This window comes from Pseudarthrobacter sp. GQ63 (assembly GCF_059758765.1).
This window is the reverse complement of record NZ_JCAXEF010000012.1, coordinates 1-101,142: the sequence shown is the minus strand read 5'-3', so window position 1 is coordinate 101,142 and position 101,142 is coordinate 1. Positions and strand designations below refer to the sequence as shown.

Annotated in this window: 80 protein-coding genes, 5 tRNA genes and 1 riboswitch; of the genes, 48 read left to right on the top strand and 37 right to left on the bottom strand. The window is 66.0% G+C overall.

Annotated features, from left to right (window positions below):
* The first annotated feature begins 186 nt into the window (after positions 1-186).
* The 9 genes from AC6CHP_RS17090 (at position 187) to AC6CHP_RS17050 (ending at position 13,437) form a co-directional block, all read left to right on the top strand.
* The gene (locus AC6CHP_RS17090; protein WP_498231203.1) at positions 187-1,056 is read left to right on the top strand and encodes a sugar phosphate isomerase/epimerase family protein; all 870 of its coding nucleotides are present in this window, start codon (positions 187-189) and stop codon (positions 1,054-1,056) included.
* Positions 1,057-1,084: 28 nt separating this feature from the next.
* Positions 1,085-2,251 (top strand): Gfo/Idh/MocA family protein, encoded by a 1,167-nt coding sequence (locus AC6CHP_RS17085; RefSeq protein WP_498231201.1) that lies wholly within the window; start codon positions 1,085-1,087, stop codon positions 2,249-2,251.
* Between the two features lie 105 nt (positions 2,252-2,356).
* Positions 2,357-3,418, top strand: a complete 1,062-nt coding sequence (locus AC6CHP_RS17080; protein WP_498231199.1) for a LacI family DNA-binding transcriptional regulator — start codon at positions 2,357-2,359, stop codon at positions 3,416-3,418.
* Between the two features lie 81 nt (positions 3,419-3,499).
* On the top strand, positions 3,500-4,906 hold the full coding sequence (gene uxaC, locus AC6CHP_RS17075) for a glucuronate isomerase (protein WP_498231197.1): 1,407 nt from the start codon (positions 3,500-3,502) through the stop codon (positions 4,904-4,906).
* The gene (locus tag AC6CHP_RS17070; RefSeq protein WP_498231194.1) at positions 4,903-6,345 is read left to right on the top strand and encodes a mannitol dehydrogenase family protein; all 1,443 of its coding nucleotides are present in this window, start codon (positions 4,903-4,905) and stop codon (positions 6,343-6,345) included. The genes uxaC and AC6CHP_RS17070 overlap by 4 nt, the downstream gene beginning before the upstream one ends.
* A 216-nt stretch (positions 6,346-6,561) precedes the next feature.
* Entirely contained in the window at positions 6,562-8,385 is a 1,824-nt protein-coding gene (gene uidA, locus AC6CHP_RS17065; protein ID WP_498231192.1) for a beta-glucuronidase, read from the top strand.
* A 56-nt stretch (positions 8,386-8,441) separates the two neighbouring features.
* Positions 8,442-9,866, top strand: coding sequence for a glucuronide transporter (gene uidB / locus AC6CHP_RS17060; RefSeq protein WP_498231190.1), 1,425 nt, complete (start codon positions 8,442-8,444; stop codon positions 9,864-9,866).
* An 11-nt stretch (positions 9,867-9,877) separates the two neighbouring features.
* Positions 9,878-11,107: a D-mannonate dehydratase ManD gene (gene manD / locus AC6CHP_RS17055; protein WP_498231188.1), complete on the top strand. Its 1,230-nt coding sequence runs from the start codon at positions 9,878-9,880 to the stop codon at positions 11,105-11,107.
* Positions 11,108-11,169: 62 nt separating this feature from the next.
* Positions 11,170-13,437, top strand: a complete 2,268-nt coding sequence (locus AC6CHP_RS17050) for a gluconokinase, GntK/IdnK-type (RefSeq protein ID WP_498231211.1) — start codon at positions 11,170-11,172, stop codon at positions 13,435-13,437.
* Between the two features lie 65 nt (positions 13,438-13,502).
* On the opposite strand, the gene AC6CHP_RS17045 is transcribed toward AC6CHP_RS17050, so the two are convergent.
* The 4 genes from AC6CHP_RS17045 to AC6CHP_RS17030 all read right to left on the bottom strand — a co-directional run bounded on the left by AC6CHP_RS17045 (position 13,503) and on the right by AC6CHP_RS17030 (position 17,160).
* On the bottom strand, positions 13,503-14,252 hold the full coding sequence (locus tag AC6CHP_RS17045) for a maleylpyruvate isomerase family mycothiol-dependent enzyme (protein WP_491730038.1): 750 nt from the start codon (positions 14,250-14,252) through the stop codon (positions 13,503-13,505).
* Positions 14,252-15,103: a fumarylacetoacetate hydrolase family protein gene (locus tag AC6CHP_RS17040; RefSeq protein WP_498231186.1), complete on the bottom strand. Its 852-nt coding sequence runs from the start codon at positions 15,101-15,103 to the stop codon at positions 14,252-14,254. Before AC6CHP_RS17040 ends, AC6CHP_RS17045 begins: the two co-directional genes overlap by 1 nt.
* Positions 15,103-16,245 (bottom strand): cupin domain-containing protein, encoded by a 1,143-nt coding sequence (locus AC6CHP_RS17035; RefSeq protein WP_310111548.1) that lies wholly within the window; start codon positions 16,243-16,245, stop codon positions 15,103-15,105. Before AC6CHP_RS17035 ends, AC6CHP_RS17040 begins: the two co-directional genes overlap by 1 nt.
* 132 nt (positions 16,246-16,377) lie before the next feature.
* The gene (locus AC6CHP_RS17030) at positions 16,378-17,160 is read right to left on the bottom strand and encodes an IclR family transcriptional regulator (protein ID WP_498231209.1); all 783 of its coding nucleotides are present in this window, start codon (positions 17,158-17,160) and stop codon (positions 16,378-16,380) included.
* Between the two features lie 132 nt (positions 17,161-17,292).
* Between AC6CHP_RS17030 and AC6CHP_RS17025 the strand changes: the two genes are divergently transcribed.
* Together AC6CHP_RS17025 and AC6CHP_RS17020 are read left to right on the top strand one after the other, a co-directional pair.
* Complete coding sequence (locus AC6CHP_RS17025) at positions 17,293-18,633, top strand: MFS transporter (protein ID WP_498231183.1); 1,341 nt, start codon at positions 17,293-17,295, stop codon at positions 18,631-18,633.
* A complete protein-coding gene (locus tag AC6CHP_RS17020) occupies positions 18,626-19,876 on the top strand; it encodes an FAD-dependent oxidoreductase (protein ID WP_498231181.1) in 1,251 nt (416 codons plus the stop codon). Before AC6CHP_RS17025 ends, AC6CHP_RS17020 begins: the two co-directional genes overlap by 8 nt.
* Positions 19,877-20,140: 264 nt before the next feature.
* Here AC6CHP_RS17020 and AC6CHP_RS17015 read toward each other — a convergent pair whose 3' ends face one another.
* Positions 20,141-20,515: a hypothetical protein gene (locus AC6CHP_RS17015; protein ID WP_498231179.1), complete on the bottom strand. Its 375-nt coding sequence runs from the start codon at positions 20,513-20,515 to the stop codon at positions 20,141-20,143.
* A 165-nt stretch (positions 20,516-20,680) separates the two neighbouring features.
* A tRNA-Ser gene (locus AC6CHP_RS17010) sits at positions 20,681-20,770 on the bottom strand.
* Between the two features lie 163 nt (positions 20,771-20,933).
* Here AC6CHP_RS17010 and AC6CHP_RS17005 point away from each other — a divergent pair.
* From AC6CHP_RS17005 to AC6CHP_RS16990, 4 genes are all read left to right on the top strand, one after another.
* On the top strand, positions 20,934-22,730 hold the full coding sequence (locus AC6CHP_RS17005; RefSeq protein WP_498231177.1) for an HNH endonuclease signature motif containing protein: 1,797 nt from the start codon (positions 20,934-20,936) through the stop codon (positions 22,728-22,730).
* 198 nt (positions 22,731-22,928) lie between these two features.
* Complete coding sequence (locus tag AC6CHP_RS17000; protein WP_377195597.1) at positions 22,929-23,960, top strand: zinc-dependent alcohol dehydrogenase; 1,032 nt, start codon at positions 22,929-22,931, stop codon at positions 23,958-23,960.
* Positions 23,961-23,963: 3 nt separating this feature from the next.
* The gene (locus tag AC6CHP_RS16995; RefSeq protein ID WP_498231175.1) at positions 23,964-24,362 is read left to right on the top strand and encodes a 6-pyruvoyl trahydropterin synthase family protein; all 399 of its coding nucleotides are present in this window, start codon (positions 23,964-23,966) and stop codon (positions 24,360-24,362) included.
* 4 nt (positions 24,363-24,366) lie between these two features.
* Positions 24,367-25,446 carry a glycosyltransferase family 4 protein gene (locus AC6CHP_RS16990; RefSeq protein WP_498231173.1) on the top strand — a complete coding sequence of 360 codons (1,080 nt, stop codon included), beginning with the start codon at positions 24,367-24,369 and terminating at the stop codon, positions 25,444-25,446.
* 15 nt (positions 25,447-25,461) lie between these two features.
* On the opposite strand, the gene tadA is transcribed toward AC6CHP_RS16990, so the two are convergent.
* Positions 25,462-25,968: a tRNA adenosine(34) deaminase TadA gene (gene tadA / locus AC6CHP_RS16985; RefSeq protein WP_188732397.1), complete on the bottom strand. Its 507-nt coding sequence runs from the start codon at positions 25,966-25,968 to the stop codon at positions 25,462-25,464.
* 61 nt (positions 25,969-26,029) lie between these two features.
* Between tadA and AC6CHP_RS16980 the strand changes: the two genes are divergently transcribed.
* The 3 genes from AC6CHP_RS16980 to AC6CHP_RS16970 are packed head-to-tail and all read left to right on the top strand — an operon-like array spanning position 26,030 to position 28,010.
* Positions 26,030-26,911: a phosphatase PAP2 family protein gene (locus AC6CHP_RS16980; protein WP_498231170.1), complete on the top strand. Its 882-nt coding sequence runs from the start codon at positions 26,030-26,032 to the stop codon at positions 26,909-26,911.
* 12 nt (positions 26,912-26,923) lie between these two features.
* The gene (upp, locus tag AC6CHP_RS16975; protein ID WP_013599856.1) at positions 26,924-27,559 is read left to right on the top strand and encodes a uracil phosphoribosyltransferase; all 636 of its coding nucleotides are present in this window, start codon (positions 26,924-26,926) and stop codon (positions 27,557-27,559) included.
* Between the two features lie 46 nt (positions 27,560-27,605).
* Complete coding sequence (locus tag AC6CHP_RS16970; protein WP_188732396.1) at positions 27,606-28,010, top strand: glyoxalase superfamily protein; 405 nt, start codon at positions 27,606-27,608, stop codon at positions 28,008-28,010.
* On the opposite strand, the gene AC6CHP_RS16965 is transcribed toward AC6CHP_RS16970, so the two are convergent.
* From AC6CHP_RS16965 to AC6CHP_RS16955, 3 genes are all read right to left on the bottom strand, one after another.
* A complete protein-coding gene (locus AC6CHP_RS16965; protein WP_377195601.1) occupies positions 28,007-28,720 on the bottom strand; it encodes an aggregation-promoting factor C-terminal-like domain-containing protein in 714 nt (237 codons plus the stop codon). The two genes, AC6CHP_RS16970 and AC6CHP_RS16965, sit on opposite strands and share 4 nt — an antisense overlap.
* A 5-nt stretch (positions 28,721-28,725) precedes the next feature.
* A riboswitch (cyclic di-AMP (ydaO/yuaA leader) is annotated at positions 28,726-28,888 on the bottom strand.
* Positions 28,889-28,981: 93 nt separating this feature from the next.
* Complete coding sequence (locus AC6CHP_RS16960; protein ID WP_498231167.1) at positions 28,982-30,511, bottom strand: sensor histidine kinase; 1,530 nt, start codon at positions 30,509-30,511, stop codon at positions 28,982-28,984.
* Positions 30,512-30,518: 7 nt separating this feature from the next.
* Entirely contained in the window at positions 30,519-31,259 is a 741-nt protein-coding gene (locus tag AC6CHP_RS16955) for a response regulator transcription factor (protein WP_498231165.1), read from the bottom strand.
* Positions 31,260-31,959: 700 nt separating this feature from the next.
* On the opposite strand from AC6CHP_RS16955, the gene AC6CHP_RS16950 reads away from it, so the two are divergent.
* Both AC6CHP_RS16950 and AC6CHP_RS16945 read left to right on the top strand, forming a co-directional pair.
* Complete coding sequence (locus tag AC6CHP_RS16950; RefSeq protein WP_104189022.1) at positions 31,960-32,826, top strand: winged helix-turn-helix domain-containing protein; 867 nt, start codon at positions 31,960-31,962, stop codon at positions 32,824-32,826.
* Positions 32,827-32,917: 91 nt separating this feature from the next.
* Complete coding sequence (locus AC6CHP_RS16945) at positions 32,918-33,445, top strand: SixA phosphatase family protein (protein ID WP_066273784.1); 528 nt, start codon at positions 32,918-32,920, stop codon at positions 33,443-33,445.
* A 45-nt stretch (positions 33,446-33,490) separates the two neighbouring features.
* Here AC6CHP_RS16945 and AC6CHP_RS16940 read toward each other — a convergent pair whose 3' ends face one another.
* The 6 genes from AC6CHP_RS16940 to AC6CHP_RS16915 all read right to left on the bottom strand — a co-directional run bounded on the left by AC6CHP_RS16940 (position 33,491) and on the right by AC6CHP_RS16915 (position 39,391).
* Positions 33,491-34,159, bottom strand: coding sequence for a hypothetical protein (locus AC6CHP_RS16940; protein ID WP_498231163.1), 669 nt, complete (start codon positions 34,157-34,159; stop codon positions 33,491-33,493).
* Between the two features lie 8 nt (positions 34,160-34,167).
* Complete coding sequence (locus AC6CHP_RS16935) at positions 34,168-34,839, bottom strand: TetR/AcrR family transcriptional regulator (RefSeq protein WP_188732391.1); 672 nt, start codon at positions 34,837-34,839, stop codon at positions 34,168-34,170.
* The gene (locus AC6CHP_RS16930; RefSeq protein WP_188732390.1) at positions 34,836-36,872 is read right to left on the bottom strand and encodes a YhgE/Pip family protein; all 2,037 of its coding nucleotides are present in this window, start codon (positions 36,870-36,872) and stop codon (positions 34,836-34,838) included. The genes AC6CHP_RS16935 and AC6CHP_RS16930 overlap by 4 nt, the downstream gene beginning before the upstream one ends.
* Entirely contained in the window at positions 36,869-37,588 is a 720-nt protein-coding gene (locus AC6CHP_RS16925) for an ABC transporter ATP-binding protein (protein WP_498231160.1), read from the bottom strand. The genes AC6CHP_RS16930 and AC6CHP_RS16925 overlap by 4 nt, the downstream gene beginning before the upstream one ends.
* 83 nt (positions 37,589-37,671) lie before the next feature.
* Positions 37,672-39,126 carry a dihydrolipoyl dehydrogenase family protein gene (locus tag AC6CHP_RS16920; protein WP_498231159.1) on the bottom strand — a complete coding sequence of 485 codons (1,455 nt, stop codon included), beginning with the start codon at positions 39,124-39,126 and terminating at the stop codon, positions 37,672-37,674.
* A gap of 188 nt (positions 39,127-39,314) precedes the next feature.
* A tRNA-Arg gene (locus AC6CHP_RS16915) sits at positions 39,315-39,391 on the bottom strand.
* 278 nt (positions 39,392-39,669) lie between these two features.
* Between AC6CHP_RS16915 and AC6CHP_RS16910 the strand changes: the two genes are divergently transcribed.
* The gene (locus AC6CHP_RS16910; RefSeq protein ID WP_377195608.1) at positions 39,670-41,505 is read left to right on the top strand and encodes a phosphoenolpyruvate carboxykinase (GTP); all 1,836 of its coding nucleotides are present in this window, start codon (positions 39,670-39,672) and stop codon (positions 41,503-41,505) included.
* A 245-nt stretch (positions 41,506-41,750) separates the two neighbouring features.
* Here AC6CHP_RS16910 and AC6CHP_RS16905 read toward each other — a convergent pair whose 3' ends face one another.
* The 4 genes from AC6CHP_RS16905 to AC6CHP_RS16890 form a co-directional block, all read right to left on the bottom strand.
* Entirely contained in the window at positions 41,751-42,911 is a 1,161-nt protein-coding gene (locus AC6CHP_RS16905) for a globin domain-containing protein (RefSeq protein ID WP_498231156.1), read from the bottom strand.
* A gap of 175 nt (positions 42,912-43,086) precedes the next feature.
* The gene (locus tag AC6CHP_RS16900) at positions 43,087-43,536 is read right to left on the bottom strand and encodes an RrF2 family transcriptional regulator (protein WP_498231154.1); all 450 of its coding nucleotides are present in this window, start codon (positions 43,534-43,536) and stop codon (positions 43,087-43,089) included.
* A gap of 15 nt (positions 43,537-43,551) precedes the next feature.
* Positions 43,552-44,055 (bottom strand): hypothetical protein, encoded by a 504-nt coding sequence (locus AC6CHP_RS16895; protein WP_498231153.1) that lies wholly within the window; start codon positions 44,053-44,055, stop codon positions 43,552-43,554.
* A gap of 6 nt (positions 44,056-44,061) precedes the next feature.
* Positions 44,062-45,480: a phosphomannomutase/phosphoglucomutase gene (locus AC6CHP_RS16890; RefSeq protein ID WP_377195611.1), complete on the bottom strand. Its 1,419-nt coding sequence runs from the start codon at positions 45,478-45,480 to the stop codon at positions 44,062-44,064.
* Positions 45,481-45,641: 161 nt separating this feature from the next.
* Between AC6CHP_RS16890 and AC6CHP_RS16885 the strand changes: the two genes are divergently transcribed.
* The gene (locus tag AC6CHP_RS16885; RefSeq protein ID WP_427117956.1) at positions 45,642-47,891 is read left to right on the top strand and encodes a RecQ family ATP-dependent DNA helicase; all 2,250 of its coding nucleotides are present in this window, start codon (positions 45,642-45,644) and stop codon (positions 47,889-47,891) included.
* 128 nt (positions 47,892-48,019) lie between these two features.
* Here the strand turns inward: AC6CHP_RS16885 and AC6CHP_RS16880 are convergent, their stop codons facing one another.
* The 4 genes from AC6CHP_RS16880 to AC6CHP_RS16865 all read right to left on the bottom strand — a co-directional run bounded on the left by AC6CHP_RS16880 (position 48,020) and on the right by AC6CHP_RS16865 (position 52,535).
* Positions 48,020-49,453: an MFS transporter gene (locus AC6CHP_RS16880; protein WP_498231150.1), complete on the bottom strand. Its 1,434-nt coding sequence runs from the start codon at positions 49,451-49,453 to the stop codon at positions 48,020-48,022.
* Positions 49,454-49,607: 154 nt separating this feature from the next.
* Positions 49,608-49,695, bottom strand: a tRNA-Ser gene (locus AC6CHP_RS16875).
* 114 nt (positions 49,696-49,809) lie between these two features.
* The gene (locus AC6CHP_RS16870; RefSeq protein WP_498231148.1) at positions 49,810-50,367 is read right to left on the bottom strand and encodes a GNAT family N-acetyltransferase; all 558 of its coding nucleotides are present in this window, start codon (positions 50,365-50,367) and stop codon (positions 49,810-49,812) included.
* Positions 50,337-52,535, bottom strand: coding sequence for a prolyl oligopeptidase family serine peptidase (locus AC6CHP_RS16865; RefSeq protein ID WP_498231146.1), 2,199 nt, complete (start codon positions 52,533-52,535; stop codon positions 50,337-50,339). Before AC6CHP_RS16865 ends, AC6CHP_RS16870 begins: the two co-directional genes overlap by 31 nt.
* Positions 52,536-52,600: 65 nt before the next feature.
* Here AC6CHP_RS16865 and AC6CHP_RS16860 point away from each other — a divergent pair, with 65 nt between their 5' ends.
* Positions 52,601-54,541, top strand: coding sequence for an FAD/NAD(P)-binding protein (locus AC6CHP_RS16860; protein WP_498231144.1), 1,941 nt, complete (start codon positions 52,601-52,603; stop codon positions 54,539-54,541).
* A 138-nt stretch (positions 54,542-54,679) separates the two neighbouring features.
* Here the strand turns inward: AC6CHP_RS16860 and AC6CHP_RS16855 are convergent, their stop codons facing one another.
* Both AC6CHP_RS16855 and AC6CHP_RS16850 read right to left on the bottom strand, forming a co-directional pair.
* Positions 54,680-59,233, bottom strand: a complete 4,554-nt coding sequence (locus tag AC6CHP_RS16855; RefSeq protein WP_498231143.1) for an ExeM/NucH family extracellular endonuclease — start codon at positions 59,231-59,233, stop codon at positions 54,680-54,682.
* A gap of 453 nt (positions 59,234-59,686) precedes the next feature.
* Positions 59,687-59,774 (bottom strand) — tRNA-Ser (locus AC6CHP_RS16850).
* Between the two features lie 107 nt (positions 59,775-59,881).
* Here AC6CHP_RS16850 and AC6CHP_RS16845 point away from each other — a divergent pair.
* The 8 genes from AC6CHP_RS16845 (at position 59,882) to AC6CHP_RS16810 (ending at position 66,658) form a co-directional block, all read left to right on the top strand.
* Positions 59,882-60,865, top strand: a complete 984-nt coding sequence (locus tag AC6CHP_RS16845; RefSeq protein WP_377195618.1) for an NAD(P)H-quinone oxidoreductase — start codon at positions 59,882-59,884, stop codon at positions 60,863-60,865.
* A gap of 45 nt (positions 60,866-60,910) precedes the next feature.
* Positions 60,911-61,444 carry a PadR family transcriptional regulator gene (locus AC6CHP_RS16840; RefSeq protein ID WP_377195619.1) on the top strand — a complete coding sequence of 178 codons (534 nt, stop codon included), beginning with the start codon at positions 60,911-60,913 and terminating at the stop codon, positions 61,442-61,444.
* Between the two features lie 92 nt (positions 61,445-61,536).
* A complete protein-coding gene (locus tag AC6CHP_RS16835) occupies positions 61,537-61,821 on the top strand; it encodes a DUF1540 domain-containing protein (protein WP_104189059.1) in 285 nt (94 codons plus the stop codon).
* 228 nt (positions 61,822-62,049) lie between these two features.
* Complete coding sequence (locus tag AC6CHP_RS16830; RefSeq protein WP_377195620.1) at positions 62,050-64,350, top strand: carbon starvation CstA family protein; 2,301 nt, start codon at positions 62,050-62,052, stop codon at positions 64,348-64,350.
* On the top strand, positions 64,350-64,553 hold the full coding sequence (locus AC6CHP_RS16825) for a YbdD/YjiX family protein (RefSeq protein ID WP_377195621.1): 204 nt from the start codon (positions 64,350-64,352) through the stop codon (positions 64,551-64,553). Before AC6CHP_RS16830 ends, AC6CHP_RS16825 begins: the two co-directional genes overlap by 1 nt.
* A gap of 78 nt (positions 64,554-64,631) precedes the next feature.
* Positions 64,632-65,264 (top strand): bacterial proteasome activator family protein, encoded by a 633-nt coding sequence (locus tag AC6CHP_RS16820; protein ID WP_104189065.1) that lies wholly within the window; start codon positions 64,632-64,634, stop codon positions 65,262-65,264.
* Between the two features lie 8 nt (positions 65,265-65,272).
* Entirely contained in the window at positions 65,273-65,749 is a 477-nt protein-coding gene (locus AC6CHP_RS16815; protein ID WP_377195622.1) for a hypothetical protein, read from the top strand.
* Between the two features lie 63 nt (positions 65,750-65,812).
* Complete coding sequence (locus tag AC6CHP_RS16810) at positions 65,813-66,658, top strand: aldo/keto reductase (protein ID WP_498231138.1); 846 nt, start codon at positions 65,813-65,815, stop codon at positions 66,656-66,658.
* Between the two features lie 94 nt (positions 66,659-66,752).
* Here the strand turns inward: AC6CHP_RS16810 and AC6CHP_RS16805 are convergent, their stop codons facing one another.
* Complete coding sequence (locus AC6CHP_RS16805; protein ID WP_427117966.1) at positions 66,753-66,938, bottom strand: hypothetical protein; 186 nt, start codon at positions 66,936-66,938, stop codon at positions 66,753-66,755.
* A gap of 38 nt (positions 66,939-66,976) precedes the next feature.
* Complete coding sequence (locus tag AC6CHP_RS16800) at positions 66,977-67,945, bottom strand: hypothetical protein (RefSeq protein WP_498231136.1); 969 nt, start codon at positions 67,943-67,945, stop codon at positions 66,977-66,979.
* 647 nt (positions 67,946-68,592) lie between these two features.
* On the opposite strand from AC6CHP_RS16800, the gene AC6CHP_RS16795 reads away from it, so the two are divergent.
* Positions 68,593-70,026 carry a hypothetical protein gene (locus AC6CHP_RS16795; protein ID WP_498231134.1) on the top strand — a complete coding sequence of 478 codons (1,434 nt, stop codon included), beginning with the start codon at positions 68,593-68,595 and terminating at the stop codon, positions 70,024-70,026.
* A 194-nt stretch (positions 70,027-70,220) separates the two neighbouring features.
* On the opposite strand, the gene AC6CHP_RS16790 is transcribed toward AC6CHP_RS16795, so the two are convergent.
* The 4 genes from AC6CHP_RS16790 to tmk form a co-directional block, all read right to left on the bottom strand.
* A tRNA-Thr gene (locus AC6CHP_RS16790) sits at positions 70,221-70,293 on the bottom strand.
* Positions 70,294-70,396: 103 nt separating this feature from the next.
* Positions 70,397-71,962, bottom strand: a complete 1,566-nt coding sequence (locus tag AC6CHP_RS16785; RefSeq protein WP_498231132.1) for an alpha/beta hydrolase — start codon at positions 71,960-71,962, stop codon at positions 70,397-70,399.
* A 17-nt stretch (positions 71,963-71,979) separates the two neighbouring features.
* Positions 71,980-73,122: a DNA polymerase III subunit delta' gene (locus AC6CHP_RS16780; RefSeq protein WP_188732370.1), complete on the bottom strand. Its 1,143-nt coding sequence runs from the start codon at positions 73,120-73,122 to the stop codon at positions 71,980-71,982.
* Entirely contained in the window at positions 73,119-73,817 is a 699-nt protein-coding gene (tmk, locus tag AC6CHP_RS16775) for a dTMP kinase (protein ID WP_498231130.1), read from the bottom strand. Before tmk ends, AC6CHP_RS16780 begins: the two co-directional genes overlap by 4 nt.
* 115 nt (positions 73,818-73,932) lie before the next feature.
* Here tmk and AC6CHP_RS16770 point away from each other — a divergent pair, with 115 nt between their 5' ends.
* Positions 73,933-75,123, top strand: a complete 1,191-nt coding sequence (locus tag AC6CHP_RS16770; protein WP_498231128.1) for a trans-sulfuration enzyme family protein — start codon at positions 73,933-73,935, stop codon at positions 75,121-75,123.
* A gap of 9 nt (positions 75,124-75,132) precedes the next feature.
* Positions 75,133-75,486, top strand: coding sequence for a DUF2516 family protein (locus AC6CHP_RS16765; protein WP_104189078.1), 354 nt, complete (start codon positions 75,133-75,135; stop codon positions 75,484-75,486).
* A gap of 95 nt (positions 75,487-75,581) precedes the next feature.
* On the opposite strand, the gene AC6CHP_RS16760 is transcribed toward AC6CHP_RS16765, so the two are convergent.
* A complete protein-coding gene (locus tag AC6CHP_RS16760; RefSeq protein ID WP_498231127.1) occupies positions 75,582-76,427 on the bottom strand; it encodes an O-methyltransferase in 846 nt (281 codons plus the stop codon).
* A gap of 95 nt (positions 76,428-76,522) precedes the next feature.
* Here AC6CHP_RS16760 and AC6CHP_RS16755 point away from each other — a divergent pair, with 95 nt between their 5' ends.
* Positions 76,523-77,269 (top strand): phosphoglyceromutase, encoded by a 747-nt coding sequence (locus AC6CHP_RS16755; protein ID WP_498231125.1) that lies wholly within the window; start codon positions 76,523-76,525, stop codon positions 77,267-77,269.
* Between the two features lie 88 nt (positions 77,270-77,357).
* Here the strand turns inward: AC6CHP_RS16755 and phoU are convergent, their stop codons facing one another.
* Complete coding sequence (phoU, locus tag AC6CHP_RS16750; protein ID WP_104189080.1) at positions 77,358-78,020, bottom strand: phosphate signaling complex protein PhoU; 663 nt, start codon at positions 78,018-78,020, stop codon at positions 77,358-77,360.
* Positions 78,021-78,225: 205 nt separating this feature from the next.
* Here phoU and AC6CHP_RS16745 point away from each other — a divergent pair, with 205 nt between their 5' ends.
* Together AC6CHP_RS16745 and AC6CHP_RS16740 are read left to right on the top strand one after the other, a co-directional pair.
* Complete coding sequence (locus tag AC6CHP_RS16745; protein ID WP_498231207.1) at positions 78,226-79,482, top strand: sensor histidine kinase; 1,257 nt, start codon at positions 78,226-78,228, stop codon at positions 79,480-79,482.
* A complete protein-coding gene (locus AC6CHP_RS16740; RefSeq protein ID WP_066273817.1) occupies positions 79,479-80,159 on the top strand; it encodes a response regulator in 681 nt (226 codons plus the stop codon). The genes AC6CHP_RS16745 and AC6CHP_RS16740 overlap by 4 nt, the downstream gene beginning before the upstream one ends.
* A 113-nt stretch (positions 80,160-80,272) precedes the next feature.
* On the opposite strand, the gene AC6CHP_RS16735 is transcribed toward AC6CHP_RS16740, so the two are convergent.
* Positions 80,273-80,836: a hypothetical protein gene (locus AC6CHP_RS16735; protein WP_427117979.1), complete on the bottom strand. Its 564-nt coding sequence runs from the start codon at positions 80,834-80,836 to the stop codon at positions 80,273-80,275.
* A 257-nt stretch (positions 80,837-81,093) separates the two neighbouring features.
* Here AC6CHP_RS16735 and AC6CHP_RS16730 point away from each other — a divergent pair, with 257 nt between their 5' ends.
* From AC6CHP_RS16730 to AC6CHP_RS16695, 8 genes are all read left to right on the top strand, one after another.
* Positions 81,094-81,576 carry a CarD family transcriptional regulator gene (locus AC6CHP_RS16730; RefSeq protein WP_011690592.1) on the top strand — a complete coding sequence of 161 codons (483 nt, stop codon included), beginning with the start codon at positions 81,094-81,096 and terminating at the stop codon, positions 81,574-81,576.
* A gap of 122 nt (positions 81,577-81,698) precedes the next feature.
* Positions 81,699-82,481 (top strand): 2-C-methyl-D-erythritol 4-phosphate cytidylyltransferase, encoded by a 783-nt coding sequence (gene ispD, locus AC6CHP_RS16725; protein WP_498231122.1) that lies wholly within the window; start codon positions 81,699-81,701, stop codon positions 82,479-82,481.
* Between the two features lie 2 nt (positions 82,482-82,483).
* A complete protein-coding gene (gene ispF, locus AC6CHP_RS16720) occupies positions 82,484-82,999 on the top strand; it encodes a 2-C-methyl-D-erythritol 2,4-cyclodiphosphate synthase (protein WP_238340877.1) in 516 nt (171 codons plus the stop codon).
* A gap of 9 nt (positions 83,000-83,008) precedes the next feature.
* The gene (cysS, locus tag AC6CHP_RS16715; protein ID WP_188732363.1) at positions 83,009-84,484 is read left to right on the top strand and encodes a cysteine--tRNA ligase; all 1,476 of its coding nucleotides are present in this window, start codon (positions 83,009-83,011) and stop codon (positions 84,482-84,484) included.
* Positions 84,485-84,586: 102 nt separating this feature from the next.
* Complete coding sequence (gene rlmB, locus AC6CHP_RS16710; RefSeq protein WP_066273821.1) at positions 84,587-85,576, top strand: 23S rRNA (guanosine(2251)-2'-O)-methyltransferase RlmB; 990 nt, start codon at positions 84,587-84,589, stop codon at positions 85,574-85,576.
* Between the two features lie 106 nt (positions 85,577-85,682).
* Positions 85,683-87,794 carry a glycogen debranching protein GlgX gene (gene glgX, locus AC6CHP_RS16705; protein WP_188732362.1) on the top strand — a complete coding sequence of 704 codons (2,112 nt, stop codon included), beginning with the start codon at positions 85,683-85,685 and terminating at the stop codon, positions 87,792-87,794.
* An 18-nt stretch (positions 87,795-87,812) separates the two neighbouring features.
* Positions 87,813-88,307 carry a guanyl-specific ribonuclease gene (locus tag AC6CHP_RS16700; protein WP_498231119.1) on the top strand — a complete coding sequence of 165 codons (495 nt, stop codon included), beginning with the start codon at positions 87,813-87,815 and terminating at the stop codon, positions 88,305-88,307.
* An 8-nt stretch (positions 88,308-88,315) separates the two neighbouring features.
* Positions 88,316-88,672, top strand: a complete 357-nt coding sequence (locus AC6CHP_RS16695; protein ID WP_104189097.1) for a barstar family protein — start codon at positions 88,316-88,318, stop codon at positions 88,670-88,672.
* Positions 88,673-88,687: 15 nt separating this feature from the next.
* On the opposite strand, the gene AC6CHP_RS16690 is transcribed toward AC6CHP_RS16695, so the two are convergent.
* Both AC6CHP_RS16690 and glgP read right to left on the bottom strand, forming a co-directional pair.
* Complete coding sequence (locus AC6CHP_RS16690) at positions 88,688-90,472, bottom strand: thiamine pyrophosphate-requiring protein (RefSeq protein WP_498231117.1); 1,785 nt, start codon at positions 90,470-90,472, stop codon at positions 88,688-88,690.
* 48 nt (positions 90,473-90,520) lie between these two features.
* Positions 90,521-93,139, bottom strand: coding sequence for an alpha-glucan family phosphorylase (gene glgP / locus AC6CHP_RS16685; RefSeq protein WP_181038194.1), 2,619 nt, complete (start codon positions 93,137-93,139; stop codon positions 90,521-90,523).
* A gap of 192 nt (positions 93,140-93,331) precedes the next feature.
* Here glgP and AC6CHP_RS16680 point away from each other — a divergent pair, with 192 nt between their 5' ends.
* From AC6CHP_RS16680 to AC6CHP_RS16670, 3 genes are read left to right on the top strand one after another with little or no spacing between them, the layout of a single operon-like run.
* Positions 93,332-95,374 (top strand): alpha-1,4-glucan--maltose-1-phosphate maltosyltransferase, encoded by a 2,043-nt coding sequence (locus AC6CHP_RS16680; RefSeq protein ID WP_498231205.1) that lies wholly within the window; start codon positions 93,332-93,334, stop codon positions 95,372-95,374.
* A complete protein-coding gene (treS, locus tag AC6CHP_RS16675) occupies positions 95,371-97,167 on the top strand; it encodes a maltose alpha-D-glucosyltransferase (RefSeq protein ID WP_104189103.1) in 1,797 nt (598 codons plus the stop codon). The genes AC6CHP_RS16680 and treS overlap by 4 nt, the downstream gene beginning before the upstream one ends.
* A gap of 1 nt (position 97,168) precedes the next feature.
* Positions 97,169-100,864 (top strand): 1,4-alpha-glucan branching enzyme, encoded by a 3,696-nt coding sequence (locus AC6CHP_RS16670; RefSeq protein WP_498231114.1) that lies wholly within the window; start codon positions 97,169-97,171, stop codon positions 100,862-100,864.
* The last annotated feature ends 278 nt before the right edge of the window (positions 100,865-101,142 follow it).

Genomic DNA, 101,142 nt, shown 5'->3' with positions numbered 1-101,142 from the left:
CACCCCGAACACCCCTACACCCAGCGCCTGCTCCTCGCCTCCCCGGTCCCGGACCCCGACCGCCAGGAACAACGCCGCGCCGACCGCCACCGCCTCCTCGAAACCCAACAGCAACAAAACGAACAGGCCGGCGCTGCCGCGTAGGGCCAGCCAAACCAGCACCATCCAACAATCGGAGGACTACACATGGGCAGCACTGCCACCATCGGCGTACAGGCGATGATGCTTAAGGACAGCTTCGCGGAGATCGGGCCGTTCGAGACGCTCCGCAAGGTCAGCGCCATCGGCTATAACGCCGTCGAAATCTCCCAGATCCCCATGACGGCGGAGAACGTGGCCGAGCTGGAGCGCTCCCGCAGCGAACTCGGCATGGAGATCGCCGCCCTGTCGGTGGCACTCGAAAAGCCGGAAGGCCGCCCGGGCGATTCACTTCGCGACGACTTCGGCAAGATCGTGGACGATGCCGCCAGGCTGGGTTCGACGCTGCTGCGGATCGGCATGCTTCCCTTCCCCGCGATGAAATCCCTCGACGCCGTGATCGATTTTGCCAAAGAGGCCAACGGCTACGCGGAGCGCCTCGGGGAGCACGGGATCGGCCTGTACTACCACAACCACCACATTGAATTCGCGAAGTTCGACGGCAAGTACATGCTGGACATCATCGCGGAAAACTCACCGGCCATGGGCATGGAAATCGATGTGCACTGGGTCCAGCGCGGCGGGCTCGATCCCGTCCGGACCCTCGGGAAGTACGCGGGCCGGACCGCCATGGTCCACCTCAAGGACTACCGCATCGGCGCCATGCCGGAAGCGGCGTTCGGGATGCTGGCAGGCGGTGATTTTGCCGGATTCATGCAGGCATTCAAGGACGTGGTGCAGTTCGCCGAAGTGGGGGAAGGGAACCTGGATTTCCCCTCCATCATTCCCGCTGCCCAGGCAGCCGGGGCAAAGTACCTGCTGGTGGAGCAGGACGAACTCTACGGACGCACCGTGTGGGATGCGCTGCAGACCTCCCACGACAACCTGGTGGCCATGGGCCACGGCAACCTTTTCTAGATTCCACACAGATACGGAGCACCCACTCATGGGCAAGAAAGTACGCCTGGGCATCATTGGCCTGGGACAGCAGGGCGGCGCCTACGCCAAATTCATCACGGACGGCCTGGTCCCGAACATGGAAATTGGAGCCATCTGCGACACCGACCCCGCCAAAAAGGACCTCGCGGCGGCCGGCTACCCGGACGTCCCCTTCCACAACGACTACATCGCCATGCTGGAGAGCGGACACGTGGACGCCGTCGTCACCTGCGTGCCGCACTTCCTGCACCCGGAAATGGGCATTGAAGCGCTCAAGCGCAACATCCACGCACTCGTGGAAAAGCCCGCCGGCGTGTACACCAAGCAGGTCAAGGAGCTCAACGACTTCGCGGCAGGCAAGCCTGAACTGTCCTTCGCCATCATGTTCAACCAGCGCAACAACCCGTTGTACCGCCGTTTGAAGGAGATCGTGGAGAACGGCGAAATCGGTGCCATCCGCCGGACCAACTGGATCATCACCAACTGGTGGCGCCCGCAGGGGTACTACAACTCCAGCGCATGGCGCGCCACGTGGGGCGGCGAAGGCGGCGGTGTGCTGGTCAACCAGGCACCGCACCAACTGGACCTCTGGCAGTGGATCTGCGGCGTCCCTAAGTCCGTCTATTCGAAGGTGGCGTACGGGTTCCGCCGGGACATCGCCGTCGAGGACGAAGTCACCGCCGTGGTGGACTACGGCGACGGCGCGACGGGCGTATTCGTCACCGCCACGCACGACATCGTGGGCACCGACCGCTTCGAGATCCTGGGCGACCAGGGCAAGATCGTCGTCGAGAATTCCGCAACGGCAACGGTCACCCGGCTGAAGAAGCCCGAACGCGAACTCAGCGAGGGCATGGGGATGGACGATGTCCGCAAGCTGTTCATGGGACAGCTGAACCCGGAGGAGTACTACAGCACCGAGGTGATCGAATTCGAGACCGCCTGGGGAGCGCAGCACTCCGGCGTCCTGGAGAACTTCGCAGCGAACATCCTGGACGGCACGCCGCTGCTGGCCCCGGGCTCGGACGGTATTAATGGCGTCCGGCTGGCCAACGCAATCCATCTCTCAAGCTGGACCGGCACCGAGGTAGGGCTGGACTTTGACGAGGATGTGTTCCTCGCCGAACTCAACAAGCGCATTGCCGCCGAAGGCACGTTCCCCGAGCGCAGCTAGACCCTTGCCACCAAGCCCAACCGGGTAGCAGTAGGTGTCGTTCTGACCCGTCAAAACGACACTTACTGCGACCTGGTTGCGCTGTTTCCTCGCTAGGATGGGGCGGTGACCGAACCCAAGACGCACGGCCCTGCCGCAACGCCGCACACCGCCCGGAAACCGGCCCGGGACGGCAAGGGGAACGCCACCATCTACGACATCGCCAAAGTGGCCGGAGTCAACCCCTCCACCGTCTCAAGGGCACTCAGCAAGCCCGGCAGGGTCAGCGCCAAGACCCAGAAACTCATTGAGGATGCGGCAGCCGAGCTGAACTACCAGGTCAACCCCTTCGCCCGGGCACTGCCCACCGGCCGGACCAACACGTTCGGCCTGATTGTCGCCGACATCACCAACCCCACCTTCTTCGACATCATCCGGGGCGCCCAGACCACTGGCACCCTGCGGGACTACACCCTGGTGCTGGCCGAATCCGCTGAATCCGCCGCCACCGAGCTGACCGCGGCGAGGCGCATGATGACCACGGCGGACGGCCTGATCCTGGCCAGCCCGCGGATGGACGACGACGACATCCGGGCCCTGGCCCGGGACAAGCCCGTGGTGGTCATCAACCGCGAGGTGGAGGGCATACCGTGCGTCATCCCCGATGTCCGCAAGGGCATCGGGGAAGCCGTCCGCAGCCTCGCCGCCAACGGGCACAAGAGGATGGCCTTTGTGGCCGGGCCCGCGAGGTCCTGGATGTCCGCCCGCCGCTGGGAGGGGGTGCAGGCTGCCTGCGAATGGTCCCATCTTGAGGCCGTGCGCGTGGAATCCACCAAACCAACGGTCGACGGCGGCCGGCAGGTGGCGCGCGACGTGCTGGCCACGAAGGCCACGGCAGTACTGACGTACAACGACCTCCTGGCCATCGGCCTGATGCAGGAACTCCAGGCCGGCGGCATGGCCGTCCCGGACCAGATCAGCATCGTGGGCTTCGACGATATCTTCGGAGCCGACTTCACCACCCCTCCGCTGACCACCGTGCGCTCGCCGCTGGGGGAGTGCGGTGCAGGGGCAGCCACCCGGCTGCTCGACCTGCTGCAGGGGAAGGGCGAACCGGAAGGGACCCTGCGTGTTGAAACCGAACTGGTGCTGCGCGGCTCCAGCGGGCGCCTCCTGGCCTCCGCCTGACCCTGCACAGCCCGTCGGCAACGTTTGGCAATTTATGGCAACCGGTTGACAAGGAGTGGCTGCAAGCCGGACCATTGACCTATGTCACAGTCGATTGCCGCCAACCCAGACAGGCTCCTGCCCGCAGATCCAGGAACGCGCAGCATCGCGCGGGACCTCCTGCAGCGCGTCCAGGACCTCCCCATTATTTCCCCGCACGGGCACGTTGATGCCTCCGTCATCGAGCAGAACACGCCGTTCCCGGATCCGGCAGCGCTGCTGGTCAGCCCGGACCATTACGTCACCCGGCTGATCCATGCCAGCGGCGTCCCGCTGGACCGGCTCCGGGGATCCACCGCATCGCAGCCGGACAGCCGTTCCGTCTGGCGCGAGTTCTGCAAGGCATGGCCGCTGTTCGAGGGCACTGCGTCCGGATACTGGCTCCGTACCCAGTTCTCAAGCGTCTTTGGCCTGGAAGGGGAGGTGGGCGCGGACACTGCCGATGCCAGCTATGACGCCATTTCCGCGAAGCTCCAGGAACCCGGCTTCCGGCCCCGCGAGCTGTTCAAGGACTTCAATATCGAGGTCCTGGCCACCACCGATGATCCGCTGGACACGCTGGACAGCCACAGGGCCATAGCCCAGGACCTCACTTTCCACGGGCGCGTCCTGCCCACCTTCCGTCCCGACGCCTACCTCAACATCGCCCACCCCGCATGGGGGGAGAACGTGGACAGGCTCATCGCGGCAGCGGGCGACGGCGGTACGGGCTATGGCGCCTATCTCACCGCCCTGGAGAACCGGCGTCGTTATTTCGTGGACCACGGAGCGGTCTCGGCGGACCATGGCGTCCGGACCCCTGCCACCCTGAAGCTTGACGCGGCGGACGCCGCGAAGCTGTTCGAGCGCGCCCGCTCGGGCACGGCGACGGCCCGGGACCGGGACGACTTCGAAGCCCACATGATGTACCAGATGGCCCGCATGTCCGTGGAGGACGGCCTGGTGATGACCATCCACCCGGGCTCGTACCGCAACCACCACGAACCAACCTTCACCACCTTCGGCGCCGACACCGGGCATGACATCCCGTTCGCCATCAACTACACCGAGGCCATCCGGCCGGTCCTGCAGGACTTCGGCACCGCCAAGGACTTCCACCTGGTGCTGTTCACCCTGGACGAGACGGTGTTCTCCCGCGAACTGGCCCCGCTGGCCGGCTTCTACCCTTCCGTGTACCTGGGCGCGCCGTGGTGGTTCCTGGACGCACCGGATGCGATGCTGCGGTTCCGCTCCGCCGTTACGGAGACTGCCGGCTTCTCCCGTTCCTCCGGCTTCATTGACGACACCCGGGCCTTCTGCTCCATCCCGGCCCGGCACGATGCCTCCCGCAGGATCGAAGCCTCGTTCCTGGCCCGGCTGGTGGCCGAACACCGCGTCAGCGAAGACCGCGCCCACGAACTCATCGTGGACATCGTGGACGGTTCGCCCCGGCGGGTGTTCAAGCTGTGAGCACCGAACTGCACGCCGCTGCCACGCCGGCTCCCGTCATTCCCGTTGGCGATCTTCCGCAGCTGGACCGTACGCTCCGCCCTGTCCCGAAAGCCCCGGTGCGGATTGTCCACCTGGGCCTTGGCGCCTTCCACCGTTCCCACCAGGCCTGGTACACCCAGCAGGCCCCTGACGCCGCGAACTGGGGCATCGCGGCCTTCACCGGGCGCCGCCCCGACGCCGCCGTGGCCCTCGCGGAGCAGGATGGGCTGTTCACGCTGGTGGAGCGCGCAGACACCGGGGACACCTTCACCGTGGTGGGCAGCATCGTGGAGGCCCTGGACGGCGCAGACGTGGCCCGGCTGGCCCGGCTGGTGGCAGCGCCGGCCACCGCAGTGGTCACCCTGACCATCACCGAGGCGGCCTATGGCCTGGGCGCTGACGGCACGCTCGACACCACAGCGCCCGGCGTCGCCGCTGACCTTGCCCGGCTGGCCTCCGGAGACGCCCCGGCCACCCCCCTTGGCCGGCTGGTGCTGGCACTGGGAGCACGCCGCGATGCAGGGTCCGGTCCGCTGGCCGTGGTCTGCTGCGACAACCTCTCCAACAACGGCACCGTGGCGCGGGAGGCCGTAGCGGGCTTCGCCGGCGCGTTGGACGCCGGCCTGGCCGCCTGGATCGCCACGGACGTCAGCTTTGTCAGCACCTCGGTTGACCGCATCACCCCGCGTACCACCGGGGAGGACATTGCCGGTGTCCAGGCCGCCTGCGGCTACCGGGACTCTTCGCCGGTCATTGCGGAACCCTTTTCGAGCTGGGTGCTGAGCGGGGACTTCCCCGCCGGCCGCCCGCGCTGGGAAGATGCGGGAGCGTTGTTCGTGGAGGACATCGAACCCTACGAAAACCGCAAGCTGTGGCTGCTCAACGGCGCCCATTCGCTGCTGGCCTACGCCGGGCAGCTGCGGGGGCACGGCACTGTGGCGGAGGCCCTGGCGGACCCCGTATGCCTGCAGGCCGTGGAAGCATTCTGGGACGAGGCCGAGGCCAACCTTTCAGGGACGGGGGCGACGGCGGACCTGCAGATCCCTGCGTACCGCGCCGCCCTGCTGGCCCGCTTCGGCAACGCCCGGATTGCGCACAACCTCGCCCAGATTGCCCTGGACGGCAGCACCAAGTTGCGGATGCGCGCTGTTCCGGTCCTGCAGGCGGAACGCGCAGCGGGCCGGCCCGGTGCCGCAGCGGCCCTGATGATCGCTGCGTGGATGGACTGCAGCATCTCGCTTCCCGGGTTCCAGGACCCGCTGGGCAAGGACGTGTCCGCAGCCAACAGCCTCGCAGGAGCGGAGCGGGTCCGGGCGCTGCTTGCCGTGGTGGACCCGGCCCTGGCCTCTGACACCGCCGTGGTGGACCTGGTCCACGGCCTGTGCGGCAGCTTTGCCGGGGGCCTGTCCTCAACATAGGCAGGAAGGCAGGAAAGGGCGCAAAAGGACTGCCCGGCATCCCCAGGGTGCCGGGCAGTCCTTTTTCCTTGTTATTTCAACAAACATTTGGCAACCGCTTGCCAAATGTTTGCCAGGTGACTAGCATTACATCAAGAGCACAACCCCGGCCCGCCGGCCACCCCAGACATTTTCTTCTTTCCGCGCAGCCCGCAAAGACGCGATAGGACTCCCCAAATGCTCAAGCCCCAAACGAGCGAAACCCGCGAACTCGTCAACCTGGATGGCCTCTACCGGTTCAAGGTCGACTTTGACCGGACCGGGCACCGTGACGGCTGGTTCACCGCCCCGCTGGACACCACCCTGGACATGGGGGTTCCGGCGAGCTACAACGACGTCTTCCCGGACAAGGCCATCCGCGACCACGTGGGGTACGTCTGGTACCAGCGTGAGGTGCGCGTCCCGCGCGGCTGGGCGGGGGAGCGGATCCACCTGCGCCTGGACTCCGCCACCCACGAGGGGATGGTCTGGGTGGACGACGTCCTGGTGGCACAGCACACGGGCGGCTACATGCCTTTCAGTGCGGACATCACCAGCCATGTGACGCCCGGCCGGCCCTTCCGGCTGACGATCTCCGTGAACAACGAACTCACCCAGGCAACCATCCCTCCCGGCTCCATCACGGTGACCGGGGACGGGCGGCGGCAGCAGAGCTACCTCCACGATTTTTACAACTACGCCGGCCTGCACCGCAGCGTCTGGCTGTACAGCACCCCGGCCGTCACCGTGGAAGACATCACGGTGGCCACAGGCTTCGAAGGCTCCACCGGCACTGTTGACTACGCCATTACGACGGCGGGCGGCAGCGGCAGCGAGACGGTCACCGTCTCGCTGCGGGACGCCGGCGGCGTCGAGGTGGCCCGTGCGGACGGCGGGAAGGGCGCCCTGGTGGTCAACGACGTCGTGCTCTGGCAGCCGGGCGCCGCCTACCTCTACAGCCTTACGGCGGAGATCTTCGACGGCGACACCCTGCTGGACACCTACACGCTGCCCGTCGGCGTCCGGACCGTCGAGGTCCGCGGCAAGGAATTCCTGATCAACGGGGAGCCGTTCTACTTCACCGGCTTCGGCATGCACGAGGACCACGTCACCGTCGGCAAGGGCCACAGCAACGCCCAGATGGTCAACGACTTCCAGCTCCTTGACTGGGTGGGCGCCAACTCGTTCCGCACCTCGCACTACCCGTACGCGGAGGAGGTCATGGAGTTCGCCGACCGCCACGGAATTGTGGTTATTGACGAAACGGCAGCCGTCGGGCTGCACCTGGGCTTCGGCGCCGTGTTTGGCGGCATCGCCAGGAAGACCTACGAGGAGGGCGGCGTGGACGCCAACACCGCCGCCAACCACCGGCAGGCCATCACGGAACTCGTTGCCCGGGACAAGAACCACCCCTCCGTGGTGATCTGGTCCATCGCCAATGAGCCGAACGGATCAGAGGAGGGCGCCCGCGACTACTTCCAGCCGCTGGCGGAGCTCACCCGCGAACTCGATCCCACCCGTCCCGTGGGCTACGTCAACGTCATGTTCGACACTCCGGACAAGGAACTGCTCGGGGACCTTTTCGACGTCATCATGCTCAACCGCTATTACGGCTGGTACCTGAACAACGGGGACCTCGAGACCGCCGAACAGGTCCTGGAGAAGGAACTCCGGGAATGGGAAGCCAAGTATGGCAAGCCGATCATCATGACCGAATACGGGCCGGACACCATGCCCGGCTTCCACTCCATCTATGAACAGCCCTGGAGCGAGGAATACCAGGCCGCCTTCCTGGCCATGTACCACCGCGTCTTTGACCGTGTGGACGCCATGGTGGGCGAGCAGGTGTGGAACTTCGCAGACTTCCAGACGTCCAACGGCATCATGCGCGTGGACGGCAACAAGAAGGGCGTCTTCACCCGCGACCGGCGGCCCAAGCCTGCCGCGTTCGCCCTGCGCCAGCGGTGGCGTGCGCTGGCCGGCACCAAGAACGGCAGCACGTCGAACACCGCCACCCCCTAGCGTTCCATCTTTCTCGCCGGCCCACGGGGCGGCACCCGGGTAAAGGAGCCCACACCATGAAAAAGCTGAGCAAACTGAGCATCGTCGGCTATGGCGCCGGCGACGCCGCCAATAACCTGGCCTTCACCACCGCCACCATGTTCCTGCTGGTGTACTACACGGACGTCGCCGGCATCTCGGCGGCGGCGGCCGGAACGCTGCTGCTTTCCGTCCGCATCTTCGACGCCTTTGCCGACGTCTTCGCCGGCCGCGTGGTGGACCGCACCTTCAGCAAGCGGTTCGGCAAGTTCCGGCCGTTCATCATGTTCGGCTCCCTTCCGCTGCTCCTGCTGAGCGTTGCCACCTTCTCGGTGCCGCAACTCGGTGAGTCCGGCACCCTCCTCTACGCCTACGTCACCTACGCCGCACTGGGCCTGGCCTACAGCCTGGTCAACATCCCCTACGGCTCCCTCGCGGGAGCCATGACCCAGGACCCGGGCGAGCGTGCCAAGCTGGGCTCTGCCCGCATGGTCGGTGCGCTCCTGGTCGGCTCAGCCCTGGGCATTTTTGTGGCCCCGCTGATCAAGCCCGGCGCCGACCTCCAGGGAACCTTCACCACCATCACCCTGGTCTTCGTCGCGATCGGCGCAGCGCTCTACTTCTTCACCGTCCTCACGGCCAAGGAGCGCGTCCACCGGGCCGTCCCCAACGTGACGCTGAAACAGAGCATGGACACGCTCAAGACCAACAAGCCACTCCTGATGCTCTGCCTCAGCTCCTTCTTCTTCCTCACCGGCTACCTCGCCCTGACGTCCGTGCAGCTCTACTACCTGCGCGACGTCCTGGGCCGGCTGGACCTCTACCCCGTGCTGTCCATTGCGCAGCTGGTCCTGACCTTTGTCCTGGCCGCCTTCATGCCCCGGCTGGTCCGTGCCATCGGCAAGAAGCGCGTCTACATCTACTCGTCCCTGGTGACGGTGGTTGGCGGGACCATCATCTTCTTCACGCCGGCCAGCCAGGTGTGGATCGGCTTCAGTGGACTCCTCATCAGCGTGGTGGGCGTCCTCGCCGTCAACATCGTGGTGTGGGCCCTGGAAGCCGACACCGTGGAATACGGCGAATGGAAGACCGGCGTCCGCACCGAGGGAATCACCTACGCACTCTTCTCCTTCACCCGCAAGACGGGCCAGGCAGTGGGCGGCGCGCTCGCGGCCTACGCCCTGGCGCTGGGAGGGTACAAGTCCGGCGCCGTGCAGTCCGCTGAGGCAGTCTTCGGCATCCAGGTCGCCGCAGGGGCCCTTCCCGCCATCCTCACCCTCCTCGCCGTGCTGGTGATGTCCAAGTACAAACTCACGGACGCCATGCACGCTGACATCCTTGCCGAGATCCGTGCCCGCCGTGAAAGCGGTAGCGCCGACGGTGCTGCCTCCAACGGTGCTGCCCCCGGCGCCGCGGCCGGTCCCACCACAACCCTTCCCGCCACCACCCCAGCCCAGCCCTGAAAGGACCCGCAGTGAAAATCATTGCCGCTGACGTCTTCGTGACCAGTCCCTCCCGCAACTTCGTGACCCTCCGGATCACCACCGAGGATGGTGTGACGGGTATCGGAGATGCCACCCTGAACGGCCGCGAACTGGCCGTCGCCGCCTACCTCAAAGAACACGTTGCCCAGCTGCTGATCGGCAAGGACCCGCACCGGATCGAGGACACCTGGCAGTTCCTGTACCGCTCCTCCTACTGGCGCCGCGGGCCCGTGACCATGGCCGCGATCGCCGCCGTGGACATGGCGCTGTGGGACATCAAGGGCAAAATGGCCGGAATGCCGGTCTACCAGCTCCTCGGCGGGGCATCCCGCAACGGGCTGCGCGCCTACGGCCACGCCTCGGGAGCTGACCTCCCGTCCCTGTTCGATTCCGTCCGGGAACACCTGGAGCTGGGGTACAAGTCCATCCGCATCCAGACCGCCGTTCCCGGCATTAACGCCGTGTACGGTGTGGCCGCGCAGGCGCAGGCCTCGGGTGAACGCTATGACTACGAGCCCGCCGGCCGCGGGGCGTTCCCGGTCGAGGAGGACTGGGACACCCGCGCCTACCTCCGCCACCTGCCCACCGTATTCGAGGCGGTCCGGAACGAATTCGGCCCCGAGATCCCGCTGCTGCATGACGGCCACCACCGGATGACGCCGATCCAGGCCGCGAAGCTGGGCAAGGCGCTGGAGCCGTATGACCTGTTCTGGCTGGAGGACTGCACCCCGGCCGAGAACCAGGAAGGCCTGCGCCTGGTCCGCCAGCACACCACCACACCGCTGGCCATCGGTGAAATCTTCAACACCGTCTACGACTACCAGACCCTCATCAAGGAACAGCTGATCGACTACGTCCGCGCCGCGTCCACCCACTTCGGCGGGATCTCGCCGCTGAAGAAGGTCATGGACTTCGCCGCGCAGTACCAGATCAAGTCCGGCTTCCACGGCCCCACCGATATCTCCCCGGTGGGCTTCGCAGCCCAGCTGCACGTGGGCCTGGCCATCCACAACTACGGCATCCAGGAATACATGCAGCACTCTGACAAGACCAACGAGGTCTTCCAGCAGTCCATGACCTTCAAGGACGGCTACCTGCACCCGGGCGACAAACCCGGCATCGGCGTCGAATTCAACGAGGAAGCTGCGGCTGCCTTCCCGTACCAGCAGGCCTACCTGCCCTACAACCGCCTTATCGACGGAACGGTCCACGACTGGTGAACACTCCCAAGCCCCAGGAAACCGCCCAGGACAGCGGCCAGGCCAAGCTCCGCGTGATCGTCATGGGCGTCTCCGGCTGCGGCAAGACCACCATCGGCGACCTCGTCGCAAGGGAACTCGGTGTCCCCTTCCTCGACGGCGATTCCCTCCACCCCGTGGAGAACGTCGCCAAGATGGCTGCCGGCACGCCCCTGACCGACGAGGACCGCTGGCCGTGGCTCGCCACCGTGGGCACCGAACTGGCCAACGCCGGCGACGGCGGACTGGTCCTGGCCTGCTCCGCACTGCGCCGCAGCTACCGCGACGCCATCCGGGAACAGGCGCCGGACACCGTCTTCCTGCACCTGCACGGCAGCAAGGACGTCCTGAGGGCCCGGACAGAAGGGCGCTCCGGCCACTTCATGCCGCCGGCCCTCCTCGACTCACAGCTGGCCACACTTGAACCGCTCGACGCCGGCGAAACCGGCATCGTGGTGGACATCGCGGCGCCCGTGCAGCAGGTGGTCCGGGAGGCACTCGACGGACTTGCCGCCGTCGGCCCTTCCCCGGAACGCAGTGCAGGAGGTGCCGCGGGCACCCAGCCCCGCCAGTTCGACGTCGACCTCCAGGCCGCGCCGTTCAATCTCGACGGCGACGCCGTTAAGTGGGTGGATTCCACCATCGCCGGCATGAGCCTCGAGGAAAAGATCGGGCAGCTGTTCATCAACCACAACAACGACTACTCCCCGGAGTACCTCGACGGCGTGCTGGGGAACTACCACGTGGGCGGCATGCGCTACCGGCCAGGCCCCTCCGCCGCGGTGCAGGAGCACATCCGGTACGCCCAGTCCAGGACCCGGATTCCGCTGCTGGTGGCCTCCAACCCTGAAATGGGAGGAGCCGGCAGCTGCGACGACGGCACGTTCGTGTCCACGCACCTGCAGGCCGGCTCCCACCCGGACAAGGCCATCGCGCGGCAGATGGGCCAGGTTGCCGGCGTCGAAACCGCGGCGCTGGGCTGCAACTGGGCGTTCGCGCCGATCGTGGACATCCACTACAACTGGCGGAACACGGTCATCTCCACCCGGTCCTTCGGCAACACCCCGGAGATCGTGGTGGAGCGGGCCAAGGAGTACTTCGACGGCATCAGCGAGTCACCCACCGTCTGTGCCATGAAGCACTTCCCCGGCGACGGCATCGACGAACGCGACCAGCACGTGGTCACGTCCTACAACACCCTTGGCTACGAGGACTGGAACCGGACCTACGGGCACGTGTACCGGGAAATGATCGGCCACGGCGTGCAGTCCATCATGATCGGGCACATCGGGGCACCGGAACTGTCCCGGCACTTCCGCCCCGGCCTGGCCGACGCGGACATCCTTCCGGCCACGCTGTCCCCGGAGCTGCTCCAGGACCTGCTGCGCGGGGAGCTCGGCTTCAACGGGCTGGTCCTCACGGACGCCTCGCAGATGATCGGCCTCACCCAGGCCATGAAACGCAAGGACCTGGTGCCGGCCACCATTGCTGCAGGCTGCGACATGTTCCTCTTCTTCCGCAACCCCGCGGAAGACTTCGGCTACATGATGGACGGCTACAAGTCCGGCGTCATCACCGAGCAGCGGCTGCATGATGCGCTGCGCCGGATCCTGGGGCTGAAAGCGTCCCTTGGTTTGCACGTGCGGCCGCGCGCGGAACTCGTGCCGCCCGTGGAAGCGCTGGACAGGATTGGCAGCGAGGCCCACCGCGCCATTGCCGCGGAGATCGCTGACAAGACGGTCACGCTGGTCAAGGACACGGCCCACAACCTGCCCATCACGCCGCAGACGCATCCGCGGATCCGGCTGTACGGCATCTCCGGCGGGGCGGACTTCACGCGCGCCGATCCGCTCGCCTACCTGGACACCGTCAAGGAGGAACTGGAGGCCGCCGGCTTCGAGGTGCACCTGTTCAAGACGGCGGACCAGCGGGAGGCCGCGGGGGAGACTGGCGTGAACTTCATGTCAATCATCTCGGAGGAAGCCACCGGGGACTATGCGGACAAGTACGACGCCGCTTTTGTGTTCGCCAATGTGAAGGGGTTCGCCCAGGAGGCGGCCATCCGGATCAAGTGGTCCACTCCCATGGCCGCGGAAATCCCGTGGTATGTCACCGAGGTTCCCACCGTGTTCGTTTCGCTGAACCAGCCGAACCACCTGATTGACGTGCCCATGGTGAAGACGGCGATCCACGCCCACGCCGGGTCCCGCGAGGCAATCCGGGCCACCATCGAAAAGATCCAGGGCAAGTCCGCGTTCCAGGGCACGTTCAACGACAACGTGTTCTGCGGTTCCTTCGACACAAGGCTCTGACCGGCGCACTAAAAAGGAAAGCCCCTCCATGAGGGGCTTTCCTTTTTCCTGCTGCGTGGAGGTGCCTAGATCCACTTCGGTGCGGCGGGGAAGCCTTCGGTAGTGCCCGGTCCGGTGGCGGTGACGCCGTGGGAGCCGCGGCCGGCGGCCCATTGGACGACGGCGGGCAGCGGCCCGGTGACGGTCGTCGGGTCAGCGGCGCCCACGTCACCGAACGCCAGGTCCGTACCGTCCACCTTGACCAGGAGCCCGGTGTCGGTGCCCCGGGTGTGCCAGGCGCTGGTGATGTCCCTGAGCAGGCGTTCCAGGACGGGGACCGGAATGTCGCTGAAAGTGGCACCGTTGTCCAGGTCCACGGCGTGCATCCAGACTTCCCGGGTCCGCATCCACACGGTTTCCTCCGCCGGGACAATGCGTCCCTGGGCGGTCTTGACCTTGTGGTGCCAGGCGTCGGCGGGCAGGTCGCGCCATTCCACGTTCAGGTGCACGGCGGAGTGGTCGAAGAGGTGCCGCAGGGCGATCGGGGACAGGGTGGACCCGAAATCGATCTCGTGGTTGCGGGCCTCCGGTGAGGGATACATCGGGGTTTCGACGCCGGTGGCTGCCCATTCGATCAGCCGTGCGATGGCGCGGGCGTTGTAGCCCACGTGTGCCACGACATGGCGGCGTGTCCAGCCGGGGAGGAGGGTGCCGCCGTCGAGCTCTGCGTCGGAAAGCTCGTTGAGCTTGCGGGCGAAGAACGCGGTGCCCCGGCGTGCCTGGAGCAGTGCGTCCAGGAGCGCCGGGTCGGTGGTCTGGTCGTGGCGGGCAACCATCAGGCTTCCTTGACCACGCGGTTCTTCAGCTGGCCCAGGCCCTCGATGGTGGTCACCAGGACCTGGCCTTCCTGCAGGTAGCGCTTGGGGTCCTGGGCGTGGCCCACGCCGCCGGGGGTGCCGGTGGCGATCACATCGCCCGGGTTCAGCGTGATGATCGTGGAGATGTAGGAGACCAGGAATTCAGGGGTGAACACCAGGTCCGAGGTGGGGGTGGACTGCTGGACGTCGCCGTCCACGGCGGAGGTCATGAGCGGTCCGGGAATGAATTCGTCCTTGGTGACCAGGGCCGGGCCGAACGGGGTGGACTTCTCCCAGGTCTTGCCCTGCAGCCACTGGATGGTGCGGAACTGGTAGTCGCGCATGGAGATGTCGTTCAGGACGGCGTAGCCGGCGATGTGGTCCGCGGCGTCGGCCTCGCTGATCCGGCGGCCCTGCTTGCCGATGACGACGGCGAGTTCGGCTTCCCAGTCCACGGTGTCCGATTCCTGGGGCAGGGCGAGGTCGTCGTTGGGCCCGATCAGGGATTCGGCGTACTTGGCGAACAGGGTGGGGTATTCGGGGACTTCCCGGCCCATCTCCTTGATGTGGTTGCGGTAGTTGTGGCCCACGCAGATGATCTTCCCCGGGGAAGGCACGACGGCGGCGAGGTCCGCGCCGTCGAGGGGGTGCGTTGCGCCGTTGGCCGCCTTCGCGGTGGTTTCCCAGGCGGGGTCCTGCAGCAGGGCTCCGACGTCGGCGAAGCCGGGGATCTCGGTGAGGGTGTCGCCGTCCTGGCGGACCGCCGTCGTGCGCGCTTCAGTGCCGGTGGCAGCGTACCCGGAGGTCAGGCGGAGGGTGAGGAGTTTCATTACTTGGTGCGTCCTTCGATGTAGGTGCGGTTGAAGTTCAGGCGCTCAAAGATGGGGGCGTCGCTGAAGCGGAAAAGGTCGAACTCCGTTCGTGAGCCTGCGTCAGCCTGAAGCGACCAGGCAGCCCAGGACGGGACCACGAACAGGTCGCCCTTGGCCAGGGTCCGGGTTTCGCCGTTCAGGACCACGGAGCCGGAGCCCTCGAAGACCTGCCAGACGCTGGAGCCTACCTCGCGGACCGTTTCGGTGGCGGCGCCGGCGCGGAGGCGGTGGAACTCGGCCCGGATGGTGGGCATCACGTCCCCGCCGGTGGTGGGGTTGGTGTAGCGGATGGCGGCGTGGCCCTGGGACACGGTGGCCGGGTGGCCCTCGTCCTCCAGGAGCAGCTGCTCGCGCAGGGCCGCGTCCGTGTACTTCCACCGGTACGCGGCGATGGGGGAGCTGGTGGTGTCATCCAGGCCGGAAAGCGGGCGCAGGCCGGGGTGGGCCCAGAGGCGCTCGGAGCGGGAAATGTCCGGGGTGGCCTCGTCGGTGACGCGTTCTGTGCCGAACTCGAAGAACCCTGCGTCCGCGTAGTGCACGAACGGGATGTCCAGGCCGTCGATCCAGGCCATCGGCTCATCGGTGTCGTTGTGGTGGCCGTGGAAGTTCCAGCCCGGGGTAAGCAGGAAGTCCCCGCGGGACATCCGCACCGGATCCCCGTTCACCACGGTCCACACACCCTCGCCCTCAACCACAAAGCGGAACGCATTCTGGGAGTGGCGGTGCTCCGGCGCGGTTTCGCGGCCGCCGAGGTACTGGATCGCTGCCCACAACGTGGGGGTTGCGTAAGCGGTGCCGCCAAGGCCGGGGTTGGCAAGGGCGATAGCGCGGCGTTCCCCACCGCGGCCCACCGGCACCAGGTCACCGGCACGGGCGGCCAGCGGGTAGAGGTCGCTCCACCGCCACACATGCGGCACAGCCTTCGGTGACGGGACCATCGGCATCAGGTCGCCAATCTCGGTCCACAGCGGAATCAGGTTCTCTTTATCGAAATCCCGGTACAGCTGCTCCAGCTGGGCAGCCTCCTCGGGCGTGGGCTCCGGAGCGGTGATCCCCGCGGCCACAGATTCATGGGTCGTGTTCTCGGCGCTGATGGACACGTGGGCCTCCTTTGTAGGTCAGAACAGTTCTTTGGCGTGGCCTGACTCTACGGAAGGACGGGGTGTGAGCTCCAACATATTCTGCTGTTCAGAATTCCGCGCCGCTGCGGTGCAGACGGGATGCTGCGGCCTTTAGTCCGGCTCTGCCGGATTCGCGGCGATATCGATCTCAAGCTGCCGGCAGCATTCCTTCAGGGCGGGGACCAGTCCGGCGTCGAACACTGCGCGGAAGCGGGTGGCGGGGGTGGCGACGCTGAGGGCGCCCACCACCTGCCCGTGCCGGTTGTGCAGCGCCATCCCCAGGGCGCTGACGCCGTCCTCTGTTCCTTCGAAGTTGGCTGCGAAGCCGTTGCCGCGGATGGACTCCAGCTCGCGCAGGAACTTCGGATACTCGTCGTCGGGAATGGTGTCCCCGCCAATCTCGGCGTTGTTGCTGCGGAACAGCTGTTCCAGCATGTGCGGTTCGAGTTCCGCCAGCATGGCCTTGCCCCCGGAGGTCCTGTTCGCGGGCATCACCGTTCCCTGGCGGTCGCCAACCCGCAGCACATTGTTGCCCTCCACTGTTGCCAGGAAGCGGACTTTGGTGCCCACCCGCACCATGAGGTTCACCGTCTCGTTGAGCTGGGCTGAGAGGAGCTCCATATGGGGCTGGGCCAGCGAACGGAGCAGCCTGGTCCAGCTCAGCCCGGCCGGGCCGACCCCCATGGCAGGACCGGGAACATAGCGGCGGGTTTCGTCCTGCACGGCGAAGCCCCGGTACACCAGCATGGCCAGGAGCCGGTGGGCGGTGGACGGAGCCACCCCCAGCTCCTCGGCGGCGTCGCTCAGCCGCAGCGTCCCGCCGTCGCGCAGGAGCTGGAGGAGCTGCAGCGCATTGTCCACCGCCTCGATGGAGTATGTGGGCCGCTTCTGCACTGGTTTTTTCTGTGCAGGCTTCTTCTGTGCAGGCTTCCGTGCTGCCGTCGTGGTGGCTGGTTGCGGAAGCGGGTTTTTCTGCACATCAGAATTGTATTGTGGTTCATCTTCGGTGGCCATGACAGTAGTGGGATGAATCACACACTTCCCGCTGCAGAGACGCAACGGTCCTCGCCGGGGGCCTCCGCCCCCACGTCCAATGACGGGCACGGCCGGTTCTCGAAGGCCTCGGCAGCCGCAGTCCTCGTGTGCTGGCTGCTGGTGGTCTTCGATGGTTACGACCTCATCGTGTACGGCACGGTCCAGTCCTCCCTGATCACCGAAACCGGCTGGGGGCTGACCAAGGCAACCGCCGGGACGGTCGGCTCAATGGCCTTCCTGGGCATGATGATCGGGGCGATCTTCGCCGGCCGCATGGCCGACTCGTGGGGCCGCCGCAGGACCATCCTCGGCTGCGCCATCGTCTTCTCCGTCTTCACCGTCCTCTGTGCCTTCGCTCCCAACGCCGCTGTCTTTGGAGCCCTGCGGCTCCTCGCCGGAATCGGACTCGGCGGCCTGGTGCCGTCCGCGAATGCCCTGGTTGCGGAGCTGGTCCCCGCCAAGTGGCGGTCCATCGTGGCCACCCTGATGATGTCCGGTGTTCCGATCGGCGGCTCCATCGCGGCCCTTGTTGGCATCCAGCTCATTCCGGCCTTTGGCTGGCAGTCGATGTTCCTGGTGGCCGTGCTGGCCCTGGTGATCGTGGTGCCGCTGGGGCTCAAGTACCTGCCGGAGACCCTGGCGCCCGCCGGCAAGGCAGCCTCCAAAACCGCCACGGAGACTGTCGCGGCCAAGGAACCCTCCGGCTTCTCCCTGCTCCTCCGCGCACCCTACCTGGGCATCAGCATGCTGTTCGCCGTTGCCACCATCGCCACCCTCTTCGCCTGGTACGGGCTGGGGACCTGGCTGCCGAACCTCATGCAGCTTGCGGGCTACAACCTGGGCTCCGCCCTGACCTTCGCCCTGGCCCTGAACCTCGGTGCCGTGGCCGGATCCGTTATTACCGCCTGGGCGGGGACTCGCTTCGGACCAATTCCGACGGCGATCGCGGCAGCCGCCGTCGCCGCCGTCGCGCTGGTGGTGCTGGTGAGCGGGCCCTCCGTCTCCATCGTCTACCTGATGCTGGTCCTGGCCGGCGTCGGAACCCACGGCACGCAGTGCCTCATCATCGCCGCGGTAGCCAGCCACTATCCCGCCCACCTGCGGGGAACGGCACTTGGCTGGGCGCTCGGCACGGGCCGGATTGGCGCCGTCGTAGCTCCCCAGGTGGGTGGCCTCCTGCTGGCTGCCGGGCTGGGCGTCAATTCCAACTTCCTGGCCTTCGCAGGTGCCGCCGGCATCGCAGCAGTCCTGCTGGCCGCCGTCGGCATCAACCTCAAATCAAAACTCTCAACTTCCCACTCAACCCCAACAACAGGAGTTAGCAATGTCTGAGCACGCCACGTCCACCGATGTCCTGGTGATCGGAGGGGGAATGGCCGGGCTGGCCGGCGCCCTCGCACTGCGCGAGAACGGTGCCAACGTGACCCTGGTGGAGCGCGCCCCCGAATTCGGCGAGGTGGGCGCCGGGCTGCAGATGGCGCCCAACGCCTCCCGCGTCCTCAAGCGCTGGGGCCTGCTGGAAAAGGCGCTGGAAATCGGCGTCCAGCCCAAACACCTGGTGTTCCGCGACGCCGTCACCGGCGAGGAACTCACCCGCCAGACCCTCAACGGGGAATTCGAGGAGCGCTACGGCGCGCCCTACGTGGTGATCCACCGCAGCGACCTGCACCGGGTGCTGCTGGAGGGCTGCGAGGCGGCGGGCGTCAAGCTGGTGAACGATGTCACGGTGGAGAGTGTGGAAACGGTGGGCGGCCGCGGCGTGGCACACACCCTGGCCGGCGTGGACTTCGAAGCCGACGTCGTGATCGGCGCCGACGGCCTCCGGTCCACCCTGCGCCCGCTCGTTGCCGATGATGAGCCCGTGTCCTCGGCCTACGTTGCATACCGTGGCACCGTTCCCATCACTGAGAACACCCCGAAGGCGGACCTTGAGGACGTCATCGTCTACCTCGGGCCGGACTGCCACCTGGTGCAGTACCCGCTGCGCAAGGGCGAACTGCTCAACACTGTGGCAGTCTTCAAGTCGCCGTCCTTCGAACGCGGCGAAGAGCAGTACGGGGGAGTGGACGAGCTCGAGGCCGCCTACAAGGACTGCGTCCCGGCTGTGCAGGAAGCGCTGAAGAACCTGGCCACCGGCATCCGCTGGCCCATGTACGACCGCGACCCGATCGAGAACTGGGTTGCCGGCCGGATGGTGCTGATGGGCGACGCCGCGCACCCCATGCTCCAGTACCTGGCCCAGGGCGCCTGCCAGGCCCTTGAGGACGCGGCAGCGCTGCAGGATGCCACGGTCGGCACTGTTTTCACAGGCGAGGGAATCAGGCCCGAAGCGTGGGATGTGGCCCTCCGCGAGTTCAATGATGTTCGCGCCGGGCGCACCGCCCGCGTCCAGCGCACCGCCCGCGTGTGGGGCGAGTCCTGGCACGTGTCCGGCCTGGCCCGCACCCTCCGCAACCTGCTGTTCAAGAGCCGAAAGGACAACAACTTCCAGTACAACGACTGGCTGTACGGGCAGGATGGCGACGGCGTTCCCTCCGTTACCGCCAAGCGTGTTGCCGAGAAGGCAGCGGCGTAGGGGCGTCAGTACACCCCCTTTAGTTGGTGCCTGCTGTGGGACTTGGTCCCGTTACCGCCAAGCGTGTTGCCGAGAAGGCAGCGGCGTAGGGGCGTCGAGCCAGAATTCAGGCCCTGGACAAAGTCCAGGGCCTGAATTCCTTAACGCTGCCGTCCCGCCGTCGTCGTAACGCTCGCTCGTCGTAACCCTTCGTCGTCGTAACCCTTCGTCGTCGACCTTGCCGGTGGGCTGAACTGGACACGTAGCTGATTCGCTCGCTTGGCGTTAGGTGCGGGCAAACCGCTGGAGGTAGAGGAACAGTCCAAGGAATGCGATTACACCCAGCAGCGGCCCAGCCCAGGTGGCTGCCGGCGTGCCGCGGATGAGTAGTGCCCCGGCTCCGAAAAGGCTTCCGATAACACCGGCACCGGCACCGGCACCGGCACCGGGACCGGCACCAGCACCGGGACCGGCAAGCCCGGCTTGGGTCTTCCGGACAGCCTGGCGGTACCGGACGCTGCGCAGGACGACGATGAGGATGAAGGCTCCACCCACGAACAGAGGCCAAGGCCAATCTGCCATGGCCACAACGCTCACGGTGAACCCGTACGTGGCTGCCAATGCCAACCAGTGGTTCCTTCCGACGGCGTTGGTGCTCATCAGCATCCCCCTTTGAAGTCCATGCGGTAAACATACCTACCCCGCTGAGGAGTTCACGGGCGCTGATGGGCAAGTGATCTGCAGCGCCCGTTGATTCTGCGCCTTCAGCGCAAAGCAAAAGGCCCTGCCTTCCTCAGTTATCAGGAAAAGCAGGGCCTCGCTACATGGCGGTGACGGTGGGATTTGAACCCACGTTGGCTTTGACACCAAACAACATTTCGAGTGTTGCACCTTCGGCCGCTCGGACACGTCACCAACCTCAATAGGGTACCGGAGCAAGGCGTGCATCCCCAAAACGGGATTGTCGGGAGGAGCTCCCGCTGCCCTGGCAAAGAGGCCGGAAAAGATTTTTACAATTCTTTTCAGCCGGGGTGCACCGGACCCCTTAAATGTCAGACCCTCGCATGAAGATGGATTTATGGAAGGCAATCCGGTGGTGGTGGAGGCGGAGGCAGCGGTTGACGCTTCTGTGGCTGCTTTTACGGCCGTGCTCGCGGGCGGCGGTGCGGCTGTTTCCGGTCCGTCCGGTTCTGGCGCTGCTGTTGCCGGTTCGCCTGTTTCTGGCGCTGCTGTTTCCGGGTCGCCTGCTTCCGGTCTTGGGGGTGGGGTTGATGATGATCCGTTGCAGCGGGTTGCTGATGGGGCGTTGGATGTCCTTGCCGGGGTGGCGCGGTCGGAGGCGAAGCTGGCGGCGGTGAAGGCGCAGGCGGTTCAGGTGTTGGCTGCCGCCACGAGTGTGCTGAACGGTCCGCCGTCCTCCCCGCAGGAGGCAACGGCCCAGGACCGGAGCCTGGTGGCCGAGGTCGGCTGTGCACTGGCCATCGGTGACCGCGCCGCCGGCGCCCTGTTGGCCGAGTCCCACGCCCTGACCACGATCCTGCCCCGAACCCTCGCCGCTTTGCAGGGCGGTTCTATCTCCTGGCAGCACGCCCGGGAAATGGTGAACCAGACCGTGGGCCTTGACCGGGCCGGAGCAGCCGCTTTGGAGAAGTTTTTCCTGGACCCGGACACGCCACGGCCGGCCGGTGCGGCGACGATCGGGGAGATGCCGGCCTACCGGTTCAAGGCCAAGGCCCGGACGTGGCGGGAACGCCACCATCCCGAGTCGCTGGAGAAGCGCCATATCAAGGCCGCGGCGGACCGGCGGGTCGAATACCGGCCTGACCAGGACGGCATGGCATGGCTCTCCGCTTGTTTGCCCGCGCACCAGGCTCTGGCAGGCTGGAACCGCCTAAACGCTCTCGCGCGGGCCGCACAAGGACCCAACGAACCCCGCACCCTCACCCAACTCCGGACCGACAAATTCGCCCAAGCCATCCTCACCAGCGGAACCAGTGCAACCTTCCATGCAGACAACAGTGCAGGTAACGGCGAGGAAGCAAGCGACAGCGACGGAGCCGGCGCAGGAACCGGTGCTGGCCTGCTTTCCCCGGGGATCCGGGCCCAGGTCCTGGTCACCGTGCCGGTGTTCTCGCTGATGGGCCTGACGGAGGAGCCGGCGGTGCTGGACGGGTTCGGCCCCGTTCCGCCGTCCATGGCGAGGGACCTGGTCGCGAACGGGGCCGATGCGTTCCACCGCGTCCTGGTCGATCCGAGGGACGGGGCCCCGCTGGAGATCGGCCGGACCAGCTACCGGGTCACCAAAGCCATGCGGAACTGGCTGCGGATGCGGGACGGCAAATGCCCCTTCCCCGGCTGCAACAACCCGTCGTTGGATAACGAGGCAGACCACCTCCTCGCCTGGCACCACGGCGGAACCACCGGCATCAGCAACCTCGGACAAACCTGCCCGAAACACCACAAACTCCGGCACACCACCGGCTGGAAACCAACACCAGCCACCAAAAACCAACCACCCGGCTGGACCTCACCCACCGGCCGCCACTACAAAAGCGAACACCAAGACTGGCAACCACCCCACTGGCCGGAATCTGTCCTGTCGGCCTCCGGGGAAGAGTTCAGGATCCCTGAGGATCTTTCCGAAGCCGTGCCTCCGCCTGATGAACTCTCGCAGCGGCGCCAGTTCCCGGGCTACCTCTCCGAGGTCAAGGCTTCTGCCGACGATCTTGCCTTCGAGAGTCTGTTTCCCCACGACGAGTTTCCCGAAGACACTTTTGCTGACTGGTTCCTGCCCGGATACCGGCAGCCGAAGGACCCCCTGTCCGAAGAGGCCTGGTGGGTGGTGGCTGGCGAAGGAGTTCCTGCCGCCCCCTGATGGAGGGCGCGGCGGGGTGATGACCATCCGCTGGCGGCCGAGGAAGGGCACTACGGTTCTGTTGCGAACGGGCAGTACGCTTCCCTTTCGAAAGAGCAATACGGTTCCCGATCCGGCGGCAATTGCACAGGCCTACACCCACAAGGGCGCAAGCCAACTTTCGCGGTACACGCCAGGAGGGCTAGATTCATCAGCAAGATGACTCATCAAACCAGTCCCACGCACGCAACCGCCTACTGGACCGCGGCCAAGGAACACGGCGAGCTCCGGACTGAGGACCTTCCCGCGCCCGGCCCAAGCGAAGCCCTGGTGCGTACCCTCTACTCCGGGATCAGCAAAGGCACCGAGATGGTGGTCCACGCCGGCGCAGTCCCGCCCCGGGTGGCCGAGGAGATGCGGGCTCCCCGCCAGGAGGGTGAGTTCCCGGGGCCGGTGAAATTCGGATACCTGTCCGTGGGTGTTATCGAGGAAGGGCCGGAAGGTTGGCCGGGGCAGCGCGTCTTCTGCCTCAACCCCCACCAGGACCGCTATGTGGTGCCCGTCAGTTCACTCACCAGGATCCCCGACGACGTCCCCTCCTCCCGCGCAGTGCTTACGGGAACGGTGGAAACCGCGGTCAATGCACTGTGGGAGGCCGGCCCGCGCCTGGGAGACCGGGTCGCGGTGGTGGGCGCAGGCCTTGTGGGCGGCATGGTGGCCACCCTGCTGAGGACCTTTCCCCTGGAACGCCTGCAACTGGTGGACCTTGATCCGGGACGGAAAAAACTCGCGGATACCCTGGGCGTCGACTTTGCCCATCCGGATGACGCCCTTTCCGACTGCGACATCGTGTTTCACTGCTCGGCCTCGCAGGAGGGATTGGAGCGGAGCCTGCAGCTCGCGGGTGACGAAGCGGACGTCATCGAAATGTCCTGGTACGCCAACCGCGGGGTCACCCTGCCGCTGGGGGAGGACTTCCATGCCCGGCGCCTGTCCATCAGGGCAAGCCAGGTGGGAGTGGTGGCACGGGCGCGCAGGCACCGCAGGACCAACGCCGACCGCCTGAACCTCGCCGTCTCGCTGCTGAAGGATCCGGTCTTCGACGCCTTCCTCACCGGCACGTCGCCGTTCGCCGAACTGCCGGGCGTGGTGCAGGACCTCGCTGACGGCAAGCTCGACGCCTTGTGCCACGTCATTGAGTACCCCGGCAACGAAAACGCCAAGAACCCCGCCCGAGAAGACCAGAGGTAAACCATGTTCAGCCTGACTGTCCGACGCCACTTCATGATCGCCCACAGCCTTCCGCGCAATGTTTTTGGGCCGGCCCAGGCCCTGCACGGGGCAACGTTTGTTGCGGAGGTGAGCTTCCGCCGTCAGACGCTCAACGACGACGCGATCGTGCTGGACATCGGCGCGGCCGGGACCATGATCGAGGAGGCGCTGGCAGGCCTGAACTACCGGAACCTGGACGAGCACCCCGAATTCGCGGGCAAGCTCAGCACCACGGAAGCGCTGGCGGAGTACGTTGCCACATCCGTGGCGGAAAAGCTGAAGGATGACGACGACGGCGGCCAGATCGCCGGGATCGACGTCACCCTGCGCGAGAACCCGGACGCCTGGGCCGCCTACTCGCTGGACCTTCCAGCCGCCTGATCCCATGGACCGCATCCGCTTGCTGGTTCCCGGCAACATCCACCATCATTCCGGTGGAAACATCTACAACGCGCGGCTGGTGCAGGGGCTGAAGGTCCTGGGAGTGGACGTGGAGGTGCTCCCCGTCGAAGGCTCCTGGCCCTACGCCAGTGCCCACGCCCGACGCCGGCTGGGCAGCGTCCTCGGGGCGTGGGAAACCGGACGCGACGCGGAACAACCGGGTACCGTGACCCTTGTCGACGGGCTCATTGCCATGGGCGCGCCGGATGAGCTCGAATTCGCGGCCAAGGCCGGACGAAAGACATGGGTATTGGTGCATATGCCTGCCCCGGAACATCACGAGCGTGAAGCACGGTCCCTCCGGGCTGCCACCGGCGTGGTGTGCACCAGCACCTGGGCCAGGAAAGTCCTGGAAGAACGCCACGGACTCCATGGGCTCAAGGTCGCACTCCCAGGCACCGACCCTGCGCCGTTGGCCGAGGGGTCCGCGCCGCCCCACATGGTCATAGTGGCTGCGCTCCTGCCCAATAAGGACCAGCTGCTCACGGTCTCCGCGCTGGCACTGCTTCAGGACCTTGAGTGGACAGCGTCGTTTGTCGGGTCAGACCAGGCAGACGGGGATTACGCACAAAAGGTTAAAGCCGCAGTAGAAATGCACGGCATGGACGGGCGGATCCAGTTCACCGGTGAGCTGGCCGGTGAAGCACTGGAAATCGAATGGCGTGGGGCGGACCTCAGCCTCCTGGTGTCCCGTGCCGAGGCGTTCGGCATGGTGGTCACCGAATCACTCGCCCGCGGCATCCCCGTAGTGGTGCGCGACGGTACAGGCGCCGTCGAGGCCTTGCAGCTGGGAACGGCGGGGAAGGACGACGACGGCGGCGCGCTTCCGGGAGCGAAGGTAGCCTTCCCGGCGGATGATGATCCTGCAAATCCTGCCCTGCTGGCCCAGGCACTTCGGCACTGGCTGGAAGATGCCGGGACCCGGGATGCCTGGCGGGCACGGGCGCTGGAAGCAAGAGGAGCCCTGCCGGGCTGGGAACAGCCGGCGGCCCACGTGCTGGCCGCAATCAGGGGACGACGCTGACAGCCTGGGCGTGAATCAGAGCCGCGAGCGGTGCCCGGCGAAGAACTCACGCAGCAAGGCGGCGCACTCGGCCTCGCGCACGCCCGGATACACCTCAACCCAGTGGTTCAGGCGCCTCTCGCGGAGCACATCGAACACCGACCCCGCAGCTCCTGCCTTCTCGTCCCAGGCGCCGAAGACCACCCGGGGGATTCGTGCCAGGACAATCGCTCCGGCGCACATGGCACAGGGTTCGAGGGTGACCACCAGTGTGCAGTCGGCGAGCCGCCAGCCGTCTCCGCTGCCGCCGTCGAGCAGGGAAACCTGGCGCAGTCGTTCCGCCGCCTCGCGGATGGCAACTACCTCTGCGTGGGCGGTGGGGTCTCCAAGCTCTTCCCGCTGGTTCCGCCCGGAACCCAGCACTGCGCCGTCGGGCCCAATGACCACGGCCCCGATGGGCACGTCCTCGGTGTCGAGGGCGCGATGGGCCTCGGCGAGGGCGAGGCCCATCCACGCGTGGTGTTTCTTATCTGCGGAGACCATGGCTCAATGATAGTTTCGAAGGATACCCAGAGCCCGTGACGCACATCCGCCGGGAGGCACAGTGAGCACAGTCCGAGACCGCGTGGACAAGTGGATCAAGCCGTACGCCGCCTTGTGGCTGACCATGATCATCGGCGGATCGCTGGTGATTGCCCTGGCGCTCCTGGGTGCCGAGGTCTACTCGGACGTCGTGGACGAGGAAGGCCTGGCGAGCCTTGATATTCCTGCGTTGGAATACTCGCAGTCGTTGCGGAACCCCGAGGTGGACGCCTTCGCCACGGGCTTCACCAACGTCGGCGGCGGGATCGGCATGCCCATCCTGGCGAGCATCCTCACCGCCTGGCTGACCTTCCTGAGCAGGACGTGGCGGCCCATTGTTCTGGTGGGCGGGGCAGCCCTGGTCTCCACCCTGGCCACCACCCTGGGCAAGCGGCTTGTCGGCAGGACCCGTCCGGACCACTCCGAGGCCGTCCCGCCCTTCGAGACCTCGCCGTCCTTTCCCAGCGGCCACACCCTGAACACCACCGTGGTGATAGGCGTCCTGATCTACCTCATGTGCCTGCAGTTCCAGGTGCTCTGGGCCAGGATTGCGGCCATCACGGTGGGGACGATCTTCATCGTCGCCATGGGTTTGAGCCGGGTCTTCCTGGGACACCACTGGATGACGGACGTCATGGCGGGCTGGTTCCTGGGGCTGGCGTGGGTGGGCATCGTGATCCTGGCCCACAGGCTGTTCCATGTGATGCGGCGGCGTGAACACGCAGGCCCGGCGCCCACCTTCGAACATCCGGTCCTGCGCGAGGACCACTCCGGGGACGAGGAAAGCACCACCGGTACCGCCCCGAAGGAGAACGACGGCGGTGCCCCGCCAAGGGTCGACGACGGCGCTTCCCAGTCGGGAACGGGCAGCGGGCGGCAGGGGAGCGGCCCGGCGGCCGGGTGATAGTTTTGACCCATGCGCACTCTCGTTGTGGACCACCCGCTGGTCGCCCATAAGCTCACCGTCCTGCGGGACAAGAACACTCCGTCCCCGGTTTTCCGGCAGCTGACGGAGGAGCTGGTGACCCTCCTTGCCTACGAGGCCACGCGAGAAGTCCGCACCGAGCCCGTCACCATCGAAACTCCTGTCAGCACGACCGTGGGCACCGCGTTCACCAAGCCCACCCCGCTGGTGGTCCCCATCCTTCGTGCAGGCCTGGGCATGCTGGAAGGCATGACCAAGCTGGTCCCAACCGCTGAAGTGGGCTTCCTGGGCATGGCCCGTGACGAGGAAACCCTGGACATCATCACCTACGCCGAGCGACTCCCCGAGGATCTCACCGACCGGCAGATCTTCGTGCTGGATCCCATGCTTGCCACCGGCGGAACACTGCGCGAAGCCATCAAGTTCCTGTTCAAGCGTGGCGCCTCGGATGTCACGTGCATCTGCCTGCTCGCCGCGCCGGAGGGCCTGGCCAAGCTGGAGGAAGAACTCTCCGGCGCAAACGTCACCATCGTCCTGGCATCCATCGACGAGAAGCTCAACGAGAAGTCCTACATCGTTCCGGGCCTGGGAGACGCGGGCGACCGCCTGTACGGCATCGCAGGCTAGGACTCAAGCCTTTCCCGCTTCCCGCCGCAAGGCTTAGCCTGTGCGCATGGACTGGAAACTGGAACTCGTTTTTGTGCCCGTGTCTGATGTGGACCGGGCCAAGGACTTCTACGTCAACAAGGTGGGCTTCAACGCCGATTTCGACGCGCGGCCCAGCGACTCCATCAGGTTCGTGCAGCTGACCCCGCCAGGGTCTGCCTGCTCCATCTGCATAGGGGAAGGGCTCACGGATGCGCCGCCCGGCACAGGCTCAAACCTGCAGCTCGTGGTCAATGACATCCAGGCCGCCCATGCGCAGCTGAAGGCCAACGGGGTGGACGTCAGCGATGTGGACGTGCAGGACTGGGGCCATTTTGTGTACTTCGCCGATCCTGACGGGAACCGGTGGGCGGTCCAGTACATCCCGGGCCGGGACGCGCTGGACCGCGAGGGGAAAGCTGCCTCGGTTTAGTACCAGTTGTTGGCGTAGTGGAAGTTCAGTGCTCCACACGGCGACTGGTAGCGCTCCTGGATGTAGTTCAGGCCCCAATTGATCTGCGTACGGTAATTGGTGCGGTAGTCGGCGCCCGCGCTGGCCATCTTTTCGGCAGGCAGGGACTGCACAATGCCATAGGCGCCGCTGCTCGGGTTGGTGGCCGTGGTGGTCCAGTCCGATTCCTTGGTCCACAGGGTCTGCAGGCACTGCATCTGGTCCGCGGCCCAGCCGTAGGAGGCCAGCTGGCCGGCGGCGTAAGCCTGTGCCCCTGCGGGGTCATTGACCGCGACGACGGGTGCAGGCTCCGGAGCGGGGGCAGGCGCAGGTGCGGGTTCAGGCTCCGGGGCCGGCGCGGGTGCAGGCTCGGGAGCGGGAGCAGGGGCCGGTTCGGCTGCCTGCGGGACCACGTTGATCGGCTCAGCCGCAGGAGCGGGGGCCGGGTTCGCCTGGATTTCGCTCTTTTCGATGCTCAGCTTCGACTGTGCCTCAGCCGCCTGAGTCTCCGTGGCTGCCACCTGCACTGCGGTGTCGGTAGCCTGGCCCGCGGCTCCAACACCTACAAGAAGGGCGCCGGACGCTGCGAGGATCGCAGCGCGCTGGCCGAAGGACGGAATTTTGCCTGACGTGCGCGGGACACCAGCTTCAGAGCCTGGTTTCGGGCGTGCTTTAGTAAGGAACTTAGACATGATGGATCGCCTCTCACACCTGCGGAGTTAGCTGTCGGGTTCGGATGAGGGCATCCGGCCACACGGAAAGATCACGTGCTGGCTTAACCCCAAGGGCAGTTGAGTGCCCGGGACTGTTGGGTCCCCCGCCTCTGCCTATGCTCAAGCGGAATCCGGGAAGCGGCAGAGCTTGGCGTCATCCGGATATGCGGCCCGAACGGGAACCGCACCCAATCGACGGTACAGGAGAGCAGCGCTTAAGTCACATTTTGGTAACAGGGATCACGCTGACGGCGCGCCGTCTTGCGTCTCTCCGTGCACAAGCGGGAGCTGAAGCGCGAACTGGGTGCGGCCGGGCTGTGATGTCACCGTGACCTTGCCCCCGTGGGCCTCAACAATGGATTCCACGATGGACAGCCCCAGGCCGCTGGTTCCTTCCGTGCCGGATACGCCAAGCCCGCCGGCCTTGCCTGTCCGGGCCGCGTCTGCGCGGGCGAAGCGTGCGAAGACCTGGTCCACGAAGTCCGGCGGAATGCCCCCGCCGTCGTCCGTTACCGTTACCACCGCGGCACCCTCCGGCGTCTTCCCCACCCCGGTGACCACGGTGGTCCCCGGCGGCGTGTGCTTGCGCGCGTTGGACAGCAGGTTCATCAGCACCTGCCGCAGCTGGGACGGGTCCCCTTCCACCACAACAGGCTCGTCGGGGAGCTCCAGCCGCCAGGTGTGCCCGGGCGCCATGACCTTTTCATCACTGACGCCTTCCACCACCAGCTGGTTCAGGTCCACCTCGCTGAACTTCAAAGGCTGGCCCTCATCCAGCCGCGCCAGCAGCAGCAGGTCCTCCACCAGTGCAGTCATCCGCTGGGACTGGCTTTGCACCCTGGCCAGCGACTTCTCCCCGTCAGGAGTGAAGTGTTCCGTCATCCGCATCAGTTCCGTATAGCCGCGGATGGCGGTCAGCGGCGTGCGGAGCTCATGGGAAGCGTCCGCCACGAACTGCCGGACCTTGGTTTCGCTCTTCTGCCGTGCCTGCAGCGCGTTGGCCACATTGTCCAGCATCAGGTTCAGCGCGTGGCCCACGCTGCCCACCTCCGTTGCGGGATTGGAGTTCGACGGCGGCACGCGCACCGCAAGCGCCACCTCGCCGGCATCCAGCGGCAGCTTTGAAACGCGGGTGGCAACCTCCGAGAGCTGCTCAAGGGGCTTCATGGTGCGGCGGATCAGTACGGTTCCCACCAGGCCGATCAGGAGAAGGCCGCCCAGTGAGACGAAAACGAACGTCCACACCAGGGACGCGAGCGTGCTCTCCTTGGCGGCCAGGGGGAGTCCTGTCACCAGGACGTCACCAAAGTTGGTCTGGATGGCCACCAGCCGGTAGTCGCCGGTGGACAGCGTCCTGTCCACCGGCTGCACGTTGGCTGGCAGGGCCAGCAGGACCTGTTTGTCCTCCGTGGACAAGGGGGAGCGCGTGGCATTCGAGGTGAGGAAACCGCCGCTGTTGACCTGGCCGTTGAGGATCCGGGCGTTGAGGGTTCCAACGCTCTGGCCGCGGGCGTCCAGGGGATCCCGGCCGTTAAAGCCGCCCGAGGGAGGGCGGCCGGGATCGTTGGAACGGGCTGCGGCCTGGCTTAGCTGCTCATCGAGTTGCCGGGTGAGGAACTCGTCCATCGAGGCATAGCTCGCCACGCCAACCGCCCCGCAAATGGCAACCAGCAAGGTCATGGCCAGGAGGACAAGGCGGGTCCGCAGGTGCCAGGTGCCGGGCTTCAGCCAGCTCCGGGGCTGCGGCTCCGTACTGTGCGCGGACGCCATCGCTTTCCTACTCCGCCGGCTTGATGACGTATCCGGCGCCGCGCACGGTGTGGATCATGGGCGGATGGACGGCGTCCACCTTTTTGCGCAGATAGGAAATGTAGAGTTCCACGATGTTGGCCTGGCCGCCGAAGTCGTAGTTCCAGACCCGGTCCAGGATCTGCGCTTTGCTGATGACGCGCTTCGGGTTTTCCATAAGGTAGCGGAGCAGCTCGAATTGGGTGGCTGTCAGCTGGAGCTCTTCACCCGCACGGGTCACCTCACGGGTGTCAACGTTGAGGACCAGGTCTCCCACCACCAGCTCGGCGGTGTCCATCGCGGCCACACCCGACCGCTGGACCAGGCGGTGCAGGCGGAGCAGGACCTCCTCCATGCTGAACGGCTTGGTGACGTAGTCGTCGCCGCCGGCCGCGAGGCCAACGATCCGGTCCTGGACCGCGTCCTTGGCGGTGAGGAACAAAGCGGGAACCTCGGGCGCAAAGGCACGGATCCGGCCCAGGACCTCGACGCCGTCGAAACCGGGGATCATGACGTCCAGGACAAGCACGTCAGGGCGGAAGTCCTTGGCCACTTTCACTGCCCCGGGGCCGTCGGCAGCAACCGCCACGGACCAGCCGGCCATGCGCAGCCCCATACTCATGAGCTCGGAAAGGCTAGGCTCGTCATCCACCACCAGCGCCCTGATGGGGGAGCCGTCCGGATGCGTGAGCGTGGGGAGGTTGTTTGTCATGGAGTGGGAGGTGGCCATGGAACAACTCTCCGATCAATGGTTTAAGCCCGGCTATGGCGTTCCTGTGCGCAAGCTGTGAATCCCAGCCTAGCGAGCTGGATCCGTGGAGGGTCCCAGGCGTGTCATCCCCGCGTCCGCGGCCGCCCGGACGCGGACATTCAAGCGGCGGCATATCGGGCTTCGGTAACCCCAACATCCGCTCCGCACACAATTTTTTCTGTCCAAAAGCGGGGGCGGCTGGACACGCCACCAGGGCGAAGAGCGAGATTCCGCTATCAGACGCTCTGGTGAACGAATCTACCGCTGGCCCCACTTCGATCGAACAATATTCTGTCCAGCACCAATAAGAAGGCAGAATGCCGGATAACAACCGTTATTTTTTACGGCGTCCAGAATTGTGATTTGGAGCACTATCGCGGAATCTGTCTCATTATTCGGACGATCGCGTCCATTGTTACTTGCAAGTTGCCATTGTTACGCTGCACACTTCCAATGTGAACAAGAACTCAACAGCACCTGCAGCCGCAGAATATTGGCCCAGCACATCCGCTGCTGCCGACATGCGCTGTTGTCGAATGCACGCCTGACCTTCCCACCCTCCGAAGTTCTTAGGCATTCGCCCCCAGCCCAGCGTCGGGCGCCCCTCCCCAGTTCGCATTGCGGGGATTCCCAGCATTCGGGCCGCGATGACGGCCATTCACATTGAGGTAAGCATTCCATGTCAGTTGCATCCGGATACGTCCACATTTCTGTCCGTAACGCCGCCAAGGCCGGCCAGCCCTCGGGCCTCCGCCCCGGGTTTGGACCGCGACCCGCCCTGGCTCCATCATCATCTGGAAGCAGCTTCCCCTCCCAGGGCTACGCGCCGCAGGGCTTCAACCCCAGCTCCTACGGGCAGCTCCGTGCGGTCCAGCCCGCAGAGGCGGCACCCATGACCGTCCCCACTCCCGTGGTGGCCGGTCCAAACACTGTCCGGCCCGTAGCCAACGACAACGTTGCCCGCGGCTTTGTCCTCTACATGGGCATTGACGAGGAAACGGCGGCAGCGGCCGGAACCTCCATCGCCAAGCTGGCCCAGGAGATCCGCGCCTACGCCCAGTCCCTCGTGTCCGGCGCCGAAAGCTACGCAGCAGTTGCCGTTGCCCCGGCCGGCACACCCGGTTCCGCGCTCGACGTCGTCCGTTCCACCTTCGGTGACCCCACCGTCAACGCCCGCCAGCGCACCGAGGCCCCGCGTCCGTCGCAGGCACAGGAGCCGCGTCCGTCCGGCGTCCTGATCGACCTGGCACGCCGCGAAGTCCACCTGGATGGCGAGTCGCTCAACCTGACGTTCAAGGAGTTCGAGCTCCTGAACTACCTCGTGGAGAACGGCACCCGCACCGTAGGGCGCGACGAACTCCTTGAGGGGCTGTGGCGCAACGCCGAAGAGGTGCCCAACGAGCGCACCATCGACGTCCACATCCGCCGGCTCCGCTCCAAGCTGGGCCGCCTTGCCAACACCGTGCGCACAGTCCGCGGCCAGGGGTACCGGTTCTACGAGCACCCCGAAGTTGTTGTCTGGGCCGCTCCGGAGTACTCGATCTAGCGATTACCTCCGCCGCCCCCGGGGCATGTACCTCCGCCGCCCCCGGGGCATGTGCCTCCGCGGCTCTTGGCATGTTCGCTAGGCTGGGGCCATGAGTGAGCACCATCTTCGACGGCTTGTGATCATGCGGCATGCCAAGGCCGACTGGCCGGGCGGGGTGGCTGACCACGAGCGTCCGCTGGAGGAACGGGGCCACCGCGAGGCTCCGCTTGCCGGCCGGTGGCTGCTCAAGCACAACATCGTGCCGGACTTCATCCTCTGCTCCAGTGCCCTGCGGACCAGGCAGACCTGCACGTGGGTGTGCTCAGAGCTGGGGGACAAGGCGCCCACGCCCAAGCTTGAGGACGGGCTGTACGCTGCGTCGGCGCTCCGGATGCTGACGGTCATCAACCATGTTCCGGATACAGTCACCACGCTGATGCTGATCTCACACCTGCCCGGGGTGCAGGACCTTGCCATGCACCTGGCCTCGCGCGACTCAGACCACGACGCCTACATGGACGCCGCCACCAGATACCCCACCAACGCCCTCACAGTCCTTGAGACTGAAAAGTCATGGGCGGAGCTGGACGGGCAGGACGCGCGCATCACCAGGTTCAAGGTCCCCCGCGCGCATTAACTCGCCCATCAACTAAAGCTCCAGCGGCGACCCTGCCGCCTGGGGTCAGCGCCGGGGCGCGGGCTTCGCGCCCGTTGCCGACGACGGATTCCTGGCTGGAGAGGCCGACGACGACGGTCGCCTGGCAGGGACGGAAGGCACCCGCGCGGGTGCGCGGAGGCCCCCTTCGCCCTGGATGCCTGTGCCTCCACCGCCTGCGCGCGCTGCCGGCCTGCGCTGGGCCGGACCCTTGGCAGCCGGGCGGGCCGCCGTCGTCGTGCGTCTGTTCCCCGCTGCGCCCCTTCGTGGCCTGCCCTGCCCTTGCCTGCTTTTGCTGGCCGCTGTGCGCAGCCGGTGCCCCCGCGGCCAGGCCGCACCGAGGAACAGGACACAGAGCGTTGCCAGGGCTGCAGCGGCAGCGCCGAAGAAGTAGTTGTCCGGGTCGCCGGTGGGGAGCGGTGTGCCGAAGACCGAGGGCTCGCCGGCAAAGGCCAGCTCCCACGTGCTGACAAACGCGAGGGAGAAAGCCACTGTAAAGCTGGTTCCGGCGCCCGCAGCCAGCAGGGCAAAGCGGCGTCCCCGGTTCAGGATTTCGATAATGCACGCCAGGCACGCCAGCGCCAGGACACCGAGGAACGCCACGAACACCGGCTCGGCGAGCGTCATTCCGGTCAGCACCAGCAGGCCGGCCGCAACAATGCCCGCAATGACCGCGAACTTTCCGCTTTTCCCCATACGCTCCATCATCCCCGAGGACCGGGTTGCTGCAGCACGTAGCCGCGCATGATGGCCATGATTGCCGCAACGCTTTGGTCACGGGTGCGCTCAGGGTGGTACGTCTGGCGGTCGAGACCCACGACAAAGCAGGCACCGAAGATTGCGGTCTCGAGGCTGCCCCGCGAAACGGTGCTGTCCACGGGGTAGGCCTGAGCCACCCTTTCCACTGCCTCCCCAATCACTGCCAGCAGCTCGCCCCGCAGGACAGCGAACGTGCCCTGCCACTCACTGGGCGTACGCCAGTTCTCGCTGACCCAGAGCCGGGCGAAGGACGGGTATTCGGACATGAAGTCCAGGGCCTGTCCGATCATTGCCTCCATCGCGAGCAGGGGGTCCCCGGACACGGCGGTGGCTGCCCCCTGGGCCGCGGCCTCCTGGCCCGGTGCATCCTGGAGGCGTGCCTTCAGGATGTCCACTCCGTGGCGGAGCAGCTGCGCAATGAGCTCCGATTTGCTGCCGAAGTTGTAGTAGACGGTCCCCTTGGAGACGCCCGCGGCAGCTGCGATCTCATCAACGGTGACCCCCGCTGCGCCCCGCTCGCCGATGAGCTCCATGGAGGCGTCGAAGAGTTTCTGTCGGGTGGCGGTGGTCCTGGCGGGTCGAAGGGTCTTCACTGGTCCCGGCGATCCGGTGTTCATACCGCGATCTCGGGCTTCAGCGTCTTCAGTGTCCAGTACTTGTTCCTGCGCACGGCCAGCGTGGACATGGCCACGCCCAGGGCGGTGTAGCCCGCCAGGCCCAAAACGGTGGGGGCGATCATGGACAGGTCAGCACCATAAATGAGGTGTCTCATGCCGGTCACCACGTAGCCCATGGGGAGGATTTCATGCACTGCGTGGAGCGGCTGCGGCGTGGTCTGCCAGGGGAACGTGCCGCCCGAGGACACCAGTTGCAGGACCAGCAGAATGAGCACCACGAGTTTGCCTGGCGACCCAAGCAGCGCAACAACGCCCTGGATGATCGCACTGAACGCCATGGCCGCCGCAAGCATGAACAGCCACATCAGCACAGGATGCGCGGGATCGAGTCCCAGGGCGAGGTTTACCACGAGGGTGAGGAGGCTTGCCTGCACCACCGAAACCGCCAGGAACGGCAGCCAGCCGCCAACGGCGATCTTCCAGGACGGGGCATTGGAGGCCAACGCCCGCTGGGTAATGGGACGCATGGCCTGGACCAGCATGAAGATGCCGATCCACAAGGCGAGGGTGAGGAAGAACGGCGCCAGCCCGGCACCGTAGGACTCTGCCTTGGCCTGCGAGACGTTGCTGACCGCAACGGGGTCGGCCATGACGCGGGACAGGTTGCTCTTCTGGGCATCATCCGGGTTGGGCACCTGCCCGGCGCCCTTGCCGATCTCATCCGCCAGGGTCCGCGAACCGTCCGCCGCCGTGACGGTGCCGTCCGCCAGCCGGGCCGCACCGTCGTCCACCTTGCGGGCTCCCTCGGCCAGCCGGCCTGCGCCGTCGAGGGCCGCCTGCTGGCCGGTGGCCAGCGCGGCCGCCCCGGTGTGGAGCTGGTCGGCACCGGAGGAAGCCTGGGAAACGGCGTCCCTCAGGGCGGGCGTGCCCGCAGCAAGCTGGGCAGCGCCGGTACTCACGGCTTCGGCGCCGGAGGCCAGCTGCTGGATCTGTGCCGCATCTGCCTGGATCTTCGTCCTGGCGGCTGCCACCGGACTCGAACCGGCCGCGGCGTCAAGATCCGCCACGATCCTGTCCGCCTGCTCCTGGGTCAGGACGCCTTCTGCGACGAGCCTGCTGTTCGATCCCACCACCCGTTCCAGGAGCCCCTGGTCAGCGGCATCCAGCTGGGCTGCGACATCCTGCACTTTGGTGTTCAGCTGCGCGTTTCCGGCAGCCACCTGTGCAGCCCCCGCAGCGAGCGTCCGGGAGTCCGTGGGCAGCGTGGCCGTCTTGTCCTTAAGCGTGGACAGGCCGCTGCTGAGCTGGCCCGCGCCGTCGGTCAGCTGGCTCGCTCCATCCCGGAGTTTAACCTGGCCCGCGTACAGCTCCCCGGCTCCGCTGCTCAGGGCTGAGGTGCCGTCGTGGAGGGTGGCAGCCCCGTCGCGTAGCTCAGCAACGCCGTCGGCCAGGTGGCTGGTGCCGTCCGCTGCCTTGACCATCTGCGAGTGGATGGTCCCGAAACCCGTCAGCAGCTGGTTTGCGGTTTCCTCGCCCACCTCGGTGGCCACCGTGCTGTGCACTGCGGTGGTGAGCTTATCCACGATGGTGCTCAGCAGGTAGTTGTTGGCATCGTTGGTGGTGACGTTGAGCATGGCCTGGCTGGCGGAATCAAAGCTGCCAGGGGATACCAGGTTCGCCGAAAAGTCCTGGGGTATTTTCAGGGCGAAGGCGTAGTCCCCGCTGCTGACCCCCTGGTCCGCCTCCTGCGTGGTAGCCACCGGGACCCAGTGGAAAACATTGCCGTCCGCCAGGCTCTCGGCCACCTTTGCCCCGGCTTCAAGGCGTGTGCCGTCGCTGGTTGTGGCACCTGCGTCCTCCACCACCAGGGCTGCATCGAGGTTGTCCAGGTTGCCGTACGGGTCCCAGTTTGCGTACAGGTACACCGCCCCGTAGAGCAGCGGGACCATGGTCAGCGCAAGGATTGTGAGTTTGGGCATCAGCCCGGCGGTCATGCGCTTAAGTTCGGAGCGGGCCAGCCGCAGTACCGTCACGTGGCAACCTCGGTTTCGAGTTCAGTAGTTTTGGCGGCATCCTGTTCCCCGCCATCCCCCCGAGTGGGGGCTTCACGCGTGGGGGATTCAAGGGGGACCGCGTTGCCAATAGCGGCGGCGGGTCCGTCCCACGAGGGCGGGAGGGCGGCAACGGTGGCGACGACGGCCAGCGGCCGTCCGGCGTCGGACGCCAGGCGCTGCAGCCTCGGCAGCCATTTAGCGGCGTCGGCGGTGTGCCGGTCAGGGGAGTCGACCACCAGCAGGTCCGTGTGCGGGTTCGCCAAGGCCAGCGCAGTCAGGAGTTCCATCCGCCTGTCAGGGTCCAGTTGTTCCGTCCACAGGTCCGCGATGTCCTCGAAACTGTTCACCTTCAGCCAGGGGCCGCTCACCAGGGCGCCCCGGTAGCGGCGCGGGATCAGGGCCAGGTCCTCGGTAACCAGGTCGCGCACGCTGAGGTGCTGTTCGGGCTCGTTGACGCCGGGGGAGTCCACCAGGGCGCTCGCCAGCCGGCGCGCTTTCAGCCGCTCGCTGCCGTCCCAGCTGATGAACCCCTCGGACGGCTTCATTCTCCCGCTGAGGAGCAGGGCGAGCGCCGTCCGGTGGTCCTGCCGCCCGCCGGTCACCAGCAGGAGTTCGCCGCGCCGGACGTGGAGCGAAGTTGCCGGCAGGAGGGGATCCCTGCGGCCATGGGCAGAGAGCCGTTGTGCTGAGAGCAAGATTGGCCTTTCGCGGAATGCATCTGCTCCCAGCCTAACTAAACTGACCGGTCAGTTCAAATAGAGGCCCAGCGGGCCGTCCTTCAGAGACCGTACTTCTCAAGAAGGCGCAGCCACACCTCACTGATGGTCGGGTAGGAGGGCACCGCATGCCATAGGCGGTTCAATGGCACCTCGCCCACCACAGCGATGGTTGCGGCGTGCAGGAGCTCGGACACATCCGGCCCGGCGAACGTAGCCCCCAGGAGCACCTGCCGGTCCTCGTCAACAACCAGTTGGGCCCAGCCCTCGTAGTTCTCCGAATGCAGTGAGGACCCCGCCACCTGGATGGGAAGCTCCACTGAGGAGGCGTTGAAGCCGTCCTGGCGGGCGGCCTCCACCGTGCGGCCCACAGTAGCCAGTTCAGGATCGGTGAACACTACATTCGGTACCGCGTGCTGGTTGGCTGTCTGGGAGTACCGGCTCCAGTCCTCCGGTGCGCCGTTCAGTTCACCCTTGGCGCGGGCTGCGATGGCGTCGCCCGTGGCCCGTGCCTCGTACTTTCCCTGGTGCGTCAGAAGGTTCTTGCCGGCGGCGTCACCCACCGCATACAGCCAGGGCCCGTCGCCGGGTACGCCCTGCACCAGGCCGGAATTGTCCGTGCTGATGGCCAGCCGGCCGCTGTCATCCGGTTCGACGCCGATACTCTCCAGGCCCAGGCCCTCCAGCGCGGGGTGCCGGCCAGTGGATACGAGAACCTTGTCCGCCGTGACGGTGGTCCCGTCGCCCAGCCGCAGGCTGAACGTGCCGTCGTCGTTGGTGCTGATGCTTTGGGTCTCGGTGTGAAGGTGGAGTTCCACACCATCCGCGCGGAGGCCCGCGGCCACAAGGCTGGCGGCCTCCTCCGGGTACTTGCCCAGCAATCTGCTGCGCGTAACGAGCGTCACCGCAGATCCGAGGCGGGCGAATGCCTGGGCAAGCTCGGTCCCGGCAACGCCGCCGCCCAGGACCGCCAGCCGCTCGGGTACCTCGCTTGCGGACGTAGCCTCCCGCGTTCCCCAGACCTGCACGTCCTCGAGCCCCTCAACGGGAGGAGTATTGGGCATGGAGCCGGTGGCCAGCGCCACTGCGTGGCGGGCGCGCAGCCGGTGCGAGGTTCCGTCCAGGCCCGCGACCTGGACGCTCTGAGGGGCGGTGAGCCAGGCGTGGCCCCTGATGAGGTCGATCCCGGAATCCTTGACCCAGGCGACCTGGCTGTCATCCTGCCAGTTTGACGTGAAGTAGTCCCTGCGCTTGAGGACGGCTGCAGCGTCAAGCGTCCGCGTGACAGCTTCCTTGGCGCCCGGCGTTGTCTGGGCCGCATGCAGTGCAGTCCCGGGCCGAAGCAGCGCCTTGGACGGCATGCACGCCCAGTAGGAGCACTCTCCGCCCACCAGTTCCGCTTCCACCAGCACCACCGAGAGGCCGCCTTGCGCCACGCGGTCCGCAACGTTTTCTCCCACGGCGCCGGCGCCGATAACAACAACGTCAAATTCCTGCTCAACAGGCTCGGGCATCATGGGGAAAGCCTACGCCCGGGGGCGGGGGGTGTTCCGTGTCCGCCGTGTAAGAAACGCGGATATCCGGACTGCCCGCCCGTCGCGCTGCCCAACGTACGTCGCGCCGCCCACCGTAAGTTGCGCTGCTTGACGTACGCAGCGCTGCTTAACGCAAAAGGTCCGCCCCGGCGAACCGGAGCGGACCTGATTGGTGCGCCCAAAGGGATTCGAACCCCTGACCTTCTGTTCCGTAGACAGACGCTCTATCCAGCTGAGCTATGGGCGCATCTCGTGTTCCTGGAGAAGAACCGCTCTCCCTGAACCTCGAATTACTTTACGCGAGGGGTGGCTGCCATGACAAATCGGGAGGCATGTAATCTCCGCAACTAGACCGGTATAGGTGACCTTCGTCACTTAAATCCAAATTTTGACATCGAAATTCCTTGATTTCCCGCGGAATTCCATTTTTGTGGCCTCAAAAGATCAGCCTACGTCCCAAAAACGGCAGTGGTCCGGACCATAGCATTTAGCTCACACCGATGTACCCCAAGAAAGGGAACCGAAATGGGCGATCTGGCGCAGAAGCCGTTGCTTGAGAAAGCACCCACCACACATGCCGGCCTGCTGGCGTGGGTCGAAGAGGTTGCAGAGCTAACGCAGCCGGACCGCATCTACTGGGTGGACGGGTCCGAAGAGGAAAACACCCGGCTGACTGACGAGCTCGTGGCAGCAGGGACACTGACCCGGCTGAACCCGGAACTGTTCCCCAACTCTTTTGCGGCCTTCTCCGATCCCGCCGATGTGGCCCGCGTTGAAGAGCAGACCTTCATCTGCTCGGAGAACAAGCGCGACGCCGGGTTCACCAACAACTGGATGGCGCCCGCCGAAATGAAGGAAAAGCTGCGCGGCCTGTTCTCCGGGTCCATGCGCGGCCGGACCATGTACGTCATCCCGTTCGTTATGGGCCACCTGGACGCCGAGGATCCCAAGTACGGCGTGGAGATCACGGACAGCGCCTACGTTGTGGCCTCCATGCGGATCATGGCCAACATCGGCACCGCCGTTCTGGAAAAGATGACCGAGACCAACGCGTTCTTCGTCCCCGCGCTGCACTCTTTGGGTGCGCCGCTCGAAGCCGGCCAGGCGGATGTTTCGTGGCCGTGCAACCCGGACAAGTGGATTGTCCATTTCCCCGAGGAGCGCTCCATCTGGTCCTTCGGCTCCGGTTACGGCGGCAACGCCCTGCTGGGCAAGAAGTGCTACGCCCTGCGCATCGCCTCGGTCATGGCCCGCGACGAAGGCTGGCTGGCCGAGCACATGCTCATCCTCAAGCTGACCTCGCCGGAGAAGAAGAAGTACTACATCTCCGCTGCCTTCCCGTCAGCCTGCGGCAAGACCAACCTGGCCCTGCTGGATCCCACCATTAAGGGCTGGGAGGTCGAGACCCTCGGTGACGACATCACCTGGATGCGGATCGGCAAGGAAGGCGAACTGCGTGCCACCAACCCGGAGGCCGGCCTGTTCGGCGTGGCCCCCGGCACCGGCTGGGGCACCAACCCGAACGCCATGCGTGCCATCGCCAAGGGCCACAGCATCTTCACCAACGTGGCACTGACCGACGACGGCGGCGTGTGGTGGGAGGGCATGACGGACGAGGTGCCCGCGCACCTGACCGACTGGCAGGGCAACTCCTGGACTCCCGACTCCGACAAGCCGGCAGCCCACCCGAACTCCCGGTTCTGCACCCCGATCTCGCAGATCGATATGCTGGCCGAGGAATACTACAGCCCCGAGGGTGTGGAGCTCTCCGCCATCCTCTTCGGCGGCCGCCGCAAGACCACGGTTCCGCTGGTAACCCAGGCCCGCAGCTGGACCAACGGCATCTTCATGGGTTCCACGCTCTCCTCGGAGACCACGGCTGCCGCTGCAGGTCAGGTTGGCGTGCTCCGGCGCGACCCCATGGCCATGCTGCCGTTCATCGGCTACGACGCGGGTGACTACCTGAAGCACTGGATCAGCGTTTCGGGCAAGGCCAACCCGGAGCGGCTGCCGCACATCTTCCTGGTGAACTGGTTCCGCCGCACGGCCGACGGCGGCTTCGCCTGGCCGGGCTTCGGTGACAACGCACGCGTCCTGAAGTGGGCCATCGAGCGCATCGAGGGCAAGGCTGACGCCATCGAGACCCCCATCGGCTTCGTGCCGGCGGGACACTCGCTGGACCTCACCGGCCTGGACCTCACCCACGCCCACGTGGAAGACGCCGTCCGCGTCGACCGCGAGGAATGGGATGCCGAGCTGGCCTCCATCGAGGAATGGTACGCAAAGTTCGGCGATTCACTCCCGGAGGCCCTGCGCTCCGAGCTTGACGCCCTCAAGGAGCGGATGGCTGACCACAGCTGATCCCCGGGGGACAAGCAGTACGACGGCGGCGCCGCACCTTTCGAGAAAAGGTGCGGCGCCGCCGTCGTTTCCCCATCGAGTGCTCCCCACCGGCACCCTAACCTCGCAAGCTCGGCCAGGGAACCCTCCCCGCTACCTCCCCAGTCTCGCAAGCTCGATTGGGGCCCCTCGGTAGCGTGGGCCCAGGCGTGGGCCCACGTACTTGTCGTTTTCAACCTTCAAAACGACAAGGACGGAGCAATGGATCAGCTGGCCAGCCAGATGTCCGGGCCAAAGACCTCGTAGTGGATCCGCGTGGCCGGGATGCCCGCGTTGATGGCCTCGTTGCGGATGTTCTTCATGAACGGCAGCGGGCCGCACAGGTACAGTGACGCGTCGGCGGGAAGGTCCACCTCACGCAGGGACATGAATCCTTCCCTTGCGCCCGCCACCGGCTGCTCGAGCCACAGCTGCAGCTCGGCACCATCGAGGCGTTCGACGTCGTCCGTCATCTGGCTGCGCAGTGCCCAGCTGTCCAGGGTGCTTTCCGCGTGGAGCACCAGCACCTGCCGCTCGGATCCGGCCTCCGCGAGTGAACGAAGGATGGATGCGGTAGGGGTGCAGCCAATCCCTGCGGACGCCAGGACCACCGGGCCGTGGCCGTCCTTGAGGGTGATCTCACCGTAGGGGTTGGAGATCTCCAGGACGTCGCCCACCTGAACGCTGTTGTGGAGCACGGGGGAGACCTCGCCGCCGTCGTCGAGCTTGGTGGTGAAGCTGCGGCTGGCGCCGGCCTCGCCGGACAGGGAGTACTGGCGGACCTGGCGGAGGCCGTCCGGCAGGGTTACCTTGACGCTGATGTACTGCCCGGCCAGCGCGTCGGTGACGGGCGTGTCATCCGCCGGCTCGAGGGTGAAGGTCATGGAGCCCGCACCGGCGGGGGCCTTGGCTGCCACCCGCCACGGCATCCACATCCTGTCATTGGACTGCGCGGCGTAGAGGCCCTTCTCGAGCTTGATCAGGGCGTCGGCCATCAGCCAGTACACCTCGGTCCAGGCCTCGGCGATCTCCGGTGTGATGACCTCGGCCAGGTCATCGGCGATGGCAGCGAACAGGTGCTCGTAGACCACCTGGTACTGCGGCTCAGTGATTCCCAGGGAGGCGTGCCGGTGGGCGATGCGGGACAGGACGGTCTCGGGAAGGGTGCCCGGGTTGTTCACAAGGTGGGTGGCGAAGGCGGCGATGCTGCCCGCCAGCGCCTGCTGCTGGTTGCCGGAGCGCTGGTTGGAGCGGCTGAAGAGGCCGTCCAGGAGTTCGGGGTGGGCGGCGAAGAGGCGGGCGTAGAACTTGGGCGTGATGGCGCCGATCCGTGAACCCACCAGGGGCAGGGTTGCTTCAATGACGGGGCGGGATTTTTCCGAGAGCATGGGAACTCCTGAGGGTAGTGACCGGGGCCTTCGTCCGGCCTTCGCGAATACCTGTATTAGAAATGCAAGTTTTCTTACCCAAGTTCTACAGCTTGTAGAAATTTGACGCAAATCGGGTGGTAACAGAGTCTTCGGAAGGGGTGCCGCAGGGCAGCTCGCGCAGATGCAGCGGGTTTCAGAGCCCCGGGCGCAGTCCGATCATGTCAAACACCGGGGCCATCTGGCGGGAACCCGGGAGGTCCGCTATCACCACGGAATCGAGTTCCCGGTAAAAGGCTTCGCGGGCCCGTGCCAGCGCGGCGCGGAGCCTGCATTCGTTGATCAGCGGGCAGTTGCCGCCGGGGGCAACGCATTCCGCTGCGTCGGTCCGGGTGTCGAGCTGGCGCAGGACCTGCCCGACGGTGGCAACGCGGCCGGCGTGGCTGAGCCGGGAGCCGCCTGTCCGGCCGCGGACCACCTCGATCAGTCCCAGGCTGCGGAGCTTCGTCATCGCTTTGCTGACGTGGTTGTAGGGGGTACCCACCGAGTCGGCAATGTTTTGTGTTGTCAGCAACGCGCCACTTGGAGCCGCCGCAAGCACCATCAAGGCCCGGAGGCTCACGTCGGCGAAGGCGCTAATCTTCATGGGGGTGTCGCCGGTCTAGTCCACCCAGATGGCTGGCTCGCTGGCGTCGGCGGCCAGTTCGCCGAATTCCCACGTCTGCGTCCCGGCGTTGGCCGCGTAGGGCAACACGGCTGCGAAAACAGATCCGTCGCGGTGCTCAGCTGCCACGTGGATGGCGTCGGAGTCCTCCTCAACCAGCAGGATGTCGCACACGATGGCGGCAGCCCGGAAGTCTTCGCGGTTCTGCTGCAGCAGGGCGGTGAGGTCGCCGATCATGGCCTCGGCGTCGAAATCCCCGTCCGAACCTTCGCCGGCATCTGCCGGGGAGACCGCCACCAGCCGCACCTCGCCGTCGTTCTGTACGGTCAGCGCGAAGGGGAGGAAGCCGCCGTTGCGCTGGAGTTGTTCCTGGGCGGCGCTGACGCCCGTCCCCAGGAGGTTCTCCAGGTCCGTGGCCGTGCCCTCGGGTACTGAGTCCCGCCAGGAGTCCTGGTGGCCGGAACTCTGTTCCTGGGTTGCGGGCCCCGTGCTTTCCGTCATGCTGCCCTACGCCCGGACAATCGCCAGGACCCGGTCGCGGATGCGTTCCATGGTGGCCTGGTCCGTGGCTTCCGCGTTGAGCCGGAGGAAGGGCTCGGTGTTGGACGGCCGCAGGTTGAACCAGTAGCTGCCGTCGTTGGCCGTGAACGTGCTGCCGTCCAGGTTGTCGATGGTGACGTCCTCGCCGGCGAAATCTGCGCGGACGCGCTCTACGGCAGCGGGCTTGTCCTCCACTTCGGAGTTGATTTCACCGGAGCTGACGTAGGGCTCGTATTCCCGGCCCAGTTCGGACAGGGGGCCGTCCTGTTCGCCCAGGGCTGCCAGGACGTGCATGGCCGCCAGCATGCCCGTGTCAGCGTTCCAGAAGTCGCGGAAGTAGAAGTGGGCCGAGTGTTCGCCGCCGAAGACCGCGCCTTCCTCTGCCATGACGGCCTTGATGAAGGAATGGCCCACGCGGGTGCGGACGGCGCGGCCGCCGTCGTGCTCTACGAGCTCTGCTACGGCGCGTGAGGTGAGCAGGTTGTGGATGATCGTGGGTGTCGCTTCGCCCTGTGCCTTCGCGCGGGCGATCTCGCGGCGCGCCACCATTCCGGTGATGGCCGACGGCGACACAGGGTTGCCCTTTTCGTCCACCACGAAGCAGCGGTCGGCGTCGCCGTCGAAGGCGAGGCCGATGTCTGCGCCGTGCTCCACCACTGCCGCCTGCAGGTCGCGGAGGTTTTCCGGCTCCAGCGGGTTGGCGGGGTGGTTGGGGAAGGATCCGTCCAGCTCGAAGAACAGGGGAACGATGTCAAGGGGAAGCTTGGGGAGCAAGGTGTCGCCCAGCACGGCGGGGGTGGTGAGGCCGGCCATGCCGTTGCCTGCGTCCACGACGACCTTCAGCGGCCGCGAGCCGGAAAGGTCCACCAGTTTGCGGAGGTACTCGGAGTAGTCCTTGAGCACGTCCCGGACGCCGATCTGCCCGCGTTTTTCGGCAGCGGGCATGGACCCTGCATTGAGGTACTGCTCGGCCAGCGCCTGGATGTCCTTGAGCCCGGACTCGGAGGAGATAGGCACCGCGCCGGCCTTGGACATCTTGATGCCGTTGTAGCCGGCGGGGTTGTGGCTTGCGGTGAAGGTGGCGCCGGCACGGTTCAGGTAACCGCAGGCAAAGTAGAGCTCATCTGTGGAGATCAGGTCCAGCAGCTCAACGTTGGCGCCACGGGTGGCCGCGCCGTTGGCGAAAGCCTTGCTGAAGTCCGGGGAGGACGGGCGCATGTCGCCGCCCACCAGGATGGTCTGGCCTTCGAGTTTGAGGACGTCCACGAAAGCGGCCCCCACGGCTTCGACGATTTCGGCGGTGATGGACTCGCCTACGATGCCCCGGACGTCGTACGCCTTGAAGGATGCCGAAAGGTCAAAAGCCGTTGTCTGTTCGCTAGTCACGGGCTTTATCTTACGGTGCAGCCGGATCTCGGCAATTGAGGGAGGGCTATGTTTGTGGATAAGCACATCTGGAGTAATGGCCTTCGGCCCCCTTGGCGTCCGAAATCCACATGGCAGCGGCCGTGCTCCTGGGTGTCGGACGTGGCTGGGATACTGAATCAATGGTCGATAACCAGCACGCCAGATTTCCTGAACCAGCTTTAGCCGAAACCGCACTCTCCGAACCAGCATTTTCTGAAACCGGGCTTTCTGAACCTGCAACCACAGATGTCCCTCCTTCGACAGCAACGCATGCACAGGCCCTCGAGGTTCTCCGCGAGCTGGTCGGCAACCCGACGGCAGGCTTCCACGAGGGCCAGTTCGAAGCAATCGAGGCGTTGGTCGACGGCGGCCGGAGGGCCCTGGTTGTCCAGCGCACCGGCTGGGGAAAATCGGCAGTCTACTTCGTGGCTTCCCTGCTGTTGCGGCGCAGGGGCGCCGGGCCCACCCTCATCGTTTCGCCCCTCTTGGCCCTGATGCGGGACCAGGTGGCTGCCGCCGCCCGCGCCGGGGTGCGCGCAGTGGCCATCAACTCCGCCAACCAGCTGGAATGGGACACCGTCCGCGAACAGCTCGCCGCTGACCAGGTGGACGTCCTGCTGGTGTCGCCGGAAAGGCTGACCAACCCCTCCTTCCGCGAAAACCAGCTGCCGGAACTGATCCGCCGGACCGGCCTGCTGGTGATTGACGAGGCCCACTGCATTTCCGACTGGGGCCACGATTTCCGCCCCGACTACCGCCGGATCGCGGACCTGATTACCCAGTTGCCGGATACGGTCCCGGTGCTCGCCACCACCGCCACGGCCAACTCGCGGGTGGTGCACGACATCGAGGAGCAGCTTGGGGCCGGCGTCCTGACAATCCGCGGTGCGCTTGGCCGGGACTCCCTGCGGCTGGGCGTCCTGTCCCTCCCCGACGCCAAACAGCGCCTTGGCTGGCTGCTGACGCATCTGGCGGACCTGCCGGGCAGTGGAATCATCTATACCCTGACGGTGTCCGCTGCGGAGGACACGGCCCGGCTGCTGGCCGAGGCCGGCCACGAAGTGCTTGCCTATACGGGCCGCACCGACCCCGCCGACAGGGAGCGGGCAGAGCAGCTCCTGAAGGACAACCAGGTCAAGGCCCTGGTGGCCACCTCAGCCCTGGGCATGGGCTTCGACAAACCCGACCTGGGCTTCGTGGTCCACCTCGGCGCGCCCTCTTCCCCCGTTGCGTACTACCAGCAGGTGGGGCGTGCGGGCCGAGGGGCGGCCAACGCCGACGTCCTGCTGCTTCCCGGTGCCGAGGACCGCGACATCTGGCAGTACTTCGCCACCGCCTCCATGCCTTCTGAGGAGAAGGCAGCGGCCGTCCTTACCGCCCTGGCAGAGGCGGGCACCGCACTTTCCACAGTTGCCCTGGAAGCACGGGTAGACCTTCGCCGAACCCCGCTGGAACTGCTGCTCAAGGTCCTGTCGGTGGACGGGGCAGTGGAACGCGTAGGTGGCGGATGGCGGTCCACCGGCCAGCCCTGGATATACGACGCCGAGCGGTACCAGCGCATTTCTGAAGCCCGCGTGGACGAGCAGGACTCCATGGTGATTTACCAGGACACGGCCGGTTGCCGGATGGAGTACATCACCTCAGTCCTGGACGACGAGACCGCCCACGCCTGTGGCCGGTGCGACAACTGCGCCGGTCAGTGGTTCCGGGCAGACATCGCGGAGCAGGCCACGGCCGCGGCCAGCCAGACCCTCAGCAGGGCGGGCGGCGTGCTGGAGGCGCGGCTGCAGTGGCCCAGCGGAATGGACCGCCTCGGAGTTCCGGTGAAGGGAAAGCTCAAACCCGGTGAGGGGCTCGCAGAGGGGCGCGTCCTGGCAAGGCTGACCGATCTTGGCTGGGGCGGTGCACTGCGCGAGCTGTTCGCGGCCGGCGCCGCAGACCGGCCGGTCGATCCGGGCATGCTGCAAGCCTGCGTCCAGGTTCTGCGCGAGTGGGGCGCCGGAGACTCACGCAATCCCGGCTGGAGCGGGGCGGGACGGCCTGCAGCCATTGTCAGCGTCCCCTCGCGAGGCAAGCCTGAGTTGGTGGGCTCCCTTGCCAGGGGCATTTCCGAGATCGGGCGCATCCCGTACCTGGGAGAGCTGCAGCTGGCCCACGGGGGTCCCACCGGAAGCCGCGGCGGCAACAGTGCCTACCGCCTGGCTGGGGTGTGGGACCGCCTGGTGGTGGGGCCGGAACTTGAGGCGGCGCTGGGCTCCCTGCAGGGCGGCAGCGTAATGCTGATAGACGACATCGTGGACAGCAGGTGGACGCTCACAGTTGCCGGCCGGGCGCTTCGCCAGGCAGGTGCGGGAGCTGTCCTTCCCCTGGTGCTGGCGCAGGCCGGCTGACGCCGGACCGTGATTCCGCTGGTGCTGGCGCAGGCAGGCTGACGCGGGAGATGCCAGGACCAGCGGGTGACGCCGGACCTGCTCACCCGTAGCCCGCTGTGCAGCACACCGGCCAGGGCCGGGCTGGTTCAGACCCGTTGGGCCCTGCGCTGGCTGACTTCCGCGCCGGCGTGCCGCGGCAGGAACAGGCTGTCCGCGGTGCTCGCCAGCATCAGCACCGCCATCGCGAGGAATGCTCCGCGGAAGGGGCCGGCGGCGTCGGAAGGGAAAGCACTGAGTCCGTCGAACAGCCGGATGAGCAGGGCTCCAACGGCGATTCCGGCGGCGGCAGCGAGCTGGACCAGTGTTGCTGAGACCACGTTCGCAGAGGTGAGCTGCGCCGGGGCGATGTCCGCGTACTGGACCGAGGCGTAGGCGGAGAAACCGATGGAGCGGAAGGCCCCGCTGCAGACCAGCAGTGCGAAGGTCAGCGGCCCGGGGGTGTCCGCGGTCAGCAGGGCGCAGAGGGCGAAGGTCGCTGCGGAAGCCAAGGAGGCAAACACGAGCATCGCCTTAAAGCCAAAGCGCCGGATCAGGGGAGTTGTGGCCGGCTTGATGCCGATGTTGCCGATAAAGACCGCAGCCACCATGGCTCCGGCCTGCAGGGGGGACCAGCCGAACCCGGCCTGGAACATCAGCGGCAGCAGGAAGGGAACGGAGCTGATAGTCAGCCGGTAGGCGAACCCACCGGTTGCCATCGCCCTGAATGTGCGGGTGCTGAAAACCCCCAGGTCAAAGAGTGGATTGCGGGCCCTGCGCATCCAGAGCACGGCGCACGCCAGGGCAACCGCTCCTGATGCGGCACTCATGGCAGCCCAGGGAGCGTCCGGATGCGTGCTCGCCAGTTCGAGGCCCACCACCAGTGCCCCCACGCCGAGCGTGGTGAGGGCCAGCCCCAGCCAGTCCAGCCGCCGCCCACCATCGCCCGCTCCTGCGGGCACCAGCCGGAGAGCCGCCAGGAATGCGGCTGCACCCAGGGGAAGGTTGATCAGGAAAATCCAGTGCCAGGACAGGTATGTTGTCAGGGCCCCGCCAACCAGCGGAGCCAGGACGGGGGCCAGCAGTCCGGGCCACACCAGGAACGCAGTGGCGCGCAGCAGTTCGGCCTTGGGCGTCCCGCGAAGGACCACAAGGGTTCCGACCGGCACCATCATGGCACCCCCGAACCCTTGGGCTATCCTGCTGAGGGTGAGCGCGGCGAGGTCCTGGCTCAGCGAACACGCCAGCGAGGCCAGCGTAAAAATGGCGATGGCAAGGCAAAAGATCCGGCGGGCACCGAACCGTTCCGCCAGCCAGCCGCTGAGCGGTATGCCCATGGCCACTGTCAGCAGGTATGCCGTCATGGTGATGTTGACGTCCGGGGCCGGCACCCGGAAGTCGGCAGCGATATTGGGGATGGCAGTGGTGAGGACGGTGCCGTCGAGGAATTCCATAAAGAAGGTGGCGGCCACCAGGAGGGCCAGGCGGGGACTCCATGCCTGGGCGGTCCCGGGCGTCCCATCCACCGTGTTGCTTGCTGCCATCCGTTCATCCTGCCACCGGCAGAACATGCGGGGCCCCCGGTGTCCGTACCCCGGACGCAGGAACCGGACATAAAGTCCCGGGAGCACAAAAAGCCCGGGAGCCCAAAGACCCCGGGAACGCAAAAGGCCCCGGTCCAGGACCGGGGCCAAAACGCGGAGACGGGGGGATTTGAACCCCCGGTGGAGTTGTGCCCCACACTTCATTAGCAGTGAAGCCCATTCGGCCGCTCTGGCACGTCTCCAATTGCTATTCCTAGCCCACCAAGGATACGCAGAACGGGCCATGCAGTGCAAAACGGATCCTCGGCCCGCTCGCAGCACTCCTTAAAGCGCCCCGCAGTTGCCTCCTGCCGGCGTCACTGCCGGGGCTGCCTGCCCCGGACCATCCGGATTTCGCGGAGGTGTTCCCAGTCCGGGATCGTGTCCGCGGCCCCGTCCGGCTCGAAGCCGAAGTGCCGGTAGAAGCCGATGGCGCGCCCGTTGTCCGCGGCCACCCACAGGCTCGCCGCGCTGGTGCCCAGGGCGGCCTCAAGGAGGCGGCGTCCCAGGCCAAGCCCCTGGTGGGACGCCAACAGGTACAGTCCCCAAAGTTCCAGGTCCCCGGACGACGGCGGTGCGGCAGCATGCGTCGTATCCCCGGCAGGCACGTGGTGGACGCCCGCAAACCCAACCAAAGTTCCGCCGTCGGACGCCACCCACACAACCCCCGGTTCGGCTGACTCCAGCAGGTGCCGCCAGAGAGGCAGCCGGTCGGCCGGGACCCGGGAGTCGAGAAACCCGTCGGACAGCATCCCGCGGTAGGTCTCCTGCCAGCAGCGGACGTGGACCTCCGCCAGCCGTTCAACGTCGGCAGGCTCCGCCCGCCGCAGGTCCAGGCCCACCGCTACGCCAGTCCACCTGCCAGGGCCTTCCATAGGAAGTGCTGGCTCCGTGCCTGCAGTGCCGCCGCCTGCCGGTTGTCTGATGCCCCGGCATGCCCGCCCTCCAGCGCCTCATGGAACCAGACATTCGGAATGCCCATGGCCAGCATCCGGGCGGCCATCTTGCGCGCCTGGACCGGACCCACCCGGTCATCGGAAGTTGCGGTCCAGATGAACGTTTCCGGGTATTCCACCCCGTCCTTGAGCAGGTGGTAGGGGGAGAAGGTCCTGATGTATTCCCACTGCTCGGCGACGTCCGGGTCGCCGTACTCGGCAATCCAGGAGTGGCCGGCGGAAAGCCTCGTGTAGCGGCGCATGTCCAGCAGCGGCACGCCGCAGGACACGGCGCCGAACAGTTCCGGGTACTGGGTGAGCATGTTGCCCACCAGCAGCCCGCCGTTGGATCCGCCCACGCAGCCCAGCCGTTCGCGCGAGGTGACCCCGCGGGACATGAGGTCCCGGGCGACGGCGGCGAAGTCCTGGTAGGCCTTGTGCCGGTTCTCCTGGAGGGCTGCGCGGTGCCATGCCGGCCCGTATTCGCCGCCGCCGCGGATGTTCGCCACCACGTAGACGCCGCCGCGGGAGTGGGGAGCATCTCCGTCAGCGCCGGCAGACAGAGAGGTGCGGCGCTCCAGCCAGGCCCTGCCCACCGTGCCGCTGTAGGCCGGCGTGCGGGACACCTCAAACCCGCCGTAGCCGGAAAGCTGAGTGGGATTCTGCCCGTCCAGCGCCAGGTCCCGCGGGGCCACCTGGAAGTAGGGAACACGGGTGCCGTCCTCGGACACGGCGAAATGCTGCTGCACTTCGTAATCGGCGTCTGCAAAGAACGACGGCGACGCCTTCACCACGGCGTGCCGGCTCACCACGCCGGGCGTCCCGTCTGAGGTCCGCTCCAGGGTGCCGCGCATCAGCGTGGTGGGAGTGGTGAACCCGGTGGCGACGAGCCAGAAGTCGTCACCCGCGCCGCCGTCGGACGCTTCCGCGTCTTCATCGTCCACGGCGTAGGCGTTGACATCGTGCAGGGGCGGGCAGGCGTCGAGGAGCGTGGCGGCCCAGGCGCCACCCGGACCGTCAACCGGGCGGGAAGGATCAAGGACCCGGATTTCGGACGAAACATCCTTGAGGAGGTTGAGCAGCAGGAAGTTCCGGGTCCAGCTCCAGGACTGCAGCGACGTGCGGGCGTCGGGGGTGAACAGCACCGCCAGCTCCCGTGCGCCGGCGAGATAGTCCTCGAACCCGCAGGCAAGCAGTGAACCGGCCGGGTAGGTGGTTCCGTCGATCACCCAGTCCTGCTGGGGCCGGAACAGGAGCCACTCCCGGTGCGCGCTGACGTTCACATCGGTGGGCACATCGATCTGCACCCACCCACCGTCCCGGAGCACCAGGTTCCTGCGGTTGAAGAAGTCGATGTAGTCAACGGCGAAGGTCCGCTCGAATCCGGGAGTGGAGTCGTGTGCCACCACTGCCATCATGTGCTGCTCGGGAACCTCGAACAGCAGGGGCGCGCCGGCCAGCTCCGCGCCGCGCTTCAAGGTGACCGCCGTCCGGGCGTAGGACGAGGCGGTCTTCGGCAGTCCATCCGCGGTGGAGGCGACCAGCAGCGTGTCCGCGTCCAGCCACGAAACGTTGCCCTTCGCCGTCGGCAGGTCAAAACCGCCCTGGGCCGGATCCACGAAGGACCGGCTCTCCACGTCGAACTCACGGTACCTGTTCGCATCGCCGCCATCAGGGGAGAGTGCCAGCAGCGCCAGCCGGTAGGGCTCCCCGGCGCCGGGGCGCAGGAAAGTAGCGCCGTGGAACACCCACTCCTGGCCCTCCGCCGCAGCCAGGTCATCGACGTCGAGCAGCACATCCCATTCCGGGGAATCCGTGCAGTAGCTCTCCCACGTTGTGCGCCGCCACAGGCCCTTGGGGTTGTGGCGGTCCTTCCAGAAGTTGTAGTACCAGTCCCCGCGCTTTCCCACCATGGCGATCCGGTCCGTGGAGTCCAGTACCTCCAGGATGCTTCCTTCCAGGCCGGCGTAGTCCGCATCGTCCAGGAGGTCTTCGGTGCGCGAGTTCTGCTCCTTGACCCAGGCAAGCTGCTCTTCGCCGTAGATCTCCTCCAGCCAGACATTCTCGTCGACGGGCTCGGGCGCTGAATCAGCTGCAGTGGTGGTCATTGGGCCATCCAAACAACTTAGCTGCCGGCGGGCAAGTCACGCGTTCAGCCCGTACGCTGGATGCCGTGGAAAAAACGCAGAGCATCCGGACCTCCATCATCGGTGCAGGTCCCCGGGGCACCAGCGTTCTGGAACGCCTGCTCGCCCACACGGCCGCCCTGGCCACGGACGGTACTGGCGCCGTGCAGCTCCACATCGACGTTATCGACCCCTACCCGGCAGGGCCCGGGCACGTGTGGCAGCCGCAGCAGTCACGGCTGTACCTGATGAACACGCAGTCCTTCTATCCCACCTTGGTTCCGCAGGACCCTGCCCTGGCCGCGCCCGTCGCCGGGACCACCTTTGACCAGTGGCGGGCGGAGCAGCAGGCACACCCGTCGCCGTCCCTCACCCCGGATGAGCGGGCTGAGCTCGCCGTCCTCGAATCCAGTGACTTTCCCAGCCGGGCCCTGTACGGCCGGTACCTCCGCTGCACACTGGACGAGCTGACGGAGAAGGCCCCCGACGGCGTCACCATTGAATTCCACGAAACGTCTGCTGAATCGGTGCGCCGGGCAGCGGACGGAACGTTCGACGTCGGCCTGGCGGGGGGAGCCACGTTCCGCACCAACGCCGTGGTGCTTGCCCTGGGGCACGTCCCGTCCCGGCTGAACCCGGAACAGCGTGAACTGCAGGGCGCGGCGGAACAACTGGGCCTGCGGTACCTGCCGCCCGCGGTGCCGGCCGACGTGGACTGGGCGGCCATCCCCGCCGGCCAGCCCGTCCTGGTCCGCGGCATGGGCCTGAACTTCTTTGACGCCATGGGCCAGCTCACCGAGGGCCGCGGCGGGAAGTTCGTCAGCAACGGCGGGAAGCTGGACTACGAACCATCCGGCCAGGAGCCGCTGATCATCGCCGCCTCACGCCGGGGGACGCCGTACCGGGCCAAAGCGGCGCTCGCCGGCTACTATCCTGCTTCGGTCACCCTGCGGTACCTCACCGACGCTGCCCTGGAACGCTTCCGCACCGCGGGAATCCGGCCGGGGTTCGACCATGACCTCTGGCCGCTGCTGCACCGCGACACGCTCTGGGCGTACTACTCAACCCTGGTGCGCTCGCAGCCCGGCGCGGTTCCCGATACCGCTGCTTTCCTGACCGCGCTTGAAGAGGCGCTGCACCCGCATGCCCATAGCGCTGCCAAGTGGGAGGACAGTGTCGAGAGCGTCCTGGCCGTGCACGTGGGCCCGCGGCACCGGCTCGACCTGCCCGGACTGGCCGCGCCGCTGGCGGGGCGTTCCTTCGCGTCACGCACCCAGCTTGACGCCGCCGTCGTCGAATACCTGCTCGACGACGCCCGCCGCTCGGCCCTCGGCGAGGATGATCCGGTGAAGATGGCCATCGGCGCCCTGCACCGCGGCCGGGCGGTCCTGAAAACAGCAGTGGCCGACGGCGGCATCACCGACGAGTCATGGGTGGCCGGGCTGCGGGGCTGGTTCGAGTCCTTCGTGGAAGGGCTGGCCAGCGGGCCGCCGGCGCTGCGCTCGGAGCAGCTGGCTGCGCTGGCAAGGGCCGGGATTGTCAGCTTCGTGGGGCCCGACCCCAAGTTCGGCGTGGACCGCAGGAACGCCGTGTTCACCGCCGCGTCCCCCTGGGTGGACGGACCGCCCGTAACGGCAAAAACCATGGTGGAGGCGCTCGCGCCCGGCAACAGGGTGTCCGCAAACGAGTCGCCGGTGCTTGAGCAGCTGCTCGCGGACGGGCTGGCCAGGCCGCGGCTGATGATGACGGCGGAGGGCGCACCCGTGCAGTCCACGGGCCTGGATGTGGTGCCCCACCCCTACCGGCCGGTGGCGGCGAACGGGTCCGTGACGGAGAACCTCTATGTGCTGGGCCTGCAGCTCTCGTCCTCGCAGTGGGGAACAGCCATCGCCGCGGAAGCCGTGCAGCCCGGCCAGCCCGCCTACCGGAGCGGCCAGCGGACGCTCCGGGACGCCGACGAAATCGCGCGGGCCATCCTGGGGCTGTAACCGCCCCGGACGCTCTCTCACTTGATGCGCTTAAAGCCCAGATGCTCTCTCACGAGTGAGAGAGCATCTGGGGAAATGGTGCCTTAAGTGAGAGAGCGTCGGTGGTTTTCCGGACCTTTCACACGTCCAGGCGGGGCGTCAGCCGCGCAGGCAGGCCCGGTAGGCGGCCATGGCCTGGCCGTAGTTCAGCTGGCCGGCCAGGTCTGCAGGCCGTGAGGGCTTGACCGGCTTGGTGCAAACCGGTTCAGCGGGGTCGGCTGCTGCCACCTTGACCCCTACCGTGACCCTCGTGCCCGATTCCGCCGCGGTCAGGACCAGGATTCCCGGCCCGGCGGCGGCACCCGACGGGACAGGCAGGTCCACCGTTGCGGAACCGGCCGTGACCGGCACGGACCCGAGCTCGGTCACAACCCCGGCGGTGTCCGTAAACACTGCCGTGAGGGTCTTGTTGACCGGGCTGCCCAAGGAGGTCAGGTCCAGCTTGGAGACCGTGAGATTGACCGGTTCGCCGGGCTTGACCTCCGCGGCGGTGGTGTTCGTGACGGCCACTGAGCGGCGGGCGAAATCGGGCGAAACCGGGCTGGTTTCCTCCAGGTAGCCGATCCACGCATCACGGTCCACCAGCCCCGAGTCCCTGGTGTTGGAACCTTCCGTGAAGACGCGGAAGTTGTCGCCCCCGGTCGCCAGGAAGCTGAAGGTACCCACCCGGTAGGACTTCGCCGGATCGAGCGCAGCCCCGTTCACCCGGACGGAGGTGATGCGGTCGCCGGCCGGCCGTGCGGCGTCGTACGTGTAGTTCACGTTCTTGGACAGACCCAGCTGGATGTAGGCGCGGCTGGGAACCGTGCCGTCCGGGTTGGTTTGCCACTGTTGCTCCAGCAGCGTCTTGAACTGCGCACCCGTCAGGGACGTGGTCCACAGGTTGTTGACGAACGGAAGCACCGCGTTGGCCTCGGCATAGGTGATGGTGCCGTCCGGGGCGTAGTAGAGCTCGTTCCGCAAACCGCCGGCATTGACCACACCGATCTCGGCGCCGCCCAGTTCGGCGGTCTGCAGCGAGGCGAGCAGGGAATCTGCCACCAGGTTGCCCAGGGTGGACTCGCTGCCGCGGTCATCGCGTTTGGCCACACCGGCGGCATCCGTGGTGAAGGCCGTGGTGATGTCCGCCGTGACGGCACCAACAGGCTGGTTGCCGACGACGGCGGCGTCCGCGAGTGCCTTCCTGACGATTGCATCGACGGCGGCCACGCGCGGGTAGGCTGCGACCAGATCCGCGGCAGGATCCGTGGTGCGCTTCACGTTTCCGGCCTTGTACGCGGTCACCTGCCGGGTGGCGGTGTCCACGGTGAGCTGGATCTGCCCCACGTTCTCGCCGTAATTGCCCGTCTGGACAATCGGGCGGGTCTTGCCCTCGGCGCCCGGGACGGGCGCGTCCCAGGCGTACTCCTTGTGCGTGTGGCCGGTGAAGATGGCATCAACATCCGCGGAGGTTTCGGTGACCAGCTTCGCGAACGGACCGCCGGCAGCCACCTCCTCTTCCAAGGTGGAGCCTTCCACCGTTCCCGAACCGGCGCCGTCGTGGTTTTCCACGATGATGACGTCGGCCAGCTTCTCCGCGGTGATCCGTGCAGCTACCCGGTTGATGGCGTCCACAGGATCGCCGAACTCAAGGTCGGCGATGCCGGCGGGGGTCACCAGCGAGGGTACTTCCTGGGTGACCGTGCCGATGACCGCAACCTTGATGCCGTTCATGTCCAGGACGGTGAACTCGGGCAGCGCCGGCTCGGTGGTGCCCTTCCTGTAGACGTTCGCACCCAGGTAGGGGAACCGGGCATTGGTGCCGCCGGCGATGACGCGGTCCTGCAGGTCGCCCCAACCGCCGTCGAACTCGTGGTTGCCCACGGCCGATGCCCTCAGGTCCAGGGCGTTCATGACATCGATGGTGGGCTGGTCCTTGGCGACGGCGGATGCAAACAGCGACGCGCCGATGTTGTCGCCGGCTGAGAGGAAAGCGGTGGCGCCGGGGGCGGCCGCTGCGCGGAGTTTCTCGATGGTGCCCGCGAACAGGACCGTGTTGGTGTCGATCCTGCCGTGGAAGTCGTTGATGCCCAGGAAGTTCAGGTCAACCGCGGCGGGAGCAGACTGCAGGTCCAGGCCCACCACCACGGGATCGTGGTCGCTGGCGCGGAACTGGTCCGGTGCGTAGTAGTTGGTGACGTTGTTGTTGTAGCGGCTGTATTCCAGGGCCACGGACTCAACCGAGTTGATGTTCCAGATGTCAGCCCCGGTGACCACCGCATTGGCGGCGGGGGAGGCCAGGATGTGGTCCAGCGAGCCCACCATGCCGCCGAAGAGGTAGGAGTGCTTGGCGGAGCCGTCGGCGTTGCGGGCCTTCTCGTCCTGGTTGACGTAGCCCTCAGCCGTGAAGACATTGATGGGGTCTTCCTTGGCATAAGCGTTGAAGTCGCCGATCAGGAACACCTTGTCCGTGCCCTTGGACTGCTGCAGGGACTTGGTGAACTCCAGCAGGGACTTCGCCTGGGCTGTGCGCGCCAGGTTTGATGCGCCCTGCCCCTGGTCCGTGTCCTCGGGCGTTGCAGCGGAGCCTTTGGACTTGAAGTGGTTTGCGATGGCGATGAACTCTGTCCCCGCACCGCCACCCACGGGCTTGAACACCTGGGCCAGCGGCTTGCGGGCATTGGAGAACGCCACGGTGTCGTTGTGGATGATGGATTCACCCACGGGCTCCGCAACGGCCTTTTTGTAGATGAACGCGGTGCGGATCATGTCCTCGTCGCTCAGCGGCGGCGCGTTGGCAGGCGAGCGGACATAATCCCAGATGCCCGGCGTCTCGATGTTCAGGGCGTCCACCAGCTTGGCCAGGGCGTCGTCCCGGTTCTTGCCGAACTGTGCCGAGTTTTCGATCTCCATCAGTGTGACAACATCCGCGCCCGCCTTGGAGATGGCGGCAACGATCTTGTCCTGCTGCCGGTTGAAGTTCTCCGCGTTGGCAGCCCCGCGAGCATCGCACCCGCCGCGGACCGTGATCGGGTTGCCGGCCCTGTCCTCGTAGTAGGTGCAGCCGGTCAGGGTGTCCCCTGTGGTGGGGAAGTAGTTGAGCACGTTGAAGGAGGCGATCTTGAGGTTGCCGCCCACCGCTGCGGGAGCTTCCGTCCTGGTGGCCCCGAAGGTTGCGGGCTGGACGGAGGCCTTGTTGTCCTCCGTCAGGTGGGTCAGCGGCTGGAGTTTCCAGGCGTTGTTGCCGTAGCCCAGCACCACATTGGTGGTGAAGGTGGCGGGGGAGCCCACCCGTACAGGGTCGGCCGTGGTCAGGTAGGGGAGGACCTGCGCCTTTGTGGTGGCGTCCTTGAGGAAGTTGGTGCTGGAGCCGTCGTCGAGCTTGATCCCGCGGGCGGCGTTGTCCGCCACCGTCGCGGTGTACCCGGTTGAGCCGTAGGGAGCGACGGCGGTGGGCTGGACCAGCGGCGTTGTTCCGCCGGCGAGGCCGATCTCGCCGTACTGGTTCAGGGAGTAGTTGTCCGTGACGGTCAGCGGCCCCTGGGGTGCCAGGAGCATGCCTTCCAGGGATTCGCGGAAGGCCTCGCCGGCGGGCAGTGTGAAGGGCGTGGCCTTGACCTCCGGTGCGGCCTCGGCCAGCTTGGTGAGTCCGGCCGCTGCGGTGACGTTCAGCTGGGTCATCCCGTAGTACTCCGCCACGGCACCTGTCACCTGCACGTGGTCTCCGGCCTGGACCGATGCCACCGTGGCGGGGGAGTAGACGAAGATTCCGTCCGACGCGGCATGGTTCGCTGCCGTCAGGTCGCCGCCGGTTCCCGGTGTCTGCAGGTAATAGCCGTTAAGCCCGCCGGTGGGGAAGACTGCGGTGACCTTTCCGGTGGTGGTCACTGTTGATCCGGTGAGGGGGCTTTCCGCACCCGTGCCCTGGATCTCGGCAATCGACGTGCTGGACGGCACGGGGGCCGGATCCGGAGTGGGGGCCGGACTGGGATCGGGCCCGGGGGCGGTGGAGCCGCTTGGGGTTGGACTGATCGTGGTGCTGAGGCTGAAGTCCGCTGCGTTGCTGTTGCTGTCCGCGCCTCCGCTGCGGTTCAGGCTCCTGGCGTCGCCCGTACCCGCGGGGCCCGCGGCTACTGCGGTTTCGAAAGTGTTGGAGGAGCCGTAGCCCAGCAGGTCCGCGACGCCTGCGGGCTCCACCTGGGAACCGGTGGAAAGCGCGACGGCGGTGGGCTGCTTGGCGAGCACGATGGTGCCGGATGTGCCGCTGAAGTTCAGGCCGCCCGCCACGAGGTCCGGCGTGGGGAGGGCGGCGCCGTTGGTTCCGTTGCTGGCACCCTGGATCAGGTAATGACCCTTTGCCGCGATGGTGCCGGTGAGGGGTGCCACGGTGGTAGGGGCTGCCAGCCCGGTTGCGGAACGGTACTGGACTGACCAGCCGTCCAGCCGCACCGGGGCGTCCGAGGAGTTGTAAAGCTCCAGGAACCGGTTCTTGTAGGCGGCGCCCGTGCTGCCGCCGCTGAGGTAGGCCTCGTTAATGACAACGGGGGATGTGCCTGCCGCGGGTGAGACCTCCGCGGCTGTAGTGTCCGCGACTGCGGGAAAGACTGCCAGGGGAGCCAGCAGCCCCGCCGACAACGCTGTCCCCAGCGCGAGTTTCCAAGGTGTGTGATGCATCCGCTCTTACTTTCATAGGGGTGTCCCGGTGGGGACCCGATGGAAGATGTCCGGGTTGTACCGACGGACAGGGGCCCGGATCCTGCTCCTGGTCAAGTGGTATCCGGCACATCACAACAGCGCTGAATGAACGCAGGGTTGATAGCGCGTGCATTCGGCGGGACGCTCCCCAGCGGAACGGGCCACCTACCGGCCGGGAGCCCCAGTAGCCCCGGTTCCGGTGATGCTGTTGGCGGTATGTGGTGGCCGGCATCTACCCCAGTGTGCCGACTATCACACAGGATACCGGCCAGTAGCTTCGGCGGAAGGGGGCTGCAGAAATTTGTCAGAACAATTTACGTGGTGGCACTGGCTCCCGTCATGGCGGCCCACGTCAGGACCGGCGGTGACTGCCGCAGGTTAAACGAAGGACCCCTGCCTGCCAGGCATGCTGGCGGACAGGGGTCCTTTTCGCGGAAGGTAAGAGATTCGAACTCTTGGTACGGGGTTACCGCACACTAGTTTTCAAGACTAGCTCCTTCGGCCGCTCGGACAACCTTCCTCAACAAGTAGTGTTTCATAGGCACTTGCCTGCAACAAAACAGAGTCCGGAAGGTGTCCGGTGCACACTGGTTGCACGCAGTATTCAGTCAGAAACGGGAGTGTTCCATGAAAGCCGTCTACATTTCGGAGCCGGGCGGCCCGGAAGTGTTGGAGGTCCGCGAGGTCGAGGCCCCGGTACCCGGTACCGGAGAGGTGCTGATCGACGTCGTCGCGGCCGGCCTCAACCGGGCGGACGTGCAGCAGCGCAGGGGTTTCTACCCGCCCCCGCCCGGCGCATCGGATATCCCCGGCCTTGAGGTATCCGGCCGGATCGCCGGGTTCGGTCCCGGTGTCACGAAGGCGTTTTCCCTCGGGGACAAAGTGGTGGCGCTGCTGGCCGGGGGCGGCTACGCCCAGCAGGTGGCCGTCCGTGCCGAACAGGTCCTGCGGGTGCCCGACGGCGTGGACCTGGTGACCGCGGCAGCCCTTCCCGAAGTTGCCGCCACCGTCTACTCCAACCTGGTCATGACCGCCCAGCTTCAGGAGGGTGAAACTGTCCTGATCCACGGGGCCACCGGCGGGATCGGCACCATGGCCATCCAGCTGGCCAAGGCGCTCGGCGCCAGGGTTGCCACCACCGCGGGCTCTGATGAAAAAGTGAGCACGGCCAAGGCCTTCCTGGGTGCGGATATTGCCATCAACTACGCCGAAGAGGATTTTCCCGAGAGCCTCCGCCGCCAGAACGGAGGCAAAGGCGCAGACGTCATCCTCGACGTCGTCGGAGCCAAATACCTCAAGCAGAACGTGGACGCGCTCGCCGACTATGGACGGTTGATCGTCATTGGACTGCAGGGCGGCACCAAGGGTGAGCTCGATCTGGGGCAGCTGCTGCAAAAGCGGGCCGCCGTGGTGGCCACAGCCCTGCGCCCGCGGCCCGTGGAGGAAAAGGGTGCCATCATGAACGCCGTCCGCGACGCCGTGTGGCCGCTGGTCAGTGACGGACGGGTGCGGCCGCTGGTGGCAAAGACCTTCCCGCTTGACCAGGTGCGTGCGGCCCACCGGTACTTCGACACGGGAGACCACGTAGGCAAGATCCTGCTGCTCATGTAAGCGCTCCGCCCCGCAGACCGTTGCCCGCCGAGCACAAGGAACAGCATGTCCATCCGCCATAGCCTCCTCGCACTGCTGCAGGACCAGCCGCGCTACGGCTACCAGCTGCGGACCGAGTTCGAGAACCGCACCGGCAGCACCTGGCCGCTGAACATTGGACAGGTGTACACCACCCTGGACCGGCTGGAACGCGACGCCTTGGTGGCCAGGGACGGCGATGACGGGAACGGCCACGTGGTGTACAGCATCACGGCGGCCGGCAGGGCGGAGATCCGGGAGTGGTTCGCGGCGCCGGTGGAGCGGAACAACCCGCCGCGCAATGAGCTGGCCATCAAGCTGGCGCTCGCTGTCACCGTGCCCGGCGTCGACATCCAGGCCATCATCCAGGGCCAGCGGTTGGCCTCTGTCCGGGCGCTGCAGGACTACACCAAAGCCCGCCGGGACACTGCTTCGGGCCAGCGGGCCGTTGATACGGCGTGGCTTATGGTCCTGGACTCCCTGATTTTCCAGACCGAGGCGGAGGTCCGCTGGCTGGACCTGTGCGAGGCGAGGATGATCCAGCAGGCGCAGGGGAAATAGGGAACACAATTGGGTCTTTTTGAATGCAGTGGACAGGTTTAGCGTGGGGTGCAGGAGCCGCCCGGCCGGGCGGTGGAACTTGGAGGAAGCTCATGGCAACCCACGTGGCCGACTGCAGCGTAACGAACTGTTCCTTTAACGATCACACCAACTGCAATGCTGCCGCCATCACTGTAGGCGGTGCCGAAAACCACGCGCACTGCGCCACCTTTATCGACACGGGCATGCACGGGGGACTGCCCAAAGTCCTTGCCGACGTCGGCGCCTGCCAGCGTTCTGAATGCGTCCACAACGACCACCTGATGTGCAAGGCCGCCGAGGTGCATGTCGGCCCCGGTGCGGACAACGCTGACTGCCTTACCTACTCACACGCCTAAGGAGCAGCTTTACGCTTTTCCCATGAGCCAAGGCCTCCGCCCGAGCTGTTCGGACGGAGGCCTTCGCTGCGTTGGTGCGGCCGGGACGCCAAGCTGATCCGTCGTTCGTCGCCGCTTCCCCTCCGCTCACCGCACGTTTCTGCGCCACCTGGCAGAACGCCTCTGGAATGGGGCTGCGGGTTGGTAGGGTGCGTCACAGCAGAAGCGAAACAATCTCAAGGAGGAGACATGGCCGAAACGCCTGATCAACGGAGGAATGCATCCGGGGAAAGGGGCGTGGTGGCCACCGACCCGGCCCTGCCCCCGACTGCCATTGATGAGGAAGTCCGCGAGGCAGAAGACCGGAAATGGACGCCGGGAAAGATTGCGCTGTGGGCCGGCATTGCCCTGCTGGGCGGCCTGGCCTGGTTCATGCTGGCCATCATCCGCGGTGAGACCGTCAACGCTATTTGGTTCGTGTTTGCCTCGGTGTGCACGTACCTCATCGGCTACCGCTTCTACTCCAAGGTCATCGAGCGCTACATCACCCGGCCTGACGACCGCCGTGCCACCCCGGCTGAGTACAAGGCCGATGGCAAGGACTACGTCCGGACTGACCGCAATGTCCTGTTCGGCCACCACTTCGCCGCCATCGCCGGTGCCGGACCGTTGGTGGGTCCTGTCATTGCAGCCCAGATGGGCTACCTGCCCGGCACTATCTGGATCATCATCGGCGTCGTCCTTGCCGGCGCCGTCCAGGACTACCTGGTGATGTTCTTCTCCATGCGGCGCGGCGGCAGGTCCCTGGGACAGATGGCGCGCGAGGAGCTTGGCGTCATTGGCGGCACAGCGGCCCTCATAGCCACCCTGCTGATCATGGTGATCATCGTCGCCATCCTCGCGCTCGTCGTCGTCAATGCCCTGGGCGAAAGCCCGTGGGGTGTCTTCTCCGTGGGTTTGACCATCCCCATCGCCCTGTTCATGGGCGTCTACCTCCGCTACCTCCGGCCCGGCAAGGTCATGGAAGTGTCGCTGATTGGGTTCGTCCTGCTGATGGCGGCCATCGTCGGCGGCGGCATCGTGGCCGAAACCCCGTGGGGCGCCGACATCTTCAGCCTGGACAAGGTCACCATCGCGTGGGGGCTCATTGTCTACGGCTTCATTGCCGCCATCCTGCCCGTGTGGCTGCTCCTGGCACCCCGGGACTACCTTTCAACGTTCATGAAGATCGGCGTCATCGTGATGCTCGCGCTGGCCATCGTTGTGGTCCGCCCGGAAATCACTGTTCCCGCCTTCAGTGAATTCGCCAGCAGGGACAACGGACCCGTGTTCCCGGGGGCCCTGTTCCCGTTCCTGTTCGTCACCATCGCCTGCGGTGCCCTCTCCGGCTTCCACGCCCTGATCTCGTCCGGCACCACCCCGAAGCTCGTGGAGAAGGAACGCCAGACCCGATTCATTGGCTACGGCGGCATGCTGATGGAGTCATTCGTGGCCATCATGGCCCTGGTGGCCGCCATTTCCATCGACCGCGGACTCTACTTCGCCATGAACTCGCCGGCCGCGCTGACCGGCGGAACGGTGGAAACGGCAGCCACCTGGGTCAACAGCCTGGGCCTGGCCGGAGTGAACATCACTCCGGAGTTCCTGTCCCAGACAGCAGCCAACGTCGGTGAGGAAAGCATCGTTTCCCGCACCGGCGGTGCTCCCACCCTGGCTGTGGGCCTCGCGCACATCATGCAGCAGTTCATTGGCGGTACCGCCATGATGGCTTTCTGGTACCACTTCGCCATCATGTTCGAAGCCCTCTTCATCCTCACCGCTGTGGACGCCGGCACCCGTGTTGCCCGCTTCATGCTGCAGGACTCGATTGGAAACTTTGTCCCCAAGTTCAAGGAGCACTCCTGGCGGCCCGGCGCCTGGCTCTGCACCGCCATCATGGTGGGGGCCTGGGGCGCGGTGCTGCTGATGGGCGTCACCGACCCTCTGGGCGGCATCAACACGCTGTTCCCGCTGTTCGGTATCGCCAACCAGCTGCTCGCGGCAATCGCATTGTCCGTGTGCCTTGCCATCGTGGCGAAGCGCGGCACGTTCAAGTACTTGTGGATCGTTGCCCTGCCGCTCAGCTTCGCTGCCGTGGTGACCATCACCGCGAGCTACCAGAAGATCTTCTCGTCCACGCCCGCGGTGGGCTACTTCGCCAACAACGCGGCGTTCAGCAAGGCCCTCGCAGAAGGGAAGACGGAGTTTGGGACGGCGAAATCCGTGGCGGCCATGGAGGCGGTCGTGCGGAACACGGCCATCCAGGGCTGGCTTTCAGTGATCTTCGTGGTGCTCAGCATCATTGTGATCGCGACGGCGTTGCTCGCCACGGCCAGGGCCTTCCGCAACCGCGCGGACGTCACCGCCGTCCAGGACAACGAGGACCCTGCCCTTCCGTCGCGGGTCTTCGCCCCTGCCGGAATTATCCCCACACCCGCCGAACGGGAGCTGATGGCGGAGTGGGACAAGGTGCCGGCGGAGCTCAGGTTCGAAAGGGGTGGCCACCACTGATGGCGGCGGGACTGGCTGTGCTGACGCGGGGAGTCCGGGGCGTTGCCCGGTATGTCGGCGGCGTCCTGGGCGCGGACGCGTACGCCAAGTATCTGGAGCACCACAGGGCGGCCGGCCACGTGGATGCGCCGCTCACGGAGAGGGAGTTTTGGCGTGACCGGACAGACCGCCAGGACAGCAATCCGCAGGGCCGGTGCTGCTGATTGAGCTTGCAGCGGACAAACCGTCAGGTGGCTTCATCCGGTGGGTCGCGGGTGGATCGCTCATGAGAGTATGAACGCATGAGCGATCCACAAGACACTCAGCCAGCTGAGGACCTCCCGGTAGAAGGCACTCCCATTGACGACCGGCAGCCGCCGGTGCACGCCCACCCCGGTCCTCCTGAGGGCATGAGGCCTAAGGGGAGCAACCTTCAGGACCTGGTGGATGAGCCGGCCAAAGTGATGCGGATCGGAACAATGATCAGGCAGCTCCTGGAGGAAGTGAAGTCCGCACCCCTGGACGAGGCTGCCCGGGGCAGGCTGGCCGAGATCCACGAGCGCTCCATCAAAGAGCTGGAAGACGGACTGGCTCCGGAGCTGGTGGAGGAGCTGGACAGGATCAGCCTTCCCTTCTCCGACGACGGCACTCCCTCGGACGCTGAACTCCGCATAGCCCAGGCCCAGCTTGTGGGATGGCTCGAGGGGTTGTTCCACGGGATCCAGACGGCGATTGCCGCCCAGCACGCGGCCCGCGAGCACGCGGCCGCGCAGATGCAGTTGCGCCAGCTGCCGCCAGGAACCATGATTGCCCCCGGCGTGGTCATCGGGGAAAACGGTGAGCCGCAAAGGGCCGCCGCAGGTTCGCGCTCGGGCAATTCCGCGCGGCCAGGCCAGCGGGACGACCCGGACCACGGTCCCGGGCAATACCTGTAAGGGTGCGCTTGGGCTTTTTCAGCGCCGCCAGGCAGGGGCGCAAGGATGATGCGGAACTGGGGAAGGGGCTGTGGCGCCGCGCCCACGACCGCTTCCAGCGGGGATTGGACCGCTTCCACCAGGTCCTGGAAGGCGTTGAGGACGACCAGCTCTACGGTGAACTGCTCGAGATAGCCAACGAGCTGGCTGCCCTCCTCGAAAGGGTACGGCTCGTGTGCATGGAAGCGCAGCGGCGTTCACCGAATGAAGGCCTGGATATTCCGGTTGGCCTGGCCGGCGTGCACCGTGCCCTGTCCAAGGCCGGCAACTCGCTGGCCACCACGGCGGAGGCGGCCGCCATGCTCCGGCTCGCCGTGGGCCCGGTCCCGGTAGGTGCGGCGTCCGTCCGGCGGCGCGCCGAGTCCGTCTTCCAGCAGGTGGCCGACGCCGAGCGCCACCTCAGCGAGGAGGGCCCGGGACCGTGGCAGGCGGATATTCCCGGTTAAGCGCCTGGCTTACTTCCGGCCAATTCCCTCCTGGCGGGCGCCGGGGTTTGGCAGGATGGTCGAATGACTCTTTCACCTACACTGACGTTCAATGACGGAAACACGATTCCCCAGCTTGGCTATGGCGTCTGGCAGGTTGAGGACGACGTCGCCGAAAAGGTGGTCCGGCAGGCGTTTGAAGCGGGCTTCCGCCACATCGACACCGCCAAGATCTACGGCAACGAGGCAGGCGTAGGGCGGGCGATCGCCAGCTCCGGCCTTTCCCCGGAGCAGCTCTTCATCACCACCAAGCTCTGGAACGCTGACCAGGGCTATGAGTCCACCCTGGAAGCCTTTGAGGCATCGATGGACAGGCTGGGACTCGAGACGCTGGACCTGTACCTGATCCACTGGATGCAGCCCAAGCAGGACAAATACCTGGACACCTGGAAGGCGCTGATCGAGCTCCAGAAGCGCGGCAGGGTCAAGTCCATCGGCGTATCCAACTTCACCGCCGAGGGCCTGCAGCGGCTCATCGATGAAACGGGCGTTGTCCCGGCCATCCACCAGATTGAACTGCACCCGTACTTCAGCCAACGTGAACTGCGCGAGTTTGGTGCTTCGAAGGGCATCCTGACCCAGGCCTGGTCACCGCTGGGCCAGGGCGGCGAGCTGCTTGAGGACGCTACGGTGGCCTCCATTGCCGCCAAGCACGGCGCCACGCCCGCGCAGGTCGTCATCGCCTGGCACCTCGCAATCGGCAACGTGGTGATCCCCAAGTCCGTCACGGAATCCCGGATCCGCGAGAACTACGCGGCTCTCGAGGTAACCCTGGATGCGGACGACATCGAGGCTATCAACGCGCTTGACCGCTCGGCCCAGGGCGAAGGCCGCATCGGCGCAGACCCGGCTGTTTCCGACTTCGCGTAGCCGCCAGACGGCGCCCGCGCGAGGGCTTTAGCCGCGCACTGCCGCCCTGCCTGTTCTGTACAGGCGGGGCGCTTTGCGTTTAAGCAGGAACGGGTCAGGCGGCTGTGCGGAGCTGCCCTACGGCCACGGCGTCGACGACGGCCCAGCTGTCCTCCCCGGCGCAGTGCCGGCTGGCGAAGCGCTCCGCCTCTGCCAGGGTGTCAAAGACCTCAGCCCGCGCCCGGCCGCAGTCGGCGTCGAAGTACGTGACGTGAAATTCCTGTACCAGTTGCTTTTCCATGAATCCAGTCTGCAACCGGGGTCTGACAATCACGGGAATCAGTCCCGCGTGTTGCCCAGCCGAAGGACCCGTTCCTGTGCAAGGACTGCCGTCCGCTCGGCTTTGTCCGCGGCCCGCACCGCCTGTTTCGCCTCGGCGACGGTGGCCGCCAGCTTCTTCTTTGAGCGCTCCAGCTGCTCTTCTGCTGTCCTCAGCCGGGCACGAAGATCTGCGGTCTCCCGGAGGAGTTCCGCGATGCCGGTCCGTAAGTCGTCGGCCTGGTCCTGCAGCTCCTGTGCCGCCTGCGCCGCCCCAGCCTTTGCTGCCTGCGCTTCTTCTAGGGCCGCCCTGGCCCTTTCCAGCGCCGGCGGTGACGCGGGCCGCGGAGTCTGCCGGACCGCCTCAAGCCGCGGCTTGTCCGGCGTGCGCTGTCGCGGCGCTGCCGCCGTCGTACGCATGTTCCTGCCAGTGGAGGCCGCTGGCGCTGAGGCGGGAGCCGCTGCGGCGGGCGGCAGGACCGAAGGGACCGCCACGGTGCCGTCCAGGTCAACGGCGTTTACGCCGTCTGCCTGCAATGTCTTGAGCAGGCGCCCGCTCCGCACGGCCGCCGCTGCTCCCTCATCCGCTGTCAGCGCGCGGAGTGTCTCCTCCACCTCGCCTGCCATGGAATCGCTGATGGCCCGGCCGTGTTCCTGGGCCACCGAACGGGCGGTGTCGACGGCGACGGCGAGCGAAGTGCGGCGCTCACGTCCCAGATCACGCAGCGACGCGGCGTCCAGCGACACCTGTGCCGCGCGCATCCTGCCGCCGAGTTCCGTCAGCTGGGCCAGGACATCCGGTTGATGCACAGCCAGCATATTCACCGCCCAGGCGGCAACCGAGGGCTTCGGCAGTGCCCGCACCGCAGCCGCCAGCTCTTTGTCCGCCGAGGCTGCTTCCTTGGCAGCACTGGCCCGGGCTGCCACAAAATCTTCCAGCGGCCCGGCGTAGAGCTGGTTGGCGACCTCTGCCAGGACCTTGTCTTCCATGCACGCCATCTTAGATACCCGACGCACACGCGCCCCTGTAACCGGCGGCATGACGCCGCCGGTTGTTGGGCCGACCGTGGTAACTGCCGCAACCGCGCGGGCTCCAGTTCTCGTCACGGCCCTTGACCAAGAGCCCACGATGGTCAGCAGGAGCGCGCCGCCAGGCGCCAGAGCGTACGCATCACGCCATCCCCTCGGGGGAGGCAAGTTTCCAGGACATGCCCCACCCTCACCCAGGGCATACGCTTCGGTGCCCTGCCCACCTAAGACGTGGTGATTGATGCAGATATCCTCCGGCGGCGCCTCCGCCGGAGTTCCTTGGTCAGAGACGCCCTCCGAAGGTGTTCATCCCGGGCTTGGGCGCGCCCGGGACCCTGCATGATCAGCCACGGATACGATGCCACTGCATCATTGGAAGCTTTCAAGGGGGAAGCATGTCTAAAACCATTCCGCAGGCACCGAAGAGGTCTCGTGCCTGGATCTGGCTGATTGTAATCGGCCCCATTCTGAGTGTTGTTGGTCTCATCACAGGTTTCGCCAGTGCAGGATCGGCGTGCCGAAGCGTCGTTGGCCCGAAGGAAGGGTTGGTCACGTCGTACGGGACGTTGCAGGGCATGGGTGGTGGGGAACGCACCTGTGAGTGGGTCATGGACACCTTGGCTGTGCCGACGTGGACCTTCATCGTGCTGGGACTCGTCCTGTTCCTCACCGGGATCATCGTCTCCGCCACCAGGAAGCGGGCATATGTTGCCGGGGAACAGCGGCCTAGAAAACAGGGAGTCAATCGGCGGTCGATTCTTCAGGGTGCGGTGGCGTTTTTCGCGACGGCCCTGGCCGGCGCGGCTCCGGCGTACGCGAATGGAAACGTCCGGTACGTCAGCGCATCAGGTTCGGACAGTAATCCGGGAAGCGTGACGGCACCCTGGCGCACGCTTGCCAAGGTACGCTCAGCCATGGCATCGGGCGACCTGCAACGCGGCTCCACTGTCCTGTTCAAGCGCGGGGACGACTTTTACGGGTCCATCCATATGCCGTCCCTGATCGGATCTTCAGGAACGCTGACTATCGGGGCGTACGGTGAGGGAGCTCGGCCTCGCTTGCTGGGCTATAAGGTGAGCAAGGCTGCATGGACGCAGTACAGCGGGAACATTTGGAAGCTGAACATCGCGGCGAACAGTGGCCAGTATTCGGGCAACACGTCCGAGGCTTCCACCAACGTGGGATTTCTGAAGGCTGCTGGCATGATTCACGGCCGGAAACGTTGGGCTATTTCCGAGTTGGCGGCAGACTGGGAGTTTTTCAGCGACTCCACGTACGTGTACGTTCGCTTGGGGGTAAACCCTGGGGCGGGCGTGGCCATTTCCGTTCAACGGGACATTCTGCGGCTGGCCTCGCATACCACAGTGCAGGACCTGTACCTTGGCGGCACCGGAGCGCATGGTGTTACTACCGGCGGCAAGAACGTTGTTATCCAGCGGAACGAAATCGAGTGGATAGGCGGTTCTGCCCTCTCGGGAACTACGCGATACGGCAACGGGGTGGAACTATACGTGGGCGCGGCGAGGGTCATGATCCGGGAGAACGCGGTCCGGCAGACGTACGACGTCGCGCTGTCGGCACAGGGTACCGGCACGGCAGGCTGGACCGACATTACGTGGGAATCCAATCGGCTTGAGAACTGCAACATGTCGCTGGAACTGTGGGGTAAGGGCGGCGGCACGGGATTTCTTAGGTGCAGGTTCATAAACAACACCTGCATTGACGCCGGCTACTCGTGGGCTGCGCTCATCCGGTCCGACCGGGACGGCAAGGGAACGCACCTGTTGACCTATTCCATGGAAGTCCCTGTGGACGTGGAAATCACGGGCAACAGTTTCCTCGGGGCGCGGGACAACTACACCCGCAACAGCGGGGACAGGCAGATACCCGCCGGGATCATCACCCATCGCAACACCATCAAGCTGGGCACCGGTAAAAAGATCGCGTACGGGGTTGAAAACCCGGAGACCAGCGAACAGGCCGCGCAATGGCAGGCGCGGACGGGCAGGGAGCAGGCCTCAGTCTTCGCTGTGAGTTACTGACGGCCTGAAACAAAGGAAACCGGCCATCCCAGCAGCGCACGTACTACCGTCGTAGCCTGGACACGCTGCGACGGTAGCTCTGCGTCCGCGGGTAACAATTCCAGCGCCGGCTGTGGACCTCAAAGGGGGTTACCGCTTAACCAGCGAAAAACCCCGGAAACCCCTAAAGCATGGGTTGTCCGGGGTTTATCCCGAGCTTCCTATCAGAATCGAACTGATGACCTTTTCATTACGAGTGAAACGCTCTACCGACTGAGCTAAGGAAGCACCGCACGAATCTCCGGCAAAACCGGGCGCTTCATGCAAGAGTCAACTGTAATAGAGTCCCCGCGCCCGGGTCAAAATGGGCGGCCGGGACAGGGTGAGGCCTTCAGCACACCGTGTTGTCGGCGGGAACCTGGCCGCTTACCAGGTAGCTGTCCACGGCGTCCTCGATGCAGCTGTTGGACCGGCCGTACGCGGTGTGGCCTTCGCCTTCCCACGTGAGGAGTGCAGCGTTGCCCAGCTGCTTGCGCAGCGATGACGCCCATTCCACCGGGGTGGCAGGGTCGCCGGTGGTGCCGATGACAACGATGGGGGAGCCGCCGCTGTATTCCACCGGCGACGGCGTGCGCACGCTCTCATACGGCCAGTCCACGCAGTTTGTGCCTCCGTATGCAAAGAAGTACCCGAAGGTGGGTGAGTCCTGCATCAGGCGCTGCTGCTCCGCACGCATGGCGGCTGTCTCGGACTCCATGGGGTAGTCAAGGCAGTTGATGGCATTGAAGGCGAAGGTGGAATTGGACGTATACGTCCCGTTGGAAGAGCGGTCGGCCCCCAGGTCTGCGAGCCGCAGCATGAGGCTGACGTCTCCCGTCATTGCCGCTTCCAGGGCCTGAGTGAGGGCGGGCCAGCTTTGGTCGTTGTACAGCGGCGTGATCAGGCCGCTGACGAACATGGTGGCATTTACCACCCGCCCGTCCTTGGCGGTCGGCGGCGTTTGCTGGACCGCGGCGATCAGGTCGCGGATCTGCTGGACACCGGAATCCACGTCCCCGCTCAGGGGGCATCCGTCCTGCCCCTGGCAGCTGGCAACATAGGCGCGGATTGCCTTCTCGAAGGCACGGGCCTGCCCGCTGGTCAGCTCCTCGTTGCTGATGGAGGGGTCCAGCGCTCCATCCAGCACCATCCGTCCCACATTGTCAGGGAACAGGGAAGCGTAGGTTGAGCCCAGGAACGTGCCGTAGGAGTAGCCAAGATAGTTGAGTTTCGGATCATTGACCACGGCCCGAAGAACGTCCACGTCCTTAGCGGAACTGACCGTATCGATGTTTCCCAGCACCGGACCCGTCTGCTCCTCGCACTGGGCCGCAGTTGCCTTGTTGTCCGCCAGGACCTCGGCAAGTCCGGCATCGGTTTCGAGGTCGTAGATCTTGGACCTGGCGGCATCCCGTTCGGCGTCGGTCATGCACGTGACGGGGGCTGAGCGTTTCACGCCCCGGGGGTCAAAGCCCACAAGGTCGTAGGAATCCCGTACAGCCTGGGAAAAATGTGTCCCGGCCGCATCCTTGACGAAGTCATAGCCTGACGCACCCGGACCGCCCGGGTTGACCAGGAGGCTGCCCGTTTTCTTTCCCGTGCTTGGAGCCCGCAGCGCGGCAATCTGGATTGTCTCGCCGTCGGGGTTGCCGTAGTCCATGGGCACCGTCACGCTGGCGCACTGGAACTCGTTCTCGCATGGCTCCCAGACGACCTCCTGGGAGTAGAACTCCTCAAGACCTTCCGGTGCAGATGCAACGATCGACGGGTCGGCCTTGGCAGTGGCGGCCTCCTGGCTGCGGTCTTCTCCATTCAGGAGGCTGCAGGACGCCAGGACCATGGCCAGGACCATGGCCCCGAGGGCACGGACGCCAACCGCCGCGAATCGCGGGCGTACGGGCAGGGGGCGGGCAGTCATCGGGTCTCCTTGAAGGACTAGATCAGGCTGGCTGCCATGGACTCAATGGTCAACAGCGGTGCAACGTTAGTGGTGGTGATGCGTTCGCGGGCTTTGTTGATGGCATCCATCCGGGCAAGCGTTGACTCCGGCGTGGAGCGGTGGGCGAACGCCTCCAATTCACCCCTGAGCTCAACGTTTACGAGCTCCACGGCATTCCCCAGCTGGATAATCAGCACATCACGATAGAAGGACAGAAGATCCGTCAGCGTCCGGTCCAGCGAGTCCGTGATGGACCGTTTGGCCCGCCTCTTCTGGTCGTCCTCCAGCTGCTTTACCTGGCTGCGCATGGCCGGAGGAAGCGTCCCGGATTCCGGTGCGCCCAGTGTTGCCAGCAGCGCGGCCTTCTCCGCAGCGTCCCGTTCCTCATTGGAACTGTTGGCCTCTGCGGTGGCGATCTTGACCAGCTTGTCTGCCATCATCACTGCAGCAGTGACGCCCCGCAGGCCGAGCGGGAACCGGACAGTTTCCAGCCGGCGCTCCCTCGCAGCGGGGTCGCGCGCCAGCCGGCGGGCAATGCCAACATGGCTCTGCGCCGCCCGGGCGGCACGCTCAGCGAGCGCCGGATCCACGCCGTCGCGCTTCACCAGCAGGGCAGCGACGTCAGCGGCAGGCGGCAGCCGCAAAGCCACGCTGCGGCAGCGCGAACGGATGGTCACCAGGACGTCCGCCGGGGACGGGGCGCACAGCATCCACACGGTCCGGGGAGTGGGTTCCTCGATGGCTTTGAGGAGGACGTTGGTGGTGCGTTCGGCCATGCGGTCCGCATCCTCCACCACGATGATGCGCCACCGACCTGTCGAGGGCCTGTTGCCGGCCGTGGCCACCAGTTCCCGGGCTTCGTCAATGGTGATGGTGACCTTCTCGGTCCGGACGAACGTGACGTCCGAATGGGTCTCACCCAGGATGGTCAGGCAGGCGGAGCAGTGGCCGCATCCGCGCTGGCTGACGTCGTCCTGGTCGCAGTTCAGTGCCGCGGCAAAGGCCTTCGCCGCGTTCGAGCGCCCGGAGCCCGGCGGGCCGGTAAAAAGCCACGCGTGCGTCAGCCCCTCGCCGCTGGAGGCCTGCCGCAGTTGTTCGACGACGGCGGGTTGCCCTTGCAGGTCGTCCCACACCGTCACGGCCGGCCACCTGCCGACGGCTCATGTCCCGGAAGAACATCTGCCGGGACGCTGTGATGCGCGGCCAGGAGGCTTTCCACCCGTTCAAGAATCTGTTCCGCCAGCTCTCCGACAGGGTGATGGGCGGACAGCACGAGGTAGGACTCCGGACGGCTGCGGGCCATCCCCAGGAAGGCCTCCCGGATACGGGTATGGAAGTCATCAGCTTCAGATTCCAGCCGGTCTTCGGCAGCATCGCCGGCTGTCCGGCGGCGGCGGCCGACGGCGGGGTCGACATCCAGCAGGACGGTGAGGTGGGGCTGCAGGCCGGAAGTGGCCCACCCATTAAGGGACCGTACGGCGTCCTCGCCCAGTCCGCGTCCTGCCCCCTGGTAGGCCACCGACGAGTCGATGTAACGGTCCGTCAGGACGATCTCACCGCGTTCCAGGGCAGGACGGATGACCTGGGTGGCGTGCGCGGCCCGGGACGCGGCAAAGATGAGCGCTTCCGTGCGGGCATCGATGTGGCCGTGGCCGTGATCCAATACCAGTGAACGCAGTTTTTCGCCGATGGGAGTTCCGCCCGGCTCACGGGTACGCAGGACGGTGAGGCCCCGGGATTCCAGGACTTCTGCAAGCCGGGCAGCCTGCGTTGATTTGCCGGCGCCGTCGCCGCCCTCAAACGCGATGAAAAGCCCGGCCCTTTGTTTGCTCACCCATCAAGCGTACCGATCCCCGCTGACAAAACCGATCGGGCCTGTGGACGGAGGCCGGGTGCACCTGCGGGTAACAGCTTTCCGGGGGACTGCTGACGGACAGTACGCTTTCACCATGAGTCTCTCCGAACAGCAGGCCGCGGCGCTCTCAGCCGAAACGGTGGTGGTTGCGGCCGGGCGTCCCCCCAGGGAAAGGGACCAGCCGGTCAACCACCCAGTCGTCCTTTCCTCCACATACTTTGGCACCGGGGCCCTCGGGGACGGCGACCGCGGGTACGGCCGGTATTCCAATCCCACCTGGGATCCCTTCGAAGAAGCGCTCGGCCAGCTTGAAGGTTCCAAGCTGCCGGGGCTGCTCTACTCATCAGGGCTTGCGGCGGTCAGCTCGGCCCTTTCCCTGATCCCCCCAGGGGGAGTTCTGGTGATGCCCGCGCACAGCTACTCCGGGTCCTTGGTGATGGCTTCGGAACTGGCGCAGAAGGAATTCGTCGAACTGCGCACCGTGGACATTGCCGACACGGATGCCGTCAAGGCCGCCCTGGCACCGAACGGACCCAACGCCCGGGCTGCTTCCATGCTGTGGCTGGAAAGCCCCACTAACCCGATGCTCGGCATCGCCGACGTCCAGGCCCTGACGGCTGCGGCGCATGCCGTCGGCGCTATCGTCGTCACGGACAACACCTTCTCCACACCCCTGGTGCAGCAGCCCCTGGCCTTGGGGTCCGACGTCGTCCTGCACTCGGTGACGAAGTATCTGGCTGGCCATTCCGACGTCGTCCTGGGCGCCCTGGTGACGTCCAACGCGGACATCCGCTCGGCCCTGCTCCACAACCGGACCATCCACGGCGGGATTGCGGGACCCTTCGAGGCCTGGCTGGCGCTGCGCGGCCTGCGGACCCTGGCGCTGCGGATAGAACGCTCCCAGGCTTCTGCCATGGTGTTGGCTGAACGCCTTGGTGCACACCCGGCCATCGAGTCCATCCGTTTCCCGGGCCTGCCCGCGGATCCCGGCCATGAACGGGCAAAGGCGCAGATGAAGGGGTTTGGCTCCATCATCTGCGTGCAGGTTGCCCCTGCCTCAGGGCTGAGCGGCGCTGACACTGCTGACAAACTCGTCCGCGCGCTGCAGCTGTGGCTCCCCGCGACGTCGCTGGGCGGCGTTGAGTCCCTCATTGAACGACGACGGCGGCACACCGCCGAGCCGGTGAGCGTTCCGGAGAATTTGGTGCGGCTCAGTGTGGGAATCGAAAACGTGGAGGACCTCTGGGCCGATTTGAAGCGGGCGCTGGACTCGCTGGGCGGCTAGGCTGGGCTTGTGGACGGTGAACTGATTATTCGGCCTGTAGAGCAGGCAGTGTTCTTTATTCTTGCCCTGGTGGCCCTGGGCCTTGAGCTGTGGGCTGTGGCCGACTGCGCCCGGCACCGTGCCAACGCGTTCGAGGCCACGGGCAAGAGGACCAAGGCTTTCTGGCTGGCACTGACCGGCGGAGCAGCCCTGATCGGTGTCATCTCGTTCTTCGGCAGCGGAGGCGGCTTTTTCGGCACGCTGGGCCTGTTCGGACTCGCGGCCGTGGTGGCCGCGTCCGTTTACTTGGCGGACGTGCGGCCGGCAGTCAAGGACGCAGGCCGGGGCGGCAGCCGCAACACCGGCCCCTATGGTCCCTGGTAAGCCTGCCGCTGGGCTGACTGCGCCTTTCACACTACAAGCCCCACAGGTTAGCTAGGCCAGGGAGCCTGCCCGCGGGAACCCTGCTTCCGGCGCCGTCAGGCCAGGGGAGCTACGGCGTCCCAGCCCACGGTGAACTCGCCCAGCCGCCACCGGGCGGGCCCGTCCTGCACCGGCCAGCCCGCGTCCCGCAACGTCCGGCACATGCCCTGCCACCGCTGCCTGTTCCCGAAGGAAGCCAGCGGCGCGCACTCCAGCCAGGCCCGGTCCATGGCCTGCATCAGGGCGTGCACCGGTTCTCCGGGAACGTTGCGGTGGATCAGGGCCTTGGGCAGTCTTTCGGCAACGTCCGAGGGCAGTTCGAAGCTGCCGAACCGGACAGAGATGCTGAGGGACAGGGGCCGTTCTGCGTCCAGCGCCACCCAGGTGACGCGCCGTCCGATCTCATCGCAGGTGCCGTCGATGAACAGGCCGCCAGGGCTCAGGCGGTCCTGCACCAGCCGCCAGATACCGGGAACGTCAGCTTCCTCGTACTGCCGCAGGACGTTGAACGCCCGCACCAGGACCGGCCGTCCCGGCACGGGCAGTTCGAAGCCGCCCACCCGGAAGCTCAAGCCGGGCCGTTGCAGGGGGAGGGCGGCGCGAACGCGTTCGGGCTCAATCTCGATTCCAAAGACCTGCACATCCGGGCGGACGGCAGCGAGCCGGTCAAAGAGTTCGACGGCGGTGGCGGGCGTCGCGCCATAGCCCAGGTCCACCACCAGGGGATCGGCGGCGTTCCGGAGCCGCCAGGCCTGAGGCCCGGCCAACCAGCGGTCCACCCGGCGCATGCGGTTGGGATTGGTGGTTCCGCGGGTCACGTTGCCCACCGGCCTGCCCGGCCTGCCGGTGCTGTTCCTGCCGGAAATCTGCGGGGCAGTCACCCGTTCAGCCTTTTGCACCACGGCCCCACCTTATCCCTGCAGCCGGAGGTGGCGCGTCACCGGACCGGCTTGTAACGCTGGGCAGGCGGCGGCAGCGCTCGGCTAGGATGAAAATCATGACTTACAAGCTGATTCTGCTGCGCCACGGCCACAGCGAATGGAACGCCAAGAACCTGTTCACCGGCTGGGTGGACGTAGACCTCAACGACCAGGGCCGCACGGAAGCAGCACGCGGCGGCGAGCTCCTGGTTGAGAACAATGTTCTCCCGGACATCCTCTACACCTCCCTGTTGAAGCGGGCCATCAACACTGCGAACATCTCCCTGGACAAGGCTGACCGCGGCTGGATCCCGGTGAAGCGCGACTGGCGCCTGAACGAACGCCACTACGGCGCCCTGCAGGGCAAGGACAAGGCCCAGACCCTTGCAGAGTACGGCGAGGAGCAGTTCATGGAATGGCGCCGCTCCTACGACACCCCTCCGCCGCCCCTGGACGACGACTCCGAGTTCTCCCAGGCGCACGATCCCCGCTACGCGGACCTGGGTGACGCACTCCCGCGCACGGAATGCCTTAAGGACGTCCTGGTCCGCCTGCTGCCGTACTGGGAATCGGACATCAAGGCGGACCTCAAAGCCGGCAAGACCGTCCTGGTCACGGCCCACGGCAACTCCCTGCGCGCCCTGGTCAAGCACCTGGACGGTATCAGCGACGAAGCCATCGCCGGCCTGAACATTCCCACTGGCATCCCGCTGGTGTACGACCTGGATGAGAACTTCCAGCCGATCAAGCCCGGCGGCACCTACCTTGACCCGGAAGCCGCGGAGCAGGCCATCCTGGCGGTAGCGAACCAGGGCAAGAAGTAAGGCATTAAACAACGACGGCGGGCTGGTCACCTCAGGTGACCAGCCCGCCGTCGTCTGTTCCCGTAAAACTCCCGAGGGTTTAGAGCGTTTAGCTGTGTTCTGTCCCGGTGGGCTGCCAGGCGCCGGTCACCAGGTAGGTGACCTTTTGGGCCACTGAAACGCCATGGTCCGCGAAGCGTTCGAAGTAGCGGCTGGCGAGTGCAACATCCACCGTGGTGGCGGGCGATTCTTTCCACTCCGGTGCCGCGATGGCCTTGAAGACGCTGAGGTGGAGGTCGTTGATGGCCGTATTCGCCTTCAGGATGTCCCTCGCCACCTCAAGGTCGCGGGTTTCCAGGAGGACGGTCAGCTTGTCGGCGATCTCCTGGTCCAGCTCGGCCATGCGCTTGAAGGTGCCGGTCATGGATTCCGGAATGACAGTGGACGGGTAGCGCAGGCGTGCCAGCTGGGCAATGTGACGGGCAAGGTCTCCCATCCGCTCGAGGGAAGCGCTCATCCGCAGCGAGCCCACAATCATCCGCAGGTCGCTGGCCACCGGCCCCTGCAACGCCAGGATGTCGATGGCGCGCTCATCGAGGCTGTTCTGCAGGAAGTCGATGCGGGCATCCGCAGCGATGACGTCCTGCGCAAGGTCCACGTCAGCCACTTCGAAGGAGGTGGTGGCCTTGTCCATCGCTTCGCTGACCAGCCGGGAGATCTCCACGAGCTGGTCGCCGACCTGGGTCAGCTCTTCCTGAAAAACCTTACGCACGTGGGCGTCCTTTCCTTGTAACTCCCGCCGGCCCAAGTCCGGGCAGCGGGAATCGCGTCGCCAATCGGCACTCCAACTGGCTACTCTGCCAGCGCCGGGTGAACGGCGAGGCCCTTGAAGGTGAACGTTAGTTGAACCGTCGCAAGAGGAGGCCCGGACGCGCCGATCAGCGCCTTCCAGAGCATAAGGTGGAGCTGTGGATCCTATGCTCATCGGCTTGGTGGCCGGCCTTGTCGGCCTGGCGCTCGGCACGTTCGGCGTGCTCGCGTACCGGGTCAGCGAGCGGCAGCGGCAACTGCTGGACGTGGACACCGAAGAACCGGCCCTGCCGCCGGGCGCTGCCGAGGTGCTGGCCGTCGTCGGCCGCGCCTTCGTGGTGGTGGACGCTGTGGACGGCGTGGTCCGGGCCAGCCCGGCAGCCTACGCCTACGGCCTTGTCCGCGGCCACACCGTGGTCCACAAGGAACTGCTGGACATGACGGCGGGCGTCCGGCGCGACGGCGTCATCCTGGAGAAGCAGCTGGAGCTTCCCCGCGGCCCGCTCGGCCAGGGAACCATCATCGTCCAGATCCGGGCCGCGATGCTCGGTGAGGAATACATCCTGCTGCTCGCGGATGACCGCACAGAGATCACCAGGACAGAAGAGATCCGGAACGATTTCGTAGCCAACGTTTCCCATGAGCTGAAAACCCCCGTGGGTGCCATTTCGCTGCTTGCTGAAGCCTTGGAGTCCTCGGCGGATGACGAACTTGCGGTCAGGCGCTTCGCTAAACGCATGCACAAGGAGTCAGGCCGGCTGGCCGCACTGGTGCAGGACATCATCGAGCTGTCCAGGCTGCAGGGGGCCAGCGTGGCGCAGCAGGGCAGGCCGGTTGATGTCAATGCCGTCATAGCCGAGGCGGTGGACCGCTCCCAGCTTCCGGCGGAGAGCAAGAACATCCGGATCGTGGTGGGCGGGCGGACCGACGCGAAGGTCTTCGGGGACCAGGACCTGCTGGTCACCGCGCTCCGTAACCTGATCGACAACGCCATCCGCTACTCCCCGGAAAACACCCGGGTGGGGATCGGCGTCCGCAGCAGGGAAGGCCTGGTCTCCATCTCTGTGACGGACCAGGGTGAGGGACTCAGCCCCGAGGACCAGGAACGCGTCTTTGAACGGTTCTACCGGGTGGACTCGGCACGGTCCCGCCATACCGGCGGCACCGGCCTGGGCCTGAGCATCGTCAAGCATGTGGCCTCCAACCACGGCGGCGAGGTGACCCTGTGGTCCCAGCCAGGGCAGGGATCCACGTTCACCCTCCGGCTTCCCGAAATGGAAGGCCAGGACGGCGGGGAACAGCCGGATCCTGCCGCCGCCCCCGCTGCCCCCGCCGCCGCGGGCTCCCGGACGAGCCCGGACGAGCCACATGTCACCCAAGGACCCGGCGCCGCCGGCGCAACAGAACGAGGAGCAACAGCTTGAGCAGGATCTTGATTGTCGAGGATGAGGAGTCGTTCAGCGATCCCCTGTCCTATTTGCTGGGCAAGGAAGGCTTTGAGGTGGAGGTCGTGGACAACGGCCTGGACGCCATCACCGAATTCGACCGGAACGGCGCGGACCTGGTGCTGCTGGATCTGCAGCTTCCCGGACTCTCCGGCACGGAAGTGTGCCGCCAGCTCCGCCAGCGGTCCAGCGTCCCGGTGATCATGCTGACGGCCAAAGACGCCGAAATCGACAAAGTGGTGGGTCTGGAACTTGGCGCCGACGACTATGTCACCAAGCCCTATTCGTCCCGCGAGCTCGTGGCAAGGGTCAGGGCAGTACTGCGGCGCCAGGGCGAACCGGAGGAACTCGTCTCCTCCACCGTGCAGGCTGGGCCGGTGCGGATGGACATTGAACGCCATGTGGTCAGCGTGGGCGGAGAACAGGTGCTGCTGCCGCTGAAGGAGTTCGAGCTCCTCGAAATGCTGCTGCGCAACTCGGGCCGGGTGCTCACCCGCGGCCAGCTGATCGACCGTGTGTGGGGTTCCGACTATGTGGGGGACACCAAGACCCTGGACGTCCACGTGAAGCGGTTGCGCGGCAAGATCGAGCCGGATCCCTCAGCCCCGCGGTTCCTGGTCACCGTGCGGGGGCTGGGCTACAAGTTCGAGCCGTAAGGCGCCGGCGGACGTGCCGCAGGACAGGAAACAGTTTACGAATGACATACAAAAGGAGGGGCCGCCAGGCCCCTCCTTTTGTGTGCTTGACTGCTGGCGGCCAGCGCGGCTGCCTAGTGGTCGTCGCCCCCGGCGGCTTCTTCGGATTCGGACGGCGACGGGCTGGCGGAGGTGGGTGCAGGAGTGCTCCCGGCCGGCAGGTATTCCTTGTACTCGGGCAGCGTGGTGTCCAGCACGGGAACCTTCACCGTGTTGCTGACGTTGGTGCCGTCCTCGCTGATCTTGACGTCCACGAGCGAGCCCGGGATTCCGCCCGTGGTGCTGAGGATGGCTTCGTCGGAGCTCTCGTTAAGCAGGGTGGAGGAGTTGGCCTTGACGGGAACTTCGGTCTGCGAACCTTCCGCGCCGTTGACCGTGAGGGTCACGTCCTGGGAGGAGGAGTTGTAGACGGCGCCGATCAGGCGGCCCGGCTGGTCCTCGCCCGCGGAGACGATCAGGATGTTGCGGAGCTGGAGCGGGCCGAGGTCGGCGATGATGCCGTCCGACGCCTGGTACCGGGCGGTGGTCTGCTGGGAATTGGTGTACCCGCAGCCCGACGCCAGCAGGCCCACGCCAAGGGCGGCTGCCGTCAGTGCCAGTTTGCCGCGCTGGGCCCGGGTCATCGCAGTGAAACGCACGTCGCGTACTCCTCAAGAGTCTTGAAACATTAATCACGCATAGCCTATCCGCAAAGCAGGCCAAACGAGGATTCGGCGGTGTCACATCACCCTTCCTTCAGGCCCTCTGCATGCACTATTATCCGTGTTCGTCAAGGGGGTGGAGGGGGCCGATTAGGCCTATTTTCCGCGTATTTCTGCGGTTCCCGGCCCTCTTCCCGGCCGGTCATATGCCTGAATCGTGATAAACTGGTCAGCGGGAAAGGGGAAATGTCCACATGGTATTTGAGGTCGGCGAGACAGTAGTTTACCCTCACCACGGTGCTGCGAAGATTGAAGAAATCAAGATGCGCACCATCAAGGGCGAAGAGAAAATGTATCTCAAGCTCAAGGTGGCCCAGGGTGATCTGACCATTGAAGTTCCAGCAGAGAACGTTGACCTTGTTGGGGTTCGGGACGTAGTGGGCAAGGAAGGCCTGGAGCACGTATTTGATGTGCTTCGTGCTGAGTTCACGGAAGAACCCACCAACTGGTCACGTAGGTACAAGGCAAATCTGGAGAAGCTTGCTTCCGGTGACGTCATCAAGGTTGCAGAGGTCGTCCGCGACCTGTGGCGCCGCGATCACGACCGGGGCCTTTCCGCAGGCGAGAAGCGAATGCTGGCCAAGGCCCGGCAGATTCTGATTTCAGAACTGGCGCTGGCTGAGAAGACCGACGAAGAGAAGGCTGCAAGCGTTCTCGACGAGGTCCTGGCTTCCTAAGAATTGAACCCCGGTGTCACCCACGTGGTGCCGGGGCTTCTTTTTGCCCAAAATCCTGCCCCTGAAGATTCAACCCCAGGTGTTCAGGCGCCGGCGGCCTGCAGGGACGTAGGCTAGTCCGCATGAGCGAAACACCCACCCGCCCGGTCACCGCAGTGATCCTGGTGGCAGCAGGTTCAGGGCAGAGGCTGGGCTACGGCATCCCGAAAGCGGCGGTTCCGCTGGGCGGCGAACCTATCCTGATGCATGCCCTCCGCGGCATTGTGGCCTCCGGAACCGGCAGCCAGGTGTGCATCGCGCTGCCCCCCGGAGAGGATACGCTCCGCAGGCTGTGCGAGGAGTTCCGGCAGGAACTGGCCGACGGCGGTCCCCTCCTTTCCATTGTGGACGGCGGCGCCACCCGGGCAGAGTCCGTCCGCGCCGGCATGGCGGCCCTGATGGACGGCATAGAGGCAGTGCTGGTGCACGATGCCGCCCGTGCCCTCACGCCCGAGTCGGTCTTCCACCGCGTCACTGACGCACTTGCCGCAGGGGCCGCTGCAGTCATTCCTGCCGTAGCGGTGGTGGACACCGTCAAGACAGTCGCGGCCACCACGGGGAAGGACGCCGACCTGGCGCCGGAGGTGGTGACGGGAACAGCGCCCCGCGAGGAACTCCGTGCGGTGCAGACTCCCCAGGGGTTCCACCTCGACACGCTGCTGAAAGCGCACGAGGCTGCGCGGAGCCTGGACCAGAACGAGTCAGCAGCGGTCACCGATGACGCAATGCTCGTGGAAATGCTCGGGATCCCCGTCCACGTGGTCAGGGGGTCCACCCAATCCCTGAAAATCACCACTCCGCTGGACCTCATCCTCGCCGAAGGGCTCCTGGAGGGCCCGCTTGGTGCGCGCTGGGTGGAAGGCTAGAAATGGAACCTGCGGAAATGATCATTCCCCGCACCGGCATCGGCCTGGACGTACACGCCTATGCCCCCGAAGACCAGCCCTGCCCGCTGTGGCTTGGCGGACTGCTGTGGCCGGGGGAGCGCGGCCTCGCCGGGCACTCCGACGGTGATCCAGTGGCCCATGCGGCTGCGGATGCGCTGTTCTCCGCCGCCGGGCTGGGGGACCTGGGCACGCACTTCGGAACGGACCGGCCCGAGTTCGCCGGCGCCGCAGGAACCACGCTGCTGGCCGAGGCTGCGCGGATTGTCCGCGCTGCCGGGTTCGAGATCGGCAACATTGCCGTCCAGTTCGTCGCCAACCGGCCCAAGTTCGGGCCGCGCCGGGAGGAATCGCAGCAGGTCCTGAGCGACGCCGCCGACGCGCCGGTGAGTGTCACGGCCACCACCAGCGACCACCTTGGATTCACCGGCAGGGGAGAAGGCATCTCCGCAGTGGCCACCGCTTTGGTGTATCCAAGGCCGCACCTTCCCATCAGCTAATCTGGAGCGGTGACCCTGCGCTTCTATGACACTGCCTCCGCCGAAGTCCGGAACTTCGTGCCCCTCGTCGAGGGCAAGGCCAGCCTCTACTATTGCGGGGCCACGGTGCAGGGCATGCCCCACGTGGGCCATATCCGCTCAGCCATCGCTTTCGACCAGCTCACCCGCTGGCTGACCTACCGCGGCTTCCGGGTCACGGTGGTCCGGAATGTCACGGACATCGACGACAAGATCCTGGCCAAGTCCGCAGAGTCCTTCGAACCCGGCTTCGACTCCGGACCTGACTCGGTGCGCGAGGAAGAGTGGTGGGCGCTGGCCTACCGTTACGAACAGGAATTCCTCAAGGCCTACGACACCCTGGGTGTCTCCCGGCCCACCTACGAGCCGCGCGCCACCGGCCACATCCCCGAGATGCACGCCCTGATCAGCCAGCTGATCGACCGCGGCCACGCCTACCCCGCCCTGGATGGCTCCGGAGACGTGTACTTCGATGTGCGTTCCTGGAGCAAGTACGGTGCCCTGACCCGGCAGAACATTGACGATATGCAGGCAGCGCCGGACGTCGAGGCCCAATTCAGCAACAGGAAAAAGGACCCCCGCGACTTCGCCTTGTGGAAGGGCTCCAAAGAGGGAGAGCCGACGACGGCGAGCTGGGCCTCCCCGTGGGGCGCCGGCCGTCCGGGCTGGCACCTGGAATGCTCCGCAATGGTCACCAAATACCTTGGCACCGAGTTCGATATCCACGGCGGCGGCCTTGACCTTCGCTTCCCGCACCACGAGAACGAAATGGCCCAGTCCCAGGCCGCAGGCCACCCGTTCGCCAGCTTCTGGATGCACAACGGCATGGTGACGTACGAGGGCGAAAAGATGTCGAAGTCCATCGGCAACACCATCAGCCCGGCCGAGATGCTCGAACTGGCATCGCCGCGGGTGGTCCGCTACTACCTGGGGCAGGCACACTACCGCTCCGTCCTGGACTACCGTCCCACTTCCCTGCAGGAGGCCGCGGCCGCCGTCGAACGCATTGATGGGTTCATTGCCAAAGCCACTACACGCTTTGGATCCGGCGCCGGCCTCGTCGAGGGCAACACCGGCACCGCCGCCGGCGCGCTGCAGGCGTTCTCCGAGGCCATGGACGATGACCTCAACGTCCCGCGGGCCCTGGCTGCGCTGCATGAGACAGTGCGCGCCGGTAACACGGCCCTTGCCGAAGGCTCCGACCAGGACGGCCGTGACGCGCTGGCAGCGGTCATGACCATGACTGAAGTCCTTGGGCTCGACGCCGTCCAGCAGCCCCTCGAGGGCGGCGGCACGGAACACGCCGCCCTGGGTGTACTCGTTGAAGCCCAGCTCGCCGCCCGCGCCGAAGCACGGGCCACCAAGGACTGGGCCGCCTCGGACGCCATCCGGGACACCCTGGCCGCGGCCGGCGTGGTGGTGGAAGACGGACCGGACGGTCCCACCTGGAGCCTGAAGCGGGACTGACCGGGCCGCCGCCAGCAGGCACTTGGCTCCGGAGCGGGCGATTTTTCCTGGTTCAGTAGACTGGTAGGCAGACTCAGTCAACACAATCAAGGGTGGAACACAATGGCCAACAATGGTCGCCGATCGGTTAAAGCGAAGAAGGGCCCAACCATCGGGACCGGTGGCCACGGCCGCAAGGCCCTGGAAGGCAAGGGCCCCACGCCCAAGGCGGAGGACCGCCCGTACCACAAAGCGCACAAGGCCAAGCAGCTCTCGGAACGGTCCGCAGCCAAGCGCAACCCGGGCGCCCGCAGCGCCGGGGCAGCCCGGTCCGGTCCCAAGGGCCGCGCCACCGAGGAAGTCGTCACCGGCCGCAACTCGGTCGTGGAAGCCCTGCGCGCCGGCATCCCGGCCAAGGCACTGCACGTCGCCATCCGCATCGAAATGGACGACCGCGTCAAGGAATCGCTGAAGCTGGCCGCCGAGCGCGGCATCCCGCTGCTGGAAACAGGCAAGCCTGAACTGGACCGGATGACCGATGACGCCGTGCACCAGGGCCTGGTGCTGCAGATTCCGCCTTATGACTACCAGGATGCCTACGAACTGGCTGAAGACACGGTCGACAAGTGGAAGAAGGGGCACATCTCCAATGCGCCGCTCTTCGTGGCGCTGGACGGCATTACCGATCCCCGCAACCTCGGCGCCATCATCCGCTCGGTTTCCGCCTTCAGCGGCCACGGCGTCATCGTCCCCGAACGCCGCTCCGTGGGTGTGACCGCCTCGGCGTGGAAGACCAGTGCCGGTGCCGCAGTCCGCGTACCCGTGGCACGGGCATCCAACCTCAACAACGCCCTGAAGCAGTTCAAGAACATGGGGATTTTCGTCCTCGGCCTGGACGGCGACGGCGACGTTTCCCTGCCTGACCTGACGCTTGCCACCGAACCCGTGTGCATCGTGGTGGGCTCGGAAGGCAAGGGCCTCAGCAGGCTGGTCCGCGAGAACTGCGACCAGATCGTGTCCATTCCCATTGATTCCGCCATGGAATCGCTGAACGCCTCCATGGCCGTGGGCATCTCCCTCTACGAAGTCTCCCGGCAGCGGGCAGCCAAGTAGGAGCGGGCGGGCACCTCCCCGCTGCAAAATCCCTTCCCTGAGCAGTACCCGGCGCAGCCAAGGCGTCCGGGCAGGACACGTGCCGCTGGCGGCTAATATTTAGGTGATGGTCATGCCGCTCTTCGACACTGCTTCCACCATGGACGCCTCCACGGCCGTTCCGCTCGGTGTGAGTGTTCCGCGCGCCGATTCGGGAGGCTCACGCCACCGGGCAGGCGGGCGTGCCAACGTGGCCTGCTACGCGCCGGGTGTCTCCAGCCTGGAAATCGCATACATCGCACCTGGCGGGGAGTGGAAACTCCAGTCGCTGCCCAACGTCACCCATGGCGTCCACCACGGGATCGTTGAGGACCTGCCGTACGGATCCCGCTATGGGTTCCGTGCGGCGTCCAGCGAGCAGTCCCTGCCCTTTGCCGTGCCCACCGCGGACGTTGATGACGACGGCGGCCAGCCGCTGCTGCTTGATCCGTACGGCAGGGCCGTGGACCAGCGCGATGGCTTCCTGACCAGCGTGCGCATGGCGGGGGACTTTGACTGGGGAACTGACGAACGCCTCCGGTTGCCGTGGCGCAACACGATCATCTACGAAGCGCACGTCCGCGGACAAAGCATGCTCCACCCCGATGTTCCGGAGGAGCTCCGCGGCACCTACGCCGGCATGGCCCACCCTGCCATCATCGAACACCTCACCAGCCTGGGCATCACATCGGTGCAGCTGCTGCCCGTGCACTTCCACATGGATGAACCCCACCTGCAGGACCTGGGACTCACCAACTACTGGGGCTACAACACGGCGGCTTTCTTCGCCCTGCATCCCGGCTACGCCACCCGCGCAGCCCAGGAAGCCGGCCCCCAGGCCGTCCAGGACGAGTTCAAGGGCATGGTCAAACTCCTCCATGCCGCAGGGCTGGAAGTCATCCTCGACGTCGTCTACAACCACACGGCGGAGGGCGGCCCCGACGGCCAGACCATCAGTTTCCGCGGGCTGGGGGAGCAGGCGTACTACCGGACGGACGGACACGGAAAATACGTGGACACCACGGGCTGCGGAAACAGCCTGAACTTTGGTGAACCCCGCGTGGTCCAGATGGTGCTGGACTCCCTTCGCTACTGGGTGGACGAGTTCCACATCGACGGCTTCCGTTTCGACCTTGCCGTCACGCTGTGCCGGAATGCAGCCAACGACTTCGACCCCCGGCACCCATTCCTCGTTGCCATTGCCGCGGACCCTGTCCTTTCGGACGTCAAACTGATTGCAGAGCCCTGGGATGTGGGCTATGGCGGCTGGCAGACCGGGCGGTTCCCGGGCGGCTGGGTTGACTGGAACGATCACTTCCGTGACGCGCTGCGGTCATTCTGGCTGGCGGACCGGGCTGCCCTGGAAGCCGGGGGCCACGGCGGGTCCCTGTCCAAACTCGCGGACGGGCTGTCCGGTTCCGCTGCCCTGTTCCAGGCCTCCGGCCGTTCCCGCCTGGCATCGGTCAACTTCATCACCTCCCACGACGGCTTCACGCTCAATGACCTCGTCTCGTTCGACCGCAAGCACAATGAGGACAACGGCGAGGAGAACAGGGACGGGCACGGAGACAACCGCAGCTACAACCATGGTGTCGAAGGCCCCACGGAGGACGGCGTCATCCTGGCCAGGAGGGCCCAGTCCCGCCGCAACCTCATGGCATCGCTGCTCATCTCCCTGGGCGTGCCCATGATCACCGCCGGCGATGAGCTGGCGCGGACCCAGCAGGGAAACAACAACGCCTACTGCCAGGACAACCCCATCGCCTGGCTGGACTGGACCCGGACGCCGGAATCACACGAAATGCTCCGCAGCACCAAGCGGTACATCCGCCTGCGCAAGGAGTTCCTGGCCGCGCAGCCCCACGACTTCCCCGTCCGGGACGAGCAGTCGTACCTCCACTGGTTCGACCAGGACGGCCATCCCATGTCCATGGAACGCTGGAACGATCCCCATCACCGCGTGGTGCAGCTCCTGCTCGGATCCGACAACGGCGCCCTCGCCGGCCTGATGGTGGTGAACGGCAGTAACACCGACGTCCAGATCTCCTTGCCCCGGGTCACCGCAAAAGGCACCCACCCTCAGATGTTCGAGCTCCGCCTGACCACCTCGCCGCTCCACGAGCTGCGCCAGGGCGGCCGGGTTGCGTCAGGGGAGAAGGACCTCGTCGAGGCCCATTCCATCAGTATCTACCGCACCTAGGCCCCGGGGACCACGAGAATGCGCAATCGCTCCATCCTGCCCTTGCTGCTGACCGGCATGGTGGTACTGGCGCTGCTTGCTTTCGGCGGCACCGGATTCCTGGACCAGCTGACGGAAGGCGCGACGCCGGAGGCCACCTCCAGTTCCGTGCCTGCGCCGAGTGCAGCTTCCGGAGAGCCGGCGCCACAAACCCCGGCTCCGCCCATGGCCGCGCCGGAGAATCCTTCCGGGCTGCCGGAGATTCGGGATTCTGCGCTTCCGGCCGAGGGCCGCAGGGTGCTTAACCTGATTCGTGCCGGCGGACCGTACCGCTACGGCCAGGACGACCAGACGTTCGGCAACTTTGAACGCCTCCTGCCGCGGCAGGACAGGGGCTACTACCGTGAGTACACCGTGCCAACGCCTGGCGAGTCGGACAGGGGAGCACGCCGCATCGTGGCCGGGGCCGGCGGCGACAAGTACTACACCGACGACCACTACGAGTCGTTCAAGTTCATTGTGGAAGGCAGCTGAGCAGAACCATGAAGATCTACTCCGGAGACACCTGGACCCTGGAGGAACTGCAGGAACAGGTGGCCGACGCCGGCCGCCGCAGCCTGGTGGTCCCCGCTGCGGACAGCAGGAAAGCGGTCTTGGAGGCCTTCGGCGAGGTCCTGGACTTCCCGGAACACTACGGGGTAAACCTCGATGCGCTGAACGATTCGCTGCACGACTTTGCTGACAGCATCACGGACAACGGCAATCCTCCCGTTACCGTGCTGTGGCTGGTGGCCGCTCCCTTCCGCAGCGACAGGTCCTTCGGGATCATGTGCGAAATCCTCCAGGACGCTGAACGCTACGCAGGCAAAGACCTGGCCGTTACCGCCGTCCTGCTCTAGCCAGCCTTCCGGGCCCTACCCGCCGCGCTCTTCATGCGAGACGTAGGTGCTAAGCAGTTCCGTTGCCCGGCCGCCGTCGTCCTCTGCCGCCAGGCCTTTGCGCATGTTTTCCGCCTTCTCCCTGCCGGCGGGGAACGGCGGCAGGAGCGGGACCTCGGGGTCCGTGAGTACTTCAATAACCACGGGGAGGTCTGCCGCGAAGGCCTGGTCCCAGGCGTCCCCGATCAGCTCCGGATCCTCCACCCGGATGCCTTTAAGGCCCAGTAGGTCGGCGTAGCCGGCAAACGGGAAGTCAGGAAGCTCCTGGCTTGCTGCGAAGCGTGGTTCGCCCTCCGACTCCCGCTGCTCCCACGTCACCTCCGTGAGTTCCCGGTTGTTGAACACACAGACCACGAACCGGGGATCCGTCCACTGCCGCCACCGGTGGGCCACCGTCACCAGTTCGGCGATGCCCGCCATCTGCATGGCGCCGTCGCCGGCCAGGGCCACGACCGGACGGTCGGGGTGGGCGAGTTTTGCCGCAATGCCGTAGGGGAGGGAGCACCCCATGCTGGCCAGCGTCCCGGACAGATGGGCCGGGACACCCGGCGGGAGCACCAGCTGCCGGGCATACCAGTAAACGCAACTGCCGACGTCGACACTCAACAAGGCGTCACCGGGCAGACGTCCGTTCAGCTCGCGGACCACCCGTTCAGGATTCACCGGCACGGCCGGCACGGCCGCCCGTTCCTCAGTCAAGGCCCGCCAGCGGGTAACTTCCTGCTCAACGTCCGTTTGCCACTGCCCGCGGGGACGCGGGCGCAGCCGCGACATCAGGGCCTGGAGCGCCAGCGCCGCATCACCCGCCAGGCCAACCTCAACCGGGTACCGGTTGCCGATTTTCCGCTCGTCAATGTCGACCTGGACGGCGCGCGCTGCCCCGGGCGGCGGATAAAACTCCGTCCATGGATCGTTGGAGCCAACAATGAGCAGCGCATCGCAGTTGCCGAGCAGGTACGCGCTGGCGGTGGTCCCCAGGTGTCCCATGGTGCCCGCGGCGAAGGCAAGGGTCTCGTCCACATAGGGCTTGCCCAGCAGGCTGGTGGCAATTCCGGCGCCCAGCATTTCCGCGATTGCCACAACCTCGTCCACAGCGTGCCGGGCTCCCTGGCCCACCAGCAGCGCAACGCGCTGCGAGGAGTTCAGCAGTGCTGCCGCCACCTCCAGGTCCTTGTCCCGGGGAGTCTTGGCAGACGTGCTCCACGACGGTGCGGTGACCACAATGCCGTGCTCCTGGTCCAGTTCCGGCGCCGGGGCGGACTGGATGTCATGCGGAACAATGACCACGCACGGCGAGGAGGTCGCCTTGGCGGTGCGGAACGCCCGGTCCAGGACCATCGGCAGCTGTTCCGGAACGTTGACCTGCTGGACGAACTGTGAAGCCACGTCCTTGAACAGGGACATGAGATCGATTTCCTGCATGTAGGCCGAGCCCAGCACCGTGCGGCTCTGCTGCCCGACGATAGCCACTACCGGAACGCCGTCGAGCTTGGCGTCGTAGAGCCCGTTCAGCAGGTGCACGGCACCAGGCCCCTGGGTGGAGGTGACCACCCCCACCCCGCCGGTGTACTTGGCGTGGCCCACTGCCATGAAGGCAGCGGTTTCCTCATGCCTCGCCTGCACGAACTCAACGCGTCCTTCGGCCCTCCGCAGGGCCCCCATGAAACCGTTGATCCCGTCGCCGCTGTAGCCGAAAACCCGGGTGACCCCCCAAGTTCCGAGGCGTTCCACAATGACATCGGCCACCGTGCGTTCGGTCATGAGGTCCTCCCGGGTGGTCAGGCACTGGGCGTAGGCGCTTGCTGTTGTCTAGGCGTTGACGATCAGTCCCAGTTCGGCTTTGGAGGCGAGGGCGTCGTGCCGCGGCAGGACCCGGACGGTGTAGCCGAACGGTCCCGAGCGGTCGATCACCAGGGAACCGCTGAACAGGTGGCGCCCGCTGCCCAGGTCCTCCTGCATTTTCAGCTCCATGACCGTGATGTCCGTCAGGCTGTCGCTCTCCTCGGCCCGGCCGTAGGCTACTTCGACGGAGACGTCCTCCGGGGTGAGGTTGTGCAGGGCCACATAGGCGTTGACCTGGAGGATGTCCCCGATCTGGGGATCCTCGGACACACCAACAGAGTCCACGTGCTCCACGTGTACCAGCGGCCAGGCCAAACGCACCTTCGCCGTCCAGGCCGCCAGGGTGCGGGCCTGCGAGTAGGAATTGGCGGAGGCGCTCCGCCCCGCCTCCGCCGCCGGGCGGTAGAGGATGTTCACGTAGTCGCGCAGCATGCGTTCCGCGGAAACTGCCGGTCCAAGGTGCGAGAGGGTGTGCTTGATCATGGAGACCCAGTGCGTCGGCACCTTCTCTGCCTCCGACGTCGAGGGACCCGCAGCACCCGCGCCCGCGGACACCGTGCTGCCATAGAAACGCGGGGCAACCTGCGTTTCCAGCAGTTCGTACAGCGCGGCGGCCTCGATGTCGTCCCGTTCCTCCGGGGACGCACCGTTGTTGGCGGTGGGAATCGCCCAGCCGTTCTCGCCGTCGTACATTTCATCCCACCAGCCGTCCAGGACGGACAGGTTAAGCGAGCCGTTGAGCGCGGCCTTCATGCCGGAGGTGCCGCATGCTTCCAGGGGCCGCAGCGGGTTGTTGAGCCAGACGTCACAGCCAGGGAACAGTGTGCGGGCCATGGCGATGTCGTAGTTGGGCAGGAACGCGATCCTGTGCCGGACAGCAGGATCGTCCGTGAAGCGGACCAGGTCCTGGATCATCTTCTTTCCGGCGTCGTCGGCGGGGTGGGACTTGCCCGCGATGACCAGCTGGATGGGATGTTCCTTGTGCAGCAGGAGCGCCTTGAGCCGTTCCGGTTCGCGCAGCATCAGGGTGAGTCGTTTGTAGGTGGGCACGCGCCGGGCAAAGCCGATGGTCAGGATGTCAGGGTCCAGGACCTTGTCCGTCCAGCCCAGCTCGGCATCTGCCGCGCCGCGCTTCTTCCAGGCAGCGCGGAGGCGGAGGCGGACATCGTCAACCAGCGCTGACCGCATCTCACGCCGGAGCGCCCACACGTCCGCGTCGCTGACGTTATAGGCGAGATCCCAGCGGCCGTTGGCTTCGGCCTCGCTGCCGAACTGGTCCCGGGCCAGCTTGGAGATGCGGCTGTCCACCCAGGTGGGCACGTGCACCCCGTTCGTCACCGACGTGATGGGCACCTCGGAGTGGTCGAAGCCCGGCCACAGTGCGGAGAACATGCCGCGGGAAACCTCCCCGTGCAGCTTGGCCACGCCGTTGGCGCGCTGGGCCAGACGAAGGCCCATCACGGCCATGTTGAAGACCGAGGGGTTGCCCTCAGCGTAGTTCTCACGCCCCAATTCAAGGATGCGGTCCACCGGCACGTCCGGTGCCAGGCCGGCCTGGAAGAAGTGGTGGATCTGGGCGATCTCGAACCTGTCGATGCCTGCGGGAACCGGCGTGTGCGTGGTGAACACAGTGGAAGCCCGCCCGGCGGCAAGGGCTTCATCAAACGTCAGCGCCTGCTCCCCGGCCATGAGTTCCTGGATGCGTTCGATGCCCAGGAAGCCGGCGTGCCCCTCATTGGTGTGGAACACTTCCGGAGCGGCAGTGCCGGTGAGCTGCTGGAAGGCGCGCAGCGCCTTGACCCCGCCCATGCCGAGCAGCAGCTCCTGCTGCAGCCGGTGGTCGCCGCCGCCGCCGTAAAGGCGGTCGGTGATGCTGCGGGCGGCGTCGTCATTCCCGGGGACGTTGGAGTCCAGGAGCAGCAGGGGAACGCGTCCGACGTCGGCGCGCCAGATGTGTGCCAGCAGGCGCCTGCCGTTGGGCAGGGGGAGTGCAATCTGCAGGGGACGGCCAATGCCGTCCGCGGAAGGCTCCCGCAGCAGTGTGAGCGGCAGGCCGTCCGGGTCCAGGACCGGGTAGGTCTCCTGCTGCCACGCGTCCCGGGACAGCGACTGCTTGAAGTAGCCCGCCTGGTACAGCAGGCCCACACCGATCAGCGGCACGCCCAGGTCCGAGGCTGCCTTAAGGTGGTCGCCGGCCAGGATCCCCAGTCCGCCGGAGTACTGCGGCAGCACCTCGGTGATGCCAAACTCCGGGGAGAAGTACGCGATCGACGCAGGCGCATCGGGACCCAGGCCCTGGTACCAGCGCGGTTCCTCAAGATAGCGGTCCAGGTCCTGCTCGGCTGCCCTTACCCGCTCCACGACCGCGCGGTCAGCAGCGAGCTGCTGGAATTCCTCGCGGCTCACCATCCCCAGGAAGCCCACCGGATCCTGGCCGCTTTCCTTCCAGAGGCGGGGGTTCAAACCCTCGAAAAGTTCCCGCGTGGGGCGGTGCCAGGACCAGCGCAGGTTGCTTGCCAGACGGGCCAGCGGACGGATCGGCTCGGGGAGGACTGTACGGACGGTAAATCTGCGGATTGCCTTCACCTGCGTCACACTAACCGACAACATGCGCGGCCGGAACCAGCTTCGGGTCTCTTTTGGGTAAATGACAGATGGCGCGGAGGAAATGACGACTGACGCGCCGAATTTAGTGCGCAGCCTTAGCATTCCTGCCCATTTCTCGCTAACGTCGAGCTTGTGACGACTACATCAGGAACCAGTGCCGCATCAATGGAAATGTCGAAGGGCCCCATCACTGACGGGCTGCGGTTCGGACGATTTCCGATCACCGCCGTGCAGCCGGTCGTGGAGGATGGCAAGTTCCCTGCCAAAGCCCTGCCGGGCGAAGGAATCGTGGTGGGAGCCACCGCCTTCCGCGAGGGACACGACCAGCTGGGCGTCAGCGCCGTGCTCTTTGACCCCGAAGGCAACGAACGCCAGCGGGTCAGGCTCGCACCGCCGCGCGGGGAACGCGGCATGGGGACGGACCGCTGGGAAGGCGTGCTCACGCCGTCGGACGCCGGTGACTGGTCCTTTGCGATCGAAGCCTGGCACGACCGCTACGGCACCTGGCACCACAATGCCGAGGTGAAGGTGGACGCCGGGATCGACGTGGAGCTCATGCTAGCCGAAGGGTCGGCGCTGCTGGCCGAGGCATCCGGCGACGACTCCCGGAACGAAGCGGACCGGGAAGCCCTGGGCCGGGCTGCAGGCACGCTTGCTGATGCGTCGCTGACAACCGAGGAACGCATGGGCGCCGGGTTCAGCGCGGAGGTGGCGGACATCGTTGCCCGCCAGCCAATCCGGGAACTGGTGACCGTGTCCCGGCGGTTCCCCCTGCTGGTTGAGCGTGACCTCGCCGGGCGCGGTGCCTGGTACGAGTTCTTTCCCCGATCCGAAGGCGCCGTCAAGGACCACACCACGGGCGCCTGGACCTCCGGCAACTTCCGCACCGCTGCCCAGCGGCTTGATGCTGTGGCGGCCATGGGCTTTGACGTCATCTACATGCCGCCCATCCATCCGATCGGCGTGCAGCACCGCAAGGGTCCCAACAACACGCTGATCGCAGGGCCGAACGATCCCGGGTCACCCTGGGCCATCGGGGCAGCGGAAGGCGGCCACGACGCCATCCACCCCGACCTTGGCACGTTCGATGACTTCGATGCCTTCGTGGCGCGGGCCAACGGGCTGGGCCTGGAGGTGGCCCTGGACCTTGCGCTCCAGGCCGCCCCGGACCACCCCTGGGTGCAGTCCCACCCCGAGTGGTTCACCACCCGCGTGGACGGCTCTATCGCCTACGCGGAAAATCCCCCGAAGAAGTACCAGGACATTTATCCGCTGAATTTCGACAATGATCCTGAGGGCCTCTCAAATGAAATTCTGCGGATTGTGCTGCTGTGGGTAAGCCACGGCGTAAAGATTTTCCGGGTGGATAACCCGCATACCAAGCCGGTGTGGTTCTGGGAATGGTTAATTGCGCAGGTCAACAAAGAGGTTCCCGGGGTGGTTTTCCTGGCCGAGGCCTTCACGCGGCCTGCCATGATGCACGCACTCGGCCGGGCAGGGTTCCAGCAGTCCTACACCTACTTCACCTGGCGCAACACCAAGAAGGAAATCGAGGCGTACTTTACGGAAGTAAGCCACGAGTCCCCGGCGTTCTTCCGTCCCAACTTCTTCGTCAACACCCCGGACATCCTTACGGAATACCTGCAGTTCGGCGGGCCTGCGGCGTTCAAGATCAGGGCCGCGCTGGCGGCAACGGCCAGCCCGTTGTGGGGCGTCTACGCCGGCTACGAACTCTACGAGCACGTGGCCCGGCCCGGTGCAGAGGAGTACATCGACAACGAAAAGTTCGAGTACAAGGCACGTGACTGGGACGCTGCCGCCCACTCTGGCCGGACCCTTGCCCCGTACATCACCAGGCTTAACGAGGTCCGGCACGCCCACCCGGCGCTGCAGGACCTGCAGAACCTGACGGTCCACCACAGCACCGACGACGCCACGGTGGTCTATTCCAAGCACAAGACCCTTCCGGACGGGTCCAAGGACACCCTCATCATTGTGGTGAACGTTGATCCGCATGGAACCAGGGAAAGCACCGTCTCGCTTGACCTGGCCGCGCTGGAACTCGATCCCCAGGACCTGACCCACAATGGAGGCTTCCACGTTGATGACCTCGTATCCGGGGAGAGCTGGGAATGGGGCGAGTACAACTACGTCCGCCTTGATCCGCATGTCGAGCCCGCACACATCCTGCGCGTGAGGAGAATGCATCAGTGAATTTCAACCCGCAGGGTTCCGGCCAGCATTTCACCCCAAAGAGCACGTTTGAGTTAAATGCCCCGGGCCTGCAGCATGATCCGCTGTGGTACCGGAAGGCGGTGTTCTACGAGGTACTTGTGAGGGCCTTCGCGGATGCGAACGGCGACGGTTCCGGTGACTTCTCCGGACTCATCGACAGGCTTGACTACCTCCAGTGGCTGGGTGTGGACTGCCTGTGGCTGCCGCCGTTTTTCCAGTCGCCACTGCGCGACGGCGGCTACGACATCTCGGACTACAACTCGGTCCTAGATGAGTTCGGCACCATCAGCGACTTCAAACGCCTGGTGGCGGAGGCCCATGCGAGGGGTGTGCGGGTGATCATCGACCTGCCCCTCAACCACACCTCGGACCAGCACCCCTGGTTCCAGGAATCGCGAAAGGACCCGGACGGCCCCTACGGCGACTTCTACGTCTGGAGCGATACCGACGAGAAGTACCAGGACGCGCGCATCATCTTCGTGGACACCGAGGAATCCAACTGGACCTTCGACCCCATCCGCCGCCAGTTCTTCTGGCACCGGTTCTTCAGCCACCAGCCGGACCTGAACTTCGAGAACCCCAAGGTCATTGAGGCTCTGTTCGATGTTGTCCGGTTCTGGCTCGACCAGGGCATCGATGGTTTCCGTGCCGACGCCATTCCATACCTGTTTGAGGAGGAAGGGACCAACTGCGAGAACCTTCCGGCCACGCACGAGTTCCTCCGCAAGCTCCGCACCATGGTGGACGAAAGCTACCCCGGCCGGGTCATCATTGCCGAGGCCAACCAGCCGCCGAACGAAGTGGTGGAGTACTTCGGGACGGAGGAAGAGCCCGAATGCCACATGGCCTTCCACTTTCCGATCATGCCGCGCCTGTACTACGCGCTGCGGGACCAGAAGGCCGCCCCCATTATCGAAACCATGCACGACACTCCGGAAATCCCGGACGGGGCACAGTGGGGCACCTTCCTGCGGAACCATGACGAGCTCACGCTGGAAATGGTCACGGCAGATGAACGCGCCGCCATGCTGGGCTGGTACGCCCCGGACCCGCGCATGCGGGCCAACATCGGAATCCGGCGCAGGCTCGCGCCCCTGCTGGACAACTCCCGCGCCGAAATCGAACTGATCAACGCGCTCCTGCTCTCGCTGCCGGGCAGCCCGTTCCTCTACTACGGGGACGAGATCGGGATGGGGGACAACATCTGGCTTGAAGACCGCGACGCCGTGCGCACGCCCATGCAGTGGAACCCGGACCGGAACGCCGGCTTCTCCAACGCGGATCCGGGCAAGCTCTACCTGCCTCCCATCCAGTCCCTGGTGTACAACTACGCCATGGCCAACGTGGAGGCAGAGGCCGCCCATTCAGGGTCACTGCTGCGCTGGACGAGGCAGATCCTGAGTGTCCGCAAGAACCACCCCGCGTTCGGCCTGGGTGCCTTCAAACACGTTGAGGCGGACCATGACGCCGTGCTGGCCTACCTCCGCGAGCTGCCCAAGGACAATTCGGCCGGCGTCGACGGGGAGGCCATCCTGTGTGCGTTCAACCTCTCCCAGCATCCGGTGGCGGCCCAGTTGCGGGTCCCGCAGTTCGCCGGGCGCGGGTTGCGCGACGTCTTCGGCGGCCAGCCGTTCCCCGGCATCAGCGAGGACGGAACCCTCACCCTGACGCTCGGCAGCCACGACTTCTTCTGGCTGCGGATCCGTTCAGCAGCTTCCAACCCATCGTCTCCGTACACGCAGGCGATGCCGATTCTGTCGATCGAGAACTGATATGAACCAGCCCATACTTACCCCCGCCCTTACCGCCCTGCTCCAGGAATGGCTGCCACGGCAGCGCTGGTTCCCGGTCAAGACGCCCGACTTCGAGATGTCCCAGGCCGGCAGCCTCGGGCTGGAAGATCCGTCCGGCCACGCCGGGCTGGCAGTGTTCCTCCTTCGCGTCACCACACAAACGCCCGACGGCGGCACCCGGACCGCCGTTGTCCAGGTTCCCTTGAGCTTCCGGCACGCGCCGGCAGCCGGGATGGAGCGGGCGCTGGTTGGCCAGGCCGCCGGGATGGACCCGTCCAGGACCTGGGTCTACGACGCCGTCCACGACCCCGACTTCGTGGGCAGCTGGCTGGAACTCATCCGGCAGGAGGGGAAGGCCCCCAACGGCATTGCAGCAGGCTTCCGCGTCCCCGGGGAGCTCAGGCTCCCTACTGCCCGCGGAGTTGTGAAGGTGCTGTCCGGTGAGCAGTCCAACAGTTCAGTCATTGTGGACGACGGCGACTCCGCGGCGATCGTGAAATTCTTCCGCGTGCTTTCGGAGGGGACGAATCCCGAAGTTGAGGTGGGTGCCGCCCTCACGGCTGCTGGCACGTCTGAAGTTCCAGCCACCCTTGGCTGGGTGCGCGGCGAGTGGCTCGGCCAGGGCCTGCCCGCGTCCACCACGGCCAAGGGGCCCCGGTACGTCCAGGGCGAGCTGGCGGTAGCGCACGAGTTCCTGGCCGGCGGCCGCGATGCATGGCGCCTTGCTGTTGATGCCGCCCGCTCGGGCACCGACTTCACGGCAGAAGCGCATGCCCTGGGTGCCGCCACGGCCACTGTGCACCAGCGTCTGGCCCAGGCGCTGGGGCACTCCGCCGAGCCGCAACCTGGACAGGTCATTGCGCCCGCAGTAGCCCAGCGGGTCCGCCAGGCGTGGGCAGAAGCCGGTGCCGCCGTCGGACCTTACGACGACGCGTTGAACGCGCTCCTGGACCGCCTTGACCATGCGCCCGCAGGCGCGCTGCAGCGTATCCATGGGGACCTCCACCTGGGCCAGATACTCCAGGTTCCCGGGCATTCGGGAAGCCCTGCCCGGTGGGCCATCCTCGATTTCGAGGGTGAACCGCTGCGGCCCGTCGCCGAGCGGAACGTCCCGGATGTTCCCCTGCGGGACGTCGTCGGCATGCTGCGATCCTTCGACTACGCGGCCGGCGCGGCCCAGCGCGAACAGGAGGGCGCGCAGGTGCCGGCAGGCTGGGTTGACGACTGTGCGGAGGCCTTCCTGGCCGGGTACGCGGGGGTCACTCCCGGAACGGTGGACAGGGAGTCGCCGCTCTTTGTGGCATTGTGGCTGGACAAGGCACTGTACGAAGTAGTTTATGAAATGCGTAACAGGCCCGACTGGCTGGCGATCCCCGTGAACGCCTCCAGGCGGCTCCTGGGCAGCAATGGCGCCGGCGGCAACGCCGGGGCAGCATCGGAAGGTAACGAAATGACAGGCTCAGCACAAACTGACCGGCCGGGGGTGCCGCTGAAGGTCGACGAAGGCACCCTTGGCAGGATCGCCAACGGTGAACACCACGCCCCCCACTCTGTGTTGGGCGCGCACCTTGACGATTACGGCCACGTCACTATCCGTACGGTGAAGCACCTCGCGGAAGCAATCTCCGTCCTCACGCCGGCAGGCGAGGTCCCGATGGAGCATGAGGCACACGGCGTGTGGGTTGCCGTCCTCGAGCCGCTGCAGCAGGGACACGTTCCCGACTACAGGCTCTCCGTCACGTACCCGGGCGCGGATCCGGTTACCGTGGACGATCCCTACCGCTACCTGCCCACGGTGGGCGAAGTGGACCTGCACCTCATCGGTGAGGGCCGCCACGAAAAACTGTGGGAAGTCCTGGGCGCCCACGTCCAGCATTACAAGTCCGCGATGGGGGATGTGGACGGTGTCTCCTTCGCAGTCTGGGCGCCCAACGCACAGGCTGTCCGGGTCAAGGGCGATTTCAACGCCTGGGACGGCCGGGAGAACTCCCTTCGCTCACTGGGCTCCTCGGGAGTGTGGGAAATCTTCGTTCCGGGTGTTGTAGCAGGGGCGTGCTACAAGTTCGAAATCCGGACCAAGGCCGGCCACTGGGTGGAAAAGGCCGACCCCCTGGCCTTCGGAACCGAGGTGCCGCCCTTGACTGCGTCGAGGGTGGTGGAGCCTTCCTACGCCTTCAAGGACCAGGAGTGGATGGAGGCCCGCGCCCAGCGGGACCCGCACAATTCGGCAATGAGCGTCTACGAGGTTCACCTCGGTTCCTGGCGCCTGGGCCTTGGATACCGGGAACTGGCCAAGGAACTCGTGGAGTACGTCAAGTGGCTCGGGTTTACCCACGTGGAGTTCATGCCCGTGGCCGAGCACCCGTTCGGCGGGTCGTGGGGCTACCAGGTCACCTCCTACTTTGCGCCCACTTCACGCTTCGGCCACCCCGACGAGTTCCGCTACCTGGTGGACACCCTGCACCAGGCGGGCATCGGCGTGCTGCTGGACTGGGTTCCTGCCCACTTCCCCAAGGACGCCTGGGCGCTTGCCCAGTTCGACGGCGAGCCCCTGTACGAGCACGCGGATCCCAACCTGGGCGAGCACCCGGACTGGGGAACGCTGATCTTCGACTTCGGACGCACTGAGGTCCGGAACTTCCTGGTGGCCAACGCCCTGTACTGGCTGGACGAGTTCCACATTGACGGCCTGCGCGTGGACGCTGTGGCTTCCATGTTGTACCTGGACTACTCCAGGGAAGAGGGGCAGTGGCAGCCCAACCGCTTCGGCGGCCGGGAAAACCTCGAGGCCATCTCCTTCCTGCAGGAAGTCAACGCCACGGTGTACAAGACCCACCCCGGCGCTGTCATGATCGCCGAGGAGTCCACGGCGTTCCCCGGTGTTACCGCGCCGACCAGCCACGGCGGGCTGGGGTTCGGCCTGAAGTGGAACATGGGCTGGATGCACGACTCCCTCAAGTACGCCTCCGAGGAGCCGATCAACCGCAAGTGGCACCACGGAACAGTCACCTTCTCGTTGGTCTACGCCTTCACGGAAAACTTCCTGCTGCCCATCAGCCACGACGAGGTAGTTCACGGCAAGGGCTCCATGTTGCGCAAGATGCCGGGCGACCGTTGGCAGCAGCTTGCCAACCTGCGTGCCTTCTTTGCATACCAGTGGGCGCACCCGGGCAAGCAGCTCATCTTCATGGGCACGGAATTCGGCCAGGAAGCGGAGTGGTCCGAACAGCACGGGCTTGACTGGTGGCTCGCCGACATCCCGGCACACAAGGGACTGCAGCTTCTGACCAAGGACCTCAACGAGCTGTATGCATCCACCCCTGCGCTCTATACCCGCGATAACGAGCCGGGCGGCTTCCAGTGGATCAACGGAGGAGACGCCGACCGGAACGTCCTCTCCTTCATCCGCTGGGACAAGGAGAACAACCCGCTGGTCTGCGCCATTAACTTCTCGGGAGCACCCCACGTTGGCTACACCCTTGGTGTACCTGAAGCCGGGGCCTGGACGGAAGTGCTGAATACAGACGCAACAACCTATGGCGGATCCGGTGTCCTCAACTCCGGGGAGCTGAAGGCTACGGACCAGGGGCAGGACGGACAGCCGGCAACACTCAGCGTCACGTTGCCTCCGCTGGGCGCCGCCTACTTCAAGCCCGGAGCTTCCGCCGCAAGTTAGCCCTTGCTCGTGGGAAGGCCCGGAATCCGCGTGATTCCGGGCTTTTTCATGCCCTGTTGGCGGGGTGAAGGGGAGGGCTCGCTGCCCGGTTGGCCTTCTGGAAAAAGTGGTGGTAGAGTTTATTTCCGCGCTGCTCCACGGAGTCAGACGGAAAAACCGACACTCAAGCCTCTGGCTAAAGAGTCGCGGACGCCGGTTTGACAAGTGAGAAGGCAGCCGGTAAGTTTGTGAAGTTGCTCCGGAGCGATCCACGGTGTTTTTGTGCTGGTGGTGCCGGG

Bases quoted from the DNA above. Each gene is read 5' to 3' on its own strand.
- AC6CHP_RS16770 (WP_498231128.1), top strand. From the start codon at position 73,933: ATGAGTCTCTCCGAACAGCAGGCCGCGGCGCTCTCAGCCGAAACGGTG.
- uxaC (WP_498231197.1), top strand. From the start codon at position 3,500: ATGTCACAGTCGATTGCCGCCAACCCAGACAGGCTCCTGCCCGCAGAT.
- AC6CHP_RS16945 (WP_066273784.1), top strand. From the start codon at position 32,918: ATGAGTGAGCACCATCTTCGACGGCTTGTGATCATGCGGCATGCCAAG.
- AC6CHP_RS16855 (WP_498231143.1), bottom strand. From the start codon at position 59,233: ATGCATCACACACCTTGGAAACTCGCGCTGGGGACAGCGTTGTCGGCG.
- AC6CHP_RS16800 (WP_498231136.1), bottom strand. From the start codon at position 67,945: ATGGAAGACAAGGTCCTGGCAGAGGTCGCCAACCAGCTCTACGCCGGG.
- AC6CHP_RS16795 (WP_498231134.1), top strand. From the start codon at position 68,593: ATGGACACCTTGGCTGTGCCGACGTGGACCTTCATCGTGCTGGGACTC.
- AC6CHP_RS16680 (WP_498231205.1), top strand. From the start codon at position 93,332: ATGTCGAAGGGCCCCATCACTGACGGGCTGCGGTTCGGACGATTTCCG.
- AC6CHP_RS16910 (WP_377195608.1), top strand. From the start codon at position 39,670: ATGGGCGATCTGGCGCAGAAGCCGTTGCTTGAGAAAGCACCCACCACA.
- AC6CHP_RS17025 (WP_498231183.1), top strand. From the start codon at position 17,293: ATGAATCACACACTTCCCGCTGCAGAGACGCAACGGTCCTCGCCGGGG.
- AC6CHP_RS16950 (WP_104189022.1), top strand. From the start codon at position 31,960: ATGTCAGTTGCATCCGGATACGTCCACATTTCTGTCCGTAACGCCGCC.
- AC6CHP_RS16745 (WP_498231207.1), top strand. From the start codon at position 78,226: ATGCTCATCGGCTTGGTGGCCGGCCTTGTCGGCCTGGCGCTCGGCACG.
- glgX (WP_188732362.1), top strand. From the start codon at position 85,683: ATGGTCATGCCGCTCTTCGACACTGCTTCCACCATGGACGCCTCCACG.
- AC6CHP_RS16785 (WP_498231132.1), bottom strand. From the start codon at position 71,962: ATGACTGCCCGCCCCCTGCCCGTACGCCCGCGATTCGCGGCGGTTGGC.
- AC6CHP_RS16895 (WP_498231153.1), bottom strand. From the start codon at position 44,055: ATGACGGAAAGCACGGGGCCCGCAACCCAGGAACAGAGTTCCGGCCAC.
- AC6CHP_RS17005 (WP_498231177.1), top strand. From the start codon at position 20,934: ATGGAAGGCAATCCGGTGGTGGTGGAGGCGGAGGCAGCGGTTGACGCT.
- uidB (WP_498231190.1), top strand. From the start codon at position 8,442: ATGAAAAAGCTGAGCAAACTGAGCATCGTCGGCTATGGCGCCGGCGAC.
- AC6CHP_RS16955 (WP_498231165.1), bottom strand. From the start codon at position 31,259: ATGGCCACCTCCCACTCCATGACAAACAACCTCCCCACGCTCACGCAT.
- AC6CHP_RS16830 (WP_377195620.1), top strand. From the start codon at position 62,050: ATGGCCGAAACGCCTGATCAACGGAGGAATGCATCCGGGGAAAGGGGC.
- AC6CHP_RS16755 (WP_498231125.1), top strand. From the start codon at position 76,523: ATGACTTACAAGCTGATTCTGCTGCGCCACGGCCACAGCGAATGGAAC.
- AC6CHP_RS16880 (WP_498231150.1), bottom strand. From the start codon at position 49,453: ATGGCAGCAAGCAACACGGTGGATGGGACGCCCGGGACCGCCCAGGCA.
- AC6CHP_RS16670 (WP_498231114.1), top strand. From the start codon at position 97,169: ATGAACCAGCCCATACTTACCCCCGCCCTTACCGCCCTGCTCCAGGAA.
- AC6CHP_RS17000 (WP_377195597.1), top strand. From the start codon at position 22,929: ATGACTCATCAAACCAGTCCCACGCACGCAACCGCCTACTGGACCGCG.
- AC6CHP_RS16845 (WP_377195618.1), top strand. From the start codon at position 59,882: ATGAAAGCCGTCTACATTTCGGAGCCGGGCGGCCCGGAAGTGTTGGAG.
- AC6CHP_RS17015 (WP_498231179.1), bottom strand. From the start codon at position 20,515: ATGAGCACCAACGCCGTCGGAAGGAACCACTGGTTGGCATTGGCAGCC.
- rlmB (WP_066273821.1), top strand. From the start codon at position 84,587: ATGGCCAACAATGGTCGCCGATCGGTTAAAGCGAAGAAGGGCCCAACC.
- uidA (WP_498231192.1), top strand. From the start codon at position 6,562: ATGCTCAAGCCCCAAACGAGCGAAACCCGCGAACTCGTCAACCTGGAT.
- AC6CHP_RS16940 (WP_498231163.1), bottom strand. From the start codon at position 34,159: ATGGGGAAAAGCGGAAAGTTCGCGGTCATTGCGGGCATTGTTGCGGCC.
- AC6CHP_RS16820 (WP_104189065.1), top strand. From the start codon at position 64,632: ATGAGCGATCCACAAGACACTCAGCCAGCTGAGGACCTCCCGGTAGAA.
- upp (WP_013599856.1), top strand. From the start codon at position 26,924: ATGCGCACTCTCGTTGTGGACCACCCGCTGGTCGCCCATAAGCTCACC.
- AC6CHP_RS16810 (WP_498231138.1), top strand. From the start codon at position 65,813: ATGACTCTTTCACCTACACTGACGTTCAATGACGGAAACACGATTCCC.
- AC6CHP_RS16960 (WP_498231167.1), bottom strand. From the start codon at position 30,511: ATGGCGTCCGCGCACAGTACGGAGCCGCAGCCCCGGAGCTGGCTGAAG.
- AC6CHP_RS17085 (WP_498231201.1), top strand. From the start codon at position 1,085: ATGGGCAAGAAAGTACGCCTGGGCATCATTGGCCTGGGACAGCAGGGC.
- AC6CHP_RS16805 (WP_427117966.1), bottom strand. From the start codon at position 66,938: ATGGAAAAGCAACTGGTACAGGAATTTCACGTCACGTACTTCGACGCC.
- AC6CHP_RS16730 (WP_011690592.1), top strand. From the start codon at position 81,094: ATGGTATTTGAGGTCGGCGAGACAGTAGTTTACCCTCACCACGGTGCT.
- ispD (WP_498231122.1), top strand. From the start codon at position 81,699: ATGAGCGAAACACCCACCCGCCCGGTCACCGCAGTGATCCTGGTGGCA.
- AC6CHP_RS16885 (WP_427117956.1), top strand. From the start codon at position 45,642: ATGGTCGATAACCAGCACGCCAGATTTCCTGAACCAGCTTTAGCCGAA.
- AC6CHP_RS16870 (WP_498231148.1), bottom strand. From the start codon at position 50,367: ATGGAAGGCCCTGGCAGGTGGACTGGCGTAGCGGTGGGCCTGGACCTG.
- AC6CHP_RS16905 (WP_498231156.1), bottom strand. From the start codon at position 42,911: ATGCTCTCGGAAAAATCCCGCCCCGTCATTGAAGCAACCCTGCCCCTG.
- AC6CHP_RS17090 (WP_498231203.1), top strand. From the start codon at position 187: ATGGGCAGCACTGCCACCATCGGCGTACAGGCGATGATGCTTAAGGAC.
- AC6CHP_RS16695 (WP_104189097.1), top strand. From the start codon at position 88,316: ATGAAGATCTACTCCGGAGACACCTGGACCCTGGAGGAACTGCAGGAA.
- AC6CHP_RS16825 (WP_377195621.1), top strand. From the start codon at position 64,350: ATGGCGGCGGGACTGGCTGTGCTGACGCGGGGAGTCCGGGGCGTTGCC.
- AC6CHP_RS17020 (WP_498231181.1), top strand. From the start codon at position 18,626: ATGTCTGAGCACGCCACGTCCACCGATGTCCTGGTGATCGGAGGGGGA.
- AC6CHP_RS16990 (WP_498231173.1), top strand. From the start codon at position 24,367: ATGGACCGCATCCGCTTGCTGGTTCCCGGCAACATCCACCATCATTCC.
- AC6CHP_RS16970 (WP_188732396.1), top strand. From the start codon at position 27,606: ATGGACTGGAAACTGGAACTCGTTTTTGTGCCCGTGTCTGATGTGGAC.
- AC6CHP_RS16920 (WP_498231159.1), bottom strand. From the start codon at position 39,126: ATGATGCCCGAGCCTGTTGAGCAGGAATTTGACGTTGTTGTTATCGGC.
- AC6CHP_RS16995 (WP_498231175.1), top strand. From the start codon at position 23,964: ATGTTCAGCCTGACTGTCCGACGCCACTTCATGATCGCCCACAGCCTT.
- AC6CHP_RS16965 (WP_377195601.1), bottom strand. From the start codon at position 28,720: ATGTCTAAGTTCCTTACTAAAGCACGCCCGAAACCAGGCTCTGAAGCT.
- AC6CHP_RS16900 (WP_498231154.1), bottom strand. From the start codon at position 43,536: ATGAAGATTAGCGCCTTCGCCGACGTGAGCCTCCGGGCCTTGATGGTG.
- AC6CHP_RS16840 (WP_377195619.1), top strand. From the start codon at position 60,911: ATGTCCATCCGCCATAGCCTCCTCGCACTGCTGCAGGACCAGCCGCGC.
- ispF (WP_238340877.1), top strand. From the start codon at position 82,484: ATGGAACCTGCGGAAATGATCATTCCCCGCACCGGCATCGGCCTGGAC.
- AC6CHP_RS16935 (WP_188732391.1), bottom strand. From the start codon at position 34,839: ATGAACACCGGATCGCCGGGACCAGTGAAGACCCTTCGACCCGCCAGG.
- AC6CHP_RS17040 (WP_498231186.1), bottom strand. From the start codon at position 15,103: ATGAAACTCCTCACCCTCCGCCTGACCTCCGGGTACGCTGCCACCGGC.
- AC6CHP_RS17045 (WP_491730038.1), bottom strand. From the start codon at position 14,252: ATGGTTGCCCGCCACGACCAGACCACCGACCCGGCGCTCCTGGACGCA.
- AC6CHP_RS16700 (WP_498231119.1), top strand. From the start codon at position 87,813: ATGCGCAATCGCTCCATCCTGCCCTTGCTGCTGACCGGCATGGTGGTA.
- AC6CHP_RS16865 (WP_498231146.1), bottom strand. From the start codon at position 52,535: ATGACCACCACTGCAGCTGATTCAGCGCCCGAGCCCGTCGACGAGAAT.
- AC6CHP_RS17050 (WP_498231211.1), top strand. From the start codon at position 11,170: ATGGGCGTCTCCGGCTGCGGCAAGACCACCATCGGCGACCTCGTCGCA.
- AC6CHP_RS16835 (WP_104189059.1), top strand. From the start codon at position 61,537: ATGGCAACCCACGTGGCCGACTGCAGCGTAACGAACTGTTCCTTTAAC.
- AC6CHP_RS16690 (WP_498231117.1), bottom strand. From the start codon at position 90,472: ATGACCGAACGCACGGTGGCCGATGTCATTGTGGAACGCCTCGGAACT.
- tadA (WP_188732397.1), bottom strand. From the start codon at position 25,968: ATGGTCTCCGCAGATAAGAAACACCACGCGTGGATGGGCCTCGCCCTC.